This is a genomic window from Luteimicrobium album, assembly GCF_030161555.1.
In the GTDB taxonomy this organism is placed as follows: Bacteria; Actinomycetota; Actinomycetes; order Actinomycetales; family Cellulomonadaceae; genus Luteimicrobium; species Luteimicrobium album.
The window spans coordinates 2,207,302-2,320,870 of record NZ_BSUK01000001.1 but is presented as its reverse complement, the minus strand read 5'-3'; the positions used below and the strand labels follow the sequence as shown (position 1 = coordinate 2,320,870).

108 protein-coding genes, 1 tRNA gene and 11 pseudogenes (2 of these 120 running past the window's edge) are annotated in these 113,569 nt (G+C 72.8%); 47 read left to right on the top strand and 73 right to left on the bottom strand.

All coding sequences use genetic code 11. The features are described 5' to 3' along the window. The 6 genes from QQK45_RS12045 to QQK45_RS12020 all read right to left on the bottom strand — a co-directional run. Positions 1-163 carry the 5' end (the start) of an ATP-binding protein gene (locus QQK45_RS12045; RefSeq protein WP_284293461.1) on the bottom strand. The gene continues 2,747 nt to the left of window position 1, outside the view, so only the first 163 of its 2,910 coding nucleotides appear in the window; it begins with the start codon at positions 161-163; the stop codon falls past the left edge of the window. A gap of 89 nt (positions 164-252) precedes the next feature. After that, positions 253-459 carry a hypothetical protein gene (locus QQK45_RS12040; RefSeq protein ID WP_284293460.1) on the bottom strand — a complete coding sequence of 69 codons (207 nt, stop codon included), beginning with the start codon at positions 457-459 and terminating at the stop codon, positions 253-255. Then, a complete protein-coding gene (locus QQK45_RS12035) occupies positions 456-1,265 on the bottom strand; it encodes a DUF3027 domain-containing protein (RefSeq protein ID WP_284293459.1) in 810 nt (269 codons plus the stop codon). Before QQK45_RS12035 ends, QQK45_RS12040 begins: the two co-directional genes overlap by 4 nt. A gap of 81 nt (positions 1,266-1,346) precedes the next feature. Continuing rightward, the gene (locus tag QQK45_RS12030) at positions 1,347-1,739 is read right to left on the bottom strand and encodes a cold-shock protein (RefSeq protein ID WP_284293458.1); all 393 of its coding nucleotides are present in this window, start codon (positions 1,737-1,739) and stop codon (positions 1,347-1,349) included. Between the two features lie 106 nt (positions 1,740-1,845). Beyond that, complete coding sequence (locus QQK45_RS12025) at positions 1,846-2,151, bottom strand: BBE domain-containing protein (RefSeq protein WP_284293457.1); 306 nt, start codon at positions 2,149-2,151, stop codon at positions 1,846-1,848. Then, complete coding sequence (locus tag QQK45_RS12020; RefSeq protein ID WP_284293456.1) at positions 2,106-3,224, bottom strand: FAD-binding oxidoreductase; 1,119 nt, start codon at positions 3,222-3,224, stop codon at positions 2,106-2,108. The genes QQK45_RS12025 and QQK45_RS12020 overlap by 46 nt, the downstream gene beginning before the upstream one ends. Before the next feature lie 134 nt (positions 3,225-3,358). On the opposite strand from QQK45_RS12020, the gene QQK45_RS12015 reads away from it, so the two are divergent. Then, positions 3,359-3,793, top strand: a complete 435-nt coding sequence (locus QQK45_RS12015; RefSeq protein ID WP_284293455.1) for a MarR family winged helix-turn-helix transcriptional regulator — start codon at positions 3,359-3,361, stop codon at positions 3,791-3,793. 16 nt (positions 3,794-3,809) lie between these two features. Here the strand turns inward: QQK45_RS12015 and QQK45_RS12010 are convergent, their stop codons facing one another. Beyond that, positions 3,810-4,439 carry a class I SAM-dependent methyltransferase gene (locus QQK45_RS12010; protein WP_284293454.1) on the bottom strand — a complete coding sequence of 210 codons (630 nt, stop codon included), beginning with the start codon at positions 4,437-4,439 and terminating at the stop codon, positions 3,810-3,812. Between the two features lie 364 nt (positions 4,440-4,803). On the opposite strand from QQK45_RS12010, the gene QQK45_RS12005 reads away from it, so the two are divergent. From QQK45_RS12005 to QQK45_RS11950, 12 genes are all read left to right on the top strand, one after another. Then, positions 4,804-6,111, top strand: a complete 1,308-nt coding sequence (locus tag QQK45_RS12005) for a hypothetical protein (protein WP_284293453.1) — start codon at positions 4,804-4,806, stop codon at positions 6,109-6,111. Beyond that, positions 5,994-7,043, top strand: a complete 1,050-nt coding sequence (locus QQK45_RS12000; RefSeq protein ID WP_284293452.1) for a helicase-associated domain-containing protein — start codon at positions 5,994-5,996, stop codon at positions 7,041-7,043. The genes QQK45_RS12005 and QQK45_RS12000 overlap by 118 nt, the downstream gene beginning before the upstream one ends. Next, positions 7,040-8,704, top strand: a complete 1,665-nt coding sequence (locus tag QQK45_RS11995; RefSeq protein ID WP_284293451.1) for a DNA repair helicase XPB — start codon at positions 7,040-7,042, stop codon at positions 8,702-8,704. Before QQK45_RS12000 ends, QQK45_RS11995 begins: the two co-directional genes overlap by 4 nt. Positions 8,705-8,832: 128 nt before the next feature. Continuing rightward, positions 8,833-10,806: a TPM domain-containing protein gene (locus QQK45_RS11990; RefSeq protein ID WP_284293450.1), complete on the top strand. Its 1,974-nt coding sequence runs from the start codon at positions 8,833-8,835 to the stop codon at positions 10,804-10,806. A gap of 58 nt (positions 10,807-10,864) precedes the next feature. Further along, positions 10,865-11,656 (top strand): PspA/IM30 family protein, encoded by a 792-nt coding sequence (locus QQK45_RS11985; protein WP_284293449.1) that lies wholly within the window; start codon positions 10,865-10,867, stop codon positions 11,654-11,656. A 194-nt stretch (positions 11,657-11,850) separates the two neighbouring features. After that, positions 11,851-12,468: an NYN domain-containing protein gene (locus QQK45_RS11980; protein WP_284293448.1), complete on the top strand. Its 618-nt coding sequence runs from the start codon at positions 11,851-11,853 to the stop codon at positions 12,466-12,468. 54 nt (positions 12,469-12,522) lie between these two features. After that, a complete protein-coding gene (locus tag QQK45_RS11975) occupies positions 12,523-13,251 on the top strand; it encodes a response regulator transcription factor (RefSeq protein ID WP_036947276.1) in 729 nt (242 codons plus the stop codon). 31 nt (positions 13,252-13,282) lie between these two features. Beyond that, positions 13,283-14,560 (top strand): HAMP domain-containing sensor histidine kinase, encoded by a 1,278-nt coding sequence (locus QQK45_RS11970; RefSeq protein WP_284295035.1) that lies wholly within the window; start codon positions 13,283-13,285, stop codon positions 14,558-14,560. Further along, complete coding sequence (locus QQK45_RS11965; RefSeq protein ID WP_284293447.1) at positions 14,542-14,934, top strand: sensor histidine kinase; 393 nt, start codon at positions 14,542-14,544, stop codon at positions 14,932-14,934. The genes QQK45_RS11970 and QQK45_RS11965 overlap by 19 nt, the downstream gene beginning before the upstream one ends. 38 nt (positions 14,935-14,972) lie before the next feature. Then, entirely contained in the window at positions 14,973-15,692 is a 720-nt protein-coding gene (locus tag QQK45_RS11960; protein WP_284293446.1) for an HD domain-containing protein, read from the top strand. Between the two features lie 130 nt (positions 15,693-15,822). After that, positions 15,823-16,122 (top strand): WXG100 family type VII secretion target, encoded by a 300-nt coding sequence (locus QQK45_RS11955; RefSeq protein ID WP_284293445.1) that lies wholly within the window; start codon positions 15,823-15,825, stop codon positions 16,120-16,122. Positions 16,123-16,134: 12 nt separating this feature from the next. Beyond that, positions 16,135-16,437, top strand: a complete 303-nt coding sequence (locus QQK45_RS11950; protein ID WP_284293444.1) for a DUF4031 domain-containing protein — start codon at positions 16,135-16,137, stop codon at positions 16,435-16,437. Here the strand turns inward: QQK45_RS11950 and QQK45_RS11945 are convergent. The 3 genes and pseudogenes from QQK45_RS11945 to groL all read right to left on the bottom strand — a co-directional run bounded on the left by QQK45_RS11945 (position 16,412) and on the right by groL (position 18,869). Further along, complete coding sequence (locus QQK45_RS11945) at positions 16,412-16,774, bottom strand: hypothetical protein (protein ID WP_284293443.1); 363 nt, start codon at positions 16,772-16,774, stop codon at positions 16,412-16,414. The genes QQK45_RS11950 and QQK45_RS11945 overlap by 26 nt on opposite strands. Continuing rightward, positions 16,737-17,261 carry a helix-turn-helix domain-containing protein gene (locus QQK45_RS23235; protein WP_431310265.1) on the bottom strand — a complete coding sequence of 175 codons (525 nt, stop codon included), beginning with the start codon at positions 17,259-17,261 and terminating at the stop codon, positions 16,737-16,739. The genes QQK45_RS11945 and QQK45_RS23235 overlap by 38 nt, the downstream gene beginning before the upstream one ends. Beyond that, positions 17,245-18,869, bottom strand: a pseudogene (gene groL / locus QQK45_RS11935) (chaperonin GroEL). Before groL ends, QQK45_RS23235 begins: the two are co-directional and overlap by 17 nt. 239 nt (positions 18,870-19,108) lie before the next feature. On the opposite strand from groL, the gene QQK45_RS11930 reads away from it, so the two are divergent. After that, positions 19,109-19,612, top strand: coding sequence for a hypothetical protein (locus tag QQK45_RS11930; protein WP_284293440.1), 504 nt, complete (start codon positions 19,109-19,111; stop codon positions 19,610-19,612). A 2-nt stretch (positions 19,613-19,614) separates the two neighbouring features. Next, positions 19,615-20,559 carry a hypothetical protein gene (locus QQK45_RS11925; RefSeq protein WP_284293439.1) on the top strand — a complete coding sequence of 315 codons (945 nt, stop codon included), beginning with the start codon at positions 19,615-19,617 and terminating at the stop codon, positions 20,557-20,559. Here the strand turns inward: QQK45_RS11925 and QQK45_RS11920 are convergent. The 4 genes and pseudogenes from QQK45_RS11920 to QQK45_RS11905 all read right to left on the bottom strand — a co-directional run bounded on the left by QQK45_RS11920 (position 20,536) and on the right by QQK45_RS11905 (position 23,449). Continuing rightward, a pseudogene (locus QQK45_RS11920) lies at positions 20,536-22,001 on the bottom strand (phytoene desaturase family protein). The gene QQK45_RS11925 and the pseudogene QQK45_RS11920 overlap by 24 nt on opposite strands. Positions 22,002-22,036: 35 nt before the next feature. Beyond that, positions 22,037-22,240, bottom strand: a complete 204-nt coding sequence (gene cspE, locus QQK45_RS11915; RefSeq protein ID WP_036947283.1) for a transcription antiterminator/RNA stability regulator CspE — start codon at positions 22,238-22,240, stop codon at positions 22,037-22,039. A 195-nt stretch (positions 22,241-22,435) separates the two neighbouring features. Then, positions 22,436-22,993 carry a LytR C-terminal domain-containing protein gene (locus tag QQK45_RS11910; protein ID WP_284293438.1) on the bottom strand — a complete coding sequence of 186 codons (558 nt, stop codon included), beginning with the start codon at positions 22,991-22,993 and terminating at the stop codon, positions 22,436-22,438. A 141-nt stretch (positions 22,994-23,134) separates the two neighbouring features. Further along, positions 23,135-23,449 (bottom strand): DUF3263 domain-containing protein, encoded by a 315-nt coding sequence (locus tag QQK45_RS11905; RefSeq protein ID WP_284293437.1) that lies wholly within the window; start codon positions 23,447-23,449, stop codon positions 23,135-23,137. Positions 23,450-23,628: 179 nt separating this feature from the next. Here QQK45_RS11905 and QQK45_RS11900 point away from each other — a divergent pair, with 179 nt between their 5' ends. Then, complete coding sequence (locus QQK45_RS11900) at positions 23,629-24,444, top strand: SGNH/GDSL hydrolase family protein (protein WP_284293436.1); 816 nt, start codon at positions 23,629-23,631, stop codon at positions 24,442-24,444. A 9-nt stretch (positions 24,445-24,453) separates the two neighbouring features. Here the strand turns inward: QQK45_RS11900 and QQK45_RS11895 are convergent, their stop codons facing one another. Genes QQK45_RS11895 through QQK45_RS11885 form a run of 3 tightly spaced genes read right to left on the bottom strand, consistent with a single transcriptional unit; the run spans position 24,454 to position 27,010 of the window. After that, positions 24,454-25,269, bottom strand: a complete 816-nt coding sequence (locus QQK45_RS11895) for an ABC transporter permease (RefSeq protein ID WP_284293435.1) — start codon at positions 25,267-25,269, stop codon at positions 24,454-24,456. Further along, positions 25,266-26,099, bottom strand: coding sequence for an ABC transporter permease (locus tag QQK45_RS11890; RefSeq protein ID WP_284293434.1), 834 nt, complete (start codon positions 26,097-26,099; stop codon positions 25,266-25,268). The genes QQK45_RS11895 and QQK45_RS11890 overlap by 4 nt, the downstream gene beginning before the upstream one ends. After that, positions 26,096-27,010 (bottom strand): ABC transporter ATP-binding protein, encoded by a 915-nt coding sequence (locus QQK45_RS11885; protein ID WP_284293433.1) that lies wholly within the window; start codon positions 27,008-27,010, stop codon positions 26,096-26,098. Before QQK45_RS11885 ends, QQK45_RS11890 begins: the two co-directional genes overlap by 4 nt. Before the next feature lie 336 nt (positions 27,011-27,346). Between QQK45_RS11885 and QQK45_RS11880 the strand changes: the two genes are divergently transcribed. Continuing rightward, positions 27,347-27,505 (top strand): hypothetical protein, encoded by a 159-nt coding sequence (locus QQK45_RS11880; protein ID WP_284293432.1) that lies wholly within the window; start codon positions 27,347-27,349, stop codon positions 27,503-27,505. Between the two features lie 487 nt (positions 27,506-27,992). On the opposite strand, the gene QQK45_RS11875 is transcribed toward QQK45_RS11880, so the two are convergent. The 11 genes and pseudogenes from QQK45_RS11875 to QQK45_RS23230 all read right to left on the bottom strand — a co-directional run. Then, positions 27,993-28,259: a hypothetical protein gene (locus tag QQK45_RS11875; RefSeq protein ID WP_284293431.1), complete on the bottom strand. Its 267-nt coding sequence runs from the start codon at positions 28,257-28,259 to the stop codon at positions 27,993-27,995. 57 nt (positions 28,260-28,316) lie between these two features. Further along, positions 28,317-28,568, bottom strand: a complete 252-nt coding sequence (locus QQK45_RS11870) for a hypothetical protein (RefSeq protein WP_284293430.1) — start codon at positions 28,566-28,568, stop codon at positions 28,317-28,319. Between the two features lie 371 nt (positions 28,569-28,939). Then, positions 28,940-29,893 (bottom strand): SEC-C domain-containing protein, encoded by a 954-nt coding sequence (locus QQK45_RS11865; protein WP_284293429.1) that lies wholly within the window; start codon positions 29,891-29,893, stop codon positions 28,940-28,942. 13 nt (positions 29,894-29,906) lie between these two features. Beyond that, complete coding sequence (locus tag QQK45_RS11860) at positions 29,907-32,402, bottom strand: phage tail tape measure protein (RefSeq protein WP_284293428.1); 2,496 nt, start codon at positions 32,400-32,402, stop codon at positions 29,907-29,909. 224 nt (positions 32,403-32,626) lie between these two features. Further along, the gene (locus QQK45_RS11855; RefSeq protein ID WP_284293427.1) at positions 32,627-33,205 is read right to left on the bottom strand and encodes a hypothetical protein; all 579 of its coding nucleotides are present in this window, start codon (positions 33,203-33,205) and stop codon (positions 32,627-32,629) included. Between the two features lie 490 nt (positions 33,206-33,695). After that, positions 33,696-34,433 carry a histone H1/H5 family protein gene (locus tag QQK45_RS11850; protein WP_284293426.1) on the bottom strand — a complete coding sequence of 246 codons (738 nt, stop codon included), beginning with the start codon at positions 34,431-34,433 and terminating at the stop codon, positions 33,696-33,698. A 202-nt stretch (positions 34,434-34,635) separates the two neighbouring features. Further along, positions 34,636-34,968: a hypothetical protein gene (locus tag QQK45_RS11845; RefSeq protein WP_284293425.1), complete on the bottom strand. Its 333-nt coding sequence runs from the start codon at positions 34,966-34,968 to the stop codon at positions 34,636-34,638. A gap of 10 nt (positions 34,969-34,978) precedes the next feature. Further along, entirely contained in the window at positions 34,979-35,254 is a 276-nt protein-coding gene (locus QQK45_RS11840) for a hypothetical protein (RefSeq protein ID WP_284293424.1), read from the bottom strand. After that, positions 35,251-35,958: a hypothetical protein gene (locus QQK45_RS11835; protein WP_284293423.1), complete on the bottom strand. Its 708-nt coding sequence runs from the start codon at positions 35,956-35,958 to the stop codon at positions 35,251-35,253. The genes QQK45_RS11840 and QQK45_RS11835 overlap by 4 nt, the downstream gene beginning before the upstream one ends. Then, positions 35,936-36,061 carry a helix-turn-helix transcriptional regulator gene (locus tag QQK45_RS11830; RefSeq protein ID WP_431310336.1) on the bottom strand — a complete coding sequence of 42 codons (126 nt, stop codon included), beginning with the start codon at positions 36,059-36,061 and terminating at the stop codon, positions 35,936-35,938. The genes QQK45_RS11835 and QQK45_RS11830 overlap by 23 nt, the downstream gene beginning before the upstream one ends. Next, a pseudogene (locus QQK45_RS23230) lies at positions 36,044-36,121 on the bottom strand (hypothetical protein); the annotation flags it as partial. The pseudogene QQK45_RS23230 and the gene QQK45_RS11830, both read right to left, overlap by 18 nt. Positions 36,122-36,244: 123 nt before the next feature. Here QQK45_RS23230 and QQK45_RS23225 point away from each other — a divergent pair. Then, positions 36,245-36,460: pseudogene (locus QQK45_RS23225) on the top strand (helix-turn-helix domain-containing protein); the annotation flags it as partial. Positions 36,461-36,502: 42 nt separating this feature from the next. Here QQK45_RS23225 and QQK45_RS11825 read toward each other — a convergent pair. Beyond that, positions 36,503-36,676: a hypothetical protein gene (locus tag QQK45_RS11825; RefSeq protein ID WP_284293421.1), complete on the bottom strand. Its 174-nt coding sequence runs from the start codon at positions 36,674-36,676 to the stop codon at positions 36,503-36,505. A 74-nt stretch (positions 36,677-36,750) separates the two neighbouring features. Between QQK45_RS11825 and QQK45_RS11820 the strand changes: the two genes are divergently transcribed. Next, the gene (locus QQK45_RS11820; RefSeq protein WP_284293420.1) at positions 36,751-37,866 is read left to right on the top strand and encodes a tyrosine-type recombinase/integrase; all 1,116 of its coding nucleotides are present in this window, start codon (positions 36,751-36,753) and stop codon (positions 37,864-37,866) included. An 82-nt stretch (positions 37,867-37,948) separates the two neighbouring features. Here the strand turns inward: QQK45_RS11820 and QQK45_RS11815 are convergent. The 3 genes from QQK45_RS11815 to QQK45_RS11805 all read right to left on the bottom strand — a co-directional run bounded on the left by QQK45_RS11815 (position 37,949) and on the right by QQK45_RS11805 (position 41,152). Next, positions 37,949-38,021 (bottom strand) — tRNA-Thr (locus QQK45_RS11815). A gap of 192 nt (positions 38,022-38,213) precedes the next feature. After that, positions 38,214-39,008 carry a DsbA family protein gene (locus QQK45_RS11810; RefSeq protein ID WP_284293418.1) on the bottom strand — a complete coding sequence of 265 codons (795 nt, stop codon included), beginning with the start codon at positions 39,006-39,008 and terminating at the stop codon, positions 38,214-38,216. 221 nt (positions 39,009-39,229) lie between these two features. Then, positions 39,230-41,152, bottom strand: coding sequence for a serine/threonine-protein kinase (locus QQK45_RS11805; protein WP_284293417.1), 1,923 nt, complete (start codon positions 41,150-41,152; stop codon positions 39,230-39,232). 141 nt (positions 41,153-41,293) lie between these two features. On the opposite strand from QQK45_RS11805, the gene QQK45_RS11800 reads away from it, so the two are divergent. The 3 genes from QQK45_RS11800 to QQK45_RS11790 all read left to right on the top strand — a co-directional run bounded on the left by QQK45_RS11800 (position 41,294) and on the right by QQK45_RS11790 (position 46,151). Continuing rightward, positions 41,294-43,552 carry a bifunctional alpha,alpha-trehalose-phosphate synthase (UDP-forming)/trehalose-phosphatase gene (locus QQK45_RS11800; RefSeq protein WP_284293416.1) on the top strand — a complete coding sequence of 753 codons (2,259 nt, stop codon included), beginning with the start codon at positions 41,294-41,296 and terminating at the stop codon, positions 43,550-43,552. Between the two features lie 125 nt (positions 43,553-43,677). Beyond that, the gene (locus tag QQK45_RS11795) at positions 43,678-44,808 is read left to right on the top strand and encodes an ABC transporter ATP-binding protein (protein ID WP_284293415.1); all 1,131 of its coding nucleotides are present in this window, start codon (positions 43,678-43,680) and stop codon (positions 44,806-44,808) included. Between the two features lie 122 nt (positions 44,809-44,930). After that, the gene (locus tag QQK45_RS11790) at positions 44,931-46,151 is read left to right on the top strand and encodes a DUF4032 domain-containing protein (protein WP_284293414.1); all 1,221 of its coding nucleotides are present in this window, start codon (positions 44,931-44,933) and stop codon (positions 46,149-46,151) included. 85 nt (positions 46,152-46,236) lie between these two features. On the opposite strand, the gene rlmB is transcribed toward QQK45_RS11790, so the two are convergent. From rlmB to QQK45_RS11755, 7 genes and pseudogenes are all read right to left on the bottom strand, one after another. After that, positions 46,237-47,244 (bottom strand): 23S rRNA (guanosine(2251)-2'-O)-methyltransferase RlmB, encoded by a 1,008-nt coding sequence (rlmB, locus tag QQK45_RS11785; protein ID WP_284293413.1) that lies wholly within the window; start codon positions 47,242-47,244, stop codon positions 46,237-46,239. Between the two features lies 1 nt (position 47,245). Further along, complete coding sequence (gene cysS, locus QQK45_RS11780) at positions 47,246-48,742, bottom strand: cysteine--tRNA ligase (RefSeq protein ID WP_284293412.1); 1,497 nt, start codon at positions 48,740-48,742, stop codon at positions 47,246-47,248. A gap of 41 nt (positions 48,743-48,783) precedes the next feature. Then, positions 48,784-49,197 carry a PPOX class F420-dependent oxidoreductase gene (locus QQK45_RS11775; RefSeq protein ID WP_284293411.1) on the bottom strand — a complete coding sequence of 138 codons (414 nt, stop codon included), beginning with the start codon at positions 49,195-49,197 and terminating at the stop codon, positions 48,784-48,786. 71 nt (positions 49,198-49,268) lie between these two features. Further along, positions 49,269-49,877, bottom strand: a complete 609-nt coding sequence (locus tag QQK45_RS11770) for a TetR/AcrR family transcriptional regulator (protein ID WP_284293410.1) — start codon at positions 49,875-49,877, stop codon at positions 49,269-49,271. Beyond that, positions 49,874-50,404, bottom strand: coding sequence for a 2-C-methyl-D-erythritol 2,4-cyclodiphosphate synthase (gene ispF / locus QQK45_RS11765; protein ID WP_284293409.1), 531 nt, complete (start codon positions 50,402-50,404; stop codon positions 49,874-49,876). Before ispF ends, QQK45_RS11770 begins: the two co-directional genes overlap by 4 nt. Further along, positions 50,401-51,053, bottom strand: a pseudogene (locus QQK45_RS11760) (IspD/TarI family cytidylyltransferase). The gene ispF and the pseudogene QQK45_RS11760 overlap by 4 nt, the downstream one beginning before the upstream one ends. A 134-nt stretch (positions 51,054-51,187) precedes the next feature. Continuing rightward, positions 51,188-51,670 carry a CarD family transcriptional regulator gene (locus QQK45_RS11755; protein ID WP_284293408.1) on the bottom strand — a complete coding sequence of 161 codons (483 nt, stop codon included), beginning with the start codon at positions 51,668-51,670 and terminating at the stop codon, positions 51,188-51,190. 222 nt (positions 51,671-51,892) lie between these two features. Between QQK45_RS11755 and QQK45_RS11750 the strand changes: the two genes are divergently transcribed. Together QQK45_RS11750 and QQK45_RS11745 are read left to right on the top strand one after the other, a co-directional pair. Continuing rightward, entirely contained in the window at positions 51,893-52,354 is a 462-nt protein-coding gene (locus QQK45_RS11750) for a hypothetical protein (RefSeq protein WP_284293407.1), read from the top strand. Positions 52,355-52,391: 37 nt separating this feature from the next. After that, positions 52,392-52,988 (top strand): septum formation family protein, encoded by a 597-nt coding sequence (locus QQK45_RS11745; RefSeq protein WP_284293406.1) that lies wholly within the window; start codon positions 52,392-52,394, stop codon positions 52,986-52,988. Positions 52,989-53,039: 51 nt separating this feature from the next. Here QQK45_RS11745 and pstB read toward each other — a convergent pair whose 3' ends face one another. The 11 genes and pseudogenes from pstB to QQK45_RS11695 all read right to left on the bottom strand — a co-directional run bounded on the left by pstB (position 53,040) and on the right by QQK45_RS11695 (position 64,470). Continuing rightward, positions 53,040-53,819 (bottom strand): phosphate ABC transporter ATP-binding protein PstB, encoded by a 780-nt coding sequence (gene pstB / locus QQK45_RS11740; RefSeq protein WP_284295034.1) that lies wholly within the window; start codon positions 53,817-53,819, stop codon positions 53,040-53,042. Positions 53,820-53,914: 95 nt separating this feature from the next. After that, positions 53,915-54,823 (bottom strand): phosphate ABC transporter permease PstA, encoded by a 909-nt coding sequence (gene pstA, locus QQK45_RS11735; protein WP_284295033.1) that lies wholly within the window; start codon positions 54,821-54,823, stop codon positions 53,915-53,917. Positions 54,824-54,889: 66 nt separating this feature from the next. Further along, positions 54,890-55,909 (bottom strand): phosphate ABC transporter permease subunit PstC, encoded by a 1,020-nt coding sequence (gene pstC, locus QQK45_RS11730; protein ID WP_284293405.1) that lies wholly within the window; start codon positions 55,907-55,909, stop codon positions 54,890-54,892. A gap of 115 nt (positions 55,910-56,024) precedes the next feature. After that, positions 56,025-56,954, bottom strand: coding sequence for a phosphate ABC transporter substrate-binding protein PstS (gene pstS / locus QQK45_RS11725; protein WP_348525218.1), 930 nt, complete (start codon positions 56,952-56,954; stop codon positions 56,025-56,027). 44 nt (positions 56,955-56,998) lie between these two features. Further along, entirely contained in the window at positions 56,999-57,148 is a 150-nt protein-coding gene (locus QQK45_RS22275; RefSeq protein WP_348525217.1) for a hypothetical protein, read from the bottom strand. Positions 57,149-57,686: 538 nt separating this feature from the next. Further along, positions 57,687-59,213, bottom strand: a complete 1,527-nt coding sequence (araA, locus tag QQK45_RS11720) for an L-arabinose isomerase (protein ID WP_284293404.1) — start codon at positions 59,211-59,213, stop codon at positions 57,687-57,689. Beyond that, a pseudogene (locus QQK45_RS11715) lies at positions 59,210-59,982 on the bottom strand (L-ribulose-5-phosphate 4-epimerase). Before QQK45_RS11715 ends, araA begins: the two are co-directional and overlap by 4 nt. A gap of 33 nt (positions 59,983-60,015) precedes the next feature. Further along, complete coding sequence (locus QQK45_RS11710; protein ID WP_431310264.1) at positions 60,016-61,662, bottom strand: xylulokinase; 1,647 nt, start codon at positions 61,660-61,662, stop codon at positions 60,016-60,018. A gap of 213 nt (positions 61,663-61,875) precedes the next feature. Further along, positions 61,876-62,934, bottom strand: coding sequence for a LacI family DNA-binding transcriptional regulator (locus QQK45_RS11705; protein ID WP_284293403.1), 1,059 nt, complete (start codon positions 62,932-62,934; stop codon positions 61,876-61,878). A gap of 1 nt (position 62,935) precedes the next feature. Beyond that, a complete protein-coding gene (gene proC, locus QQK45_RS11700; protein WP_284293402.1) occupies positions 62,936-63,787 on the bottom strand; it encodes a pyrroline-5-carboxylate reductase in 852 nt (283 codons plus the stop codon). A 32-nt stretch (positions 63,788-63,819) separates the two neighbouring features. Beyond that, complete coding sequence (locus QQK45_RS11695) at positions 63,820-64,470, bottom strand: hypothetical protein (protein ID WP_284293401.1); 651 nt, start codon at positions 64,468-64,470, stop codon at positions 63,820-63,822. 116 nt (positions 64,471-64,586) lie between these two features. Here QQK45_RS11695 and radA point away from each other — a divergent pair, with 116 nt between their 5' ends. Beyond that, the gene (gene radA, locus QQK45_RS11690; protein ID WP_284293400.1) at positions 64,587-66,011 is read left to right on the top strand and encodes a DNA repair protein RadA; all 1,425 of its coding nucleotides are present in this window, start codon (positions 64,587-64,589) and stop codon (positions 66,009-66,011) included. A gap of 73 nt (positions 66,012-66,084) precedes the next feature. Next, positions 66,085-67,166: pseudogene (gene disA, locus QQK45_RS11685) on the top strand (DNA integrity scanning diadenylate cyclase DisA). A 143-nt stretch (positions 67,167-67,309) separates the two neighbouring features. On the opposite strand, the gene QQK45_RS11680 reads toward disA, so the two are convergent. After that, a complete protein-coding gene (locus QQK45_RS11680; protein ID WP_284293399.1) occupies positions 67,310-68,110 on the bottom strand; it encodes a hypothetical protein in 801 nt (266 codons plus the stop codon). Between the two features lie 391 nt (positions 68,111-68,501). Between QQK45_RS11680 and QQK45_RS11675 the strand changes: the two genes are divergently transcribed. Next, positions 68,502-69,437, top strand: a complete 936-nt coding sequence (locus QQK45_RS11675; protein WP_284293398.1) for an HhH-GPD family protein — start codon at positions 68,502-68,504, stop codon at positions 69,435-69,437. A gap of 58 nt (positions 69,438-69,495) precedes the next feature. Further along, on the top strand, positions 69,496-70,176 hold the full coding sequence (locus QQK45_RS11670; protein WP_284293397.1) for an alcohol dehydrogenase catalytic domain-containing protein: 681 nt from the start codon (positions 69,496-69,498) through the stop codon (positions 70,174-70,176). A 17-nt stretch (positions 70,177-70,193) separates the two neighbouring features. On the opposite strand, the gene QQK45_RS11665 is transcribed toward QQK45_RS11670, so the two are convergent. Further along, positions 70,194-70,754 carry an amino-acid N-acetyltransferase gene (locus QQK45_RS11665; protein ID WP_284293396.1) on the bottom strand — a complete coding sequence of 187 codons (561 nt, stop codon included), beginning with the start codon at positions 70,752-70,754 and terminating at the stop codon, positions 70,194-70,196. A 68-nt stretch (positions 70,755-70,822) separates the two neighbouring features. Then, on the bottom strand, positions 70,823-71,809 hold the full coding sequence (locus QQK45_RS11660) for a sugar-binding transcriptional regulator (RefSeq protein ID WP_284293395.1): 987 nt from the start codon (positions 71,807-71,809) through the stop codon (positions 70,823-70,825). 101 nt (positions 71,810-71,910) lie between these two features. Between QQK45_RS11660 and QQK45_RS11655 the strand changes: the two genes are divergently transcribed. From QQK45_RS11655 to QQK45_RS11640, 4 genes are all read left to right on the top strand, one after another. After that, the gene (locus tag QQK45_RS11655; RefSeq protein WP_284293393.1) at positions 71,911-73,701 is read left to right on the top strand and encodes a glycerol-3-phosphate dehydrogenase/oxidase; all 1,791 of its coding nucleotides are present in this window, start codon (positions 71,911-71,913) and stop codon (positions 73,699-73,701) included. Between the two features lie 121 nt (positions 73,702-73,822). Beyond that, positions 73,823-74,548, top strand: coding sequence for an MIP/aquaporin family protein (locus tag QQK45_RS11650; protein ID WP_284293392.1), 726 nt, complete (start codon positions 73,823-73,825; stop codon positions 74,546-74,548). 109 nt (positions 74,549-74,657) lie between these two features. Then, on the top strand, positions 74,658-76,178 hold the full coding sequence (glpK, locus tag QQK45_RS11645; protein WP_284293391.1) for a glycerol kinase GlpK: 1,521 nt from the start codon (positions 74,658-74,660) through the stop codon (positions 76,176-76,178). 78 nt (positions 76,179-76,256) lie between these two features. Beyond that, complete coding sequence (locus tag QQK45_RS11640; protein ID WP_284293390.1) at positions 76,257-77,045, top strand: ABC transporter ATP-binding protein; 789 nt, start codon at positions 76,257-76,259, stop codon at positions 77,043-77,045. Between the two features lie 6 nt (positions 77,046-77,051). Here QQK45_RS11640 and QQK45_RS11635 read toward each other — a convergent pair. After that, positions 77,052-78,513 (bottom strand): annotated as a pseudogene (locus QQK45_RS11635) (helix-turn-helix domain-containing protein). A 114-nt stretch (positions 78,514-78,627) separates the two neighbouring features. Here QQK45_RS11635 and QQK45_RS11630 point away from each other — a divergent pair. The 3 genes and pseudogenes from QQK45_RS11630 to QQK45_RS11620 all read left to right on the top strand — a co-directional run bounded on the left by QQK45_RS11630 (position 78,628) and on the right by QQK45_RS11620 (position 82,420). Further along, a pseudogene (locus QQK45_RS11630) lies at positions 78,628-80,600 on the top strand (phosphoenolpyruvate carboxykinase (GTP)). 220 nt (positions 80,601-80,820) lie between these two features. Next, positions 80,821-81,876, top strand: a complete 1,056-nt coding sequence (locus QQK45_RS11625) for a zinc-binding alcohol dehydrogenase family protein (protein ID WP_348525216.1) — start codon at positions 80,821-80,823, stop codon at positions 81,874-81,876. Positions 81,877-81,949: 73 nt separating this feature from the next. Then, positions 81,950-82,420, top strand: coding sequence for a tRNA (cytidine(34)-2'-O)-methyltransferase (locus tag QQK45_RS11620; protein ID WP_284293389.1), 471 nt, complete (start codon positions 81,950-81,952; stop codon positions 82,418-82,420). 56 nt (positions 82,421-82,476) lie between these two features. Here the strand turns inward: QQK45_RS11620 and QQK45_RS11615 are convergent, their stop codons facing one another. Together QQK45_RS11615 and QQK45_RS11610 are read right to left on the bottom strand one after the other, a co-directional pair. Continuing rightward, positions 82,477-83,565: an aldo/keto reductase gene (locus QQK45_RS11615; RefSeq protein ID WP_431310263.1), complete on the bottom strand. Its 1,089-nt coding sequence runs from the start codon at positions 83,563-83,565 to the stop codon at positions 82,477-82,479. Between the two features lie 67 nt (positions 83,566-83,632). Continuing rightward, the gene (locus QQK45_RS11610) at positions 83,633-84,676 is read right to left on the bottom strand and encodes a LacI family DNA-binding transcriptional regulator (protein WP_284293388.1); all 1,044 of its coding nucleotides are present in this window, start codon (positions 84,674-84,676) and stop codon (positions 83,633-83,635) included. Positions 84,677-84,957: 281 nt separating this feature from the next. On the opposite strand from QQK45_RS11610, the gene QQK45_RS11605 reads away from it, so the two are divergent. From QQK45_RS11605 to QQK45_RS11585, 5 genes are all read left to right on the top strand, one after another. Continuing rightward, positions 84,958-86,676, top strand: a complete 1,719-nt coding sequence (locus QQK45_RS11605) for a discoidin domain-containing protein (protein ID WP_284293387.1) — start codon at positions 84,958-84,960, stop codon at positions 86,674-86,676. A 113-nt stretch (positions 86,677-86,789) separates the two neighbouring features. Beyond that, entirely contained in the window at positions 86,790-87,659 is an 870-nt protein-coding gene (locus QQK45_RS22270) for a discoidin domain-containing protein (protein ID WP_348525357.1), read from the top strand. A 76-nt stretch (positions 87,660-87,735) separates the two neighbouring features. Continuing rightward, entirely contained in the window at positions 87,736-88,401 is a 666-nt protein-coding gene (locus QQK45_RS11595) for a discoidin domain-containing protein (protein WP_284293386.1), read from the top strand. 17 nt (positions 88,402-88,418) lie between these two features. Continuing rightward, positions 88,419-89,246: a DUF1996 domain-containing protein gene (locus QQK45_RS11590; RefSeq protein ID WP_284293385.1), complete on the top strand. Its 828-nt coding sequence runs from the start codon at positions 88,419-88,421 to the stop codon at positions 89,244-89,246. 296 nt (positions 89,247-89,542) lie between these two features. Continuing rightward, entirely contained in the window at positions 89,543-92,143 is a 2,601-nt protein-coding gene (locus tag QQK45_RS11585; protein WP_284293384.1) for a discoidin domain-containing protein, read from the top strand. A gap of 103 nt (positions 92,144-92,246) precedes the next feature. Here QQK45_RS11585 and QQK45_RS11580 read toward each other — a convergent pair whose 3' ends face one another. Continuing rightward, positions 92,247-93,278: a 3-oxoacyl-[acyl-carrier-protein] synthase III C-terminal domain-containing protein gene (locus tag QQK45_RS11580; RefSeq protein ID WP_284293383.1), complete on the bottom strand. Its 1,032-nt coding sequence runs from the start codon at positions 93,276-93,278 to the stop codon at positions 92,247-92,249. A 447-nt stretch (positions 93,279-93,725) separates the two neighbouring features. Here QQK45_RS11580 and QQK45_RS11575 point away from each other — a divergent pair, with 447 nt between their 5' ends. From QQK45_RS11575 to QQK45_RS11565, 3 genes are all read left to right on the top strand, one after another. Next, entirely contained in the window at positions 93,726-93,926 is a 201-nt protein-coding gene (locus tag QQK45_RS11575; RefSeq protein ID WP_284293381.1) for a type 1 periplasmic-binding domain-containing protein, read from the top strand. Positions 93,927-94,069: 143 nt separating this feature from the next. Beyond that, the gene (locus QQK45_RS11570) at positions 94,070-94,405 is read left to right on the top strand and encodes a hypothetical protein (RefSeq protein ID WP_284293380.1); all 336 of its coding nucleotides are present in this window, start codon (positions 94,070-94,072) and stop codon (positions 94,403-94,405) included. Then, positions 94,402-95,532 (top strand): Gfo/Idh/MocA family protein, encoded by a 1,131-nt coding sequence (locus QQK45_RS11565; protein WP_284293378.1) that lies wholly within the window; start codon positions 94,402-94,404, stop codon positions 95,530-95,532. Before QQK45_RS11570 ends, QQK45_RS11565 begins: the two co-directional genes overlap by 4 nt. Before the next feature lie 296 nt (positions 95,533-95,828). Here the strand turns inward: QQK45_RS11565 and QQK45_RS11560 are convergent, their stop codons facing one another. The 7 genes from QQK45_RS11560 to QQK45_RS11530 form a co-directional block, all read right to left on the bottom strand. Beyond that, positions 95,829-96,764, bottom strand: a complete 936-nt coding sequence (locus QQK45_RS11560; protein ID WP_284293377.1) for a MurR/RpiR family transcriptional regulator — start codon at positions 96,762-96,764, stop codon at positions 95,829-95,831. Next, positions 96,761-97,663, bottom strand: a complete 903-nt coding sequence (locus QQK45_RS11555; RefSeq protein ID WP_284293376.1) for a metallophosphoesterase — start codon at positions 97,661-97,663, stop codon at positions 96,761-96,763. The genes QQK45_RS11560 and QQK45_RS11555 overlap by 4 nt, the downstream gene beginning before the upstream one ends. After that, entirely contained in the window at positions 97,660-98,595 is a 936-nt protein-coding gene (phnE, locus tag QQK45_RS11550; RefSeq protein ID WP_284293375.1) for a phosphonate ABC transporter, permease protein PhnE, read from the bottom strand. Before phnE (QQK45_RS11550) ends, QQK45_RS11555 begins: the two co-directional genes overlap by 4 nt. Further along, a complete protein-coding gene (gene phnE, locus QQK45_RS11545; protein ID WP_284293374.1) occupies positions 98,592-99,422 on the bottom strand; it encodes a phosphonate ABC transporter, permease protein PhnE in 831 nt (276 codons plus the stop codon). Before phnE (QQK45_RS11545) ends, phnE (QQK45_RS11550) begins: the two co-directional genes overlap by 4 nt. Continuing rightward, the gene (phnC, locus tag QQK45_RS11540) at positions 99,419-100,297 is read right to left on the bottom strand and encodes a phosphonate ABC transporter ATP-binding protein (protein ID WP_284293372.1); all 879 of its coding nucleotides are present in this window, start codon (positions 100,295-100,297) and stop codon (positions 99,419-99,421) included. Before phnC ends, phnE (QQK45_RS11545) begins: the two co-directional genes overlap by 4 nt. A gap of 110 nt (positions 100,298-100,407) precedes the next feature. Beyond that, complete coding sequence (gene phnD / locus QQK45_RS11535; RefSeq protein WP_284293371.1) at positions 100,408-101,451, bottom strand: phosphate/phosphite/phosphonate ABC transporter substrate-binding protein; 1,044 nt, start codon at positions 101,449-101,451, stop codon at positions 100,408-100,410. A 56-nt stretch (positions 101,452-101,507) separates the two neighbouring features. Next, positions 101,508-102,305 (bottom strand): HAD family hydrolase, encoded by a 798-nt coding sequence (locus QQK45_RS11530; RefSeq protein ID WP_284293370.1) that lies wholly within the window; start codon positions 102,303-102,305, stop codon positions 101,508-101,510. 140 nt (positions 102,306-102,445) lie between these two features. On the opposite strand from QQK45_RS11530, the gene QQK45_RS11525 reads away from it, so the two are divergent. The 4 genes from QQK45_RS11525 (at position 102,446) to QQK45_RS11510 (ending at position 105,904) form a co-directional block, all read left to right on the top strand. Continuing rightward, the gene (locus tag QQK45_RS11525) at positions 102,446-103,036 is read left to right on the top strand and encodes a uridine kinase family protein (RefSeq protein WP_284293369.1); all 591 of its coding nucleotides are present in this window, start codon (positions 102,446-102,448) and stop codon (positions 103,034-103,036) included. A gap of 169 nt (positions 103,037-103,205) precedes the next feature. Next, the gene (locus QQK45_RS11520; RefSeq protein WP_284293368.1) at positions 103,206-104,207 is read left to right on the top strand and encodes a glycosyltransferase; all 1,002 of its coding nucleotides are present in this window, start codon (positions 103,206-103,208) and stop codon (positions 104,205-104,207) included. Between the two features lie 140 nt (positions 104,208-104,347). After that, entirely contained in the window at positions 104,348-104,851 is a 504-nt protein-coding gene (locus QQK45_RS11515) for a DUF6198 family protein (protein ID WP_284293367.1), read from the top strand. A 57-nt stretch (positions 104,852-104,908) separates the two neighbouring features. Continuing rightward, positions 104,909-105,904 carry an SDR family oxidoreductase gene (locus QQK45_RS11510; RefSeq protein ID WP_284293366.1) on the top strand — a complete coding sequence of 332 codons (996 nt, stop codon included), beginning with the start codon at positions 104,909-104,911 and terminating at the stop codon, positions 105,902-105,904. 11 nt (positions 105,905-105,915) lie between these two features. Here the strand turns inward: QQK45_RS11510 and QQK45_RS11505 are convergent, their stop codons facing one another. The 9 genes and pseudogenes from QQK45_RS11505 to QQK45_RS11465 form a co-directional block, all read right to left on the bottom strand. After that, entirely contained in the window at positions 105,916-106,782 is an 867-nt protein-coding gene (locus tag QQK45_RS11505; RefSeq protein WP_284293365.1) for a MurR/RpiR family transcriptional regulator, read from the bottom strand. Beyond that, positions 106,779-106,952 carry a hypothetical protein gene (locus QQK45_RS11500; RefSeq protein WP_284293364.1) on the bottom strand — a complete coding sequence of 58 codons (174 nt, stop codon included), beginning with the start codon at positions 106,950-106,952 and terminating at the stop codon, positions 106,779-106,781. Before QQK45_RS11500 ends, QQK45_RS11505 begins: the two co-directional genes overlap by 4 nt. A gap of 71 nt (positions 106,953-107,023) precedes the next feature. After that, positions 107,024-107,383, bottom strand: a pseudogene (locus tag QQK45_RS11495) (N-acetylmuramic acid 6-phosphate etherase); the annotation flags it as partial. 312 nt (positions 107,384-107,695) lie between these two features. Beyond that, entirely contained in the window at positions 107,696-108,607 is a 912-nt protein-coding gene (locus tag QQK45_RS11490; protein WP_284293363.1) for an N-acetylglucosamine kinase, read from the bottom strand. Next, positions 108,604-109,700: pseudogene (locus QQK45_RS11485) on the bottom strand (anhydro-N-acetylmuramic acid kinase). Before QQK45_RS11485 ends, QQK45_RS11490 begins: the two are co-directional and overlap by 4 nt. Before the next feature lie 151 nt (positions 109,701-109,851). Beyond that, positions 109,852-111,471: a glycoside hydrolase family 3 N-terminal domain-containing protein gene (locus tag QQK45_RS11480; RefSeq protein ID WP_284293361.1), complete on the bottom strand. Its 1,620-nt coding sequence runs from the start codon at positions 111,469-111,471 to the stop codon at positions 109,852-109,854. Continuing rightward, a complete protein-coding gene (locus tag QQK45_RS11475) occupies positions 111,468-112,298 on the bottom strand; it encodes a carbohydrate ABC transporter permease (protein ID WP_284293360.1) in 831 nt (276 codons plus the stop codon). The genes QQK45_RS11480 and QQK45_RS11475 overlap by 4 nt, the downstream gene beginning before the upstream one ends. Beyond that, positions 112,295-113,236, bottom strand: coding sequence for a carbohydrate ABC transporter permease (locus tag QQK45_RS11470; protein ID WP_284293359.1), 942 nt, complete (start codon positions 113,234-113,236; stop codon positions 112,295-112,297). Before QQK45_RS11470 ends, QQK45_RS11475 begins: the two co-directional genes overlap by 4 nt. A 10-nt stretch (positions 113,237-113,246) precedes the next feature. After that, positions 113,247-113,569: the 3' portion of a sugar ABC transporter substrate-binding protein gene (locus tag QQK45_RS11465; RefSeq protein WP_284293358.1), read on the bottom strand. Its footprint extends 961 nt past the window's final position; only the last 323 of its 1,284 coding nucleotides appear in the window; its start codon lies off the right edge, out of view; its stop codon occupies positions 113,247-113,249.

Genomic DNA, 113,569 nt, shown 5'->3' with positions numbered 1-113,569 from the left:
CGCCGTCCGCGGCGCCGTCGCCGGCGCGCGTGACGACGGCGACCTCGTCGGCCACGGACCGGACGGCCGCGAAGCCGACCCCGAACCGTCCGACGACCGCACCGCCCGGAGCGCCGCCCGGCCCTGCCTTGGTGGAGGCGCGCAGCGACGCGAGGGACGCCACGCCGTCGGCGGTCAGGGGCGCGCCCGTGTTCTCCGCGACGAGGTACCCGGCGGGTGCGCCTTCGCCGGCGAGCTCGACGAGCCGGAGCGTCAGCTCTCCCGGAGCGTCCCCGCAGCCGCCGCGTCGGCGGCGTTCTGCGCGAGCTCGACGACCACGCGGTCGCGGTACCAGCCGCGGGCGTGGTCCTCCTCGAGGTTCGCGTCCTCACGCAGGCGCGTCGGCGAGGACCGCCAGGCCCGGACGGCAGCGTCCCGCAGGGCCGCGGTGCCGAACCGGTCGGCGGGGGCGTCGCTCACGGCGCGGGCGTGGTCTCCTCGGACGACGGCGCCTCGAGTGCGGACGCCGCGGCGGCCGGCTCCTCGGAGGCAGGCTCCTCGGGGGCGCGCTCGACCTCGATGCGGAGCTCGTCGATCAGCGGGTCCGGCGCGGGCCAGTCGCTCGCGTGCTGCGGGACGTCGGTCTCGGAGTGCGCGCCGCAGCCGTGGTCGAGGCTCACGACCTTGCCGTCGTCGGGCGACCAGGCGTTGGCGCAGACCCCGAAGAGCTGGCCGAGCGAGCCCTGCAGCGGCACGAGGAAACCACAGGAGGCGCACTCGGCATCGGCCGCGACCGCCCCGGGCGCCGTCGGGCCGCGCGTGCCGCGGTACCAGCGCTCGGCGGCCTCGTCCCGGCCCTGCGGGCCGAGGATCCGCACCCGTGCGAGGGCGAGCTCGTCGATGGCGACGCGGTCCTCCTCCTCGTCGCCCGTGGGCGTGTACCCGGCGACCAGGCGCGGGTCGTCGGCGAGGAAGGGCAGCACGTCGCCGGTTCCGACGTCGCCCGGGCGCAGCCGCTCCGACCAGGGCAGCCACGCCGGGGGCAGGAGCGCGCCGTCGCCGGGCAGGAGGGCGACCTCGCAGACCGTGGCCGTGCGGCTGCGCGGGATCCGGGACACGCTGACCGACCAGTGCCAGCCCGCGTAGCCGCGCATCGTGCACGCGAACCGGTGGGTCGCGAACCGGTCGGCGTCGATGCTGACCCCGAGGTGCTCGCCGACGTCCGACGCCGACTCCGCGTCCTGCTCGGCAGCCGTGCGAGCCAGCTCGACGGCGCCCTCGAGCACGGCGTCGTGGCCGCGCGCCGCGCGGGTCGTCCGCGCCGTGCGGGGGCGCGGGTCGTGGTGGAGCGGGTCGTCGGCGCCATGTCAGGCCTCGAGGTCGTCCGCGACGGCCCGGAGCACGGTCGCGACCTTCGTCGCCGCGTCCTTCTCGGGGTAGCGGCCGCGGCGCAGGGCGTTGCCGACGCCGTCGAGCAGCTTGATGAGGTCCTCGACGATCACGGCCATGTCGTCGGCGGGCTTGCGCTTCTGGATGCGCTGCGCGCGCTCGACCGAGGGCGCGGGCTCGAGGAGCCGTACGCCCATGGCCTGCGGCCCGCGGCGACCGTCGGCGACGCTGAACTCGACCTTGGCGCCGGGCTTCACGTTCGCGGCGTCGGGCAGCTCGTTGGCGTGCACGAAGACCTCGCCGCCCTCGTCGGACGCGATGAAGCCGAAGCCTTTCGTGGTGTCGAACCACTTGACCTTGCCGGTGGGCACGTAGAACCTCTGCGATGTCGTCGGGAATGCTCAGCGATCCAGCGTACCGGGCGCAGGCGCTCCCGGGCCACGGAGTTGCCCGTCGGCGCGGGTGGCGCGTCCGCGCTCAGGCCCGGGCAGGTACGGGTTCGTCGGCCGGGACGACGTTGAGGTTCGAGCGGAACAGGTTGGCGGGGTCGACCTGACGCTTGACGGCCCGCAGCCGGCGGAGCGTGTCGGGCGGGTAGGGGTCACCGGCGCCCGGTTCCGCGACGAAGTTCACGTACGCCGCGCCTCCGAGGCGCAGCGCACCCGCCGTCCGGGCGACCCAGTCGCGACCCGCGTCGGCGCCGCTGCCTTCGGGGCTCAGGGCCCCGACCGTCGCCATCACCGCCTGGTCGCGGTGCGCGAACGCGGTCGCGTCGCCCGGCACGCGGGCGATCGCGCCGCCCATCGGCCGCAGGTTGACGACGGCGACGGGCGTCGGCGCGGTCCGGACGGCGTCGACCACCGCGGCGGCCTCGTCCTCGGGGACGGACTCGACGAAGCCGGTGCGCTGCGCGGGCCACGTGCCGGCCTGGTTCGGCGCGAGCCCGAACAGGTCGGGGTACGGCTGCGGACGGACGAGATCGACCAGCACCGTGCCGGACGCGCGCACCGGCGCGAGGACGGCGTCCGCCTCCTCGAGCGGGCCTGCGTAGCAGACCAGCGCGACGACGATCGGCGTGCCGTGGCGTTCGGCGGGCAGGAACGGGCCGGCGGCGCCTTCATGACGTTGACCATGAGCGACAGCTCGTCGGGCGCCGCGGCGGCCGCCGCGAGGAGCGCGCCGACGGTCCGCGGATCGGGGGCGAACGCCAGCAGCCCGCCCGTCACGACCGTCGTCGGCGTGAGCCGGAGGTGGAGGCGGGTGACGACGCCGAAGTTCCCGCCGCCACCACGGAGAGCCCAGAACAGCTCGGGGTTCTCGTCGTCGGAGGCCCGGACGACGGTGCCGTCCGCGAGGACGACCTCGGCCCCCAGCACGTTGTCCAGCGTGAGGCCGTCCCGGCGGCTGAGGTAGCCGATGCCGCCGCCGAGCGCGAGGCCCGGGACCCCGACGCCGAGCGTGTCGCCGAACCCGGTCGCGAGGCCGTGCACCGCGGCCGCGCCGGTGTAGTCCCCCGCCGTCGTGCCCGCCGACGCGGTCCCGACGCGGCGCACCGGGTCGATCCGCACGCCGCCGAGGAGGCGCAGGTCGAGCACGAGTCCGCCGGCCACCGTGCCGTAGCGCGCGTAGCCGTGGCCGCCGCCCCGGACGGCGAACGGGACGCCCGTGGCCGCGGCAGCCCGCACGACGGCGGAGACCTCCCCCACGTCGCAGGGCCGGGCCACGAGCGCCGGAGCGGCGCCGTCGCCCGCGAAGACCACCCGCGCCACGTCGTCGAACCCGGCGTCGCGGGGCGTCACGACGAGCCCGTCCCGTTCCTCGCCGAGCCTCTTCCTCACCTCGTCGATCGGTGTCATCGTCCCTGCCTCTCGTGTCGCGACCGGGACCCGCGCGGGCCCCTCCGGAAACACGTTAGAGATCGAATGATTCGATATCAAGAGGTTAGACGTCTGAAGATATGGCGTCCAAGGAGTGCGGCTAGGCTCGGTCCATGAGCTTCGGCGAGCACAGGGCGCTCGGGATCACGCTCTGGGAGACCACCCAGGCCGTGAACAAGGCCTTCGAGCGGCGGCTCGACGCGGCCGGTGGGAACCGCGCCGTCTGGTTCATCTTCCTGGCGCTCTCGGACGGCGGTCACGCCACCCAGCGCGACCTCGCGCGCACGGTCGGGATCACCGACGCGACCCTCACGCACCACCTCACGAGCCTCGAGCAGCGCGGGCTCGTCACCCGGACGCGCGACGACCACGACCGCCGCGTCCAGCGCATCACGTTCACGCCCGAGGGGCGCGCGTCGTTCGAGCGCATGCGCGAGGCCGCGATCGACTACGACCGCGTCCTCAAGGCCGCGCTGGGCGACGACGTCGACCTCGTGTTCGACGCGCTGCACCGGCTCGCCGCGGTGGCCGAGGAGCCGACCGACTGACGGACGTGCGCCGCGCTCAGCCCGCGACGACGAGCACGAGCGAGCCCTCGAACGTCGGCTGCGTGCGGAGGTGCCCGGGCCGCGCGTCCCACGCCCCCGACCCGAGGTCGGCGCCGAGGTCCCGGACGAACCGCGCATGGACGGCGTCGCCGACGAAGCTCCACGCGGACATGGCCGCGCGGACCTCCGGCTCGAGCAGACGCTCGGGCCGCCCGTCGTAGGCCTCGCCGAACCCGTCGGTGCAGTCGAGCGGGATCGGCACGGACCCGACGACAGCGCCCCGCCCGAGCAGCGTCCCGATCACCTCGGACTCCGGGTACCGACGGGCCTCGGTGGCGATCACCTCGGGGGCGTACTCCGCGAGCCAGAACCGCTCGAGCAGGGCCGGGTCGCACGTCAGCACGACGACGGGGCCGCGCGTCACGCGCCGCACCTCCGCCAGCCCGGCGGCGAGGTCGCCCCACTGGTGCACCGAGAACGTCGTCATGGCGGCGTCGAACGTGTCGTCGTCGAAGGGCAGCGACTCGGCGGTGGCGTCGACCGCAGGGGCGAGCCCCGCCGGACGCTGCGCCCGCATCGTCGCCGACGGCTCCACGGGCGTGACGTCCCGGTCACGCGGCTCGTACGAGCCGGCGCCCGCACCCACGTTGAGGACCGTCCGGGCGGACCTCTCGGCCTCGGCGCCCGCACCGTAGACTCGATCGGATGGCCAGGCCCGACCGCAGCACCCCGCCGAGCGCCGGCGCCGCACCCGTCGGATCGCCCGGCGCCCGCTCGTTCAGCGAGGCGCTGCGTGACCGGGACGACACGGCGCTCGTCGCGCTGCTGCGCGCCCGCCCGGACCTGGCGAGCCCCTCCCCCTCGACGATCCGCTCGCTCGCGGCCCGGGCGACGGGCCGCACGAGCGTCGACCGCGCGCTCGCCGAGCTCGACACGTTCGCGCTGCAGGTGCTCGAGGCGTTCGCCGTGCGGGGGCCGAGCCCCACGACCGGACGCCGCACGCGCTCGACGTGGGCGCCGTCGTCGGGGGCCTCGCCCCGGCCGACGACGTCCCCGCGGACGACCTCGCGCCTGCCGCGAGCGCCACGGCCGAGCGGCTCGAGGTCCTGGCCCTCGTGTGGGACGCGGCCGCGCCCGGTGCGGCCCCCGACCTGCGCGCGGCCCCCGGGGTCCTCGAGTCCCTCGGCCCGTACCCCGCGGGGCTCCTCGCGCCCGAGCCCGCGACCGCCCCGGACGACCGCGCGCTCGCCCCGCTCGACGACGCCCCGCCCGGCGCACGCGCGATCCTCGACGCCCTCACGTGGGGCCTGCCGGTGGGCGTCGCGCCGCGCTCGGAGGCGCGGGCCGTCACCGCGACGGACTGGCTGGTCGCGCACGGTCTGCTCGAGCGCCTCGGCGGCGACGACGCGGGTCGCGTGGCGGTCCCGGCGCCGGTGTCGCTGGCCCTGCGGGGCGGGCTGACCCACCGCGACGTCCGGCCCACGCCGCCCGTGCCGGAGCGCGCGCCGCACCCGGCCGCGACGGTCGACGCCGAGGCCGGCCGCGCCGCCGAGGAGGCCGTGCGGCTGGTGACCGACCTCGTGCGCGCGTGGGAGCAGGCGCCTCCGCCCGTCCTGCGGACCGGGGGCCTCGGCGCACGCGACCTGCGCCGGCTCGCATTGCGGCTCGACGTCGACGAGCCGACCGCGGCCCAGGTCGCGGAGCTCGCGCTCGCCGCCGAGCTCGTCGCCGACGACGGCGAGGTCCCCGCCTCGTTCGTCCCGACGACGCTCGTCGACGCCTGGCTCACGGACGACGTCGCCGGCCGCTGGGCCGACCTCGCCCGCGCCTGGCTGACGTCGTCGCGCACGCCGTGGGTCGCGACGACCCGCGACGCGGCGGGCACTCTCCGCTCGGCCCTCGACCCGACGCACACCGCGGGCTGGGCCGCGCGGCTGCGGCGCACCGTGCTCGACGCCGCCGCGTCGTCGCCCGCACCCTCGCCGACGACGACGTCCAGGACGTCCTCGCCTGGACCACCCCGCGCGCGGTCCCGCCCCGGGAGGCGGTGGCGGGCGTCTGGCGCGGCGCGGAGCTGCTGGGCGTCGTCGCGCTGGGCACGCTCGGCGCTCCAGGTGCCGCGCTCCTCGCGGAGGCCGACGGCGGTTCGGGCCCCGGCGCCGACCCGGTCGCCGCGCTCGACGCCGTCCTGCCACCCGAGGTGGACGACCTGCTCCTCCAGGGCGACCTCACCGGCATCGTCCCGGGCCGTCCCACGCGGGACCTCGCCCGGCTCCTCGACGACGCCGCTGCGATCGAGTCGCGGGGCGGCGCGCTGACGGTCCGGTTCACGCTCGACTCGGTCACGCGGGCCCTCGCGGCGGGCAGCGCGGGCGATGCCGACACCCTCCTCGCGGCCCTCGCTCGGCACACGCGCGGGTCCGTCCCGCAGCCCCTCGAGTACCTCGTCCGCGACGCGGCGCGGCGGTTCGGCCGGGTGCGCGTGGGCGCGGCGCTCAGCTACGTGCGCGTCGACGACCCCGCCCTCGTCGCGTCGTTCCTGGCCGACCCGTCCCTGCGGGCCACCGGCCTGCACCAGCTCGGCCCCACCGTCCTCGCGGCGCACGTGTCCGCTGCCGAGCTGCGCGCCGCGCTCGCGTCGTCGGGCGTGAGCGCCGCTCTCGAGGACGACCAGGGCCGGACCGTGACGGCCGAGGCCGACCGGCCCCGCACCGTCCCGCCCGGACGCCGCCGCGGACGCTCCCGCTACGGCACCCCGACCGGCGCACCCGCCTCGGCCCCCGCCGAACGGGCCGCCCGGGCGGCGGGGCTCGTCGCGGCCCGTGCCGAGGCCGTCGTCGCGGAGCTGCGGTCCCGCGACGCCCTGGCCCACGCGGACGCCGGCTGGGGCCGCGACGGCGCGGTGCTCACCGTGGACCGGCCGGCCCACGGCGACGGGGCGCCCACGGCCGGCGCGATCCCGACCACGGAGCGACGGACCGCGGCGCCACGGGGAACGACGCCACACGGAACAACGGAGCCCGGCGACCTGTTGGGCCTCCTGCACGACGCCATCGCCGAGCAGGCTCTCGTCTCCCTCGAGACGGTCGACGCGCGCGGCGTGCCCGTGACCCGCACGGTCCGACCGCTGCGCCTCGATGGGGGCCGGCTGCGCGCCGTCGACCCGGCCCGCGACGCCGAGCTCACGGTCGCGGTCCACCGGATCGCGCGCGTCGTCCCGACCCCGACCACCCCCACGGAGAACGCATGACCGACGGACCGCTGATCGTCCAGAGCGACAAGACGCTCCTCCTCGAGGTCGACCATCCCCGTGCCGCCGAGGCGCGGCGCGCGATCGCCCCGTTCGCGGAGCTCGAGCGCGCTCCCGAGCACGTCCACACCTACCGGCTCACGCCGCTGGGCCTGTGGAACGCGCGCGCGGCCGGGCACGACGCCGAGCAGGTCGTCGCCGCCCTCATGGACTTCAGCCGGTACCCGGTGCCGCACCCGCTGCTCGTCGACGTCGCGGAGACGATGGCCCGCTACGGCCGCCTCCAGCTCGTCAAGCACCCCACGCACGGGCTGGTCCTGCAGTCCCTCGACCGGGCCGTCCTCACCGAGGTGCTGCGGTCCAAGCGCACCGCCGGGCTGCTGGGCGAGCGGATCGACGAGGACACCGTCGTCGTGCACCCGTCCGAGCGCGGCCACCTCAAGCAGGTGCTGGTCAAGCTCGGCTGGCCCGCCGAGGACCTCGCCGGGTACGTCGACGGCGAGCACCACGACATCGCCCTGACCCCCGACGGCTGGGAGCTGCGCCCCTACCAGGAGCACGCGGTGGAGAGCTTCTGGCACGGCGGGAGCGGCGTCGTCGTGCTGCCCTGCGGGGCCGGGAAGACCCTGGTCGGCGCGGGCGCCATGGCGAAGTCTTCCACGACGACGCTCATCCTCGTGACGAACACCGTCAGCGCCCGGCAGTGGAAGGACGAGCTCGTGAAGCGCACGAGCCTCACCGAGGACGAGATCGGCGAGTACTCGGGTGCCCGCAAGGAGATCAAGCCCGTCACCATCGCCACCTACCAGGTCCTCACGACCAAGCGGAAGGGCGTCTACACCCACCTCGAGCTGCTCGACGCCCGCGACTGGGGACTCGTCGTGTACGACGAGGTGCACCTGCTCCCCGCGCCGATCTTCCGCATGACCGCGGACCTGCAAGCGCGCCGCCGCCTCGGCCTCACCGCGACCCTCGTGCGCGAGGACGGCCGCGAGGACGAGGTCTTCTCGCTCATCGGCCCCAAGCGCTTCGACGCCCCCTGGAAGGACATCGAGGCGCAGGGCTACATCGCGCCCGCCGAGTGCGTCGAGGTCCGTCTCACCCTGCCCGACGGCGAGCGCATGGCCTACGCGACCGCCGAGCCGGAGGACAAGTACCGGCTCGCGGCGTCGGCGTCGGGCAAGAACCGGGTCGTGGAGCAGATCCTCGCGAAGCACCCCGACGACCAGGCGCTCGTCATCGGCCAGTACATCGACCAGCTGCACGAGCTCGCCGAGCACCTCGACGCGCCCCTCATCACGGGCGAGACGACGGTCCGCGAGCGCCAGCGCCTGTTCGACGCGTTCCGCACGGGCGAGATCCAGCACCTCGTGGTGAGCAAGGTCGCGAACTTCTCGATCGACCTGCCCGAGGCGTCGGTCGCGATCCAGGTCTCCGGGTCGTTCGGGTCGCGCCAGGAGGAGGCCCAGCGCCTCGGCCGCGTCATGCGCCCCAAGCACGACGGCCGGACCGCGCACTTCTACGCGGTCGTCGCGCGGGACACGGTGGACCAGGACTTCGCGGCGCATCGGCAGCGGTTCCTCGCCGAGCAGGGCTACGCGTACCGGATCGTCGACGCGGAGGACCTGGACGACACCCTGGACGCCGAGCGCGCGAGCTGACCAGGGATCGATCCCGGGGCGGGTGAGAAAACCTCCTTACACCCCCAGCCTGGTTGCGGGCCGCCGGGCCGCACGGAAGTATCGGGACGTGGCCCCCTCCCCGTCCGCGGCGGTCGCTCGCGACCGTCGTGCTCGCGCTGCTCGCGCTCGTCCTCGTGCCCGTCCTCCTCGTGCCGTCGTCGGCCGGCGCGACGGCGCCGCTCCCGCAGGTGGCGCCGTTCCGGCTGTCCGGGCCGATCACGGACCAGGTCGGTGCGCTCAAGGGCTCGGACGAGTCGGACGTCCAGGCCGCGCTGAACGACCTGTCGGACAAGACCCAGCTCGACCTGTGGGTCGTCTACGTGTCCTCGTTCGACGGCGCGTCGGGCTCGGACTGGGCCAAGCAGACGGCCGACCTGTCCCAGCTCGGGCAGAACCAGCTCCTGCTCGCGGTCGCCGTCGACGACCGCGCCTACGGGCTGCGCGTCGAGGCGCCCACGTCGGTCCTGTCCGACGACGACCTCGCGAAGGCCGACGACGCGATCCGCTCCCACCTGTCCGACGACGACTGGGCGGGCGCCGCGATCGCGGGCGCGCAGGCGCTCGAGGGCGGCTCGGGCTCGTCGGGCGCCTGGATCTGGTGGGTCCTCGGGCTCGGGGTGCTGGTCGTGATCGTGGTCTTCGTGGTCCGCGCGTCGCGCCGCGGCCGGAACCTCGCGAAGGCCGGCGGCCGCTACGTCCCGCCCGGCACCGACCCCGACGCCCCCGAGGCGCTCGCCGCCCTCACGACCGCCGACCTGCAGAAGCGCGCCGCGAACGCGCTCGTCACCCTCGACGACGACGCCAAGTCCGCCGAGCAGGAGCTGGGCTTCGCGCAGGCCCAGTTCGGCCAGGAGGCCACCCAGGAGTTCCAGGTCGCGCTCGACGACGCCAAGCAGAAGGTCGCGCAGGCGTTCACGCTCCGTCAGCGGCTCGACGACGACCAGCCCGAGATCGAGCCCCAGGCCCGGGGGATGCTGATCCAGATCGTCACGCTGTGCCGCGCGGCGTCGGACACCATGAAGGCGCAGGCGGCGAAGTTCGACGAGCTCCGCCAGCTCCAGGCCCGGGCCCCGGAGGTCCTCGACGAGGTCGAGCAGCGCGCCGGCGAGCTCCGGGCGCGCATCGACCCGTCGCGCGCGACGCTCACCGAGCTCGCCCGGACCTACCCGCCGACGGCGCTCGCGTCCGTCACCGGCAACCCCGACCAGGCGGCCGCGCTCCTCGACGGGGCGCTGCGCTCCGTGGCCGAGGGACGGGCCGACGTCGAGCGGGGCGACCGTGGCGCGGCCGTCGCCCGCTCGCGGGCCGCAGGGACCGCCGTCGGGCAGGCCGCGACCCTGCTCGACGCCGTCGACCACGCGGGCGAGAACCTCGCGCACGCGGGCGAGAACCTCGAGAAGGGCATCGCGTCCATCACGTCGGACCTCGCCGACGCGCAACGGCTCGCGCCGACCGACCCCGGCGTCCAGGGCGCGGTCGGCCCCGCGCAGGCGGCCGTGAGCGCCGCCCGCACCGCCCGCACCGGCGGCGACCCGCTCGCGGCCCAGGCCGGGCTGACGTCCGCGGAGGCCGCGCTCGACGAGGCCCTCGCCCCGTTCCGCGAGAAGGCCGAGGCCGACGCGAAGGCCCGCGCGCTCCTCGACCAGACGATCGGCCGCGTCGACTCGCAGACCCGCGCCGTCAACGACTTCATCGACACCCGCAAGGGCGCCGTCGGACCCGAGGCCCGCACCCGGCTGTCGGAGGCGGCGCGGCTGCTGCAGCAGGCGCTCGCGCTCAAGGACTCCGACCCGCAGCAGGCCCTCACGCTGGCCCAGCAGGCCGAGCAGTACGCGCAGCAGGCGCAGCAGCTCGCGCAGCGCGACGTCGAGACCTGGTCGAACCAGCAGCGCGGCCCCGGCGGGGGCGGCGGCTCCAACGTGGGCGGCATGATCCTCGGCGGGATCCTCATCGACTCGATCCTGCGCGGGGGCGGCGGCTTCGGCGGAGGCGGAGGCGGCTGGGGCGGCGGCGGGGGTGGCGGCGGCTTCGGCGGGGGCGGCGGGGGCGGCGGGGACCGCAGCACCGGTGGACGCTTCTGAGCACGGACGACCCAGCAGCAACGGCACGGCACGGCACGGACGACGGAGAGGCAAGGACATGGCCGAGAAGCAGAGCATCTTCGGGCGCATCGCCCAGCTCACGAAGGCGAACATCAACGCGCTGCTCGACAACGCGGAGGACCCGCAGAAGATGCTGGACCAGCTGGTCCGCGACTACACGAACAGCATCGCGGAAGCCGAGCAGGCCGTCGCGCAGACGATCGGCAACCTGCGGCTCGCCGAGCAGGACTACAACGAGGACGTCCACGCGTCGCAGGACTGGGGCCAGAAGGCGCTCGCCGCCTCCACGCAGGCCGACAAGTACCGTGCGGCGGGCGACACCGCGAACGCCGACAAGTTCGACAACCTCGCGAAGGTCGCGCTCGGCAAGCAGATCCAGGCCGAGCAGGAGGTCAAGCAGGCCGAGCCCCTCATCGCCTCCCAGCGCGAGACCGTCGAGAAGCTCAAGACCGGCCTCGCGACCATGAAGGACAAGCTGGGCGAGCTCAAGTCGAAGCGTGACTCCCTCGTCGCCCGTGCGAAGACGGCCCAGGCCCAGCAGCAGGTGCAGAGCGCGATCGGGTCGATCAACGTCCTCGACCCGACGAGCGAGGTCTCGCGGTTCGAGGAGAAGGTCCGCCGCCAGGAGGCCCTCGCGCAGGGCCAGGCCGAGATCCAGGCGTCGTCGCTGGACGCGCAGTTCGCGGAGCTCGAGACGTCCGGCGAGGAGATCGAGATCGAGGCGCGCCTGGCCGCCCTCAAGGGCTCCGGTCCGGCGACCCCCGCCGTCGCGCCCACCCCGGTGACGCCCGAGATCGCCGCGCCGCCGGCCACCGACGCGCAGTCCTAGGTCGGGACCACCGGGCGCGGGCTCGGAAGGCAACCAGGACTGCACACCGCGCGTGCACCTCTGCGCGGGCTCCCGGGGCGGGTCCAGCCGACGACGGCCGGACCCGCCCCTCCCCTTGCCACCCCTCCCCGCGAAGCAGGCCCCCGGGAGGGGTACTTCGCGGACGACGGCGCTCCCGCCGATAGGCTGACCGCATGAGCGACCCGAGCGCGAACCCCGCCCCGTCCGACCAGCCCGCGGCGGGCCTGGCCGTGACGAACGTCCCGACCTACCTGCTCGTGGACGGCGAGAACATCGACGCGACGCTCGGGATGAGCGTGCTCGGTCACCGTCCCAGCCCCGACGAGCGCCCGCGGTGGGACCGGATCGCGTCGTTCGTGGGAACCCAGTGGGGCGCGCCGGTCATCCCGCTGTTCTTCCTCAATGCGACGTCCGGCCAGCTCCCGATGCCGTTCGTCCAGGCGCTCCTCGCGATGAGCTACCGGCCCGTCCCCCTCGCGGGCAACGGGACCGAGAAGGTCGTCGACATGGGGATCCAGCGCACCCTGGAGGCGCTGCGAGACCGCCCGGGGAACGTGGTCCTCGCGAGCCACGACGGGGACTTCATCCCGCAGGTCGAGGCGCTGCTGGGCGAGGACCGGCGCGTGGGCCTGCTGGGCTTCCGCGAGTTCGTCAACCTGCGCATGACGGAGCTCGCGAGCCGCGGCCTGGAGATCCTCGACCTGGAGCACGACGTCCAGGCCTTCCAGACCCCGCTGCCGCGCGTGCGGATCATCCCGATCGAGGAGTTCGACCCGCTGCGCTTCCTCTGACGGCTCCCGGCCCGTTGCCAGGAATTCTCCAGGCAACGGGGACACACTCGATCCATGGGGAGTCCTGAGGCGCGGCTCGTGGTCGTCGACGACGAGCCCAACATCCGTGAGCTGCTGTCCACGTCGCTGCGGTTCGCCGGGTTCGAGGTGCATGCCGCCGCGGACGGGCAGAACGCGCTCAAGCTCGTACGCGACCTGGACCCTGACCTGGTCGTGCTCGACGTCATGCTGCCCGACATGGACGGTTTCACCGTCACCCGGCGCATGCGTGAGAAGGGCCAGTACACGCCCGTCCTGTTCCTGACGGCGCGCGACGACACGCAGGACAAGATCGCGGGCCTGACGGTCGGCGGCGACGACTACGTCACCAAGCCGTTCAGCCTCGAGGAGGTCGTCGCCCGCATCCGCGCCGTGCTCCGCCGCACGCACGCCGAGCCCGACGACACCGCCGTCCTGCGCTTCGCCGACCTCGAGCTCGACGAGGACTCGCACGAGGTGCACCGGGCCGGCCAGCTCGTCGAGCTGTCCCCCACCGAGTTCAAGCTGCTGCGCTACCTCATGCTCAACGGCGGCCGCGTGCTGTCGAAGGCGCAGATCCTCGACCACGTGTGGCAGTACGACTGGGGCGGCGACGCGAACATCGTCGAGTCCTACATCTCCTACCTGCGCCGCAAGATCGACACCCTCACCACCACGGGTCCGGACGGCGAGCAGGTGCCGCTGCCCGCCCTCATCCAGACCAAGCGCGGCGTCGGGTACCTGCTCCGCCAGCCCCCGCGGTAACCGTCGTGACAGCGGGCACCCCGTGACGTTCATGAAGCAGTCCGGCAAGACGACCGTCGAGGTCGACGTGGACGAGACACCCGCTCCGGCCCGGCCGGGGCCGGCGGCCCGGTTCGCGCCGGCGGCACGCCCGCGCCGAACGACGGCCCGCGCGTCCTGCACGTCGACGCACCCCCGGCAGCCCCGGTGGGGCTGGTGGGCGCGCATCCCGTTGCGGTCGCGGCTCGTCGCGATCGTCTCCGCGCTGCTCGCTGTCGGACTCGTGGTGGCCGCGGTCGCGAGCATCACGCTCGTCCAGCGGTACCTCGTGGGGAAGGTCGACGACGAGCTCACGCAGAACGTGATGACCGTCGTGTCCCAGGTGTCGCAGATGCAGCACGGCACGGCTGTCAACAACGGCTTCCTGCCGTCGGAGTACTACGTCGACGTCGTGGGTACCGACGGCGAGTCGGGCTCGTACACCTGGGGCCACGTCACGGACCGCTACGGGGCCCCTCAGGTCCCCGACCTGACCCCGCTCCAGGTCAAGGTGCGCGGAGGCGAGGCCTTCACGGTCAACGCCTACTACGACGACGGCAAGAACAGCGGCACCCAGTGGCGCCTCCTCGCCATGACGTACCCGACCACGACGGGCGACACGGTCATCGTCTACGTCGGCCTCCCGCTCGCGGACGTCCAGTCGACGGTCCACCAGCTCGGCAAGGTCCTCGGCCTGACGGCGTTCGCGGTGATCATCGCGGGGGCGGCGCTCGGGTACTGGTTGATCCGGCGCGAGCTGCGCCCGCTGCACGCGATCGAGACGACGGCGGCCGCGATCGCGGGCGGCGACCTGGCCCGACGCATCCCGCAGGAGCCCCCGACCACCGAGGTGGGCTCCCTGACGGCGTCGCTCAACGCGATGCTCGCGCAGATCGAGGAGTCGTTCGCCGCCCAGGAGGCCTCGGAGGGGCGGATGCGCCGCTTCGTCTCGGACGCCTCGCACGAGCTCCGGACCCCGCTCGCGACGATCCGCGGGTACGGCGAGCTGTACCGCATGGGCGCGCTGACGACGTCGGACCAGGTGGACGACACCATGCGCCGCATCGAGGACTCCGCGAGCCGCATGGGCACGCTCGTCAACGACCTCCTCGCGCTGGCACGGCTCGACGAGGGTCGCCCGGTCCGCAAGGAGCCCGTGGACCTGACGGCCCTCGCGCAGGACGCGAAGCGCGACCTCGAGGCCCTCGACCCGTCGCGGACCGTGTCGCTCGTCTCGCTCACGCCCCCGGCCCCCACGACACGAGCCCGGCCGTGCCCGACGTCGTCGTGACGGGCGACGAGGACCGCCTGCGGCAGGTCCTCGCGAACCTCGTGGGCAACGTCGTCCGGCACACCCCGGCGGGCACGCCCGCCCAGCTCGCCGTGGGTCTGACCGACGACGGCGCCCGCGGCGTCGTCGAGGTCCGCGACCACGGTCCGGGCGTCAGCACGGAGCAGGCGCAGCACGTGTTCGAGCGGTTCTACCGTGCGGACTCCTCGCGCAACCGCGCGTCGGGCGGCTCGGGGCTGGGCCTCGCGATCGTCGCGGCGATCGTCGGCGCGCACGACGGTCACGTCGCGGTCCGCGACACCCCGGGCGGTGGTCTGACGGTCCGGCTCGAGGTCCCGGTCGTGGTGGCCGCTGTGACCGCCCCGTCAGAGTAGGCTCGCAGGCGTCAGAACACGTACGACGAAGGCGGGGCATGGGCGTCCAGGACGCACATCAATGGCTCGGCTCCTCGTGGCTCCGGTCGTGCCGGGGCGCGGGCGCGACAGCGTCCGACGAGGAGGTCCGCGCGGTAGGACAGCGGCTTCTCGACCGCTGGTCGCACCCGTCGCGGTCGTTCCACAACGTCCGGCACCTCATGGACGTGCTGGGCCGGGTGGACGAGCTCTCGCAGGAGACCCACGAGGCGGACGCCGTCCGGCTGGCCGCCTGGTACCACGGCGCCGTCTTCGCACACGACACGGACGCGGACCACGCGACGCTGGGCAGCGCGGACGAGGACGCGAGCGCGCTGCTCGCGCACGACGAGCTCGCGGGCCTCGGCGTCCCGGAGCGCACCGCGGCCCGCGTGCGCGACCTCGTCGCGATGCTCCACCGGCACTACCCGGAGCCCGGTGACGGCGACGCGGCCGTCCTGTCCGACGCGGACCTCGCGCTCCTGGCCGGCGAGCCGCAGCGGTACAAGGAGTACCTGCGCGCCGTGCGCGAGGAGTACGCGGCGATCCCGCTGCCCGAGTTCCTGCAGGCGCGGCGTGCGATCGTGTCGCGCTTCCTCGCGCGTCCCGCCATCTACGCGAGCCCGATGGGCCACGCGTGGGAGGAGGCGGCCCGCCAGAACCTGCAGGCCGAGCAGGCTCGCATCGACAAGGAGCTGGCCCGTCTCGCGGCCGTGCCTCCCGCCGATCCCGCGTCCTGACGGCCGTCCCCGGCTCGCGCCGGACGTGCGTCGTGCACAGGGCTCGTACCGGCCTCCCCCGACGGCACGGTCGCGGCCCTAGCGTCGTGCTCCGGTCGGGCCCAGCCGGGGCCTGGGAACGGAGGACGCCATGAGCAAGTTCGAGGTGGACAGCGCCGACGTCGCGCACGCGGCACGGACGGTCGAGAGCACCGCCTCCGCGGTGCGCGGCGAGGTGGCGGCGATGCTGCACCGGCTCGAGGAGCTCCAGGGCACGTGGCGTGGGGAGGCGGCAGCGCGGTTCGCTGCGGTGGTCGACGACTGGCGGGCGGTGCAGGTCCGGGTCGACGAGTCGCTCGGCGGGATCCAGGTCGCGATGGTGGGCGCGGCGCAGACGTACGAGGACGCCGAGGCCGGCGCCGCGGCGCTCTTCGGGGCTGAGCCCGCCTGAGAGGATCGGTGCATGACCATCCTCATCGACGACGCACGCTGGCCGAGGCACGGGACCGTGTGGGGCCACCTCGTCAGCGACGCCTCGACTGACGAGCTGCACGCGTTCGCCGACGCCGCGGGGATCCCGCGCCGGGCCTTCGACCTCGACCACTACGACTACCCCGTCGAGCGGTACGAGGAGCTCGTCGCGGCCGGCGCGGTGCCCGTCGACCGGCGGGAGATGGTCCGGCGGCTCAGTGCGTCGGGGCTGCGGGTGCGCGGCCGCGATCGTACGGAGCGGCGGGCGGTCAGACCGTCGGACCGACCGGACTGACGGCTTGCCGGAAACCGCCGTCGCCGGTGCTCACGTCGCGGGCCACAGCGAGCGACGCGGCGACGACGAGCGGACCCGCCCGGCGCGCGGCCGCGTCTGCGTCGTCGCCCGGCGCGACCACGAGCCCGACGGCGGCCGCCGGCAGCCCCTCGACGTCCGGGACCGGGGCAGCGAGGCCGAGCGTGCCGTCGTCGGCCCGGACCAGCGCGAGCTCGGTCGACCGGCTCCCCGGCGGGCCGGTCAGGCCGAGCGCGACCGCCACGGCGCTGAGCGCGGCGTCCGACCCGGCCCCGGATTCGTCACCCGGGCTCTCGGCGGCCGGCTCCGCGCTGCGCACGCGGACGACGCACCGCAACCGAGCCGCGCCCTGGGCCGCTGGGTCGAGGACCGTGACGTGGGCCTGCGCGCCGGTCAGCTCGTGCAGGCGCCGCAGGTGCGGCAGCGCCGCCTCGCGCAGCCGGGTCGCGACGGGCGCGCTCCCCCAGCGACCACAGCGTGGTGCCGGGCACGTACCCGCCGGAGGCCGTCCGCGCGAGCATGCCTAGCCGCTCGAGGTCCGTCGCGATCCGGTGCGCCGTCGAGCTGGCGAGCCCCGCACGCGCGGCGAGCTCGGAGGGGTCAGCGGCGCGCCGTCGTCGTCGAACGCCGACAGGAGGCGCAGCGCGCGGTCCAACAGCCCGTCCATGGCCCCATCTTCCCCGACGCGTCTGGGCGTGCCGTCGGAGGGACGGGATCGGGTACGACGACGGGCCGCCGCCCCCGGCGTGGAGCCGGGGCCGACGGCCCGTCGAACGAGAGGAGCAGGACTCAGAAGTCCATGCCACCCATGCCACCGTCGCCACCGGGCGCGGCCGGAGCCTTCTCCGGCTTGTCGGCCACGACGGCCTCGGTGGTGAGGAAGAGCGCGGCGATCGACGACGCGTTCTGCAGCGCGGAGCGCGTGACCTTGACCGGGTCGTTGACGCCCGCGGCCAGCAGGTCCTCGTACTCACCGGTCGCGGCGTTGAGGCCGTGACCCGAGGGGAGGTTGCGGACCTTCTCCACGACGACGCCACCCTCGAGGCCGGCGTTGACGGCGATCTGCTTGAGCGGAGCCTCGATCGCGACCTTCACGATCTGGGCGCCGGTCGCCTCGTCACCCTCGAGCTCGAGCTTCTCGAACGCGGCGGCACCGGCCTGGATGAGGGCCACGCCACCACCGGCGACGATGCCCTCCTCGACGGCAGCCTTCGCGTTGCGGACGGCGTCCTCGATACGGTGCTTGCGCTCCTTGAGCTCGACCTCGGTGGCCGCGCCCGCCTTGATGACGGCCACGCCGCCGGCGAGCTTCGCGAGGCGCTCCTGGAGCTTCTCACGGTCGTAGTCGGAGTCCGACTTCTCGATCTCGCTGCGGATCTGGTTGACGCGACCGGTGATCTGGTCGGCATCGCCCGCGCCCTCGACGATGGTCGTCTCGTCCTTGGTGACGACGACCTTGCGCGCCTGGCCGAGCAGGTCCAGGGTCGCGTTCTCGAGCTTGAGGCCGACGGTCTCGGTGATGACCTGGCCGCCCGTGAGGATCGCGATGTCCTGGAGCATGGCCTTGCGGCGGTCGCCGAAGCCCGGGGCCTTGACGGCGACGGACTTGAAGGTGCCGCGGATCTTGTTGAGCACGAGGGTGGCGAGCGCCTCCCCGTCCACGTCCTCGGCGATGATGAGGAGCGAGCGACCGGCCTTCATGACCTGGTCGAGCACCGGCAGCAGGTCCTTGACGTTGGAGATCTTCGACTCGACGAGCAGGACGTACGGGTCCTCGAGGACGGCCTCCTGGCGCTCCGGGTCCGTCTCGAAGTAGCGGGCGAGGAAGCCCTTGTCGAAGCGCATGCCCTCGGTGAGCTCGAGCTCGAGCCCGAAGGTGTTCGACTCCTCGACGGTGATGACGCCTTCCTTGCCGACCTTGTCGAGCGCCTCGGCGATGAGCTCGCCGATCGCCGGGTCGCCGGCGGAGATCGCGGCCGTGGCGGCGATCTCCTCCTTGGTCTCGATCTCCTTCGCCGAGTTGAGGAGCTGCTCGGTGACGGCCTCGACGGCCTTCTCGATGCCCTTCTTCAGCGCGATGGGGTTCGAGCCGGCGGCCACGTTGCGCAGGCCCTCGCGCACGAGCGCCTGGGCGAGCACGGTGGCGGTCGTGGTGCCGTCACCCGCGACGTCGTCGGTCTTCTTGGCGACCTCCTTGACGAGCTCCGCACCGATACGCTCGTACGGGTCGTCGAGCTCGATCTCCTTGGCGATGCTCACGCCGTCGTTCGTGATCGTGGGGCGCCCCACTTCTTGTCCAGAACGACGTTGCGGCCCTTGGGGCCGAGCGTGACCTTGACGGTGTCCGCGAGCTGATTGAGCCCGCGCTCCATGCTCCGACGAGCTTCCTCGTCGAACGCGATGATCTTGGCCATGGGGACAGATCCTCCGCTGGTGGCTTCGGTGGGTCTGCCGACGCCCGCGACGGACGGCCCGGCCGTGCGCGTTCAGGTCACGCGTGCGGTCCGGAGCCTCGCCGGTCGACCCGGGTTTGTCACTCTCAAGGCGAGAGTGCTAACGCCATTATTGGCACTCGGCCCTGGCGAGTGCAAGACGCCAGGCCTCCCCGGGCGGGGGTCCCGTACGCCCGTCGCGAAACGCTAGGCTTCCCGGCATGTCACTCGACGATCCGCGCACCGTCGCGCCGCGTCGGCTCGGCACGACCGCTCGGACGTGGCGGATCGCAGTCGCAGCGGCCGCGCTCGTCGTCCTGCTCGTCGCCCAGCTCGTCCCGACCACGTTCAAGAACACGAACGACTGGTTCCCGCTCGGCTCCCTGTCGCAGTACGCGTTCGCGACCAACCCGGACGGCACGGTCAGGTCGGCCTTCATCATCGGCACCACCGCCGATGGCCACGACGTCAAGGTCTGGCTCGACCAGATGGGCATCGGCGTCGGGCACGCGGAGATCGAGGGCCAGCTCCAGCGGATCGTCGACGACCCCGAGCTGCTCGCCGGTGTCGCCCGCGCCTACGCGTGGCGCTACCCGCACCGGCCCCCGCTCGCGACCCTCACGCTCAAGCGCTCGACCAAGAAGCTCCACGACGGCCGCCCCACGGGCGACGAGAGCGTCGAGGTGCTCGCCGTCTACCACGTGCCCGCCGGAGGAGTGCAGTGAACGTGACGAGCACCCTCGGCAGAGCCGGCCGCGCTGTCGGCCGCTGGTGGCTCTCCCCGGTCGCGCTGGCCCGCATCGCGGTGCTCCGCGTCGCCCTGTACCTCTTCACGATCTGGGACATCTTCGTCCTCACGCACGACGTGATCGGGCACGGCTACTCGCGCGAGCTCTACCAGCCCACCCTCATCGGCCGGATCCTGCCGATCCCCGAGCCCACGCCCACCGGCGGTTACGTCATGCAGTGGACGCTCGTCGTCACGTGCCTCGCGACCCCGGTGCTCATGGCGTGCGCCGCCCGATCGTTCCAGTGGGCGGGCCGCGTGACCGGCTGGGTCGCCGGCGTCGTCTTCCTCGCGTGGATGGAGAACTCGCAGGGGTTCGCCTACGTGTCGCACGACCACATGGCCCTCGTGCTGGCACTGCTTCTCCTGCCGACGGTCCCGCCCGCCCGGTTCACCGACCAGACGCCGTCGGAGGCCGCGGGCTGGGCGATCCGATGCATCCAGATCGCCGTCGTCATGACGTACTTCGGCTCCGCTCTGCAGAAGATCGTCCGCACCGGCGGGCTCTTCGCGTGGCCCAACAGCTCGGTCATCGTCTGGTCGCTGATGCGCCGCGGGCGGTCGGCTGTGAGCTGGTCCATCGACTATCCCGGCCTCCTCAAGGTCGGGCAGTGGATCCTCTTCATTGCCGAGCTCACGTCGCCCGTCGTCCTGTGGATCCGCGGGCGGCTGCTCTACCTGGCGGTCGTCCTCGTCTGCGTGTTCCACCTGATCACGTACATCGCGCTCGGCATCCACTTCCTGCCGACCGTGATCTGCTGGCTCGCGTTCCTGCCCCTCGAGCGGCTCGTGCCGTGGGCCCGCCGCGTCCTGCGGATCGGGTCCGACGACGACGCCCGCACGGCGGTCGCCGACCTTCCGTCAGTCCCGGCCGAGCTGCGGTAGGGACCGGATCCCGAACGTCCGGCGCAGCACCCGGCGAGCGGCGAACCAGCCACCCAGGCCGTGCACGCCGGGCCCCGGCGGCGTCGACGCCGAGCACAGGTACACGTCGTCGAGCCCGGTCGCGTAGGGGTCGAGCCACGGTGTCGGGCGGGCGAACATCCGGTACAGCGACACCTCGCCGGCCGCGATGTCCCCACCCACGTAGTTCGCGTTGTGCGCCGGCATCTCGGCCGCGGTCGTCGCGCGGGACGCCACGACGACGTCACGGAACCCGGGCGCGAAGCGCTCGATCTGCGCGGTGACCGCCTCGGTCTGGTCGACCGTCGAGCCCGCTGGGACATGCGTGTACGTCCACAGGGGGCGCAGGGCCCCGACCTCCCGGGTGTCGTCGACGACCGCCGGGTCGCTGAGCAGCACCACCGGCCGCGCCGCGTGCCGTCCGGCGTGGACCTCCGCTCCGCGACCGCCATCTCGCGGCGCGTCCCGCCGATGTGCACCGTGCCCGCGAGCCCCACGTCCGGGTGCTTCCACGGGACCGGCCCGTTCAGCACGAAGTCGACCTTGGACGCGGCGTTGCCGTAGCCGAACGCGTTCAGGGAGCGCGCGGCACGCTCCGGCACGCGGTCCGCGAAGACCTCGAGCAGGGTGCGGGGCGTCGTGTCGAACACGTAGGCGCGCGCTGCGGGGAGGTCGGCGGCGGAGCCCACGGGGCGTCCCGTGACGATCTCCCCGCCGTGCGCCTCGAGGTCCGCGACGAGCGCGGCGACGATCGCGCCTGAGCCGCCGCGCGGGATCGGCCAGCCCTTCTCGGCGTGCGCGAGAGCCCCCAGCAGGAGCGCTGTGCCCGCCCCCGCCATCGAGGGGAGCGACGTGATGGTGTGCGCCGCGATGCCGGTGAGCAGCGCCGGCGCCTCGTCGCCCTTGAAACGCAGGTTCCACGCCGGGGTGCCCTGCTCGAGGACCCCGAGCCCGAAGCGCACCGCCGACCACGGCGTAGAACCGCTCACGCCTGGCGGGAGGGAACGCTTGTCCCCCAGCGCCACGGCGACGACGTCGCGCCAGTGCGACGACAGCCGCCCGAAGAGGTTCCGCCAGGCCGCACCGTCGGGACCCAGCGCGTCGACCGTGCGCTCGAGGTCACGGTAGGCGAGGCCCGCCCGGCCGCCGTCGAGCGGCTGCGCGTAGGACACCTCGGGGACGAGCAGCTCGACGCGGTCCGCGAGGCCGAACGCCTCGAGGAACGGAGATGCCCACGCCATCGGGTGCACGGCCGAGCACACGTCGTGCACGACGCCGTGCGCCAGCCCGAGGTCGAGCGTGCGCGCGCCACCGCCCACCGTGTCCTGGGCCTCCAGCACGAGGACCCCGAGGCCCGCGCGTGCCAGCGTGACCGCTGCCGCGAGGCCGTTCGGCCCCGCCCCCACGACGACGACGTCTCGCACCCCTCGGTGCCCGCCGCCGTCCAGACCGTTGCCGCTCAGAGCGGCCGGACCTGCTCCGCCTGCGGGCCCTTCTGGCCCTGCCCGACCTCGAACTCGACCTGCTGCCCCTCGTCGAGGGACCGGTAACCATCCGACTGGATCGCGCTGTAGTGCACGAACACGTCCTGGCCGCCCGCCTCAGGGGTGATGAAGCCGAACCCCTTCTCGGCGTTGAACCACTTGACGGTGCCCTGGGCCATCTGAGTCTCCTTCTGCGGCGGGCTGCGCCGGAGGTCCCCCTCGGACCCGTGCCGGACGCCGGCCGCACGCTCGCGAATCGCCGTGCCATCTCGCCCGCGAGCCGGTCGCCCACGGTGCAGGTGCGAGCCTAGCCGCGACCGCGCGCGAGGGGAATGGTCCGGGCTGGTGTGTTTCGTCAGGTGAACAGGTGGCCGTCAGGACAGGTCGTGGACCAGCACCGCGACGATCGCCGAGTCGCCCTTCAGCGCGCTGACCTGCTCGACGTCGTCGATGCCGAGGACCGAGCCGACCTTCTTGGCGGTCGCCGCGTCGGCGTCGTCGACGTAGTACACGACGGAGTCGGCGAGCTTGGCGCCCGTGTAGTTGTGCGCTCCGACCGTCGTGAACCCGGCTGCCTTGACCTTGTCGGCGCCACGGGCGGCGAGCCCGGCGACGTTCCCGGCTCCGTTCTTCACGTCGATCGACGTCGCGAGGTCCACGTCGCCGCCGGCCGCCTCGTCGTCGCCGCCCGACGCGTCGTCGGTTTTGTCGGCGTCGGCGGACTTCGTCGCCTGCGGCTTGCTGCTCGTCGTCGCCTTCGACGTGGACTTGGTCGTCGAGTCCTTCGAGGCGGACGTCGACTTGTCGGACGCGCTGGCGTCGCCCGAGCCCAGCAGGTTCGACCCGATCGTGACCGCGCCGTACGCGACGACAGCGAAGACGACCGCGACGACGACGAACGGGAGGACCTTGCGCCAGGGGCTCCGCGGCACCCGGTGGACGCCCGTCGGGGCGTCCTCGGGGACGTCGTCGAACTCGTCCGGGGGTACCGGTAGCTCTTGCTCACCGGCACAGGGTAACCGCCGGGCTTAAGGGGCCTGAAGTCGCGCCCACGCCCGCGGCGACGTCGCAGGTCACGCGCCCGAGCCCGCTCGTCGGGCGGAGCGCTCGCGCTGCCGCGCGGACCGCAGACGGCGCAGGCGCTTGACGAGCATCGGGTCGTGCGCGAGCGCGGCGTCGGTGTCGATGAGCGCGTTGAGGGTCTGGTAGTACCGGGTCGCGGTCATGCCGAAGAGCTCGGAGATCGCGGCCTCCTTGGCGCCGGCGTACTTCCACCACTGGCGCTCGAAGTCGAGGATCGCCCGGTCGCGTTCGTCGAGCCCGGCGCCCTCGTCCGCGACAGGGTCGACGGCGGACACGTCCGCGAGCCGGCCGGTGGCCTCGCCCATCCCTGTTTCCTCTCGCCTCGCGACGTCCGCGCGTCCCGCGCACGACGGCCGGGTTGGCCCGGCTCCCCCAGGGTACGGGCGAACGACACGGGTGTCATTCGTCCGCGCCGCGTGCCTCCGTGACCATCGGCCGGCCCCGGTCTCCGGTACCGCGCGCCTCGCTGGGACACAATGGCCACGTGACAACGAGCGCCGACCCGCACGCCCCCGCCCCCCGCTGGACCTCCTACGTCGCCGTCGGCGACTCGTTCACGGAGGGCCTGTGGGACACCGACCCCGCCGCACCGGACCGGTGCCGCGGATGGGCGGACCGGCTGGCCGCGTCGCTGTCCGCGCGCCGGGTCGCGGCGGGCCAGGAGCCGCTGCGCTACGCGAACCTCGCGGTGCGGGGCAAGCTGCTCGGGCCGATCATCGACGACCAGCTCCCCCGGGCGCTCGACCTCGGGCCCGATCTCGTGAGCCTCGTCGGCGGCGGGAACGACATCCTGCGGCCCCGCGCCGACGTCGACGCCCTGTCGCAGCGGCTCGAGGACGCCGTCGCACGGGTGCGCGCCACGGGCGCCGACGTCCTCGTCGCCACGGGCTTCGACACCGCCGAGAGCCCGGTCGTGTCGCTCACGCGCTCGCGGGTGGGCGTGTACGACACGAACGTCTGGTCGATCGCGCGGCGTCAGGGGGCGTACGTGCTGGACCTGTGGGGCATGCGGTCGCTCAAGGACTGGCGCGTGTGGGCCCCGGACCGCATCCACCTGACCGACGAGGGGCACCGTCGGGTGGCGGACGCCGCGCTCGTCGGGCTGGGGCTCGCGCCCGACGACGCAGCCTGGGACGAGCCGCTCGCCCCGCTGCCCCGCGCACCGTTCTCCGAGCGCGCACGCGAGAACGCCCGGTGGGCCCGGGAGTACGTGGGCCCGTGGGTCGGCCGGCGCCTGCGGCACGAGTCGTCGGGCGACGGTCGCGCCGCGAAGTACCCCGACCTCACCGACTGGACCTGACCGCGAAGATCAGGCGAGGAAGAGTGCACGCAGGCGGCGGGTGGTGACCGTCAGCCCGATCCCGATCATCGCGACGAAGTAGACGACGTGCCACCAGGTGCTCGGTGGGAGGTCGCCGGTCGTGAGCCCGCGGACCAGCTCGACCGCGTGCCACAGCGGCATCGCCTGGATGAGCCACTGCAGGGGCGCCGGGTAGACGCTGATCGGGAAGAACGTGGCCGACAGCAGGAACATCGGCAGCAGCACGATGTTGATCCAGTCCATCTGCTGGAACGTCTTCATGAGGCTCGTGATGGCCATGCCGAACGACGCGAACCCGAAGGCCACGAGCACGACGGCGGGCAGCGCGAGCACCGCCGTCCACGACAGGTTGAGCCCCATGACCTGCATGACCGTGAGGAACCCGGTCGCGTAGACGGCGCCGCGCAGCAGCGCGTAGGAGATCTCGCCGAACGCGACGTCGAGGGGGCCGAGCGACGTCGCGAGCATCGCCTCGTACAACCGGGCGAAGCGCATCTTGAAGAACACGTTCCACGTGGAGTCGTACACCGCCCCGTTCATCGCGGACACCGCGAGGAGCCCGGGAGCGATGTACGCGGCGTACTCCACGTGCAGCCCCGACGGCAGCGTCACGTCCCCGACGTACGTGCCGAGCCCGACACCCATCGCGAACAGGTAGAACACGGGCTCGAAGAAGCCCGACAGCACGACGGTCCAGTTGCTCGTCTTGGTGGCGGCGAGGTTCCGGGCGACGACGGCGCGCGCGTTGCCCGCGTAGAGGGCGCTCACCCCGCCCGAACGTCCGGGGGCCAGGACGTCGCTCATGCGCGCAGCCTCCTCGTGAAGCGGCGGCGCACCGCGAGCCACCCGCCGACGATCAGCCCGACCAGGACCACGACGTGGACGGCGATCAGCCAGCCCGGCTCGCTCTCGCCGTACGAGATCACGCGCCCGAGCTGCGTCGCGTGCCACAGCGGCGACACCCAGCCGATCCAGTGCAACCAGCCCGGCAGCGTGGAGAGCGGGTAGAACGTGCCGGAGAACAGGAACATCGGCGTGAAGATGAACCGCTGCACGATCGCGAACTGGCCCTTGTCCTCGGTCAGGCCCGCCGAGTACGCCATGAGCGGCAGCCCGAACGCGAGCCCGCCCAGGATCCCGACGAACGGCAGCACGAGCACCGTCCACGGGTGCCCGAGGGCCCCGAACGCGAGCGCCAGGACGGCGTACGCCACGGTCGTGAACAGCATGCGCACCAGGACGGCGATCACGATCCCGCCCGCGAGCTGGCTCGGTTCGACGGGCGTCGCGTTGACGCCCCAGAAGAGCTTGCGCCAGCGGAAGCCCTCCATGATCACGTACGTGAACTCCTCGGTCGCGACCGAGATGGCCGCCGTCACGAGGAGCGCAGGGGCCACGAACACCACGTAGTCGACCGGGCCGTGCGGGCCCGACGCGACCGGGGTGTCGATGAACGTCGCGAGCCCCATGCCGAGGCCCAGGAGGTACAGGAGCGGGCTGCCGAGCCCGCCGACGACGATCGTCCAGCCGTACGCCTTCATGGCCCGCAGGCGGTACTCGGCGACGTACCACGCGCCGAGCCGGCGGACGGGCGCCTCGGGGGCTGCGCCGTCGGGCAGGGTGGTGGTGCTCATTCGATGAGGCTCCGCCCCGTGAGACGGAGGAACACGTCCTCCAGGCTCGACCGGCGCACGAGGCTCGTGGTGGGGCGCAGTCCGCGGGCGGCGACCTGCTCGAGGATCGCCTCGCCGTCGGACGCGTAGACGAGGACGCGGTCCGGGAGGATCTCCAGCCGGTCGCCCACCTCCGCGAGGACGCGCGCGGCGGCCTCGTTGCGGTCCGTGCCGAACCGGAGCTCCGCGACCTCGCGCGACGAGTACCGGCGGATCAGCTCCGCAGGGCTCCCCTCGGCCATGATCTGGCCGTGGTCGACGACGACGAGCCGCTCGCAGAGCTGCTCCGCCTCGTCCATGAAGTGCGTCGTCACGACGAGGGTGGTGCCCTGCTCCTTGAGCCGGAACAGGCGGTCCCACAGGATGTGGCGGGCCTGCGGGTCGAGGCCCGTCGTCGGTTCGTCGAGCATGAGGAGCCGCGGCTCGTTGACGAGCGCGCGGGCGATGGTCAGGCGGCGCTTCATGCCGCCGGACAGCTCGTCGACCTTCGCGTCGGCCCGCTCGCTGAGCTGCGCGAATTCCAGCAGCTCCGTCGCGCGCTGCGCGCACACGGACCGCGGGATCCCGAAGTACCTGCCGTACGTGACGAGGTTGCCGCGGGCGGTGAGCTCGCCGTCGAGGTTGTCCTCCTGGGGCACGACGCCGAGCTGGGCGCGGATGCGGGGACCGTGGTCGTCGGGGTCGAGGCCGAGGACGGTGAGGTCGCCGCCCGAGCGGGCCGAGACGGCACCCACCATGCGCATCGTGGTCGACTTGCCGGCGCCGTTGGGGCCGAGCAGCCCGAACGACTCGCCGGGCGCGACCTCGAAGTCGATCCCGTCGACGGCCACGAAGTCGCCAAAGCGCTTCGTCAGGCCGCGCGCGGCGACCACGGGTCCACCGCCCGACGTCGCGGCGGTACGGGTCAGCGGCGCAGGCTGGGGTGGTCGTGCCCTCGGGCATCGGTGTCATGGGCACCAGGACACCGTAACCAGGAGCGCCGACACGGGTCACGGCCGATACCGCCGGACCGGGAGGAGCCGCCTGTCGGGTTCGAACCGACGACCTTTCGCTTACGGGGCCGTCGTTCGCGTCCATAAGCGGTGGGTGCCCGATAGTGCCCGTGACCAGGGCGGACACCGCTGTCGGTCTGCTCGTTGACACTCACTCGTTAGCGGTGGATCGCGTTGATTCCGCCGGGTAAACGGTGGGTGGAGCATACTCGGCGCATGAACGCTGCCCACATCGTCGTGGCCCTGCTCGTGCTGCTCCTCGCGCTCGCCATCATCGTCGGGCTCGTGTGGCTGCTCGTGCTCGGAATACGAGTGCTCAGCCTCAAGGCGAAGGCCGAGCGGCGCGCGCTTGATCACGGTCCCTCCGGCAGCTGAGCGGCGCGGGACACGTTGCCCTCATCGCGTGCAAAGTTCCTTCGCGGGCTATTGGGGCCTCAGGGCTCCTGCGTGCTGCGGTCAGGTCGCGTCAAATTCAGCATTTTGCAGTGTGTACTGACCGTCTCGTACTGCGCGCGAAAGTCAGCGTATGAGGCACCGAGCTTTTCGAAATCGTACCTTGTCCGAAGCGACGCCTCGAAGAGGCTTCGGTAGGCGAGGTTGATTGCCGGCGGCATCTTGTCACGTACGAGTTGGTTCGTGCCGCGACCGCCAGTGCCGTTTCCGCCGTAAGATGTGTGTTTACGGGGGTGTCGCTCGTCCTTTACGAGATCCGGGTCCCCCGAGAGTGCTGCATGGACCATCTGATGTGCCGCATAAAACAACGCCACTATCGCCCAGTCAGTAAACGCATCAGACTTGGCGAGATACTCCGCAACCTCTAGATGGTGCGCCGCCCGCGCAACATGGAACTTCCGCGAACCCATCAGGCTTCAGCGAAATCCTCATCATTGACCGCGTTGAGGGGAATTACATCGAATTCGACCGCGAACTCAGCAGCGTGATCCGCCTCAAAGCGCAAAAGTGACTCGATTGCGACCATTCGATTGTCCCAAGAGTAGGGTTCGATGCATGCACCCACGCGGACGATCGCGGGCGTCGGTTCCCAGCGGACACTCAAGTGCAGCTTGTCGATGTCGCGCAGGTCGCCGAAGCGGCCTCGCAACTCGTACTGCAAGCTCTCAGCTGACATCGGCACTGACCCTCCCATAGTCCTCACGGTAACCCACCACACCAGTACCCACTGACATCACTGCCGGGTGAGCCGTTCGCCGGTCACCCTGACGAACCTCGCCCGGGTGTATCTCTCGACTCCGTTACTCACGGTGCCGGGCGCCTCGTCGGCTTCGACGAAGACGTGCAGGCCGGTGCCGGAGACGGAGCGTTCGACGAACACGACAGGCTCAGGGATCTGGTCGAGGGCCTCGCGTGCCCACGGCGCGAGCTGGTTGCCGTCAAGGCAGTGGTCGAGGTCGTAGACACCCAGGCCGTCGCCGAGCATGATCCCGTAGCCGTCTCCTGCGCCCTTCTGAACCTCGGCATAGGTGGCCCAGGTGCTCGGGTTGGTCGACGAGGCTGGCCGACCCTCGAGGGTGATGGGACGTTTGCCGGCAGCACGGGTCCAGCGTCGGCCGGTTCGCATCTGGGCAGGCAGGGCGGTCGCGCGGTGGTGAGCGACACGGCAGCGAGTAGAGCAGAACCGGGCGGGCCGACCGCGCCCAGCACGGACCGGAATCGGCGTTCCACATACGGGGCATTGGGCCGGCGGCATGTTCACCATTCTACCACTTAGGTAACGAAAACAGTATTTCCAACTGCGAAAATAACCCCAGCCCAGGCGGACGGTTCGCCTGGGCTGGGGCGGTCGTGGGGTCAGGATGCCGGGACGACTTGCCGTGCGGCGTCGACGGCGCAGCACTGGCGCAGGGTCTTGCCGGACTCGCAGGGGCACGGTTCGTCGAGCTCGGGCACCAGGCAGCACTCGAGGTAGGTCTTGCCTGAACCACACCTGCAGGGGCCGAGCTGGACTTGGGGGTGCAAGCCGCCTGCCATGACCTCGGCGAACTCAGCGCCGGAGTCGTTGAAGGCGTGGATCTTCTTGGTCGCGATGCCATCGGAGTTGATGGTCGTGAGCCACAGGTCTCCTCCGACCAGCACCTTCAGACTCGAGCCGACCGTGCAGCGCCTCGATCGGAACAGGCGAGCGGACTCGGCAAGGTCGATCCACCCGGCGGTCGTGGTCGGCGCCGTGGGCGAGTCCGTCCAGCCGATGAGTACGTCACGGTTCGCCGCGGCGGTCGCGCGCTTGGCAGCCTTCTCGTCGGCGGTGAGCGGGCTGTCGTCGCGGAGCAAACGGTCGTCAGCGACGTAAGAGTCGATCCGGGCGAGTTCGACGTCGGAGATCTTCATCCCGGCCGGTGACGGGATGACGAAGAAGTCATCGAGCTCTTCACCCTGGAATCCGTCGAAGGAGCTGAACGCCGCAGCCGCGTACCGGGACTCGGCTGCGAACCATCCGACGAGGATCACGATGGCTCCCACGTCCTTCTGGTCGTCGGGGTAGGTGGCCCAGCACTCCGGGAGCACGTCACGCAGGGCGACGAGGAGGTCCTCGAACGTGGTCGAATCAGTGCTCTGCGCCTCGACAAACGCGCCGAACGTGGCCAGGAAGCCGACCGGGCCAGATCCGGTCAGGACGGTCCTCAGATGCGGGATCGCGTGCACTTTGGACGAGTGGCCCAATCTGGTGGCGGTGGTGTTGTAGGTCCAGCTGTCGGTGCTGATCCGGGCGGCGGTCTTGGAGGTGTGGATCGCGATGTAGGTCATGGTGGGTAGCTCCTCAGTGGTCGAGCAGGTCGGTGATCAGGTCGTTGGTTGCTCTCGCAGGTCCGACCAACGCGCCCCCGTCGGCGTGCCGCGGGGCCGCGATCGCTGCCGGGACGTTGAGCAGGCCCATGTCGTGCTGGAGCTGGTGGATCGCGGCGTAGGCGTTCGCGGTGTTGACGCCGGCGTTGATGGTCCACTTGCCCGGGTTGGCGATCTGGCGGCGAAGCTCGGCGAGCTTGGACTGCGCGTCGAGGGTGTCGGCGTCGACCTGGACCTTCACGTTCGAGGGGATCAGGCCGATCTGGTCGGCGAGCTTCTTCGCTTGGGCCTTCGACAGGCCCATCGCCTCAGCGGCGTCGATGTACGCCTGCCGGGTTGACGCCATCTTCTTCTGCACGGCGACCTGCGAGGCGCCCTGGGTGTTCATCGAGTCGATGACCTGCAGGCCGGCCTTCGCGATCGCGTCGAGCGCGGCCGCGTTGTCGCGGCCCTTCTGGGTGCCTGTGTCCAGGGTGCGGCCGTTCTTGGCGACCGCGTCCGCTGCGTCGTCGATCGACTGCTGGAACTGACGTTGCGCATCTCGCATCGACAAGGCCTGCCCGGACGCCTTGGTCATCTGAGTGACCAGGTCCGACAACGCGCTGGCGTAGTCCTGGGTCGTCTCGGTCCCCGACGCTGCTGCGGCGGCATACTGCTTGAGGGCGTCGGTGGAGGTGTTCAGGCCGCCGGTGGTGTTCACGACCTGCGCGCCCATCGACTTCTGCGCGTCCAGGTACTGCTGGGCGCCCTTGGACCCTGACGCGAACGCGTCCTGGGTGCGCTTGAGGACCGCGTTCAGAACGTCGGCGTCGGTGTTCGAGCCCTTGCCCGCCGCCAACGCCGCCTGCATCGCCTTGGTGTACCGCTCCGAAGCGCCCGGCAACTCCAGGGCCGCGTCCACGACGGTGTCCGCGGCGACCCCGAGCTTCTTCGCGGCCTCGAGCGCGGACTCCCCGTTCCCGCCCTCGGTCAGCTGCTCCCACAGCGACTGACGGTCGCTGGACAACTTGTCCAAGACAGCGGACCTCGTCGCGTCCGTGATCGCGCCGTTCGTGTCGATCAACGCCCGACGGAAGTCGTCCGTGGACGCCTTCGCCTTGCCCGTCTCCTGGGTCCAGATCCCCACCGCCGCAGCCCCAGCGGTCAGCAGGGCACCGATCTGCCCCGACGCCAACGCCGCGGTCTTGAACGACACGTTCAACGCCGCCAGCGACGTCTTCACCGATGCTGCGGCGGTCACGATCTTGATCAGGCCCGCCACGCCCAGGGTCGCGAGCCCGCCCCCGCCGACGATCCCCAGGGCCGCTGTCTTCGCGGCCGGGGGCAACGCGTCCAGGGCGGCCACGACGTCCGTGGCCCCGTTGACCAGGCTCCGAAGCGGTGAGTTCGCCGACGAGCCCGTGGAGATCAACGCGTTCTGGAACGTCGCCTTGAACCGCGCCATGTCCCCGTTCAACGAGTCCAGCTTGCCCCGGGCCTGCTCAGCGGCGAACCCCTGGTCATCGACGGTGTCGATCCACTGCTGCACGCCCTTCGCGCCCTGCTGGTACAGGATGCTCGCGGCACGGACCGCGTCCGACCCGAAGATCGTCTTCAAGGCCGCGTTCTGCTGGGCTGGGGCGAGCTTGTCCAGCCCGGTCTTCAGCTGCCCGGCCACCGTCGTTAGGCCCACGAAGTTGCCCTGGCTGTCATACGCCTTGAGCCCGATGTCCTTCATCGCGGCCGCGGCCTGCTTCGAGTTCGGAGTCAGCGCCTGCAACATCGTCTTGAAGCTGGTACCCGCGTCCGAGCCGAGCAGCCCAGCCGAAGCGAACGCCGAGAGCGCGCCCGTGGTCTCCTCGATCGACAGACCCGTCTGGGCTGCGACCAGACCCGACTGCGACAACGCCTGCCCGAGCTGGTCCACCCCGCCCAGCGCCTTGTCCGCACCGGCGGCCAGGAGGTCTGCCACGTGCGAGACGTCCGCACCCTTCAACTTGAACTGCGTCATCGCGGCCGACGCGATCTCCGTCGCCTGCGCCACATCGATCTGCCCCGCAGACGCCAGGGTCAGGGCGCCCTTGAGCGCGCCGCCCATGATGTCCTTCACGGACACGCCGGCCTTGACGAGCTCGATCTCCGCATCGGCGGCCTGGGTCGCCGAGATCCCGAACTGCTTGGCGAAGCCCATCGTCGCGGTCTTGAGCTGGGTCATCTCCGAGGCGGTCGCGTGCGAGAGCGACTTGACCTGCGCCATCTTGGAGTCCCAGTCGGCGAACGCCTTGACCGCGACCGTAGCCGACGCAGCGAGCGCGGTGCCCATGATCGCCGCCGCCTTGGACACGTCAGCCAACGAGGCCGCGTTCTTCTGCGCGTACGCCGGCAGCTTGTTGTTGACGACATCCTCGATGGACTTCTTGGCAGCGGCCGCGTTCGCGCGCACACCCGAGATGTCGAGGTTGATCTTGAGGGTCTCTGTTCTTGTGGCCATTGACTGACCTCCTTTTTCGTTACATGGACTCCTGGCGACTGAGCGCCTCAGATCCTGCGGACCTGGCCCGGGCGGGCTGCCCTCCGTTCGGACCCTCAGCAGGCCTTCCAGGAGCTTCTGTGGCCCCCGAAAAAACGAGGGAGGGTCGCACGCTGGATTCGAGTTGCTATCCGGCGGTTAGGGCCGGGCGGCGGGGGAGTCCCCGCCACCCGGTGGGCACCGCGTCAGGTGTTCGCGACAGTCGCCCATCCCTTCGCTTGTGCCTCCGCGAGAATCCGATCGACGTCGGTGCTCGCGTCGTCGTGGTACCCACGGCTCCTGGCCGCGTCGGCGGCTTCATGTGCCTCCTGGGCTGAAGCGACCAGGCGCGGCACTCCGCCGACCTGTCGCGCGATCGCGTAGAACGACGTGCCCTTCGGTGCCTTCAGACCGGGGCCGGTGGCGTCGATGAGACGCTGATACGCGTCCGGCGTGAACGCGAAGAGCGTGAACCACTCGTCGCTGTACCACGACAGATCCTGCGGGCGATCGACCAGCCTGCCCGATGCGCGCTCGAAGGCCCTCCGTCGCACGTCGGAGTAGTTCAGCTGGCCGGGATGGACCTTGTAGACGTTCGCAGGCTCGGTGGCCTCGATCAGCAGCTCGTAGTTCGAGATCATCCATCCCTCGAGCAGGCCCCGGATCTCGGGGCGCGAAGCCCCGTAGGTCCGCTCAGCGCTGAGCCTGATCTTCTCGGCGAGCTGTCGCGCCTGGACGCTTCGGCCCTGCGCTGCGACCGTCTCCGTCTCGTGCGTCGACAGCACGCTCGCGTAGTCGCTGCCGAGGATGGCGTCGGAGCCGAGGGGCTCGGCCTGGCGTCCCTGAGGGTGAGCGCCCGACGGTTCGCCTCTCGGTAGTCGGCCACCGCAGCACGCACGGAATCTGGCATCTCGAGCCCGAGAGTCTTAAGGTCCTCGAACATCTGCCCGATCGTCGGGTGGACTCGTGCGTAGTCGATCTTCGTCGGCTCGTCGGGCGTGGTCTTCTTCGTCGTCGTCATGCAGTCCTCCGGAGTTGGGCGGCGCCGCAGTCCGGGCACCGCAGGAAGTGCCATCCGCGCATCCGGGATGGGATCTGGGTTGGTCCAGGTCGACGACAGCCGCCCCGGTGGGGAAGCTGCTCGACGGTGGTCGTCGTCACGTGTCCTCCTGGAAGTCGTGGCACGAGCACCCGCGTGCTCGGCAGCGCCGGTCTGGCAGGTCCCATCCCGGCCGCCGGCCGTGGATTCGACGGACATGGCCACACAGGCAGGGGTCAAGGTCGTTCATGCGGCCTTCGCCCCCGGAGTCGGTCGGCGAGAGTCACAACCAGCTCGCGCGTGGACAGGGATGGTTCCGAGACCGCGAGCTGCTCCATTTGAGCCGCGGCGAAGCCGGCCTCGAGCGTGTTCAGGAACGTGGATGCGGCCTTCAATTCCTCATCGCGGATCGCCTCGCGCGCGGTCTGTTGGTCACCTTGGGACGCAACCTGATTTGTCGTCCTCGCTTGAAGTGGAGTTGTAGTACTTGTAGTAGGGGGTACCCTCAGCGGCCCCCTATCGGGACACTGAGTGGCCCCCTGTGGGGTACCCTCAGCGGCCCCCTGTAGGGGTACGTTCAGCGGCCCCCTAGGAGAAGCCGTCGAGGCGTCGGTCGCCGGGTGCGTAGGGGTACGTTCAGCGGCCCCCTGTCGGCGGTCGAAGATCAGGTCGAACTCCGCCGTCCCGGCATACCCACCTCGCTGCACACGGACCAGCGCGCCGACCTCGACGAGCTTCGTGATCGCCCTCTTGACGGACCTCTTCGCGGTCTCGACGTCTCCCTCGCGACGGGAATCGGGTGGCGGCAGCACGCTCACGGCGAGCTGCTCGCGGCTCGCCCAGCACCGCCGTGCCGGCTTCTTGTCGCTCGCCTCGTCGAGGGCCAACAGGGCCATGTAGACGAGCACCCGGAACGGGAGGTGCGGCAGGTCGCCCCACGTCCCGTACACGAGCCTCACGTTCTGGTTACCCATCGCACCTCCCCTCCGCGTCGCGCCGCCCGCTCAGGCGGCCAACTCAATCTCGTCCACGGCCATCACCGAGTCCGCTCGTCGTCGTGCCCGAACTCGGCCCAGCCGCCCGGGTGCGGCCGCAAGGTCACACTCGTCACACCGGATTCGGTGATGAAGGTCGACCCGCTCATGACGCCCGGCTCCGCGGATGCCTTCGCCTTCGTCAGCCGCGTGAGCATCGGGTCTCGGTCCAGCGGCCACACGACGAAGTCGAGGACCACTCCCCGATCTCGCCCAAGGCCTCGTCGAGACCGCACTCGGTGCAGATGGGCACGCACCGACAGGTCGTCACGCGTGACCCGGCGGCCGTCTCGACATCCAGCGGGCCCTCGCACCGCGGGCACGAGCCCGTCTCGATCTCGAACGTGAACATCCCGTCCACGTAGCGCCGTACCGCCTCGAGCTCGCCGCCAAGCAGCGGCTCGCCGGCAGCAAGCTCGAACCTGTCGACCACGTGGGCCGGGTCGTACGCGTGCGTCCCGGAGAAGCTCTGCACCCCTGCCCCCTCACCGCGCACCCGCCAGCTCGTCAGCACCCTCGACGAGCCGAGACACAGGGACGTCCAGTGCGCGCGCGATGTCGACCAGCAGCTCCCACGGGAACGGCTTCTCGCCGAGCATGTAGACCTCGATCTCGGACGGCCCGAGGCTCACGGAGATCGAGAGCTGGATCATCTGCACGTCTCGCTCGACCATCACCTGACGGATATTCAAGATCGGGACTTGCCGGATCGCCGGGACGCCGCGGGCGTCCAGGTCGGAGAAGCTCCGCCGGCGGGTCACTTGTCCGCCTCCAGGGACTTCTCCCACACCTCGGCGATGAAGACCAGGTCGTCCGCGAGCAGCCGTAGGTCGAGCGGCTCCTTGATCGTCAGTTCGTCCGCGTTCAGCTCGACCGCGATCCGATGCCCACCGTCATCTCGGACCTCCTCCCAGTAGTCGAGGCTGATCGCAACCTCGTCGTATTGGATGCGGGCGACACCGGTCTGAGACCAGCCGGACACGTTGTGGTCGATGTGCAACGACGGCTTCCAGGGGCCGACCTCGTCGAGCCACGCGGGCGGCTCGGTGAACGGGCGCGGGATCCGAGGCCACCCGGTCGCAACCTGCCGCACGAACCCCTCCGCCTGCTCGAGCGTCAGGCTCGTGCTGCTGAGCAGGTCTTGCGCGTGCTCGATCGCATTCTCGGGCAGGCCCGACGTCGCCCTCAGTCGCTCGATCAGCGCGGCCTTCGCCTCGTACGTCGCGGGCACCGGCTTGTCCCTCACCCCAGTGCGCCCCGCCGCGTACCCCAGCGCGAAAGCCTCGCGAGGGTCTTCCGCCGCCTGAGCGACGACGTCAGCGTCCTGTGTCAGGATGTTCTTGGTCACGATCTCCTGCTTCCTGTTGGTGTTGTGATCCACGCCGGAGACCTGCTGCAACAGGTGCTCCGGCTTCTTCGTGTCGTGCGACTTCCCGCCCACGTCAGGCAGACTCCCGAACGCCATCGATCCAGGAGTCGATGTCGTCCTGCCGCCAACGCAGGTGCTTGCCGACGAGGATCGCGCGCGGGCCGTAGCCGCGAGTTCTCCAGCGATAGATGGTCTTCACCGGGACGCCCAGCTGCTCGCCCACGTCGGCGGGCGTCAAGAGTGCGACTGCCATCAGGCACCTCCATTTATGATCCCTTCAACGCGATGGCTGATCGCGTCTGACATCAAGGATGCACCATCGAGGGTCAATGCGCAACGTTGAGCGTGGAAGCGATCAAAGATCATCGGTAGGCTGCTGGTCATGGCGGGAAAGGCAATCGAGCTCGGGCCCACTGGCGACCGCGTTCGGAACACCGTGGGCTGGATGCGCGAACAGCGAGGGATGTCCTTCGCCGAGCTATCTCGTCGCCTAGCTGGGCTCGGGCGACCGATCCCGCCTCTCGGTCTCCGGCGAATCGAAGCGGGCGAACGTCGAGTCGATGTCGATGACCTCGTGGCACTGGCACAGGTCCTGGATGTCGCGCCCAGCGCACTCTTGGGAGCCGGAGAGCCACTCGAGTCAGACCTCGCTGCACGCGTCGCACGACAACTTGGCGACGCAACACGAATGCTCGAAGAGGCTCAGCGTGACCGGCGCGAAGCTCTCGAGGACCGGAAGAGGATCGAGGAACTTCTTCGCGCCGCGGACCGCGGGCTCGAGAAGTCTCAGAAGACCCTCGAAGATGTGGGCCAAGCACTCACGGAGGCCGGATTCCCCAGCCTGGCCAGACCTCCAGCGATGCCTCGTAAGCCGCTCCCGATCGGCACGTGGGGTCGCATCGCCCGCACCGAGGTCTCCGACGGCCGCTGGGTCGCCCGCGCGCGCTTCCGCGACGAAGACGGCTACACGAGGAAGGTGGAGGCCTGGGGAAGTCCGGCGCCGCGGCGGAGCGGGCGCTTCTGGTCGCGCTCAAGGACCGCGCCGCGACCACTGGCACGGACATCACGCCGACGACGAGGATCTCGCACCTCGCCGACTACTGGGTGCGCACGAAGATCGAGAGCTCAGACCGCTCGACCAACACGAAGGCCCGCTACAGGTACGTCGTCGACAAGTACGTGGTCCCCGGCATGGGTGGTCTCCTGGTCCGCGAGGCCACCGTGGGTGCCGTGGAGAAGTTCCTGACGAAGACAACCGAGGAGACCGGCGCCGCGACAGCCAAGCTCTGCCGCTCGTGCCTCATGGGCATGCTGGCACTCGCGGTCCGCGACAAGGCCCTGCCGGCGAATCCGGTGCGCGAGGTCGACACCTCGACGACGAAGGTCGAGTCCCGCGAGGTCCGCGCGCTCACCGCCGACGAGGTGAAGGCGCTGCGGAAGGCGGTCCGCGTCGACAAGAAGGCCCCCTCGCAAGACCTACCGGCGCTCGTCGACATCATGCTCGCGACCGGCGCCCGCGTCGGCGAGGTGCTCGCGCTGCGCTGGGACGACGTCGACCTCGACGCCGGGACGCTCGCCATCACCGGGACCGTGGTCCGCGTGAAGGGCGAGGGCCTCACGCGCCAGGACACGACGAAGGGCAAGAAGGTCCGCCGGCTCCAGCTCCCCGCGTTCGCCGTCGCGCTCCTGCTCGAGCGGTCCGTGAAGGCGGTCGACGGTGGCGAGTGGAATCTGGTCTTCCCGTCGGCGACGCACGGCCTCCGCGAGGTCACGACCGTCGAGCGGCAGTGGCGCACCTTCCGCGCGACGCACAAGTCCTGGTCGTGGATCACGCCGCACTCGTTCCGCAAGACGGTCGCGACGACGATCGAGCGCGCCGACGGCCTCGCGGGCGCCGCCGCCCAGCTCGGCCACACCAACGAGAAGATCACCTCGACGCACTACGTCGAGACGCCAGACCTGGCGCCAGACTTCCGCGAGGTGCTCGAGCGGTTCTCGGATTGAAAGCGGTGGGTTTCCGGTGGATAGCGCCCATGTAACAGGAGACGGCGCAGGTCAGAAATAGCCTCTGACCTGCGCCGATGTGAGCCGCCTGTCGGGTTCGAACCGACGACCTTTCGCTTACAAGGCGAGCGCTCTACCAGCTGAGCTAAGGCGGCACGCCGGGCGCCGCCGGCGTAGTCGGGGCACGCCGGGCGCACGGATGCTCGGCACAGCCTACCGGGCGCGCGGCCCTGGCGGGGACAACGAAGCCCGGGCCGCCACGCGGTCCCGGGCTTCATCGTGAGTCGCTGCATGCGACCAGGGTGGTCAGTTCGTCGAGCCGGACTTCGCCGCCTCGATCGCCGACTTCAGGGCGCCTGGCGTCCCCACTCGCCGTTCGTACCCCAGAGCTTGCCGTTGATGAGGATCGTCGGCGTACCAAAGCCTCCGGTCTGTGGGTTGGCAAGGTTCTTGTCATCACCAACGTGGTCCGTCCACGCATTGACCCAGGCGGAGAAGGTGTGGTCGCTGAACTGGTCGGCGACCTTCTGGGACACGCCGGCCTGGACCGCGTAGTCCTTGAGCTGGTCGTCGGTTAGGCCCGTGCTGCCTTCCTGCGGCTGGTTCGCGTAGAGCGCCTCGTGGAACTGGATCACCTTGTCGGGCTCCTGGTCGGCGACGGTTGCGAACGCGCTGGCCGAACGTGTCGAGTAGTTCGTGCCCTGCGAATTCGCGTTGAGGATCGCCACGGGGTGCATGACGAACGTGATGGTGCCGTCCTCACGCAGCGAGTCGAGGTCGTCCTTGTTGACCTTCTCGAAGTTCCCGCAGTTGGGGCACATGTAGTCGAAGTAGAGGTCGACGGTCACGGCGCCGGCGTTCGTCTTGCCGGCGACCCCGTCCTTGTCGACGGGGATGCCACCGCCGTCCTTGACGGACTCGGCGGTCGACGGCGCCTTGACGTCGGCGAGCGACTTGGGCTTGTTGGCCTGGTTGATGAACACGACCGCGAGCACGACCGCCACCACCAGCACGACCAGCACACCGATCGTGATGAAACGGTTCCGCTTCTCGCGGCGTTCCTGCTCCTGGCGCAGCTTCAGGGCCTCAGCGCGCGCGGCGTCGCGGCGCTGCGACTTGGTGAGGTTCGAGTCGTCGGGCATCCCGTGTCCTGTTCTCGTTCGCGCGCGACGCGTTCAGGCGCCTCGCTCCATGGGTCCACAGCGTATCCAAACGGCCGATGCTGGGAGGCTCCTGGACGCGGGACCCCCGAGCGCCGTCGTCGGCCACGCTGCCGCCCCGCGTCCGGATACGTCGAACTTGCTCAGATCGTCGCCGGACAACATCCCGGACGACGATCCGAGTCGGTTCGACGACCCGAGGCTCAGCCCCGCGGGCAGTCCCCGCTCCCCACACCCGGGGACGCACGCCGCGGGCTCTGCGGATGCCGCGGACAGGTGACGGGACGGCGAAGGGTGGGATCGAGTGGGGTGCGCGCGACCGTGGCGGGGCTGGCGGGAGCAGCCCGAGGAACGAGGGCTGCGGATGGTAGGTCGCGCGCACCCCACTCGACCCCGCCGCCGGAACCACAACCCGCCCGAAGTACCTCAGGAGAGGTCCGGCGCCCCCGGGAACGGCCACCACCCGATCGCGTGCCCGTCCCACGCGATCCACCCCAACCACACCGCGGCCGCGACGGCGAGGACCACGACGACGACCGCGGTCCGCCGCCCGGGGACGAGGTGCCGAAGCCCGGCGCGGGCGCCGTCGCGGGTGACGGACGTCGCGGGACCGAACCAGGCGAGCAGGACGGCGACGACCATGGTGACGGCGAGGACGAGCCCGTAGAGCCAGGCGGCGTTCTGGTCGGGGTGGTCGGTGTCGGCGACGAGGACGTGCCGGTCGAGCACCCACCAGGCGCCGACGACGAGCACGAGCCCGGCGCACCCGGCGACGACGAGCGAGGGCAGCGACCCGACGACGCCGCGCACGAGGTGCCAGGGGGCGATGAGGGCGACGCGTGCGCCGTCGGACCGGCCGACGCCGCGGCGTTCGCGGCGGCCGTGGAGGAGTCGGCGGCGTAGCCGACGTAGCGGGCGAGGACGACGAGCGCGGCGAGGGCGACGAACGCGAGCCCGGGCCAGGTGGCCGCCGCGGCGACGAGGGGCAGCGCGAGCGCGACGAGCAGGCCGGAGCGGCTGGGGTGGCGGGGCCGGACGTACCCGGACGCGGACTCGTACACCTCCTCGGGGACGGGTTCGAGCCAGTCGGTGTCCTGGCCGTCCGCGCCGGCGGCCGGTTCGACGGGCGCCATGACCTCCGTCGCGTCGGTCGCGGGCGGCGGGGGTGGTGGGACGTCGGTGGCGACGGCGCGGGTCCGGCCGTCGTTGACGGGCGCGGTGCGGGGGTCGCGGGTGACGACCTGCGTGGGCCACTGGGACGCCGCGCCGAGGGCGACGGTCTCGACGAGGTCGCCGGGGGCGACGGGGTGGGGTTCGTCGCCGCCGTCGGCGGCCTTGCGCAGGGCCCGGACGACGTCGTCGGGCTGCCAGCGCTCCCCGGGGTCCGGGCGCAGGGCGCCCGCGATCGCCTCGCCCCTCAGCGGGCCGACGCCGCGCAGGTCGGCGGCGCCGGCCTGGGCCCGCGCGAGGACGGCGTCGACCGGGGTGACGCCGAACGGCGCGCGGGCGGTCGCGGCGAACGCGAGCGACGCCGCCCACCCCCACCAGTCGGTGGCGACGGACGGGTCGGCGCCGGTGAGCATCTCGGGGGCGAGGTACCCGGGCGTCCCCATGACGAGGCCGTCGGTGGTCATGCGGGCGTCCTCGAACCCGTGCGCGATGCCGAAGTCGATGAGGACGGGCCCGTGCGCGGTCACCATGATGTTGCTGGGCTTGAGGTCGCGGTGCACGACGCCGGCTCCGTGCACGGCCTGGAGCGCGTCGGCGAGGTCGCCCGCGAGCGAGGCCAGGCGGGCGGCGTCGTACGGGCCGTGGAGCGCGACGTCGTCCTCGAGGCTGTGCCCGTCGACGAGCTCGGTGACGATGAACGGGGACTCGCCCTCGAGCTCGACGTCGAGCACGGCGGCGACGGCGGGGTGGTCGAGGCGGCGGAGCGTCGCGGCCTCACGGGCCAGCCGGGCACGGGCGGACTCGTCGGTGTCGGGCCCGGCGTGCAGCACCTTGATGGCGACGGGGTGCCCGCCACCGTCCTCCGCCCGGTACACGGCGCCCGTGGCGCCCTGCCCGAGGCGCGCGACGATCCGGTACCCACCCACCTCGTCGCCGGGTGTCGCCGCAGCCCACATGGGTTCACCGTAGCGGCGTCGGACCTGCTCGCGTGGGACGTCGTCGCCGGTCGGACGCCTCGCGCCCGGCCCGCCGGCCCGGGGCGTACGACGACACCACTGGCTACGCTGGGAGCACCGACGGACAGGAGCTGACGCCCGGTGAGCCCAGAAGCAAGCAAGGAAGGCAACGACCTGGTCGTGGTGGCGAACCGCCTCCCGGTCGACTTCACGACGGACGACGACGGCAGCATCAGCTGGCGCCGGTCCCCGGGCGGCCTGGTGACCGCCCTGGAGCCGGTGATGCAGAGCGCCGAGGGCGCCTGGGTGGGCTGGGGCGGCGCCGCCGACGTGTACGCGGACCCGTTCGAGGCGGACGGCATGACGCTCGTGCCGGTGACGCTCAACGAGGACGAGATCGAGCAGTACTACGAGGGCTTCGCGAACGACACCCTGTGGCCGCTCTACCACGACGTGATCTCGCAGCCGGCGTTCCACCGGCAGTGGTGGGACGCGTACCGGCGCGTGAACCGGCGGTTCGCGGAGGCTGCCGCGGCGCAGGCCGGCACGGGCGGGACCGTCTGGGTGCAGGACTACCAGCTCCAGCTCGTCCCGGCGATGCTGCGCGAGCTGCGCCCTGACCTGCGGATCGGGTTCTTCGACCACATCCCGTTCCCGCCCTACGAGATCTTCAGCCAGCTCCCGTGGCGGCGGCAGGTCGTCGAGGGGCTGCTCGGCGCGGACCTGATCGGGTTCCAGCGCAACGGCGACGCCGCCAACTTCCTGCGGATCGTGCGGCGCCTCACGCGGCACTCGACGCGCGGCCAGCAGATCACGTTCGAGGACGGCGAGGGCCGCCCCGTGCGTGAGATCCGGGCGACGGCGTTCCCGATCTCGATCGACTCCCACCGCTTCGACGAGCTGGCACGGCAGGACTCGACCCGGGCCCGTGCCGCGGAGATCCGCACGGAGCTCGGCGATCCCGAGATCGTGATGCTCGGCGTGGACCGGCTCGACTACACCAAGGGCATCCGGCACCGCATCAAGGCGTACGGCGAGCTCCTCGACGACGGCCGGCTCACCGTCGAGGAGGCGACCCTCGTCCAGGTCGCGAGCCCCAGCCGGGAGAACGTGGACGCCTACCAGGAGCTCCGGGAGCAGGTGGAGACCGCCGTCGGGCGGATCAACGGCGAGTTCGGCGAGCTGGGCCACGCGGCCATCCACTACCTGCACCACTCGTACCCGCCCGAGGAGATGGCGGCGCTCTACCTGGCCGCGGACGTCATGCTCGTGACGTCCCTCCGCGACGGCATGAACCTCGTCGCGAAGGAGTACATCGCGGCCCGGTCCGACCAGCAGGGCGCCCTGGTGCTGTCGGAGTTCACGGGCGCCGCGGACGAGCTGTCCGGTGCCCTTCTCGTCAACCCGCACGACATCGACGAGCTCAAGTCCGTGATCGAGCAGGCCGCCCGCATGGAGCCCAAGGAGCAGCGGCGCCGCATGCGTCGGCTGCGCCGCAAGGTCATGGCCGACGACGTCGCGAAGTGGTCGAGCTCGTTCCTGCGCACCCTCGAGGAGATGCCCGTGTCCCCCGTCGCACCCGAGCTGCAGGACGACGACTCCCAGGGCCCCGGCGAGGACCTCATCGAGGCGCTCGACCGCCTCGCCACGACGGACGGCCTCGTCATGGTCGCGACCGACTTCGACGGGGTGCTCGCCCCGCTCGTCGACGACCCGTCGTCCTCGCGCACCACGCCACGGTCCGCGCGTGCCCTGGCACGCATGGCCCGCCGGCCCGCCTCGCAGATCCGGCTCGCCCTGGTCTCGGGCCGGGACCTGGACACGCTCGCGGCGCTCAGCCACGCGCCGTCGGGCACGCTGCTCGTCGGGTCGCACGGCGCCGAGCAGGGCGAGGTCGGCGCCGACGGCGTCGTCCGGCGCGACCTGGCGCTCACCGAGGGCCAGGCGTCGCTCCTGCAGCGGATCACCGAGGGCCTCGAGGAGATCGCCGACCGTCACACCGGCGTGTGGGTCGAGAAGAAGCCCACGGCGTCCGTCCTGCACACGCGTCGGTCCACGCACGACGGCGCGGCGCAGGCGACCGAGGCGGCCCGGGGCCTGGCCGAGCGGCTGGGCGTGGGCGCGCTGGAGGGCAAGGACGTCGTCGAGCTGCAGGTCGTCGACACCAGCAAGGGCAAGGCGATCGACGCGCTCCGCAACGAGCTCGACGCGAAGGCGGTGCTCTACGTCGGCGACGACGTCACCGACGAGCACGCGTTCGCCGTCCTGACCCCCGACGACGTGGCCGTCAAGGTCGGGCCGGGCGAGACGATCGCCGAGCACCGGGTCGCGAGCACGAAGTCCGTGGGGCTGCTGCTCGAGCACCTGGCGCGCGCCCTCGAACGCCGCAAGCGGTCCTGAGACGTCCGTCACAGGAGCACCCATCCGGGTCGGATAGCATGCTCCCGGGGCGGCACACGCCGCCCACTCATCCCGTCACGACGGATCGTCCGGCACGTACCTGCCGGTGAAGGGAAGTAGCAACGATGGCTACGGTCACCTACGACCACGCGACCCGGGTCTACCCGGGCACCGAGCGTCCCGCTGTGGACCAGCTCAACCTCCACATCGAGGACGGCGAGTTCCTCGTCCTCGTCGGCCCCTCCGGCTGCGGCAAGTCGACCTCCCTGCGCATGCTCGCGGGCCTCGAGGACGTCAACCAGGGCCGCATCTTCATCGGCGACCGCGACGTCACGGACGTCCAGCCGAAGGACCGCGACATCGCGATGGTCTTCCAGAACTACGCGCTGTACCCGCACATGACCGTGGCCGACAACATGGGCTTCGCGCTCAAGATCGCCGGCACGCCGAAGGCCGAGATCCGCCAGCGGGTCGAGGAGGCTGCCAAGATCCTCGACCTCACCGAGTACCTCGACCGCAAGCCGAAGGCGCTCTCCGGTGGCCAGCGTCAGCGCGTCGCCATGGGCCGCGCGATCGTCCGCCAGCCGCAGGTCTTCCTCATGGACGAGCCGCTGTCGAACCTCGACGCCAAGCTCCGCGTCCAGACCCGCACGCAGATCGCGTCGCTCCAGCGCCGCCTCGGCGTCACCACGGTCTACGTCACGCACGACCAGACCGAGGCGCTCACCATGGGCGACCGCATCGCGGTCCTCAAGGACGGCCTCCTCCAGCAGGTCGGCACGCCGCGCGAGATGTACGACACCCCGCAGAACGTCTTCGTCGCGGGCTTCATCGGCTCCCCGGCCATGAACATCGGCACCTTCCCGGTCAGCGGCGGCAACATCGAGGTCGGCCCTGCCCGCCTCGCGCTGCCCCGCGACGTCGCCGGCAAGCTCACCTCCGAGGACGACAACAAGGTGACCCTGGGCTTCCGCCCCGAGTCGCTCGACGTCACCTCCGAGTCGAACGCCGCCGCCTTCCCGGTCGAGGTGAACATCGTCGAGGAGCTCGGCTCCGACGCGTTCGTCTACGGCACGCTCCGTGGCTCGCTCGCCCAGAAGGACGACGCGGTCATCACGTCGGGCGCCGGCGACAACCAGGTCATCGTGCGCGTCGACCCGCGCAACGTCCCCATGAAGGGCGAGCGCGTGTTCGTCACGATCCGCCCCGGCGAGGAGCACGTCTTCTCGGCCGCGACGGGTCAGCGCCTGTCCTGACGCACGTCACCACCACCGCGGGGCGGGTCCGGTTCGCCGGGCCCGCCCCGCGGTGCGTCCACCGCTGCCGCACCGAAATCGGGCGGGCCCGACGGCGTCGGGCCTGGGAGGATGACTGGACCATGAGTCACGACCTGCAGATCACCGCGTCCGCCCCCGACCCGGCGCTCCTCGACCTCCCGTGGGACGTGCCCCTCGAGGACTGGCCCGCCGACCGGATCGCCGCCCTCCCCCGCGGCATCTCCCGGCACACCGTCCGGTTCGTGCGGCTGTCCGGGCGCGTCATCGCGCTCAAGGAGATCGGCGAGACCGTCGCGTACCGCGAGTACGCGCTGCTGCGCCAGCTCAAGCGGCTCGACGTGCCGAGCGTGGACCCCGTCGGTGTCGTGACCGGGCGCCTCGACCCCGACGGCGAGCCCCTCGAGGCCGTGCTCGTGACCGAGCACCTCCAGTACTCGCTCCCCTACCGCGCGCTGTTCAGCCAGGCGCTGCGCCCCGACACGCTGACGCGGCTCATCGACGCCCTCGCGGTGCTCCTCGTCCGGCTGCACGTCGTCGGGTTCTACTGGGGCGACGTCTCCCTGTCGAACACGCTGTTCCGCCGCGACGCCGAGGCCTTCGCCGCGTACCTCGTCGACGCCGAGACGGGCGACCTGCACCGCAAGCTCACCGACGGCCAGCGCAACTACGACGTCGACCTCGCCCGCACCAACATCATCGGCGAGCTCATGGACCTCGCCGCCGGCGAGCTGCTCGACGAGGACGTCGACGAGCTCGCCATCGGCGACCTGCTCGTCGAGCGGTACCAGGAGCTGTGGGCCTCCCTGACGACCGCGGAGAGCTTCGACGCCGCCGAGCGGTGGCGGGTCGCCGCCCGCATCGACCGGCTCAACGACCTCGGCTTCGACGTCGACGAGCTCGCCATGACCACCGACATCGACGGCACCACCGTCCGGATCCAGCCGAAGGTCGTCGACGCCGGGCACCACTCCCGGCGCCTCATGCGACTCACCGGCCTCGACGTCCAGGAGAACCAGGCCCGCCGGCTCCTCAACGACCTCGACTCCTATCGGGCCGCGACCGAACGGCAGAACGACGACGAGTCGTTCGTCGCGCACGACTGGCTCACCGAGGTCTTCGAGCCCAGCGTCCGCGCCGTGCCCCGCGAGCTGCGCGGCAAGCTCGAGCCCGCCCAGCTCTTCCACGAGATGCTCGACCACCGCTGGTTCCTGTCGGAGCAGCAGCAGCGGGACGTGCCGATGCCGGAGGTCGTGCGGTCCTACGTCGACAACGTACTGCGGCACCGGCGGGACGAGCAGGCGCTGCTCGGCGAGGACAGCTGACGAATCCCCGCGACGTAGTACGGCCGCCGGTATACCTCGCGAGGTATACCGGCGGCCGTACTACCTCGCGAGCAGAGGGTGCCGCCTACTCGGCCTGCGAGCGCAGGCGCGCGACCTCGTAGAGGGCGATCCCGCCCGCCACGGACGCGTTGAGCGACTCGACCTCCGACGTGATCGGGATCGACGCGACGACGTCGCACGCCTCGCGGACGAGCCGCGACAGCCCCTTGCCCTCGGAGCCGACGACGACGACGAGCGGGTCCGTCGCGAACGCGACGTCGCCGATCGCGGTGGGCCCGTCCCCGTCGAGCCCGACGACGAAGCACCCGGCCTGCTTGAGCTCGCCGAGGGCGCGGGCGAGGTTGGTGACGCGTGCGACGGGCACGCGGGCCGCGGCGCCGGCGGACGTCTTCCACGCCGACGCGGTCACCCCGGCGGCCCGTCGTTCGGGCACGATCACGCCGTGCCCGCCGAACGCCCCGGCCGACCGCATGACGGCACCGAGGTTGCGGGGGTCGGTCACGCCGTCGAGCGCGACGAGCAGCGGTGCGGTGCCGCTGCGGGCGGCAGAGTCGAGGAGGTCGTCGAGGTCGGCGTACTCGTAGGGCGGCACCTGGACGGCGACGCCCTGGTGGATCGAGCCGTCGGTGAGCCGGTCGAGCTCGGGCTTCGTGACCTCGAGGAGGTTGTACCCGCGCCCGGACGCGATCTGGAGGATCTCGCGGGTGCGGTCGTCGGCCTCGAGACGCGAGGCCACGTAGAGGGTGGTCACCGGGACGCGCGCGCGCAGCGCCTCGAGCACCGCGTTCCGGCCGGTCACGACCTCGGTGGCCGCCCCGCGGCCGGGACCGCGGCTCGACCCACCACGGCCGCCGTTACGGGGCCGGTCGCCCCCGCGACCGGAGGACCCGGCCACCTTCTTCTCCGCCTCGGCCTTGCGCTTGTGGGCGACGTGGTACGTGCGGTCCTCCGCCTTGGGCGTCGGGCCACGGCCCTCGAGACCCTTGCGGCGCTGGCCGCCCGAGCCGACCGTCGCGCCCTTCTTGGAGCCGGGCTTGCGGACGGCGCCGCGACGCTTCGAGTTGCCTGCCATGTCAGTCCTGCAATCGTTCGGTGGGGGCGGGCGCGGCGAGACTCCACCGCGCGCCGGTGGGCTGGTCCTCGACGAGGATGCCCGCTGCTGCGAGGCGCCCGCGGATCAGGTCCGCGGTCGCGAAGTCGCGTGCGGCCCGCGCCTCGGCACGGGCGTCGAGCTCGGCCTGCACGACCGCGCCCAGCGCGTCCGCGTAGAGCGAGTCGCCGCCCGTGGCCCAGTGGGGGTCGCCGGGGTCGAGCCCGAGGACGTCGAGCATCGCCCGAACGGCGACCAGCTCGGCCCGCACGTCACGGCGCGCGGCGTCGACCTCGGGCCCGTGCCACCCGCCGGCGGAGGCCGCCGCGAGGGCGGTGTTCCCGAGCCGCAGGTGCTCGTGGACGACGGCGAGCGCCGCCGGGACGTTGAGGTCGTCGTCCATCGCCGCGACGAAAGCCTCGGGCAGCGCCGCGGACCGGATCTCGGCGTCGTCGACCGTGCCCACGCGCTCCGACGCCCGCGCGACGAACCCGGCGAACCGGTCCCAGGTCGCCTCGGCCTCGGCGAGGGTGTCGGGGGTCCACTCGAGCATCGAGCGGTACTGGACGGCGGTGAGGGCGTAGCGGAGCGCCGAGGCCGGTGCGTGGGCGAGGACCTCGCGGACGAGCAGCCCGTTGCCGAGCGACTTGCTCATCTTGGCGCCGCCCTGCGTGACCCAGGCGCTGTGCAGCCAGTAGCGCGCGAAGCCGTACCCGGCGGCGCGGGACTGGGCCTGCTCGTTCTCGTGGTGCGGGAAGCGCAGGTCGAGGCCGCCGCCGTGGATGTCGAACGTGTCGCCGAGGTAGCGCTGGGCCATCGCGGAGCACTCGAGGTGCCAGCCGGGGCGCCCGCGGCCGAAGGGCGTGGGCCAGGCCGCCGTCGGGGGCTCGCCGTCCTTCGGTGCCTTCCAGAGGGCGAAGTCGTGCGGGTCGCGCTTGAGGCCAGCGTTCACGGGCTCGTCCACGCCGAGGTCCTCGGGGGCGATCGTGAGGTCCTCGAGGCGCTGGTTGGTGAGCGAGCCGTAGTCGGGCCAGGAGCGCACGTCGAAGTAGACGTCGCCCTCGGCGGCCACGTAGGCGTGCCCTCGCTCGACGAGGCGGGACATCAGGCCGACCATGTCGACGACGTGCCCGGTCGCCCGTGGCTCGTAGGTGGGCGGGAGGACGCCGACCGCGTCGTACGCGGCCGTGAACTCGCGCTCGTAGATCGCGGCCCGCTCCCACCACCGCTGACCTGCGGCGGCGGCCTTGGCGAGGATCTTGTCGTCGATGTCCGTCACGTTGCGCACGAGCGTCACGGCGAGGCCCGACCGGCGCAGCCAGCGGACCAGGACGTCGAACGCGACCTGGGTGCGCAGGTGCCCGATATGAGGCTCGCTCTGGACGGTGGCCCCACACACGTAGATGCCGACCTCACCGGGCACAGCGGGCACGAAGTCCCGCACGTCGCGCGTGGCGGTGTCGAAGAGGCGAAGGGTCACCCGGCAAGGGTACCGGGGCCGCCCCCACCGGGCAGAACGCCTCAGACGCGCCAGACGACGCGGCGGGGCGTGACCCGCACGATCACGCGCTCGTTGCCCGTCCCCTCGTCCCCCGTGTACCGCTCGGCGCCCGTGTAGGTGCGCACCAGGTCGTGGATGAGCTGGGAGTCCGGGTCGTCGACGAGCGTCACGTCGCCGCGGATCTCGAGGTAGCGGTGCGGCTCGTCGCGCGGGTAGACGAGCACGGTGGCCCGCGGGTCGCGCTCGAGGTTGTCGGCCTTGCGGCGCCCGCGCACGGTGGAGACGAGCACGTCGTCCCCGTCCCGGGCGACCCACACGACCGAGAGCTGCGGTCGGCCGTCGGGGTCGATGGTCGCGATGACCGCGTGCTCGGGGGCGTCGAGGAGCGCCTTCGCGTCGTCGGGGAGGGCGGGGGCCGTCGTCGTCTGCGTCATGCCTGGTCCAAGCCCGACGACGGCGCCGCCATTCCGCGCGTCCGCCAGGTGGACGTCGGTGAACGGCGGCGCTACCGCTTGCCCAGGGGCCGGACGGTGCCGAGGATCGCGTCCGCCACGGCGTGGAACGACGCGATGGCCGCGGCGTCGTCGTGCTCGACCATCCACGCGATCTGGATGCCGTCGATCTCCGCGGACACCATCCGGGCCAGCAGCGCGACGTCCATCGAGTAGGTGACGCCCGCGAGCTGCGCCGCGGCCGACAGGTACTTCTCGGACGCCGCCCACTGCGCCTTGAGCTGGTCGAGCACGATGGCGCGCATCCGCTCGTCGCGGGCGCCGAGGGTCGCGATCTCGATGGTGAGGAGCTGGTGGTGCGACCTCGCCTCGAGGCCCTTCCACATCGCGTCGGCGAGCGCGTGCATCGTCGTCGAGATGTCGCCGCCCGCGGTGATCGCGTCGTCGAGGAACGTCGACGCGATGGCTGCCACCTGCCGGCTGAGCGCGGCGAGCATCTCGTGCTTGTCCCGGAAGACGTAGTGGATGATGCCGGGACGCACGCCGGCCTCGCGCGCGACCGACCGGACGGTCACGGCCTCGACGCCCTCCCGGAGCGCGACGGCCAGCGCGGCCGCGACGAGCTGCTCGCGGCGCTGCTCGTGGCTCAGGCGCTCGTTCACCCGGCGGCGCCGGGTTCGTCCGACGGCCCGCCCGGCGGTGGCACCGGCACGACGAGCGCGGTCGCGAGCGCGGCCAGTCCCTCGCCCCGCCCCGTGAGGCCGAGGCCGTCGGTGGTGGTCGCGGTGAGCGTCACGACGGCGCCCGCGGCCTCGCTCAGCGTGGCCTGCGCCTCCGCGCGGCGAGGGCCGAGGCGTGGACGGTTGCCGATCACCTGGACGGCGACGTTGCCGATCTCGAAGCCGGCGGCGCGGACGCGGCGGGCCGCCTCCGCGAGCAGCGCGGTGCCGCGGGCTCCCGCCCACTCCGGCTCGCTGATGCCGAAGTTCGAGCCGAGGTCGCCGAGCCCCGAGGCGGAGAACAGCGCGTCGGCTGCGGCGTGGGCCGCGACGTCCCCGTCGGAGTGCCCCGCCAGCCCGGTCTCTCCCGGCCAGTGCAGCCCGCCGACCCACAGCTCGCGGGCCGGGTCGGTGTCGAACGCGTGCACGTCGGTGCCGATGCCGGTGCGCGGCAGGAGTGCGGGGCTCACGCGCCCTCCTCGAGCAGCAGGCCCGCGACCGCGAGGTCGTGCGACGTCGTGATCTTCAGGGCGCGCGCGTCGCCCTCGACGAGCACCACGTCGACGCCGAGGGCCGCCACGAGACTCGCGTCGTCGCTCGCGGCCGTCGCTTCGTCCCCCGCGACGCCGGCGCCCGCGGCGTGCGCCCGCTCGAGCACGTCGCGGCGGAAGCCCTGGGGCGTCTGGACGGCTCGGAGGCTCCGGCGGTCCACGGTCCCCGCCGAGCGGACGGGTTCGCCGTCCGAGGCCGGGAGAACACGGACGACGGTGTCGGTCACGGGCAAGGCGGGCACAACGGCATCGTGACCCCCGGCGACGGCCTGCGCGACCCGAACGAGGAGCGGCACCGGGGCGAGCGCGCGGGCGGCGTCGTGCACGAGGACGACGGGCGGTGCCGACGCCGGGAGCGCAGCCAGGCCGGCGGCCACGCTGGCCTGCCGGGCGGGCCCCCGGGGACGACGACCACACGAGGCGGACGGAGCGCGTCCGACGCCCCCAGGGCGGCGCCGAGCGCCTCGGCGTGGGCCGGCGGAGCCGTGACGACGACGACCGCCGCGCCGGCCTCCACGAGCCGTGTCGCGGCGTGCACGACGAGCGGCGTGCCACCGAGCGGGACCAGCGCCTTGGGAACCGCGGCGCCGAGCCGGGTGCCCGAGCCCGCGGCGGTCAGGACGGCCGCGAAGGCCGGCCCGCTGGTCGCGGACCGGCCTTCGTGTGGTGCGGTTGCCGGAGCACTGCCGGCGTCTGACGTGCTCAGCTGGCGAGCACCTCGTCGAGGATGGCCTCCGCCTTGTCCTCCTCGGTGTGCTCCGCGAGCGCGAGCTCCGAGACGAGGATCTGGCGAGCCTTGGCGAGCATGCGCTTCTCGCCGGCCGAGAGGCCGCGGTCCGCGTCGCGACGCGACAGGTCGCGCACGACCTCGGCGACCTTGATGACGTCGCCGGACGCCAGCTTCTCGAGGTTGGCCTTGTAACGGCGCGACCAGTTCGTCGGCTCTTCCGTGTACGGCGCACGAAGAACCTCGAACACCTTGTCGAGACCTTCCTGGCCGACGACGTCACGCACACCCACGAGGTCGACGTTCTCCGCGGGGACCTCGATCGTCAGGTCGCCCTGGGCGACCCGGAGCTTGAGGTAGAGCTTGTCCTCCCCGCGGATGGTCCGCGTCTTGATCTCCTCGATGAGGGCTGCGCCGTGGTGCGGGTAGACAACCGTCTCCCCTACAGTGAAAGTCATCTTCAGATGTCCCCTTTCGCGGGGGTCCATCTTACCACGCGGCCATTTCAGGGCCGTTGAGCGAGAAGCCCTCCCGGGCCTCGCGGCGAACCCGTCGACGTGGCCTACGGCACGCGGCGGAACGCGCGAGCACGGTGCCCGAAACGCTACTCTGAGGGGGCCCCACCCGGCCTTCCCCCGACGAGCCCTGGAGATCGCACAGTGAACCGCAGCACCGCCCGCATGAGCAAGCTCCTCGCGGTCCCGGTGGCCCTCGCGAGCGCCGCCGCGCTCTCCGCCTGCAGCCCCACGCAGACCAACAAGCCCTACCAGCCCTCCGACGGCATCGACGTCGTCGTCGGCGACGTCAAGGGCATCAACCTGCTGGTGCTCTCGAGCGGCAAGGGCGACCCCGGGCGGCTGCTGGGCTCGTTCTACAACGCGGGCTCGGACGCGGCGACGGTCACGGTGGCCCCGGAGGGCGCCTCGTCGGCGACGGTCTCCGTCGACCCCTCGTCCACGACGCAGCTCGGCGCCGAGGGCCCCGACGACGTCGTCTTCGACACCACCGGAGCGGCGCCCGGTGCCGTGCTCCCCGTCAAGGTCACGGTCGGCGACGCCACCGAGACCGTGTCGGTGCCCGTGCTCGACGGCACGCTCCCCGAGTACGCGACGCTCGTCCCCACCGCCTCCGCCGAGGGCTGAGCCCCGCCACCCGCGCCCACGCGCTCCTGACGGACCGATGACGTCGTCGTCGGCGCGAGCACGACGGCTCGCGCTCCCTGTGGCGGCCGCTGTGTGCTGCGTGCTCGCCGGCTGCGGGCTCGTGACCGCCGGTCCGCCCGACGCCTCCCGCGACCACCCGCACGGCGCGATCACCGCGGCGGGCGACACGGACGTCTACTCGCTGCGCGTGGGCGACTGCCTGCTGTCCGACTCGGGCGACTTCGACTCGACGGCCACCGCGTCGACCGCGGTCGACTCGGTTCCGGTCACGCCCTGCTCCGATCCCCACGACGCCGAGATCTACGCCGAGACGATGCTGCCCGCGGGCGAGTACCCGGGCGACGACGCGGTCGGGGAGCAGGCCGACGACTTCTGCGACGCGCAGTTCACCGCCCTCACCGGGCTCGACTACGAGGACGCGCCCTCGCTCGACTTCTCGGAGTACACGCCCACCGAGGACGGCTGGAACGGTGACGGAGACCGGCTCGTCCAGTGCGTGCTGCTGCTGCCGCAGAAGGTCGACGGGTCCTACGTGGACCGGCTCCGCCGGACGCCGGTGACGGACGACGCCAGGCGTCCCGCGGGCGACCCGACGAGCCCCGCCACGGCCTGACCGCTCTCAGCGCCGACGGGATCCTCTCGTCCGGCCGGGGGCCGGACCGGGTCACCCGAAGCGGCCGGAGATGTAGTCCTCCGTCGCCTTCTCCTTGGGCGTCGAGAACATGGTCCCGGTGTCGTCCATCTCGATGAGCTTGCCGGGGCTGCCGGTCCCCGCGATGTTGAAGAAGCCCGTCCGGTCGCTCACGCGCGCAGCCTGCTGCATGTTGTGCGTGACGATGACGATCGTGTAGTCCTTCTTGAGCTCCGTGATGAGGTCCTCGATCGCGAGCGTGGAGATCGGGTCGAGAGCCGAGCACGGCTCGTCCATGAGGAGCACCTGAGGCTTCACCGCGATGGCGCGCGCGATGCACAGGCGCTGCTGCTGGCCGCCGGAGAGGCCGGCGCCCGGCTTCTGGAGACGGTCCTTGACCTCGTTCCAGAGGTTCGCGCTCGCGAGCGACGCCTCGACGAGGTCCGCGGCGTCCGACTTCGAGATCTTCTTGTTCAGCAGGCGGACGCCCGCGAGCACGTTCTCCTCGATGGACATCGTGGGGAACGGGTTGGGCCGCTGGAAGACCATGCCGATCTGCCGGCGCACCGCGACCGGGTCGATGTCGGCGCCGTACAGGTCGACACCCTCCATCTCGACGCTGCCGTGCACCGACGCCCCCGGGATGACCTCGTGCATCCGGTTGAGGGTGCGGAGGAAGGTCGACTTGCCGCAGCCGGACGGGCCGATGAACGCGGTGACCGAACGGGGTTCGATCGTCATCGTGACGCCCTCGACCGCCAGGAAGTCGCCGTAGTAGATGTTGAGGTCCTTGACGTCGATGCGCTGTGCCATCGCGGGGTCGTCCTTCTTCGGGGTGGGGGTCGTCGGAGTGCTGGGCCGCGGCCCGCTGTCCGTGGGCGCGGGGCGGGTGCCGCCGTCGGGCGTGCTCATGAGCGGATCTTCGGGGCGAAGAGCCGGGACACGAGCCGCGCGACCAGGTTGAGGATCATGACGATGAGGATCAGCGTCAGCGCGGCCGCCCAGGCGCGGTCGTAGTTGATGGTCGGGATGCAGGTGACGTTCGGGTTGTTGCACGGCACCAGGCCCGCGGTGAACTGCCGGTACACGTAGACCGGCAGCGTCATCATGCGGCCCTCGAACGGGTTGAAGTTGATCGAGTCGATCACGCCCACCGTGAGGAGCAGCGGTGCCGTCTCGCCGACCACGCGGGACACGGCGAGCATGACGCCCGTCGTGATGCCCGCGATCGCGGTGCGGAGCACGACCTTGATCACGGTCAGCCACTTCGGGACGCCGAGCGCGTACGCGGCCTCGCGCAGCTCGTTCGGGACGAGCTTGAGCATCTCCTCCGTCGAGCGGACGACGACCGGGATCATCAGGACGCTCAGCGCGACCGCGCCGATCGCGCCGAAGTGCGCGCCCGGCCCGAGGAAGAGAGAGAACAGCGCGTACGCGAACAGACCCGCGACGATCGACGGGATGCCCGTCATGACGTCCACGAAGAACGTGACCGCCCGCGCCAGCCGGCCGCCCGCGCCGTACTCGACGAGGTAGATCGCGGCAAGGATGCCGACCGGCACCGAGATGACCGCCGCGCCCACCGTCACCCAGACGGTGCCGATGATCGCGTGGTAGATGCCGCCCGCGTCCATGCCGCCGAACACGCCGCGCATCGAGTGCAGGAGGAAGTAGGGGTCGAGCCGGCCGATGCCGCGTCCGACCACGGTCCACAGGAGCCAGACGAGCGGGACGAGCGCGATGCCGAACGCGGTGCTCACGAGCACCGTCATCATCCGGTCCTTGCGGCGGCGCCGCGCGTCGGACGTGCGCAGCAGCGCACGGACGTCGTCGCCGCGCGGGGGCGCGGGGCGCCGTCGAGGGTGGTGGGGATCACGGCCATCTCAGTTCGCTCCCGAGAATTCCTTGCGACGGCCGACGACCCAGCGCGACGCCATGTTGACGACCATCGTGATGACGAACAGCGCGAGACCTGTGGCCATCAGCGTGCTCATGCCGAGCGAGTTCGCCTCCGGGTACTTGAGGGCGATGTTCGCGGCGATCGTCTGCTGCTTGCCGGCGAGGAGCAGCGCGAACGAGTAGGTGAGCCCGGGCGACAGGATCATGACGACGGCCATGGTCTCGCCCAGCGCGCGGCCCAGGCCGAGCATCGCCGCGGACACCACGCCCGAGCGGCCGAACGGCAGGACCGCGGTGCGGATCATCTCCCAGCGGGTCGCGCCGAGCGCGAGCGCGGCCTCCTCGTGGAGCTTCGGCGTCTGGAGGAAGACCTCGCGCGAGACGGCCGTGATGATCGGCAGGATCATCACGGCGAGCACCAGCGAGACGGTCAGGAGCACGCGGGCGGGATCGGCCGCCGGACCCTTGAAGAGCGGGATCCAGCCGAGTACGTTCGAGACCCACTGCCAGACGGGCTGGATCGTCGGCGCCAGGACGAGCGCGCCCCACAGGCCGTACACGACCGACGGGATCGCCGCGAGCAGGTCGATCACCCAGCCGAGGAGCGACGCGAGCCGCCGCGGCGCGTAGTGCGAGGTGAACAGCGCGATCCCGATCGCGAGCGGGGTCGCGACGGCCAGCGCGACCGCCGCCGCCAGCAGGGTCCCGAAGATCAACGGCCCGAGGTACGAGGCCAGGGAGCTCTGCCCCTGGAAGAAGCTCACCTTCGACGCGATCTCCGACCCGCTCGACGTGAGCGCGGGCCAGGACTGCCAGAGCAGGAAGCCCGCGACCGCGGCGAGGGCGATCAGGATGAGCGTGCCGGCGCTCGTCGCCAGGTAGCGGAACGCACGGTTGAACCCGCGGTCGGCCGCCCGCGTGCGCCGACGCGGCGGCCGGGGCCGGTCGGGCCCGTTCGACGGCGCCGGGCTCGGCGCCCGGGTGTCGGCGGCTGTGGTGGTCACACCATCTCCTTCGTCATCGTGGACCGCACCTCAGCGGGTGGGGTGCGAGGCGGTGCCGGCGGGCGAGGCGCAACGCCCCTCCCGCCGGCACCGGTCACCACGTCTACCGGTGCGGTCAGCCGAGCTTGATCGCGTCGACCGCGGCCTGGGCCTTCGCGGCCAGGTCCGACGAGAGCGGGGCCGAGCCCGCAGCCGAGGCCGCGGCCTGCTGGCCCGCGTCGCTGACCACGTAGCTGAAGAAGCCCTTGACCAGCGCGGCAGTGTTGGCGTCCGCGTAGGTCGTGCAGCCGATGTCGTACGAGACGAGCACCAGCGGGTAGGTCGAGGAGTCCGTCAGGGTGCGGTTGATGTCGATCGCGATGTCCGACGTCGCACGGCCCGACACGACGTCGGACTTGGCGACCGCGGCAGCCGCGGCCTCCGGGGAGTGCGCCACGAACGCGTCGCCGACCTTGATCTTCGCGGAGCCGAGCTTGCCGACCTGCGACGAGTCGATGTAGCCGATCGTGCCCTCGCCGCCCTGGAGCGTCTGGGCGACGCCCGGGGTGCCCTGTGCCGACTGGCCGCCCTTGACCGGGAAGGTCTGCGAGGGCTCGTACGGCCACGCGTCACCCGCGTTGGCCTTGACCCACTGCGTGAAGTTCTGGGTCGTGCCCGAGTCGTCCGAGCGGTGCACCGGCGTGATCGCGGTGCTGGGGAGCTTGACCCCGTCGTTCAGCTTGGCGATCGCCGGGTCGTCCCACTTGGTGATCTTGCCGTCGAAGATCTTCGCGACCGTCGGGCCGTCGAGGTTCAGCGAGTCGACGCCCTTGAGGTTGAAGGCGATCGCGATCGGGCTGATGTAGACCGGGAGCTCGACGACGTCGCCGTTCTGGCAGGTGGTCTTGGCCTGCGCGATCTCGTCGTCGGTCAGGTACGCGTCGGAACCGGCGTACTGGACGGCGCCGCTGAGGAACTGCTTGCGCCCGTCGCCCGATCCGATGCCGTCGTAGTTCACGGTGACGCCGCTGTTGGCGGACTGGAAGCCCGAGCGCCAGGCGTCCATGGCGCTGCCCTGGGCCGTCGAGCCGGCACCGTTGAGCTCACCGCTCAGGTCGCCCCGGCGCTCGCGCCGTCGGTGCTGGTACCGGAGCCGGTGCCGTTCCCCGTGGCGTCGTCGGAACCGCACGCGGCAAGGCTGAGGGCGAGCGCGCCGATCGCGACGGCAGAGCCCACGCGGGTGAGTCGGCTGAGGTTCACGTGTCGTTCCATCCTGTTCGCACGTCTTCACGTCGACGGCGAGTGCCGGCGACGGGGCTGACGCTAAGCAGGACGGATGACCGGGTGGCGCAGCGAGGATGAACGCGGGGTGAACACTGGGGACCGGCCCAACCCGACCGACGGCGCAGCCCGTACAACTCGTGACAGAACCCCGGATCCGCCGTCAGGACGTCCCGACTCGTACCGCTCACGCCGTGCGCCGTGCCCGGGCCGGGTGGGGCGCGCGGGGTGAGCGCGGTCGACCATGTGATCAGGTACCACCCGCCCCGCCGACCATGCGAGCAGCCCCTCCCCGCCGCCGAACACGGGGTGTCCGCATGCTCGGCACCAAGACCGCCGAGTCAGCGCGAATCACCCGAGTCAGCGCGGACTTCGCGCTGACTCGAACGAAACGCGCTGACTCGCGTCGAAGGAGAGACGACGACGGATCGGACGGGCCTCGGAAGGCGGCCCGAACCGCCTCGCCGTGCCCGCCCGCGAACCCGACCGTGACGCACAGACCCGATAGATCGGAGCGTCAGAGCCCGTCGGCCACGCGGTGGTAGACGGCGTTCCAGCGCAGCTCCCGCTCGAACCCGCGCTGCGTCGTGGCCGCGTCGATGGTGAGGAGCTCGGTCTCGGACATCCTCGCGAGGTCCTCGAAGACCCCGACGTCGAGCGCGGTCGTCATGACGGTGTGGTGCGCCGCGCCGGCCAGCAGCCAGGCCCCGGCGGACGTCGCGAGGTCGGGCGCGGGGGCCCACAGGGCGTGGCCGACGGGCAGCCGCGGCAGGTCGTGCGGCGCCTCGACGACGTCGACGACGTTCGCGACGAGCCGGAACCGGTCCCGCATGTCGCTCATGGCGACGACGAGCCCGGGGCCGGCGTCGGCCTCGAACACGAGGCGCACGGGGTCCTCGCGGTCGCCGATGCCGAGCGGGTGGATCTCGAGGCGCGGGCGCTTCGTGGTGAGGGTCGGGCAGACCTCGAGCATGTGGGCGCCGAGGATGAGCTCGGACCCGGGCGTGAGGTCGTAGGTGTAGTCCTCCATGAGCGACGCCCCGCCGGGGAGCCCGTGGCCCATGACCTTCGCGACCCGGACGAGGACGGCGGTCTTCCAGTCGCCCTCGGCGCCGAAGCCGTAGCCGTCGGCCATGAGGCGCTGGACGGCGAGGCCGGGGAGCTGACGCAGGCCGCCGAGGTCCTCGAAGCTCGTCGTGAAGGCACCGAAGCCGCCCTCCTCGAGGAACGAGCGCAGCCCGACCTCGATGCGCGCGCCGTAGCGCAGCGACTCGTGCCGCTCGCCGCCGGCGCGCAGCTCGGGCGCCACGTCGTACAGCTCCTCGTACTCCTTGACGAGCAGGTCGACGTCGGCGTCGGACACCGCGTCCACGCGGGCCACGAGGTCGTTCACGCCCCACGTGTTCACGGAGACCCCGAACCGGACCTCGGCCTCGGTCTTGTCGCCCTCGGTGACGGCGACGTTGCGCATGTTGTCGCCGAACCGGGCGAGCCGGAGGCCCCGCAGCTCCGCGTAGCCGACCGCGGCGCGGGCCCACGCGCCCACCTGGGCCTGCACGCGCTCGTGGGTGGCGTGCCCGACGACGATCTTCCGCGGCACGTTCATCCGGCTGAGGATGTACCCGAACTCGCGGTCGCCGTGGGCGGCCTGGTTGAGGTTCATGAAGTCCATGTCGATGGCGTCGTACGGCAGCTCGACGTTCGCCTGCGTGTGGAGCTGCAGGAGCGGCGTCGCGAGCGCGTCGAGACCGCGGATCCACATCTTCGCGGGGCTGAACGTGTGCATCCACGCGACGAGGCCGACGCAGCGGTCGTCGGCGTTCGCGTCGAGGATCACGCGGCGGATGGACTCGCTGTCCTTGAGCACGGGCTTCCAGACGACGCGCACGGGCACCGCGGACGCGCCGTCGAGCGCCGCCGCGACCTGCTGCGACTGCGCGGCGACCTGCGCGAGGACGTCGTCGCCGTACAGGTCCTGCGACCCGGTGAGGAACCAGATCTCCCGGCCCTCGAACGGGCTGGGCTGGGTGCTGCCGCTGGTCATGCGTGTGCCTCCTCGGCGTTCGTGGCGGGGCCGTTGACGGCGTCGGCGCCGTCAGCGGAGCCCTGCCCGTAGACGTTCTGGTAACGGTCGTAGAGCCGGTCGACGGCGGCCGGGTCGATGGGGAGCGGCTCGCCGAGCTGGCGCGCGGCGTGGACGGTCCGCGCGACCTCCTCCAGCATGACGGCCGCCTTGACGGCCGCCTCGGCGTCACGCCCGACGGTGAAGGGCCCGTGGTTGCGCATGAGCACGGCGGGCGACCGCGACCCCGCGAGCGTGTCGACGATCCCGCGCCCGATGGAGTCGTCGCCGATGATCGCGAACGGCCCGACGGGGACGGGCCCGCCGAACTCGTCGGCCATCATCGTGAGCACGCACGGGATCTCCTCGCCGCGGGCCGCCCACGCCGTGGCATAGGTCGAGTGCGTGTGCACGACGCCGCCCACCCCGGGCATGTTCCGGTACACGTAGGCGTGCGCGGCCGTGTCCGACGACGGGCTCCGCTCCCCTCGAGGAGCGTCCCGTCGAGGTCGCACACGACCATGGCGCCGGGCGTGAGCTCGTTGTAGGTGACGCCCGAGGGCTTGATGACGAGGAGGTCGTCGGGGCCCGGACCGCCCGCGGGATCGACGACGACCCGCTGCGACACGTTCCCCGCCGTCCAGACGACGAGGCCCCAGCGCGGCAGCTCGGCGTGCAGGTCCGCGACCCGGACCTTCGCGGCGTCGACGGCGTCCCGCACGGTCGCGGGGACGGTGGTGGCGGTGGTCATCGGCGGTGCTCCCTCAGGGGACGGACGGTCGGGTCAGAGCGCATCGGTGGCCGCCTTCTCGACGGCGAGGCCGGCGACGTAGCGCTCGAGGAACGCCGCGTACCCCGCGACGTCGTCGTGCCGGGGCTCGACGACGTCCGCCTCGGCACCGGCGAAGACGTGCTCGTCGAGGTACCCCGCGAGGTCGTGCCCGGCCTCGTCGCCCAGGTACGACGCGAGCACCGCGATCCCCCACGCCCCGCCCTCGCCGGCCGAGCTGCCGACGGCCACGGGGGCGCCGAGGGCCGCGGCGAGGAGACGCTGGGCGACGCCGCGGGTCCGGAACAGGCCGCCGTGCGCGACCATCGTGTCGATCTCGACGCCCTCGCCCTCGAGGACCCGCATGCCGAGGCTCAGCGCGCCGAACGCCGCGTACACCTGGGCGCGGACGAGGTTGGCGAGCGTGAACGCGCTGTCGGGGCCGCGCACCAGGAGCGGCCGACCCTCGGCCAGGCCCGTGACGGGCTCGCCCGACAGGTAGTTGTAGGCCGTGAGCCCGCCCGCGTCGGCGTCGCCCTCGAGCGCCTCCCGCAGCAGCGCTTCGAAGACGGCGTCCGCGTCGGGGGCGGCGCCGTCGGGCGCGGTGAGCTCGGCGAACCGCCCGAACAGCGACGCCCACGCGCCCAGCTCGCTCGCGCCGTTGTTGCAGTGCACCATCGCGACGAGGTCGCCCGCCGGCGTCGTCACGAGGTCGAGCTCGGGGTGGACGTCCTCGAGCGGCCTCTCGAGGACGACCATCGCGAAGACGCTCGTGCCGACGCTCACGTTCCCGGTGCGCCGCGCGACGGCGTGGGTCGCGACCATCCCGGTGCCGGCGTCGCCCTCGGGCGGGCACAGCGGCACCCCCGGACGGAGTGCACCGGAGGGGTCGAGGAGGGCGGCTCCGTCGGCCGTGAGCGTGCCGGCCTCGTGGCCCGCGAGCAGCACCTCGGGCAGCAGCTCCTCGAGCGCGCGGACCTGGAGGCCGGGACGACGCTCGGCGACGAGCCGGTCGAACTGGTCGAGCATGCGGCGGTCGTACGTCTTGACGGCCGGGTCGACGGGGAACACGCCGGAGGCGTCCCCGATCCCCAGCACGTTGCGGCCCGTGAGGCGGCGGTGCACGTAGCCGGCGAGCGTCGTGAGGGAGCGGACCCGGCGCACGTGGGGCTCGTCGTCGAGGATCGCCTGGTAGAGGTGCGCGACCGACCAGCGCAGCGGGACGTTGTGGCCGAGGAGCCCGGTCAGCTCGGTGGCCGCGCGCTCGGTGGTGGTGTTGCGCCAGGTCCGGAACGGGACGAGCAGCTCGCCCTGGGCGTCGAACGCGAGGTAGCCGTGCATCATCGCGGAGACGCCCAGGGCGCGGTAGGTCGTGGGGCGCACGCCGTGGCGGCGCTCCGCGTCGTCGACGAGCGAGGCGTAGCAGGCCTGCAGGCCCGACCACACGTCGTCGAGCGCGTACGTCCAGAAGCCGTCCTCGAGCCGGTTCTCCCAGGCGTGGTCGCCGCTCGCGAGCGGGACACCGTCCGGCCCGACGAGGCACGCCTTGATGCGGGTGGAGCCGAGCTCGATCCCGAGCATGGCCGCGCCGGAGGCGATCACCTCGCGAGCTTCCGGGGCGTCGGGCGACGTGCGCTCCGACCGGTGCGGCGCCAGCGCCATTCGACGGTCCTCCTCGACTTCGACTTCTCCCCGGCCGCTCCGCCGGGGCCATCACGAGCCGCGAACACCTGTTAGCGCTCACATTCAGGCTGTTCGAGGATGTTAGCGCTCACACCACGACCGCTGTCAACCGTGTGGGCATCCGTTCGGCTGGCTTCGGCGTCCGAGAACAGCCGAACGCATGCCCACACGGGGAAGGCGGGCGGCGGCGGGTCAGGACGCGCGCGGCGGTCCGCTGCTCGCGCGCACCACCAGCATCGGCTCGATCAGCAGCCGCCGCCCGACCTCAGCACCCTCGATCGCCTCCGCGAGCACCTGCAGGCACCGCCGGCCCAACGACACGAACGGCTGGCTCACCGTCGTCAGCGACGGCACGAAGTACGCCGCGCCGTCGATGTCGTCGAAGCCCACCACCGAGAGGTCGCCCGGCACGTCGACGCCCTGCTCCCACAGGGCGCGCAGCACCCCGAGCGCGAGCTGGTCGTTCGCCGCGAACACCGCCGTCGGGCCGCCGCCAGCGCGCACCCGCCGCCCCAGCCGGCGCGCGGCCTCGTAGCCCGAGCGCGCCGACCAGTCGCACCGGACGACGTCGGGCACCTCGCGCCCGCGCTCCTCGAGGGCCTCGCGCCACCCGCGCTCGCGCTGGCGCGCGTCGAACCAGTCGGTCGGCCCTCCGAGGTGCACGACGGTCTCGTGCCCCAGGTCCAGCAGGTGCTGCGTCGCACGGTAGGCGCCGAGACGGTGGTCGACAGCGATCGCGATGGTCCCCGCCCGCGCCGGCTCCGCGTCGAGGGCCGCGATCATGACGACCGGGAGCCCCGTCTCGATGGACTCGACCGCCGCGGCCACGTCGTCCTGCGGGGTGATCACGACGATCCCCTCGACGGCCTGGCTCATGAAGTGGTCGATCGCGTCCCGCAGGCGCTCGTGCTCGAAGCTGCGCACCGACGCGAGCGAGACGAAGTACCCCCGCTCGCGGGCGGCCTCCTCGACGGCGACCGCGGTGCTCGTCGGGCCGTAGAGGGCCGAGCCGGTCGTGAGGATGCCGATGGTCCGGGTCCGCCGCGTCACCAGGGCGCGCGCCGCGCTGTTGCGGCGGTAGCCGAGCCGCGCGATCGCGTCGAGCACCCGAGCCCGCGTCTCCTCGCGCACGCTCGGGTGGTCGTTGATGACGCGCGAGACCGTCTGGTGCGAGACGCCCGCGACCTGCGCGACGTCCGCCATGGACGGGAGCCGTCCGGGCGCACGACTCCTCCCGGCCGTCTCGGTCATCTCAGTGCTCCGCGCCCGGCGCGTACGCCGCGGCGATCTCGGCCGAGCGCGCGTGCGCGGCCTGCAGCGCGTCGAGGAACGCGGCCCGGACCCCGCCGGCGTCGAGGCGCGCGAGCGCCCGCACCGTCGTCCCGCCGGGCGACGACACCTTCTCGCGGAGGATCGCGGGGTGCTCGCCGGTCTCGTCGAGCAGGCGGCCCGCGCCGAGCACGCTCTGCGTCGCGACCTGCAGCGCCACCTGGCGGGTGAGCCCGAGCAGGACGCCCGCCTCCGCGAGCGCGTCGACGACGTAGAACACGTACGCCGGTCCGGAGCCCGAGACCGCCGAGACGGCGTCCTGGTCCTTCTCCGCGACCCGCACGACGAGCCCCGTGCCGGCGAGCAGCCGCTCGACGAGCGCGAGGTGGTCGTCGGTCGCGCGCGTCCCGGGGCTGATCGCGGTCACGCCCGCCCCGATCTGAGCGGGCGTGTTGGGCATGGTCCGGACCACGGGCGTGTCGTCCGGGAGGACCGCCTCGAAGGCCGCGGTCGGCAGCCCGGCCACGAGGCTCACGACGACGGCGCCCGGCTCGAGCGCACCGCCCACCTCGTGCAGGAGCGCGCCGACGTCCTTGGGCTTGACCCCGACGAGCACGAGGCCGGCGCCGCGCACCGCCTCGACGTTGTCCGTCGTGGTCGCGACCCCGTGCGCCTGCTCGAGCTGCGCGGCCCGCTCGGGCCGGCGGACCGTCGCGACGACGTCGTCGGCGGACCATCCGCCCGCGAGCGCGCCGGCGAGCACGGCCTCCCCCATGACCCCCGTGCCGAGGACGGCGAGGCGGGGCGTGCGGTCGGGGGCGCTGGCGCTGGTCACGGGGGCTCCTGTCGGGATGGGCGCTCGGGATGTCACATCGGGAACGCGGCGTAGAACGTGCGGACGGCGTCCTCGGGGCCGGAGGCGACGAGCGTCGCGGTCCCGTTGCTCCACACGACCTGGGCGTTCCCGTCCGATCCTGGCACGACAGCGTAGGTGCCGGCCTTCTTCCCGCCGACGACGACGTCCCCCGAGGCGGTCGCGTCCCCCGCCTTCTCGACGGCGTCCGCCGCGGCGTCGGCGGCGTGCGCCGCGGTGTCGTACTGCGCCGCGCGGACCGTGACGGTCGTGTCCGCCCCGCCGTACGGACCTGCGTAGGCGACGGTCCAGGCTTCGAGGGCGGCGCCGGCGTCGGCGCTCTTCGCGGACGTGCGCGCCCACGGCCCCACGGTCCCGGGCAGGACCTTGAGGAACGGGGTCGCGCCGTCCGGGAGCGCGGCGGGCTGCGCCGTCGCCGACGGCGCGGGCTGCGTGACGGTGACGGTCGCGGACGCCTTCGCGTCGCCGTCGGAACGGGCGAAGCCGGGCCAGGCGTAGGCGAGGAACAGGACGATCAGGATCGCGAGCAGCGCCGCGGCGACGCCCACCGCGATCCGGCGCCGGCGGTACACGGCCGGGTCGACCTTGCCGTGCCGGTGCTCGAGCGAGGCCGCTCGGAGGTCGTGCTGGTTGGGGTTAGCCACGTCTCGCCCCTTCGTCGGTCCGTCCGTGCCGCCGTCGTTGCGACCTGGGCGTCAGCGTAGTGTCCGCCGGGCGCGGCGGCGGGGACGTGTCGGCGGCCACGGCTAGCGTGGCGCGCGTGACCACCACCAGCGCCCGCGCCGCCCGCTCGACGACGAAGCCCGCCCGTCCGGCGTTCGCGTGCACCGAGTGCGGGTGGACGACGGCCAAGTGGGTCGGGCGCTGCGGCGAGTGCCAGGAGTGGGGCACGGTCGCGGAGGTGGGTGCGGCCGGCGTCGGGCCCCGGACCGTGGCGGTCGCGCCGACCCGTTCGACGGCGCGCGAGATCGCGCAGATCGAGGTCGACGCCGCCCGGCACGCCCCGACGGGCGTGGGCGAGCTCGACCGGGTGCTGGGTGGGGGCCTCGTGCCGGGTGCCGTGGTCCTGCTCGCGGGCGAGCCCGGCGTCGGCAAGTCGACGCTGCTGCTCGCCGTGGCGTCGAACGTCGCGCGCGGCGTCGCCGCCGGCTCGGGGCGTCCGGCGCGCGTCCTCTACGTGACCGGCGAGGAGTCGGCCGGGCAGGTGCGGCTGCGCGCCGAGCGGATCGGGGCCCTGGCTCCCGGGCTGCTGCTCGTCGCCGAGACCGACCTCGCGACGATCCTCGGCCACGTCGAGCGCGAGGACCCGGACCTGCTCGTTCTCGACTCGGTGCAGACCGTGGCGTCCACCGAGGTCGAGGGCTCGCCCGGCGGCCCGAGCCAGGTCCGCGAGGTCGCGGGCGCGATCATCGCCGCCGCCAAGTCGCGCGACCTGCCGGTCGTGCTCGTCGGGCACGTCACCAAGGACGGGTCGGTCGCCGGCCCCCGCACGCTCGAGCACCTCGTCGACGTGGTGTGCCAGTTCGAGGGCGACCGACACTCGCGCCTCCGCCTCGTCCGCGCGGTCAAGAACCGGTACGGACCCACCGACGAGGTCGGGTGCTTCGACCTGTCCGAGTCGGGGATCGTCGGGCTGCCCGACCCGAGCGGGCTGTTCCTGTCGAGCGCCGGTGCGGGCGTCGCGGGCTCGTGCGTCACCGTGACGCTCGAAGGCCGACGCCCGCTGGTGCTCGAGGTGCAGGCGCTCGTCGCGCCGAGCGCGCTCGCGAACCCGAGGCGCGCCGTCAGCGGGATCGACTCCTCGCGCCTCGCCATGAACCTCGCGGTGCTGCACCGGCACGTCGGCCTGCGCGTCATGGACCAGGACGTCTACGTCTCGACGATCGGCGGGGCGCGGGCCGGCGAGCCGTCCGCCGACCTCGCGGTCGCGCTCGCGGTGCTCTCGGCCCGCCAGGACACCCCGCTGCCCGCGGGGACGGTGGCGTTCGGAGAGGTCGGGCTCGCGGGTGACCTGCGGCCCGTCGTCGGGCTCGAGCGGCGCCTCGCCGAGGCCGCCCGGCTCGGCTACACGCGCGCCGTCGTGCCGGCCGCGGCCGCGCTGGGCGACGGCACGCTCCCGGCCGGGATGAAGGTCGCCCGGGTGGGCTCGCTGCGCGAGGCTCTCGCCGCGGCGACCGCGACCTGACCCGGCGCAGCTCGCAGCCGACGCGCGGCCGCTCCTCCGGCGGCTCTCAGGCGCCCCGGCGTAGGATTCGTGCGTGGCGCCGACCCCTCCCTCGACCGATCTCGTCCTGCGCGAGACGCTGGCCGCCGTCGCACCCGGGACGGACCTGCGCGACAGCCTCGAACGCATCCTGCGCGGGCGCACCGGCGCCCTCATCGTGCTCGGGCTCGACAAGACCGTCGAGGCCATGTGCTCGGGCGGCTTCGTGCTCGACGTCGGGTTCTCCGCGACGCGCCTGCGCGAGCTGTCGAAGATGGACGGCGCGGTCGTCCTCGACCGGGACGCGAGCCGGATCCTGCGCGCCGCGGTCCAGCTCCTGCCCGACTCGAGCATCGAGACCACCGAGTCCGGTACCCGTCACCGCACAGCCGAGCGGGTCGCCAAGCAGACCGGCTTCCCCGTGATCTCGGTGTCCCAGTCGATGCGGATCGTCGCCCTCTACGTCGGCAACGTCCGGCACGTGCTCGAGGACTCGGACACGATCCTGTCCCGCGCCAACCAGGCCCTCGCGACGCTCGAGCGCTACCGTTCGCGTCTCGACGAGGTGTCGGGCACGCTCTCCGCGCTCGAGATCGAGGACCTCGTCACGGTGCGCGACGTGTGCGCCGTCGTGCAGCGGCTCGAGATGGTCAGCCGCATCGCCGACGAGATCGCGGGCTACGTCATCGAGCTCGGGACCGACGGCCGCCTCCTCGCCCTCCAACTCGACGAGCTCGTCAGCGGGATCGGCTCCGACCGCGACTCGGTGATCCGCGACTACGTCGACCTGTCGAAGACCCGCACGCTCGCCGCCGTCCAGCGCGAGCTCGGGGCGCTCGGCTCCAACGAGCTGCTCGACCCGTCGAGCATCGGCAAGGTCCTCGACCTGCCGGGCGCCGGCGACGCCCTCGACACCGCGGTCGCGCCGCACGGCTTCCGCCTCCTGTCGAAGGTCCCGCGCCTCCCCCGACCATCGTCGACCGACTCGTCTCGCACTTCGGCGGTCTGCAGAAGCTCCTCGCGGCCAGCGTCGACGACCTCATGCAGGTCGACGGCGTCGGCGAGCAGCGGGCGCGGGCCGTCCGGGAAGGGCTGTCGCGCCTCGCCGAGTCGAGCATCCTCGAGCGGTACGTCTGAGGACGTGTCGCCGAGCGGAGGAACCGTTCGGCGACGGTGACATCGGATCGGGCTCACGGGCTCGTCCGCGCACCGAGATTCGGGAATCCGTCCTTCAGACCCAGCCGGAAGAACGGACCCCCGTCTCGGCGACGCGCGGCCGCTCAGTCCCGCGCGGTCGACGCGCTCGTCGGCGATCCGGTCGACCCCTGCTGCGGGGTCTTCCCGTCCGTGGTCTTCGCCGTGTCCTTGGTCGCCGACGAGGCGGACTTCGCACCCTTCGTCTTCTGGCTCGACGGCGTCTCCTTGCCCGACGGTGTGCCCTCGCCGCCCGGTGTCGGGGCGTCGGCTGCCGGGGTCGTCGGGTCGGGTTCCTTCGGCGTGAGCGTGAGGGTGGCGGGGTCGCCCGCGACCCCGAGGAGCCGGACGGCGACCGTGTAGTCACCGGCCCCGACGGCCTTCCCTGTCGCCGCGGTCGTCGCGCAGTGCGGGGCCGAGCGCGTGCGCTTCCAGGTGACCTGCTTCGTGTCGACGTCGCCGGGCCCGAGCAGCAGGAGCCGCTGCGTGGTGGCAGCGCAGTCCGCGGACGACCACACGGGCGTCTTGCCCTGGCTCACGACGACGGCGCGCGCCGCGTCGGAGCCGTCGACGACGCACGCGACCGACCCGACGTTGCGGACCTGCACGGTGAACGTGACGTCACGGCCCCACGTGAAGATCGTGGACGACGGCGCGACCGTCGCCGCGACCTGGGCGGCCGTGCAGTCAGCCGCCGGTCCGCCCGTCGTGGTCGTCGGGGTGGGGGTGGTGAGCGGGGACGGACCGGCCCCGACCGTGGTCACGGCGTCTCCCCCACCGCCGAGCGCGCTCGACACCGCCGGTGCGATCGTCTTGACGACGAGCACGCCGACCACGACGACCAGCGCGACCAGGCCGAGCGCGACGACCCGCCGCAGCCAGAGCACCGCCCGCGGCGGCCGTCGAGGGCCCGGGCGGGCGGGAGCACGCCGCACTCCGCCCGAGCGCGTCGAGGTCGACGAGGTCCGGGATCCGGCCGCCCGCGACGGACCAGCCGTGCGCGACGACGCTCCCGACGCGCGGGTCGCGCCCGCACCCCGCGTCCCGCCGGCGGTACGGGACTGGCCCGAGGCGCGCGCGCCGCCCGAGGCCGGCCGCCCGGTCCCGGGTCGTCGGCCTCCCGACGACGCTCCCCGTCGCGGGTCCCGGTCGTCTCCCGGCGGCTTGGTCACTGCGCGTCCTCCTCGTGCTCGCCCCCAACCTAAGCGGTGGCGCGGGCCTCGCGGACGAGGCGCGCCCGCGACCCCCGCGGCCCGGCGCACAGCGGACAATGGGGGCGTGACCACGACGACCGACTCCCGCGCCGACGCGCTGCGCGAAGCCGTCGTGGCGTGGTTCGACGACGCCGCCCGCGACCTCCCGTGGCGGCACCCCGACCGGACCCCGTGGGGCGTGCTCGTGAGCGAGACGATGCTCCAGCAGACGCCGGTGGTCCGCGTCGAGCCTGTCTGGCGGACGTGGCTCGAGCGCTGGCCCACGCCCGCCGACCTCGCCGCGGCGCCCACGGCCGACGTGCTGCGGGCGTGGGGCCGCCTCGGCTACCCGCGCCGCGCGCTGCGCCTGCAGGAGTGCGCTCGCGTGATCGTCCGCGAGCACGGCGGCGAGGTGCCCGACGACGAGGCCGCGCTCCGTGCCCTGCCGGGCGTCGGCGAGTACACGGCCGCAGCGGTGCGGGCGTTCGCGTTCGGGCGGCGAGCCGTCGTCGTCGACACGAACGTGCGCCGCGTGCTGGCCCGCGCGGTGGCGGGCGAGGCCCTGCCCCGACCCACCCCGACGGCCGCCGAGCGGGCGCTCGCAGCGGGCCTCGTGCCGTCGTCGGACGGGGACGCGGCACGCTGGGCCGCGGCGTCCATGGAGCTCGGGGCGCTCGTCTGCACGGCCCGCGCCCCCGACTGCGCGGCCTGCCCGGTGCGCGACCTGTGCGCGTGGCGGGCCGCAGGGCACCCGCCCGACGCGCACGCGGCCCGACGCCGGACCCAGCCGTGGCATGGCACGGACCGGCAGGTCCGGGGACGCGTCATGGCGCTCCTGCGCGACGCGTCGGGGCCGGTCGAGCGCGAGCGCCTCCTGCTCGTCGCCGACGACGCGGCGCAGGTCGGCCGGTGCCTCGCGAGCCTCGTCGAGGACGGGCTGGCCGAGACGCCACCCGACGAGCCCGACCTGTTCGCGCTGCCGGGTGGCGACACGTCCGGCGGCGGGGCGGGGACGGACTGATCGGCACGACCTCCGCAGCCCGGGAACAACCGACGGACCCGGACAGGTTGGACGCTGCGTGCGCGCGATCGGATTCGACACCGTCGGAGGACCCGAGGTCCTCGTCGAGGCCCAGCTCCCCCGCCCCCGCCCGGGGGCCGGCGACGTCCTGGTCGAGGTGGCGTTCGCGGGCGTGAACTTCGCCGAGGTGCAGCACCGTCGTGGCGAGTTCGGCGACCCCGACGGGTTCGACGTGCCGGGCCTGGAGGTCGCGGGCACGGTCGTCCAGGTCGGCTCCCGGGTCGCCTCGGTGCGGCCCGGCGACGTCGTCGCGGCGTACCTGCCCGGGTTCGGGGGCTACGCCGAGCTGGCAGTGACCTCCGAGGCCTTCGTCGCGCGCGTCCCGGCGGGGCTCGCGCCCGAGGTCGCGGCCGGCGTCCCGTGCGTGTACCCGACGGCGTACGGCGTCCTGGCCGACGCGGGTCGCCTCGCGCCGGGCGAGACCGTCCTGATCCATGCCGCGACCGGCGGCGTCGGGTCCGCCGCCGCAGGGGTCGCCCGGAGCCTCGGGGCGTCCGCGGTGTACGGGACGGTCGGCTCGGCCGCCAAGCTCGACCTCGCGGACCGGCTGGGTTACGACCGGCTCTTCGAGCGCGACGGCTTCGCCGAGCAGGTTCTCCAGGCCACGGGCGGGCGTGGCGTCGACGTGGTGCTCGAGCGCGGCGAGACGACGGGGAAGATGGTGCTGCGCGTCGCCTGAGCGTCGACGCGACCGGCTCAGAGCTCGAGGAGCATCCGCGTGTTCCCGAGGGTGTTGGGCTTGACGCGCGCGAGGTCGAGGAACTCGGCCACGCCGTCGTCGTGCGAGCGCAGGAGCTCGGTGTAGACGTCGGGCGTCACGGGCGTGCCCTCGATGGCACGGAACCCGTGCCGCTCGAAGAACGCGACCTCGAAGGTCAGGCAGAACACGCGGCGCAGGCCGAGCGCGCGGGCACGGTCGAGCAGGGCCTCGACGAGCCGGTGCCCGACGCCGGTCCCCTTGCGTTCCGGCCCGACGGCGAGCGTGCGGATCTCGGCGAGGTCGTCCCACATCACGTGCAGGGCCCCGCACCCGACGACGTGCGCGGGCGCACCCTCGGCGGCGACGTCGGCGACGAGGAACTCCTGGACCGCCTCGAAGTACCCGACGAGCTCCTTGGCGAGGAGGATCCTGGCCTCGGCGTACGGCTCGACGAGCGCTCGGACGGCGCGGACGTCGGACGGGAGCGCGGGCCGGACCCGGACGTCACCGCCCCGGGCGGACGGGACGTCGGGCGTGGGGTCGTGGCTGTCGGGCACGCGGCCAATCTACGCCGGACAGCGCCCGGTGGCATAGTCATGCAAACAGACACATAGTTGCACGGTGCTCATCCGCGCCGTCGCGCCTGGGACACGGCGCCGTCGCCGTCGGCGAACGAGTGGGCGGTGAGCTCGTCGATCACGAGGTGCGTCACGGTGCCCGCGTGCAGCGCCGCCCGCAGCGGCGCGACCTTGTTGTCACCGGCGACGGCGCACACGCGCCGCGGGACGCGCTGCAGCTGGGCGGGGGTCGGCCCGGTCGCGCGGTCGTTGAGCGGGATGTCGGAGTACGTGCCGTCCTCGCGCAGGAACACGGTGCACACGTCCCCGACGACGTCCTCGACCTCGAGCGTCGCGAGGTCCTCGGGGTCGAGGTACCCGGCGGAGTAGACGTGGCTGGGCAACCCGCCCGAGAGCGCGCCGACCGAGAAGAGTGCGATGTCGCAGCGGACCTGCGTCTCCAGGACGCGCCGGATCGACCGCTCGCGCCACATGGCGTCCTTGGTCTCGGCGTAGTCGAAGAACGCGGGGACCGGGAAGTCGTAGAACGCCGCGTCGAACGCAGCCGCGAAGCGCTGGACGAGCTCGCCCGCGTACTCGATGCCCGACGTGCGCGTGTTGGCGGCGCCGTTGAGCTGCACGACGACGCTGCCCCGCGTGGGCTTGGCGGTGAGCTGCCGGGCGATCGCGGCGAGCGTCGTGCCCCACGCAATGCCCAGGACCATGTCGGAGTCGAACCACGAGCCGAGCAGGCGCGCGGTCGTGAGGGCGACCTGGTCGAGCCGTTCGACCTCGTTCGACGTGTCGGGGACCGGCACGACGTACACCTCGATGCCGTACGCGCGGGCGATCTGCTGCGCGAGGCCGGGCACGCGGTGCTCGGGGCTGCGGAGCGTGATCTCGACGAGCCCGGTCTCGCGGGCGCGCTTGACCAGCCGCGACACGGTGGACCGTGACGTGCCGAGATGCTTGGCGATCGCCTCCATCTTCATGTCCTGGAGGTAGTACATCGACGCCGCGCGCACGATGTCGGCCTCGCGTCCGTAGGGGTCCATGGACCCATGATTGCACGTTCGTGCAGCCGCGTTGCGCGTCCGTTCGCGCCGTGTTCCCCTGGAAGAACTGCCGCGTCACCCACGAGCCGATGGAGGCAACCATGGCATCCAGCCGACTGTCCGCAGGATCGCGCCGCCGCGCGCTCGAGGTCCTCAAGGCCAGCAGCACGGCGCACAACGAGCTCGACGTGCTCGTCATCGGCGGCGGTGTCACGGGAGCCGGCATCGCGCTCGACGCCGCCACGCGCGGCCTGCACACCGCGGTCGTCGAGGCGCAGGACTGGGCCTCCGGCACGTCGAGCCGCTCGAGCAAGCTCGTCCACGGCGGTCTGCGCTACCTCCAGATGCTCGACTTCCACCTCGTCCACGAGGCCCTGACCGAGCGCGACCGGCTCATCAGCTTCGTCGCTCCCCACCTCGTGCGGCCCGTCGCCTTCCTGTACCCGCTGACCCACCACGTCTGGGAGCGCGCGTACGTCGGCTCGGGCGTCGCGCTCTACGACGCGCTCGCGAGCGTCGCCCCCGGCAAGCGCGCCCTTCCCTACCACCGCCACCTCTCCAGGGCCGGGATGACGCGGGCCTTCCCCGACCTCGCGCACGACGCCGCCGTCGGCGCGATCCGCTACTACGACGCCTCGGTCGACGACGCGCGGCTCGTCGTCACGCTCGTCCGCACCGCCACGTCGTACGGCGCGCACGCGGCGGCCCGCACCCAGGTCGTCGACCTGCTCAAGAACTCCACCGGTGCGGTCACCGGGGCGCGCCTCGTCGACCTCGAGACCGGCGAGGAGTTCGACGTCCGCGCGCGGCACGTCATCAACGCGACCGGCGTCTGGACCGAGAAGACCGAGGCCCTCTCCGGCGGTGAGGGCGGGCTGCGGGTGCTGGCCTCGAAGGGCGTGCACCTCGTCGTCCCGCGCGAGCGCATCCAGGGCAAGGTCGGGCTCATCCTCCAGACCGAGAAGTCGGTGCTGTTCGTGATCCCGTGGTCCCGGTACTGGATCATCGGCACCACCGACACGCCGTGGACGCTCGACCCGCAGCACCCCGTCGCGACCGCCGCCGACATCGACTACGTGCTCGAGCACGCCAACGCGGTCCTCGCCCACCCGCTGACCCGCGACGACGTCATCGGCACCTACGCCGGCCTCCGGCCGCTGCTGCAGCCCGGGACCAAGGAGGGCACGAGCTCCGCGAAGGTGTCGCGCGAGCACACCGTCGCCTCGCCCGTGCCGGGCCTGACCGTCATCGCCGGCGGCAAGCTCACCACCTACCGCGTGATGGCCGAGGACGCCGTCGACTTCGCGATCGGCCGGGACCGCGCGTCGGGCCTGCCGTCCATCACGGACAAGATCCAGCTCCTCGGGGCCGAGGGCCTCGAGGCCGTGCGCCGCCAGGCGCGCACCTACGCGACCCGCTACGGCTGGTCGCCCGCGACCATCGACCACCTGCTCCACCGGTACGGGTCGATGCTCCGCGACCTCGTCGACGCGTGCGTCGACGACCCGTCGCTCGCCAAGCCGCTCGAGCACGCGCCGGCCTACCTGCGCGCGGAGATCGCGTACGCCGTCACCCACGAGGGCGCGATCCACCTCGAGGACGTCCTCCTCCACCGCACCCGGCTGAACTACGAGGTCCGCGACCGCGGGCTCGCGGCCTGCCCGGAGATCGCGGACATCATGGCGCCGCTCCTCGGCTGGGACGACGCCACCAAGGCCCGTGAGATCGACGCCTACCGCCAGCGCGCGGACGCCGAGGAACGCGCGGAACAGCAGCCCGACGACGCCACCGCCGAGCAGGTCCGGCTCGAGGCGACGGAGCTGGAGCCGCTGCGCCCGCTGGGCACCACCGACGACGCATCGAGCGACGGGAGGGACACGGACGGCGCCTGACGCCACCGGGCGCCGTCGGCGGCCCGGACGAGCCAGGGGAAGCAGGGGGATGCACGACATCGCCGCGACGCTGCGGCGGTGAGCTTGACAGTGATGTCAGAACAGAAACGGAGTCACCACCATGACCGGACAGGTCTTCTGGTCCGAGGTGATCGGCAGCGCGCTGCTGATCCTGCTCGGTGCCGGTGTCGTCGCGAACGTCATCCTTCCCAAGACGAAGGGCTTCGCCGGCGGCTGGCTGCTGATCAACTTCGGGTGGGGCCTCGCGGTCTTCACCGGCGTCTACGCCGCGTGGAAGTCCGGTGCCCACCTCAACCCGGCCGTCACGGTCGGCATCTGGGCGAGCGGCGCCGACACTTACGGCGGCAGCGCCAACCTCACCGTGACCTTCGGCCACACGCTCGTCTACTTCGCGGGCGAGTTCATCGGTGCGGTCCTCGCGTTCCTGGCCTACAAGAAGCACTTCGACCAGGACGCCGACCCGGCCGTCAAGCTCGGCGTGTTCTCCACCGGCCCCGAGCTGCGGTCGTACGCGTGGAACTTCATCACGGAGGTCATCGGCACCTTCGTCCTCGTGTACTGGGTGGTCGTCTCGGGCGTCAAGGAGAACTCCAGCGGGCTCGGGGCGCTCGGCGTCGCGCTCGTCGTGGTCGGCATCGGCGCGTCCCTCGGTGGACCGACCGGGTACGCGATCAACCCGACCCGTGACCTCGCCCCGCGCATCGCACACGCGCTCCTGCCCATCAAGGGCAAGGGCTCGAGCGACTGGTCCTACGCGTGGGTGCCGGTCCTGGGCCCGCTCGTCGGCGGCGTCCTCGCGGGCCTGCTCAGCCAGGCCACGATCTGACCCACCGCACCACCGCTCCGCCGGGAGGGGGACGGGCAGGGAGGCGGAACGCACCGCGCCCCGCCCGGCGGAGCACCACCTCGAGATACAAGAAGGACTGAGAGACACCATGGCTGCTGACTACGTCCTCGCCATCGACCAGGGCACCACGAGCTCCCGCGCGATCGTCTTCGACCACTCCGGCACGATCGTCTCGGTCGGCCAGCTCGAGCACGACCAGATCTTCCCGCGTGCAGGCTGGGTCGAGCACAACCCCGAGCAGATCTGGAACAACGTCCGTGAGGTCGTCGGCCTCGCACTGACGCGCGGCAACCTCACCAAGGAGGACCTCGCGGCCGTCGGCATCACGAACCAGCGCGAGACCGCCGTCGTCTGGGACAAGACCACGGGCAAGCCGGTCTACAACGCGATCGTCTGGCAGGACACCCGGACCCAGAAGATCGTCGAGGAGCTCGGCGGCTCCGAGGGCGCCGACAAGTACAAGGCGCGCGTGGGTCTGCCCCTCGCGACGTACTTCTCCGGCCCGAAGGTCAAGTGGATCCTCGACAACGTCGAGGGCGCCCGCGACGCCGCGGAGCGCGGCGACCTGCTGTTCGGCAACACGGACACGTGGACGCTGTGGAACCTCACGGGCGGTGTCGACGGCGGCGTCCACGTCACCGACGTCACGAACGCGTCCCGCACGATGCTCATGGACCTCGACACCCTGTCGTGGGACGAGGACATCGCAAAGGACATGGGAATCCCGCTCTCGATGCTCCCCGAGATCCGGTCGTCGTCCGAGGTGTACGGCAAGGGCCGCCCGCACGGCATGCTCGACGGCGTCCCGATCGCGGGCATCCTCGGTGACCAGCAGGCTGCGACGTTCGGGCAGGCGTGCTTCGATGTCGGCTCCGCGAAGAACACCTACGGGACCGGCAACTTCATGCTCCTCAACACGGGCGAGGAGAAGATCCCGTCGAAGAACGGCCTGCTCACCACGGTCTGCTACAAGATCGGCGACAGCAAGCCGATCTACGCGCTCGAGGGGTCGATCGCCGTCACCGGCTCCCTCGTGCAGTGGCTGCGCGACAACCTCGGGATGTTCACCGACGCCCCCGACGTCGAGTGGCTCGCGAGCAAGGTCGACGACAACGGAGGCGCCTACTTCGTTCCGGCGTTCTCCGGTCTGTTCGCACCGTACTGGCGTCCCGACGCCCGCGGCGCGCTCGTCGGGCTCACCCGGTACGTCAACCGCAACCACATCGCACGGGCCGCGCTCGAGGCGACGGCGTTCCAGACCCGTGAGGTCCTGGACGCCATGAACGCCGACTCGGGCGTCGACCTCACCGAGCTCAAGGTCGACGGTGGCATGACCGCGAACAACCTCCTCATGCAGTTCCAGGCCGACCAGCTCGGCGTCCCGGTGATCCGCCCGAAGGTCGCGGAGACGACGGCCCTCGGCGCGGCCTACGCGGCCGGCATCGCGGTCGGGTTCTGGAACGGCGAGCAGGACGTCATCGACAACTGGGCCGAGGACAAGCGCTGGACCCCGGACATGGACCAGGGCGAGCGCGAACGCCTCTACCGCAACTGGAAGAAGGCCGTCACGAAGACCCTCGACTGGGTCGACGACGACGTCGAGCAGTAGCGCGGCCTACCGCCGCCGACCGGGGCCGCCGTCCGAACCTGGACAGCGGCCCCAGCCGTGCCCGGTAACGTCACGTCGATGAGCACGACCTCTCCCGCCCCGCTGCTGCAGGCGACCGGCCTGGTGGCCGACTACGGCGGCCCTGCGGTCCTGCGCGGGATCGACCTGGCGCTGACCCCGGGCACGGCGCCCGTGGGAGTCCTGGGCGAGTCCGGGGCCGGGAAGTCGACCCTGGTCGGGGCGCTGCGCGGCCAGGTCAAGCCGCGCCGGGGGCACGTGACGTTCGAGGGGCACGCGGTGTCCCGGCTGGGCCGACGGGAGACGAAGCGGTTCCGGGCGGCCGTGCGCGTCGTCGCGCAGAGCGGCCTGGACGTCGACCCACGGTGGTCGGTCGAGCGGGCCGTCGCCTCGGCCCTCGCGGACGCGCGCAAGGCGGGGCGCACGAGCGGGCGCACCGTGGACGACCTCCTCGACGCGGTCGCGCTCGAGCCGCGATTCGCGTCGCGCACCGTCGGGTCGTTGTCCGGCGGCGAGAAGCAGCGCCTCGCGCTCGCCCTCGCGCTGGCCACCCGGCCGGACGTGCTGCTCCTCGACGAGCCGCTGACGGCGGTCGACCCCGCGATGCGCGGCCGGATCGCCGATCGCCTCGCCACCGAGACGGCGGAGCACGGCACCGCCGTCCTGCTGGTGTCCCACGACATCGAGCTGGTCCGACGGCTGTGCAGGTCCGTGCACGTGCTCGCGGACGGCACGTTCGTCGCGTCGGGGCCGCTCGCGGACGTCCTCCGGCCCGACGACGGCGCTCACCCGTCGGTCCGCGGCCTCGCCGAGGCCGCTCCCCTGGTGGCGCAGCGCGCCGGTCGCTGACCGGGGTCAGCCCGGCGCGGAGGTCGGCCGGGCGGCGGCGTCGGGCGCGTGACGCGTGAGGAAGTCGTAGACGTCCGTCTGGTCGACGCCGGGGAACGCGCCCGTCGGCAGCGGCCCGAACACGTGCTGCCGCATGCGGGCGCTCGGCCACGACGTCTCCCCCAGCGCGCGGTGGCGGCGGCGAGCGGGCGGCGGCAGCACGCGTCGTCGGGGCAGGTCGAGGTCCGCCGCGTCGTCGTGTCCCGGCCGCGGAACCACTTGGACTGCGCGAACGGCACGCCGATCGTGACGGTGAAGTCGCCCGACGCCGTCGCCCCGGCCTGCGTCGAGCACCAGAAGGTGCCGGCCGGGGTGTCGGTGTACTGGTACCACTCGGTGGCCCGGTCGTGGCTCGTGAACGCGGCGCGCGCCCCGAACCACCGGCACACGGGCTGCCCCTCGATCGCGCCCGTCACGTCGGCGCGCAGCAGGAAGCCGTCGTTCTCGTAGCCGCGGTAGAGCGAGCCGTCCTCCTGCACGCGCAGGAAGTGGCAGCGGATCCCCAGGACGACGGCCGCCAGGTTCGTGAAGCGCCGCGCCGCCGCCTCGTGCGTCACCCCGAACGCGTCGCGGAAGTCCTCGATCGCGAGGTCGCGGTCGTGCTTGCGCGCCTCGAGCCACGGCCCGGCGACGAACCGCGGCATCAGGCACGCGGCCGCGAAGTAGTTGATCTCGTTGCGCTGGCCCAGGAACGCCTCGTACGACGCCGGCCGCTCGTGCTCGAGCACCCGGTGGGCGATGGCCTGCAGCGCGAGCGAGCGAAGGCCGTGCCCGCCCGGGATCGACGACGACGGCAGGTAGATCCGGCGGTTCTCCAGGTCCGTGACGGTGCGCGTCGTGGGCGGCAGGTCGCCGACGTGGACGAGCTCGAACCCGAGCTGCTCGGCCATCACCGTGACCATGCGGTGCGTGAGCGCGCCCCCTCGTAGCCGGCGCGGCGCACCATCTCCTCGGCGACGTCCTCGATCTCGGCGAGGTGGTTGTCGCGGGCCTGCATGCCGAGCCGCACGGCCGTGTTGGCGCGTCGGGCCTGCTCGGGGGTCGCGATCGACTCGGACTCGCGGCGCGCGAGCTCGCCGTGGAGGCCGACGAGCGACTCGAGGACCGGCATCGGCAGCTTCTGGGAGACCTTGACGCTCGGCAGGCCGAGCGCGGCGTAGAGCGGGCGGCGCTGTGCCCGCTCGAGCTCGATCTCGAGGGCGTCGCGCGGGGTGGGCGCGTCCTCGGTCAAGAGGTCCGTGAGCGGCACGCCGAGGGCGTCGGCGACCCGCTGGAGCAGGGACAGGCGCGGCTCGCGGCGACCGTTCTCGATCTGCGAGAGCTGGCTCGGCGCGGCGCCCGCCTGCTCGCCGAGGGCGTCGAGCGTCAGGCCGGCCTGCGTGCGGAAGTGCCGGATCCTTCGGCCGATCGTGAGAGGTTCGGTGGCCATCGCTTCACGATACGTGAAGATCGCTCGATCTTTACGGCAGATCGGTGCGGAAGTCTCGAGGGGCGCGGGTCAGGGTGGAGTCAGCCCGTTCGGACCGACCCCGAGGTGACGATCATGACGTTGACCGCCGACCCCCGCTCCCGCACCACCGGCGCCACCGCCAACCCCCGGCGGACTCGCGCGCTCGAGGAGACCCTGCGTGCACCGTCGGGCCGGGAGCTGCCCGCCCGCCCGGCGCAGGCAGCCACGGACCCTCTGCCCGGCGCCGCCGGGCTCACCGCGACCGCGTGGGTCGAGGCCGTCGCCGAGCTCACGCGGCCCGACGACGTCGTCTGGGTCGACGGGACCGACGCCTGGCGCCGGAAGCTCGTCGAGACCATGGTCGACGCGGGCACCCTGATCCCCCTCAACCCCGAGCTCCGCCCCGGCTCGTACCTCGCACGGTCCGCGCCGGGCGACGTCGCGCGCGTCGAGGCCCGCACCTTCATCTGCTCCGACCGCGAGGACGACGCCGGCCCCACCAACAACTGGCGCGAGCCCGCCGTCATGCGCGCCGAGCTCCGCGGCGCGTTCGACGGGTCGATGCGCGGCCGCACCATGTACGTCGTCCCGTTCTCGATGGGTCCCGTCGGCGGGGCGCTGTCCAAGCTCGGCGTCCAGGTCACCGACTCCCCTACGCCGCGCTGTCGATGCTCACCATGACCCGCGTGAACCCCGAGGTGCTGCGCCGCGTCGCCGCCGGCGAGGAATTCGTCCCGTGCGTCCACTCGGTGGGGGCGCCGCTCGTCGCCGCCGACGGCACCCGCACCGACGACGTGCCGTGGCCGTGCAACGACCTCAAGTACATCGTCCAGTTCCCACAGTCGCGGGAGATCTGGTCGTACGGCTCCGGGTACGGCGGCAACGCGCTGCTCGGCAAGAAGTGCTTCGCGCTGCGCATCGCGTCGGCGATGGCGCGCGACGAGGGCTGGCTCGCCGAGCACATGCTCCTCATCCGCATCACCACCCCCGAGGGCCGGCCGTACCACGTCGCCGCCGCCTTCCCCTCGGCGTGCGGCAAGACGAACCTCGCGATGCTCCAGCCCACGCTCCCCGGCTGGAAGGTCGAGACGCTCGGCGACGACATCGTCTGGATGAAGCCCGACGACGACGGCCGCCTGCGCGCCATCAACCCCGAGGCCGGGTTCTTCGGGGTCGCGCCCGGGACCGGCGAGGCCACCAACCCCGTCGCGGTCGAGACGCTCCGCCAGGACGTGATCTTCACCAACGTCGCCCTCACCGACGACGGCGACGTCTGGTGGGAGGGGCTCACGGACGAGGTCCCCGAGCACCTGGTCGACTGGCAGGGGAACGACTGGACCCCCGCTGACGGGCGACCCGCCGCGCACCCCAACTCCCGGTTCACCGTCGCCGCCGCCCAGTGCCCGACCATCGCCGACGACTGGGAGACGCCCGAAGGCGTCACCGTCGACGCGATCGTCTTCGGCGGGCGCCGGGCGACCAACGTGCCCCTCGTCGCCCAGGCGTACTCGTGGGCGCACGGCGTGTTCCTCGGCGCGACCGTCTCGTCCGAGCGCACCGCCGCCGCAGAAGGGAAGGTCGGCGAGCTCCGCCGCGACCCCTTCGCGATGCTGCCCTTCGCCGGCTACAACATGGCCGACCACTGGGCCCACTGGCTCCGCGTCGGCGACACCCTCGACCCCGACACCCGGCCCACGATGTTCCAGGTCAACTGGTTCCGCCGCGGCGCCGACGGGTCGTTCCTGTGGCCCGGGTTCGGCGAGAACGCCCGCGTCCTCGCCTGGATGGTCCGACAGGTCGAGCGCTCCCGCGCCGTCCGCCTCGACCGTGGGGCCCGGCCCTCGCCCGTCGGGCTCGTCCCCGACGGCGACGCGCTCGACACCACCGGCCTCGACCTGGCCGAGGGTGCGCTCGACGAGCTGTTCGCCGTCGACCCCGAGCGATGGAAGGGCGAGTGCGACCTCACCGAGCAGTTCTTCGCGACGTTCGACGAGCGGGTGCCGACGGCGCTGCGCGAGCAGCTCCAGCACCTGCGCGACCGGTTGGACGACGAGCGCCTGAGCTGAGGTCTCGGCTCGCCGGTGGGCCCGTGGTCGGGTCCGCCGGGTGGGCGGGGTGTTGGCGCGCGGTCTTCCATCCGCCTCGCTCGGCTCCCGCCAGACCCACCACACCGCGCGCCAACACCCCGCCCACCCGGCTCAGCGGTTCGGTCACCACTCCGCCACGAACGATGTCCGACGCCCGCCCCATCCGACGTGCACCGGGTCGCGCGAGCAGACTGGGCCCATGAGCGTCGGTATCCCCGAGACGATGCGGGCGTGGGTCGTCGAGCGACCCGGGCCGCTCGAGACGCGGCCGTTGCGGAGGGTCGAGCTGCCCGTGCCCCAGACCGGGCCCGGGGAGCTGCTCGTCCGCGTGCTCGCGTGCGGCGTGTGCCGGACGGATCTGCACGTCACCGAGGGCGACCTCGCCGTGCACCGGCCGCGCGTCGTGCCCGGGCACGAGGTCGTCGGGGAGGTCGTGGCGGTCGGGCCACCCGTCGAGCGCGCGGACCCGCGGCGGCCCGCGGCGGACGGGACGCTCCGCGTCGGGGACCGGGTCGGGGTCGCGTGGTTGCGCTCCACGTGCGGAGTCTGCGTGTACTGCCGCCGCGGGGCCGAGAACCTCTGCCCCCGCTCCCGGTACACCGGCTGGGACGCCGACGGCGGCTACGCCGAGTACACGACCGTGCCCGCCGACTTCGCCTACCGGCTCCCGGACGGCTACGACGACGTCGACCTCGCGCCGCTCCTGTGCGCCGGGATCATCGGGTACCGCGCGCTGCACCGCACCTCGCTGCCGGGTGGCGGCAGGCTCGGCCTGTACGGGTTCGGCGGGTCCGCCCACCTCACCGCGCAGGTCGCGCTCGCGCAGGGGGCGACGCTGCACGTCCTCACGCGGGGCGCCGCGGCGCAGGAGCTGGCCCTGCGGCTCGGGGCGTCGTCGGCGCGGGGCGCGTACGACGACCCGCCCGAACCGCTCGACGGCGCAGTCCTGTTCGCGCCCGTCGGCGACCTCGTGCCCGTCGCGATGCGCGCCCTCGACCGCGGCGGCGTCCTCGCCGTGGCGGGGATCCACCTGTCCGACGTGCCGGCGCTCGTCTACGAGACCGACCTGTTCTACGAGAAGGAGCTGCGGTCGGTGACGTCGAACACCCGCGACGACGGCCGCGACCTGCTCGCGTTCGCCGCCGCCCACCGGCTCGACGTCGACGCCCACCCCTACCCGCTCGACCGCGCCGACGAGGCGCTGGCCGATCTCAAGGCCGGCGCGTTCGCCGGTGCGGCGGTCCTCGTCCCCTGAGCCGCGACCTGTCAGAACGTGGCACCGGTATACCGGCACCACGTTCTGACAGACCGGGGCCGAGAATGGTGGCGTGACCCTTCCCGACCTCGCGTTCTACGAGCCCCGCATCGCCGGCAACACCGGCAACGCGATCCGCCTGTCCGCCGTCACCGGCACGACGCTCCACCTCGTCGAGCCGCTCGGGTTCGACCTGTCGGAACCCAAGCTGCGCCGGGCCGGGCTGGACTACCACGACCTCGCGAGCGTCGTCGTGCACGCGGACTTCGAGGCGCTGCTCGCAGCCCGGCCCGACGCGCGGGTCTACGCGTTCGAGGTCGACGCCACGACGCGCTACACGGACGTGACGTACGGGCCGGGCGACATCCTGCTGTTCGGTCCCGAGCCGACGGGCCTGCCCGACGAGGTCGTGGCGCACCCGCGCGTGACGGAGCACGTCAAGATCCCGATGCTGCCGTCGCGACGGTCGCTCAACCTGACGTCGAGCGCGTCGATCGCGATCTACGAGGCGTGGCGGCAGGTCGGGTTCGCGGGCGGGCAGTGAGCCGTAGCAGCACCAGCCCCCACAGCCCCCGCACTCAGGGAGAGAGCAGGGGCGGGTCAGCGCCCCGTGCCGTCGACGGCGAGCGGCTCGATCGCGGCGAGCTCGTCGTCGGTCAGCGCGGGGCCGCTCACGGCCGCGACGTTGCCCTCGAGCTGCGCGACGCTGCTCGCCCCCACGAGCGCGGACGTGATGCGGTCGTCGCGCAGCACCCACGACAGAGCGAGCTGAGCGAGCGTCTGGCCGCGACCGGCCGCGACCTCGTTGAGGGCCCTGGCCCGATCGAGGTAGGTCTCGGAGAGGTTCTTCTCGGACAGGAACGGCGACGTCGTCGACACCGCGCGCGACCCGGCCGGCGCCGAGCCCGAGAGGTAGCGGTCCGTCAGCAGGCCCTGCTGCAGGGGAGAGAACACGATCGTCCCGACGCCTAGGTCCCCGACGGCGTCGAGCAGCGGCTCGCGCTGACGCCCGTCGTACCCGTCGTCGACGACGTTCTCCACGTGCCGGTTGAACATCGAGTAGCTCGGCTGGTGGATGGTCAGCGGCGTGCCGAGCTCGGCGAGGATCCCTGCGGCCTCGCGCGTCCGCGCCGCCGAGTAGTTCGACACCCCGACGTAGAGCGCCTTGCCGGACTTCACGACGTCGTGCAGCGCCGTCATGGTCTCCTCGAGCGGCGTCTCGGGGTCGGGACGGTGGTGGTAGAAGACGTCGACGTAGTCCAGGCCCATGCGCTGCAAGGACCGGTCGAGCGAGGACAGCAGGTACTTGCGCGAGCCGCCGTCCTGGTACGGGCCGACGCCCATCCCGTAGCCGGCCTTGGTCGAGATGACGAGCTCGTCGCGGTACCGGCCCAGGCCCTGGGCGAGGTGGCGGCCGAAGTTCTCCTCGGCCGACCCCTGGACGGGCCCGTAGTTGTTGGCGAGGTCGAAGTGGGTCACACCGAGGTCGAACGCGCGGTGCAGGACGGCGCGCTGGGTCTCGAGGCTGTCGACGCTGCCGAAGTTGTGCCACAGCCCCAGCGAGATCGCGGGCAGCACGAGCCCGAAGCGCCCGCTGCGGCGGTACGGCATGCGGCCGTCGTAGCGGTCGGGGTCGGCGAGGAAGCGGTCGGCGGGGTACTCGGGGCGCATCGGCGAGCTCGTAGGCATGCGGCCATCCTGCCACCGACGCACCGTCGGCCGAAACGATTCGATGCGGCGAGGAGCCCGGCGGTGGTCAGGCCGAGGCGCGGACCTGGAGCGTGGGGGCGAACACCCGGGACACCGGGGCGCCGCCCGGGCCGGCGAGCCGCTCGATCAGGAGGTCGACCATCGCCTCGCCCATCTCCTCGAGCGGCTGCCGCACGGTCGTGAGCGCGGGCCTGGCGTAGCGCGCGGGGAGCGAGTCGTCGAAGCCGACGACGGCCACGTCGTCGGGCACGGAGCGCCCGGCGTCGGCGAGCGCGTGCAGCGCCCCGATGCCCATCAGGTCGTTGGCGGCGAACACGCCGTCGAGGTCGGGGTGCTGAGCGAGCAGGTCGCGCATCGCCTGCTCGCCCGACTCCACGGTGAAGCTCCCGGTCAGGACGGGCACGTAGCTGTGCCCGTGCCGCGCCATGCTCTCGAGGAACCCGGCCAGCCGGTCCGACGCGGCGGGGACGTCGAGCGGGCCCGAGATCACGACGGGCCGGCGGACGCCGCGCTCGACGAGCCGGTCCGCCGCCAGCGCGGCGCCCTGCCGGTGCCCGACGTCGACCCAGTCGGCGCGGACGCCGTCGGGCGGGCGGGAGAACGTGACGACGGGGTGGCCGGCGCCGATGAGCCGCGCGGGGAGCGGGTCGTGCGATGCCGTCGAGATGAGGAGCGCGCCGTCGGCTCCGCGCCGGGCCAGGAAGGCGTCGACGCGGTCGCGTTCGGCGTCGGACTCGGCGAGCATGAGGACGGGGTGGAGCTCACGGCGCGAGAGCGCTCTCACCAGCGCGCTCGAGAGGCGGCCGAAGAACGGGTCCCCGTACACCTCCTCGGGGCTCGCCTCGTGGTCGACGCCCGCACCGGAGACCACGATCGCGACCGAGCCGCTCTGCCTCGTGACGAGCGACCGGGCGGCGGTGTTCGGCACGTAGCGCGTGGTCTTCACGGCCTGCTGCACCGCTTCGACGATGTGCGGCGCGACCCCGGGCTTGCCGTTGACGACCCGGGACACGGAGGCGCGGGACACCCCCGCGACGCGCGCGACGTCCTCGAGGGTCGGGAGCGCCGTCGGGTGCAGGTCCTCACTCACCCGGACACGATATCCCGAGAGAGCGTGATCCCGGCACCACCCGGCGGCGCGAAGATCGAGGTGTCGCAGCGCTTGACACCCTCGTGGGGATCGGGTGAAACTCGGAACCGGTGGAGAGCGCTCTCTCTGGGCACTCTCCGCGCAGGGGAAGCACCGACCCGTCGCGGCACCGATGCCACGACGGCGCACCACCGATACAGGCAGCACCAGCTCAACGGAGATCTGGGTGTGCGGCACGCGCGCCGCAGCTCGCCGCGGGCTGGTCCCATCCAAGGAGCCGTATGTCCCCCACCCTCACCGCGCACCCGCGCGTCCGGAGACGAGCCGCCGCAGCCCTCGCGGCAGCCGCGCTCGTCATGGCCGGCACCGCGGCGATCGCGCCCCGCGCGCACGCCGCCGACCCGGTCCTGCTCTCGCAGGGCAAGACCGCGACCGCGTCGTCGTTCGAGAACGCCGACTACTACCAGGCCGCCTACGCCGTGGACGGCGACGACACGACCCGGTGGTCGTCCTCGGCCCAGGACGGGCAGTGGCTCCAGATCGACCTCGGCGCCACCGCGACCCTGTCGCGCGCCGAGATCCACTGGGAGGGCGCGTACGCGGACGGCTACAAGGTCCAGGTCTCCGGCGACGGCACCACCTGGACCGACGCGTACTCGACCACCTCGTCCGACGGCGGCTCCGACACGGACACGCTGTCGGGCTCGGGCCGCTACGTCCGCGTCCTGTCCACCCACCGCGCCACCGGGTACGGCATCTCGATCTACGAGCTGCGCGTCTACGGGACGTCCGGCGGAACCACGGACCCGGGCTCGGGCTCCGGCGACGGCGGCACCGGCGGCTCCGGCACCGGGTCGCTGCTGTCCCAGGGCAAGACGGCCACCGCCTCCACGACGGAGAACGCCGACTACTACAAGCCGGCGTACGCCGTCGACGGCAAGGCGGACACCCGCTGGTCGTCGACCGCGGCCGACGACCAGTGGCTCCAGGTCGACCTCGGTGCCTCGGCGGCGCTGTCCCGGGTCGAGGTCGACTGGGAGAACGCCTACGCCGACGGGTACAAGATCCAGACGTCCGCCGACGGGTCCACGTGGAACGACGTGTACACGACGACGACGGGCAAGGGCGGCAAGGAGTCCGACGCGCTCGCCGCGTCGGCCAGCGGCCGCTACGTCCGGCTGCTCGCCACGCACCGCGCGACCGGCTACGGGATCTCGATCTACGAGCTCCGCGTCTACGGCGCCGGTGACGACGGCGGCAGCACCGACCCGGGCGACGGCGACGGCGGGGACGACGGCGGCACGCCCGGCACCCCGACGGACGTCACCGGGCCGCTGACCAGCGCGAGCGTCGTCAAGGTCACCGGCGGCAACGGGAGCTGGCAGCTCACGGTGAACGGTCAGCCGTACACCGTGAAGGGCATGACCTGGGGCCCGTCCGCGGACCAGGCCGAGCACTACATGCCGACCTTCGTGAAGCTCGGCGCCAACACCCTGCGCACGTGGGGCACGGGCGCGGACAGCAAGCAGCTGTTCGACGTCGCGGCCAAGTACGGCGTGCGCGTCGTCGCCGGGTTCTGGCTCGGCCCGGGCGGCGGTCCCGGTTCGGGCGGCTGCCCGGACTACGTCAACGACGCGTCGTACAAGTCGTCGTCGATGACGGACATCATCAACCAGGTCAACACGTACAAGAGCCACCCGGCGGTGCTGATCTGGGACGTCGGCAACGAGTCCGTGCTCGGGCTCCAGAACTGCTACTCGGGCGACCAGCTCGAGGCGCAGCGCGCCGCGTACGCGACCTTCGTCAACGACGTCGCCAAGGCGATCCACCAGGCCGACCCCAACCACCCCGTCACCTCGACGGACGCCTGGGTCGGGGCGTGGGACTACTACAAGAAGTACTCCCCGACCTGGACCTGCTCGCGCTCAACTCGTACGGCGCCGTCTGCGACGCCGCGGCGTACTGGAAGCAGGGCAACTTCAACAAGCCCTACATCCTGACCGAGGGTGGCCCGGAGGGTGACTGGGAGGCACCGAAGGACGCCTTCGGCCTGCCCGACCAGGGCACCGACCAGGACAACGCGAACGGCTACACGAACTCGTGGAAGTGCCTCATGAGCAACCAGGGTGTCGCACTCGGCGGCACGCTGTTCCACTTCGGCATCGAGGGCGACTACGGCGGCGTCTGGTTCAACGTCATCCCCGGCGACAACAAGCGCCTCTCGTACTACGCGGTCGCCAAGGCGTTCGGCGGGTCCGCCGCGCAGCCCGGCGTCAACACGCCGCCGCGCTTCGCGTCGATGAGCATCGACAACGCGAGCGCGGTGGCCGTGGGCTCCAAGGCCACGATCCACGCGAACGTGACAGACCCCGACGGCGACGCGATCACGTACCACACGTCGCTCAACTCGATCGGCATCGACGGCGCGACGGGCACCCAGGAGGTCCCGTTCACGCAGACGTCGCCGGGAGTCTTCCAGATCGACGCGCCCAGCCGACCCGGCGTCTGGAAGGTCTACGTCTGGGCCGAGGACGGCCACTCCAACGTCGGCGTCCAGACCGTCGACATGCGCGTCGTGCCGCCGGCCGTCGCGGGGACGAACATCGCCCTGCACAAGACGGCGACGGCGTCGTCCTTCGACCAGTACAACGGCAACTGGTCCCCGGGCCAGGCCGTCGACGGTGACCTGTCGACGCGCTGGGCGAGCAACTGGGACGACGACGAGTGGATCCAGGTCGACCTGGGCTCCGTGCAGTCGTTCCACGCCGTGCAGCTCGTCTGGGAGTCCGCGTTCGCCAAGGGCTACCAGGTCCAGGTCTCGAACGACGGGAGCACGTGGTCGACGGTCAAGACCGTGACCGACGGCGACGGCGGGGTGGACACGCTCGACGTCGCCGGGTCCGGCCGCTACGTGCGGATCCACGGGACGCAGCGCGGCACCGCCTACGGGTACTCGCTGTACGAGCTGGGCATCTACCAGTGACCGACCGGTAACAACCCGGTGCCCGGCACACTCGCGCCGGGCACCGGGCCACCAGGAAGCACCAGGAGGAAGCACCATGCGCACCAGGAGAACCAACCGCGGCGCCGTCGTCGTCGCCGCGACCGCGCTGGCCGCCGCGGCGTCCGCGGTCGCCCTCGCGCTCGCGACGTCCGCGAACGCGACCCCGCAGGGCGCGCTCGCGCACGTCGGGCACGCGGGGCACGTCATGGCCCAGGCCGACACGAGCGCCCAGAACGCGGCGCTGGTCGTGGCCGCCGACGCCCAGGCGACGGACATCGCCCAGGGCAAGACGGCGTCCGCGTCGTCCGCCGAGGGCGACGACTACGTCGCGTCCAAGGCGGTCGACGGCGACGGCTCGACCCGCTGGGCGAGCCAGCAGTCCGACGACCAGTGGATCAAGGTCGACCTCGGCTCGACGGCCACGATCGACCACCTCGTCATCGACTGGGAGGCCGCGTACGGCAAGGCGTTCACGGTCCAGACGTCGGACGACGGCAGCGCCTGGACCACCGTCGCGACGGTGACGAACGGCTCGGGCGGCAACCAGACGGTGGCGGCGCCGGGCTCGGGGCGCTACGTGCGTCTCGCGTTCACGCAGCGCGGCACCGGCTACGGGTACTCGATCTTCAGCCTGCACGTGTTCGGCACGGGCGGCACGGATCCCGCGCCGTACAACCCGCGTCCGCTGCCCGAGGCGCCCCCGGCGCCGACACGACGGTGACGCACCACGAGTTCCAGATGAACTGCACCGTGAACCACACGCTGTTCGACGACCCGCTCATCCTCCCGGGGCAGCCGGGCGCGTCGCACAACCACTCGTTCATGGGGAACCTCGACACGAACGCGTCGTCGACGCCGGACACGCTGCTGAACGGCTCGGGCACGAGCTGCACCGTCGCGCAGGACAAGTCGGCCTACTGGTTCCCGACGCTCTACCGCGGTGACAACCAAGTCATCTCGCCCGACCTGCAGACGATCTACTACAAGTCGGGGATCATCGACTACAAGAAGGTCCGCCCGTTCCCGGCGGGGCTGCGGTTCTACGCGGGCAGCCCGATGTTCACCGAGGACCAGTTCAAGAACGCGCCCGGCACCGTCGAGGGCTGGGAGTGCGGGGACTCGACCAAGAACTGGACGATCCCCACCTACTGCGCGCCGGGCTCGCAGCTCAACGTGCGGTACCAGGCGCCGAGCTGCTGGGACGGCGTCCACCTCGACTCCGCCGACCACCGCAGCCACATGGCGTACCCGGTCGACGGCGAGTGCCCGACCGACCACCCGGTCGCGGTCCCGATGATCGAGATGAAGATCAGCTGGCCCGTGAGCGGCGACATGACGGGTGTCCACCTCGCGCCCATGACGATGCCGGACGGCTCCGTCATGAACGTGAACTGGCACTACGACTTCATGAACGGCTGGGACCAGACGGTCCTGTCCGCACTCACGCAGCACTGCATCGACGGTGGCCTCCAGTGCACGCCGCACGGCAACGACATCTACAAGCCGTGGGCGGGCACCGTGCTCGACGACGCAGGCAACCTCGTCTGGCAGCCGAACCTGACCTGATCCGGCCCCCGGGGCCCACGTCGCGGACACCACCTTGACGTGGGCCCCGGTGACGCACAGACTCACCGCGGTGGCGAGAACGAGCTCGCCGGCGCACCACCGACCATCCGCAACCAGCTCGACGACGATCTGACTGCACCACCGATCGGGACGCACCCTCGGTAGGGCTGGCTCTCCTTGGAGGAGCCACTCATGCACCACCCCCTTCATCCCGGCACATCCGTGCCCTGACCACGCGGGCACGCACGCTCCTCGCGGGGGCCGCCGTCGGCGCCCTCACGTGCGGCGTCCTGTCCGTGCCGCTCGGCGCGGCGCACGCGGCCGACCCGGTCCTGCTGTCGCAGGGCAAGGCGGCGACCGCGTCGTCGTTCGAGAACGCCGACTACTACAAGGCCGCCTACGCCGTGGACGGCGACGAGGGCACCCGCTGGTCGTCCTCGGCCCAGGACGGGCAGTGGCTCCAGATCGACCTCGGCGCCACCGCCACCCTGTCGCGCGTCGAGCTCGACTGGGAGGGCGCGTACGCGGACGGCTACAAGATCCAGGTCTCCGGCGACGGATCGGCGTGGACCGACGCCTACGCGACGACCTCGTCCGACGGAGGCAAGGACACCGACACGGTCTCCGGCTCCGGCCGGTACGTGCGCGTCCTGTCCACCCACCGCGCCACCGGCTACGGGATCTCGTTGTACGAGGTCCGCGTCTACGGGACCGCGGGCGGGACCACCGACCCGGGCGACGGCGGCACGACCGACCCCGGTGACGGCGGCTCGGGCGGCGGCGCCTGCGACACGAACGCCGCGCTCGGCAAGACGGCCACCGCGTCGTCGACCGAGAACGGCGGCACGCCCGCGAGCGCCGCCGTCGACGGCAAGGCCGACACCCGGTGGTCGTCCGCGGCCTCCGACCCGCAGTGGCTCCAGGTCGACCTCGGCAGCACGCAGGACGTGTGCGGCGTCGAGCTCGACTGGGAGACGGCGTACGGCAAGGCGTTCCAGGTCCAGACCTCGGGCGACGCGTCGACCTGGAAGACGATCTACCAGACGACCACGGGCACGGGCGGCACGCAGAAGCTCGACGTCGACGGCTCGGGCCGGTACGTCCGGGTCCTCGGCTCGGCGCGCGGCACGGGCTACGGCTACTCCCTGTGGGAGCTCAAGGTGCTCACCGGCGGCGGGGGCGGCACCACCGACCCCGGTGACGGCGGCGGCACGACCGATCCGGGCCAAGGAGGCACCGTGCAGGCAGCCGACCCGGCGAACCCGGACTTCGGGCCGAACGTCCACGTGTTCAAGCCGACCGACGACCAGGCCGGCATCCAGAACACCGTGAACGACGTGTTCAGCAGGCAGGAGTCCAACCAGTTCGGCGACGAGCGGGACCAGTTCCTGTTCCTCCCCGGGACGTACAACCTCCAGGCGAACATCGGCTTCTACACGTCGATCAGCGGCGCCGGTCTCAACCCCGACGACGTGAACATCAACGGCGGCGTCTGGGTCGACGCGCAGTGGTTCGGCGGCAACGCGACGCAGAACTTCTGGCGTTCGGCCGAGAACTTCGCCGTCACGCCGTCGACCGGCCAGGCCCGGTGGGCCACCGCGCAGGCGGCCCCCATGCGCCGCGTGCACGTCAAGGGCGGTCTCGCCCTCGACTCGTCCGCGTACGGCTGGGCGTCCGGCGGGTACATCGCCGACTCGAAGATCGACGGCACGGTCACGTCGTACACGCAGCAGCAGTGGTACATGCGCGACTCGTCCGTCGGCTCGTGGGACGGCGCCCTGTGGAACCAGGTGTTCTCGGGTGACCAGGGCGTGCCCGCGACGTCGTTCCCGAAGCCCGCGGTGACCACGCTCGCCACGACCGGCACGGTCCGTGAGAAGCCGTACCTGTACTTCAAGGACGGGAAGTGGTCCGTGTTCGTCCCGAGCCTGCGCTCCGGCACGACCGGCACCACCTGGCCGAACACGCCCGGCAGCTCGCTCAGCCTGAGCACGTTCTACCTGGCGCACGCCAGCGACTCGGCCGCGACCCTCAACGCCGCGCTGGCCCAGGGCCTGAACATCCTGTTCGCGCCGGGCGTCTACCACCTCGACCAGACGCTGAACGTCACCCGGCCCGACACGGTCCTCCTGGGCCTCGGCATGGCGACGATCATCCCCGAGAACGGGGTCGTCGGGCTCAAGACCGCCGACGTGTCCGGCATCAAGATCGCCGGGCTCCTGTTCGACCAGGGCACCACGAAGTCGCACGCCGTCGTCGAGCTCGGCGACTCCGGCAAGCACACCGACCACGCGGCCGACCCGCAGTCCCTGCAGGACGTCTTCATCCGCGTGGGCGGCGTCGTCGCCGGCAAGACCGACAACGGCATCATCGTGAACGCCGACGACACGATCATCGACCACATCTGGGACTGGCGGGCCGACCACGGCGCCGGCGCCGGCTGGACGTCGAACACCGCGGACTACGGCCTCGTGGTCAACGGTGACGACGTGAACGCGTACGGCCTGTTCGTGGAGCACTTCCAGAAGTACAACGTGCTCTGGAACGGCAACCGGGGACGCACGATCTTCTTCCAGAACGAGCTCCCCTACGACCCGCCGAGCGCGGCCGCCTGGTCGCACGACGGCGAGGTCGGGTACGCCGCCTACAAGGTCGCCGACGGCGTCACCCAGCACGAGGCGTGGGGGCTCGGGTCGTACTGCGTCTTCACGACCGACCCGTCCATCGAGGTCACGAACGGCTTCGAGGTGCCGAACGCCCCCGGCGTGAAGCTGCACTCGATCTCGACCGTGTCGCTCGGCGGGCAGGGCTCGTACGCGCACGTGATCAACGGCACCGGCCCGCGCGCTGCGGGCACGGACACGGTGCCGGCGACGGTCACGTCGTACGGAGGCTGATCCTCGGCAGGACACGAACCGCCGGAATCCGTTGCTCTCGCTCTCGCGGGGCGACGGATTCCGGCGGTTCGTTCGTCTGCGGCCACCGTCTTGCGGCCGGGGGTCAGCACTCCGGCGTCAGGACGACCTGACCGGCCCACGTGAAACCCCCGCCGAACCCGAACAGCAGGGCGGGGACGCCGCCGGGGATCTTCCCGCCGTGCCACCACTTCGACAGCCCGAGCGGGATGCTCGCGGCGGACGTGTTGCCGGACTCGGTGATGTCCGTGACGACGATCTTGTCCGTGAGGCCCAGGCTCTTCGCGAGGGGCTCGATGATGCGCAGGTTGGCCTGGTGCGCGACCAGCACCTCGATGTCCTCGGGCTGCAGCCCCGACCGGTCCAGGATGCGCCGCGCCCGTTCCGCGGCCTGCGAGATCGCCCACTTGAACACGGTGGCGCCGTCCTGGGAGAACCGGTCCACGGGTGCTTCGATGCGCACCGACTCCGCGATCTCGGGCTCGGAGCCCCACACCACGGGGCCCACGCCCGGCTCGTCCGCGCCCTGCAGCACGACGGCGCCGGCGCCGTCGGCGGTGAGGATGCAGGTGCTGCGGTCCGCCCAGTCGGTCACGGCGGTGAGCTTCTCGGCGCCGACGACGACGGCGGTGCGGGCGGAGCCGGCACGGATCGCCTGGTCGGCGAGCCCCACGCCGTAGGCGAAGCCCGAGCACGCCGTGTTGATGTCGATGATCCCCGGGCCCACGACTCCGCGCAGCGACTCCGGCGCCGCCTTGCCGCTGCCCCCGCGCACGGGGACGTGGCCGGTGCGCAGGGCGTAGGCGACGCGGCCGGCCGTGTTCGGGCTCGAGTCGCGGGCGGTGGTCGTGGCGACGATGACGAGGTCGACGTCCTCGCCGGGCACCTGCGCGTCCGCGAGCGCGTGCTGCGCGGCCGCGGCGGCCATGTCGGCGACGGTGACGTCGACGGCGGCGACGTGTCGCGTGACGATGCCGGTGCGGGACCGGATCCACTCGTCGTTGGTGTCGACGAGCTTGGCGATGTCGTCGTTGGTGAGGATCTTCTCCGGCTGGTGGTGGCCGAGCCCGAGGAGGCGCGTGCCTGCGGAGCCGGTGACGGTGCGCAGCGAGGGCATGGTCCGATCATCCCGGACAGGAGGCTCAGGCCCAAACCTCGCGGTCCGACCCGTACCCCGGCAGCACGTTCGGGTGTACAGATCGGGCTTGGCGAGCGGGCTCTCGCCGAGTGCAACGCCCCGAGCACCGAGTGCGACAACGCGTTCGCCGGGTGCGACGTTCGGCTCAGGATCCCCGCGCCGAACATGCGGACAGCACCATGGTCGGCGGGTGGCTCGGCCGCCCCCGAACCAGCCCGGCGGAAAGGAGCGCGGGGAGCGCGAGCAGAGCCGCGACCGCGGCGTCGGGGGTACCGGCGCTCCCGACGAACGCGGTCCAGGCGGCGAGAGCGAGAGGACGCCGCCGCCGGAGCGCTGCGCTGCCTCGGAACGGGCGAGCCCCGCGAGCGTGGGTCCCCACCGGCACGGGATCTTCTGCGTGCCGTCGCTCGCGGCCTGCCGGGTGCCATGTCCGGTCGCGGGGTCGACCCCGAGCTCGTGCAGCTTGGCAACTTCTACGTCGACGGCGGGTTCCGGCACGGCGTCGAGCTGCTCTCGCGGCCCGACCGCCACACGGCCGTGTTCGGTCGCTCGACCGCGCGACCGAGTCGTCGTGCGGGAGGCCACATCCCCGCTGCGCTGAGCCGCCGTCGCCCGATCGTGACGTGACTCGGGTGGGTGGGCCGGGAGCGGTCCTCCGCCCCGACGCCCGCGGCGACGCTCCGTTCGCCGACGGTGACCGGTCCGCGCGGGTGGCGCTGAGCAGGCAGTACGCTCGCGTCGAACAGTCAGCACCGTCATCGGGAGGCGTGGTGTCCGGCACCGCCAGTACGCCCGAGCCCTCGCGCGCGAGCTCGCCCGCGCCCGGGAACATGCGCCCGGTGCACGACGGCGCGGACCCTGCTGATGAGGCCCGACGACGCACGGAGGGGCGCATCCGTGGCTGGCTGTCATGGACCTTCTGGACGGCCGGGCTCGCTGTCCTCGTCCTCGTCCTCCTCCCGCGGTTCGGCTGGATCTGGGCCGCGATCGTCTTCGCGCTCTGGCTCGCGGTGGATCAGATGCTGGACCGCCTGCTCTGGACGCGCACCGGGAGGCGCGCCGCAGCGTGGTGGCTCGCCCGTCAGAACCGGAGGAACCCCTGGTGACCGCGTCCGTCGCTCTTGTCGGCTTCCGGGGGTACGGCGCGACGTACCTCCCGCGCCTCGCGGCGCTCGAGGCCGCTGGGACGGCCCGGCTCGTCGCCGTCGTCGACACGGCACCGCCGCGCGCCTCCGACCCCGATGCCGTCCACGCCGTGCCCTGGTTCGCCTCGCTCGACGAGCTGCTGGAGCGCGAGGTGCCCGACGTCGTCGTGGTCTGCACCCCGATCCCGACGCACGTCCCGCTCGCGACCCAGGCCCTCCGAGCGGGCGCGGACGTCCTCGTGGAGAAGCCGACGGCGGCCTCGCTCGCCGAGCACGCGGAGCTCGTGGCGGTCGCCCGTGACACGGGTCGGCTGTGCCAGGTGGGCTTCCAGACGTTCGGGTCGGGCGCGCTCGCGGCGGTCCGCGAGGCGGTCGCGGGCGGTGAGATCGGGGAGCTCGTCGGGGCGGGCGCGGTGGGCGCCTGGACACGCACCGACGGGTACTGGGCCCGGTCGGCCTGGGCCGGACGCCGGACGCTCGACGGGCGCGACGTCGTCGACGGCGTCGTGACCAACCCTCTCGCGCACGCCGTCGCGACGACGCTGCACGTCGTGGGCGCAACCCGCACCGAGGACGTCACCGACGTGGTCACGGACCTGTACCACGCGAACCCGATCGAGGCGGACGACACGTCGTCCGTCCGGGTGACCACCGCGACGGGCCTGCCCGTGGGCTTCGGCTTCACGCTGTGCGCACCCGAGCAGGAGCTCGCACGCGTCCTCCTGCGCGGGACGGACGGCGAGATCACGCTCCGCTACGAGCGCGACGAGGCCGTGGTGTCCGGGCCGGGCGGGGAGCGGACGATCCGCGGCGACCGGAGCGACCTCCTGACCGACCTGCTCGGGGCGCGCCAGGACGGCCACCGCCTGCTGTGCGACGTCTCCGACACGGGCGCCTTCATGCGCGTGCTCGAGGCGGTCCGCACCGCCCCCGAGCCGCGCGTCGTCGGCGCCGACCACGTGACCTGGGTGGGCGCGGGCGACGAGCGCCACCCCGTCGTGCACGACGTCGCCGCGTGGTGCGAGCGCGTCGCCCGCGAGCAGCGCACGTTCACCGAGCTCGGCGCGCCCTGGGCGACCCGGCCCTGACCCGCACGGACGCCGCGCGGGCCGGGTCGTCGGCGCTACCTTCGACCCATGAGCGATGGCATCCGCATGAGCCGCGAGCAGCTCGAGAACGAGCTCGCCGCCCTCCGCGAGGTGGGCTGGACCCCCGACCGCGTCAAGGCGGGGAGCCTGCACGTCGACGAGGTCAGCGGCGCGTACCAGTTCGACGAGGCGACGGACGGCGAGCAGACCTACGCCGACCTCGCCAAGGACGCCGGCGTCCCCTCTGATCCTCGCGAAGTAGACCGGCCGCCGTACGACCTCGCGAAGGGCGGGCGCTACTCGGCGAGGTTGTCGCTGATCGCGTCGAGCGCGAGCGCCTTCGCGCGCACGGCCGACTCCCCCAGGCGCGCGGTGACCGCGGCCACCAGGCCCTCGACGAGGATCGCCTGCGGCAGCCGGGACGCGAGGGTGATCTCGTCCCGGAACGTGAGGTCCGGCATGGTGACCACGAGGTTGGTGCCTGCGAGCTGCGTGAGCGGGCTCCGGGCGAACGCGGTCACCGCGATCACGGTCGCCCCCGCGGCGACGGCCGCGTCCGCGGAGCGCAGGCTCGCGGCGTTGGAGCCCGAGCCCGAGATGACGAGCAGCACGTCCTCGGGCGCGAGGAGGCGCGCGGTGATCTGCTGGTTGATGACGTCGAACGGCGCCTCGGCCGGCCGACCCGCACCGGTCAGGCGGGCGGCGGCGTCGAGCGCGAGCGGCCCCGACAGCCCGTTCCCGACGACGACGACGCGCCGCGCGGTCGCGATCGCCTCGACGGCCCGCGCCACCTCGTCCCCGTCGAGCAGCGCGACCATCCCGACGACGCCAGCCGCGACCTGTCGGAACGTGTCCTCGACGATTCCCGACGGCGTGCGGGCCGACCCGCTGCCCGCAGCGGCCGGACGGGCGCCGGGCGTGCCGTCGTCGGCCGTGGGCGAGCCCGTCCGCGTGGCCGACCCGGTGCCGTCGTGCGCGGTCGCGGCGACCGCGGCGTCGCGCGCGAGGAGCACGCGGAGCTGCTGGTAGCCCGAGAAGCCGAGGCTCTGGCAGGTCCGGACGACGGTCGCGCGCGACGCGCCCGCGAGCTCCGCGACCTGCTGCGAGCTGAGCTCGACGATCTCGGCGGACCGGGCGAGGAGCACCTGCGCGACGGCCTGCTCGGTGGGCAGGAGCGACGGCAGCAGCGAGCGGATGGTCGCGATGACCTCGCCCGGTCGCGACGGCGTCACGACGTCGCCCCGGGACCCGCGGCGGCGGCGATCCGCGCGACCTCGTCGGGTCCGAGGTCGAAGAGCTCGGTGCCGTCGGCGACGTCGGACGCGTGCGGGACGGGCACGAACACCACGGTCACCTCGCCGTCGTCGCGGACGTCGACGACTGCGAAGCCGGACCCGACGTCCGCGCGCTCGTGCCCGCACGGCGCGAGCGGGTCCGACGAGTTCGCGACGCCGGGCGCGACGACCACCGGGACGCGACCGGCCGTCGTCGCGAGCGCGTGGTGGTAGTGCCCGGCGAGCACGACGCTCACCACGCCGGACGCCTCGCAGGCCTCGAGGAGCGGGCCCGGGTCCTGCAGCTCGAGCGCCGCGAGGAGCGCCGAGCGCGCCGGGACGGGCGGGTGGTGCAGCACCCCGACGGTCCGGCGGATCGGCACGTGGGTCGTGTCCTCGGGCCACGTGTCGCGATCCGGGTCCTCGAGCCCGGCGAGGGCCCGGCGCAGCCGCTCGAGCTGGGCCGGGTCGAGCCGCCCGTACCCGGCGCCGGGGACGGAGGTGTCGACGGTGACGATCCGGAAGCCCCGGACGAGCACCGTGCGCTCGCGCTCCCCCAGCACCTCCTCGAACCCGGCGGCGAGGTCGTGGTTCCCCATGGCCGGCACGACGACGGCGCCACGCTCGGCCGCCCAGGGTTCGACGAGCTCGAGGAGGGTTCGGTACGAGGCGGGTGTGCCGTCGTCGGACAGGTCGCCCGACAGCACGACGGCGTCCACGTCGGTGACGGTCGACGCGCGCTCGAGCACGGAGCGCAGCGCGGCCGCGGTGTCGACGACGCCGTAGTGGCGGGTCCCGTCGCCGAGCAGGTGGGTGTCGGAGACGTGGAGGATCCGCAGGGGGCGCACGTCGGTCACCCTACGGTCCCCGACCTGCTGTCGTCCTCGAGGATGCTGGGTGAAGCCTCGAGCCGGGCCGCGCGGGCCGACCTGCGGCGCAGCGCCGTCACGACGGGCACCTCCCAGCGCCCGGTGATGATGCGGTGCCGCACCGTCCCGGAGATCTGGTCGATGAGCATCGTGACGACCACGACGACGATCATGAGGATGCCGACGACGTCCCACACGCGGAACTGGATGTTGTCGATGAGCATCTTGCCGATGCCGCCGGCGCCGATGAGGCCGAGGATCGCGGACGCGCGCACGGAGATCTCGAACCGGTAGAGCCAGAACGCGAGGACCTCGGGCGCGGCGTTCGGCCACACACCCCACCGCATGACCTGGGCGCGCGACGCCCCGGCCGCGGTCGCGGCCTCCGTCGCGCCGCCGTCGACGGCCTCGAACGCCTCGTAGCCCCACTTGCCGAGCGTGCCGACGGACCCGATCGCGATGGCGAGCGCGCCGGTGAACGCGGTCAGGCCGGTCACGGAGAGCATGAGGACCGCGATGACGACCTCGGGGACCGCACGGAGCAGCGCGAACACGGCCCGCAGCGGCCAGCGCACGGCGACGGGCGCGAGGCCGCGCGTCGCGAGCAGGCTGAGCGGGAACGAGATCACGACGCCGAGCGCCGTGCCGAACCAGGCCATCGCGACCGACAGCATGGTCGCGGACAGCGCGTCGGGGAGCTTCGACCACGCGGGCGGCAGGAACATCAGCCCGAGGTAGTGCCAGAGCTTGCCCGGCATGTCCCACAGGGCGCCCCACGAGATGTCGACGCCCCAGAACGCGGCGACGACGACGGCCACCACGACCAGCCAGAGCGCCTTGCGCGTGACGTTCGCGGGCTTGCGGGGCCGGTCCTGCGTCGTCGCGCGGCCGGGGGCCACGAGGGTCGGGGCGGCGCTCACCGGACGAGCCTCTTCCGGACGGCCGAGCTGAGGAGCTCGAGCAGGAGGACCAGCACGAGGATCTCGAGGATCACGAGCGACAGGTAGTGGTACTGGTAGAACGTCCGCACCCGGTCGATGAGCATGCCGAGGCCACCGGCCCCGACGAGGCCGATCACGGTCGACGCGCGGATGTTGAGCTCGAGCACGTAGATGGTCTGCGAGACGTACTGCGGCGCGACCTCGGGGAGCATCGCGGCGCGGTCGGCCTGGAGCCACGTGGCGCCGGACGCGAGCGCGGCCTCCTGCCCGCCGCGGTCCACGCCGTCGAGCGCCTCGGAGATCAGCTTGACCATGATCCCGAGGTTGAACAGGAACAGGGACAGCACGCCGGACAGCGCGCCCGTGCCGACGACCGTCACGAAGATCGACGCGTAGAGCAGGTCGGGGATCGACCGGACGACGTTCATCACGGTCCGCACGAACCCGAGCAGCGGGCCGTTCGGGTTGGTCGCGCGCGAGGCGAGGAACGACAGCGGCAGCGAGACCGCGCACCCGACGGCCGTGCCGATCACGGCCATCTGGATGGTCTCGAGCAGCGGCTGGAGCGTCTCGCCGAAGAACGAGTAGTCGGGCTGGAAGAGCTGGACGAGGGTGTTCTGGGCGTTGCTGAAGTTGTGCGCGATGACCGCGAGGTCGACGTCGACCGCGACCCACGACCACGCCGTGATCGCGACGAGGACCGCGAGCACGACGACGCGCGCGGGCCAGCGGCGGGGCCTGCTCGGCCGTGCGCCCGCTCCGGGCAGCCGCGCGGCCGAGGCGCCGGGCGCCGCGACGGCGCTCACTCGAGCACCGCCGGCGGGGCGTCGAGCACGTCCTCCGCGGTGAGCGAGCGGCCGTAGATCTCCTCGAGCGTCGACTCGTCGGCGTCGGCGGCCGGGCCGTCGTAGACGACCTCGCCCGCGCGCAGTCCGATCATCCGCTGCCCGTAGCGGCGGGCCAGGTCGAGGAAGTGCAGGTTCACGACGACCGTGATCCCGAGGTCGGCGTTGATGCGCTGCAGGTCCCGCATGACCACGTGCGAGGTGGGCGGGTCGAGCGACGCGACGGGCTCGTCCGCGAGGATCACGCGGGGCTGCTGGGCGAGCGTGCGCGCGATCGCGACCCGCTGCTGCTGCCCGCCCGAGAGCTCGGACGCGTTCGAGTACGCCTTCTGGACGATCTCGACCCGCTCGAGCGCCTGCATGGCGAGCTCGACGTCGTCGGCGCGCCACGCGCCCAGGAGGCTGCGCCATGTCGGCGTGTGGTGCAGGCGGCCGACGAGCACGTTGTTGAGGACCGTCGTCCGGCGCGCGAGGTTGAAGCTCTGGAAGACCATCCCGACCTCGCTGCGCAGCCGGCGCTGGGCCGCGCCACGCAGGGCGGAGAGGCGGTAGGTCGCCCCGGCCGCCGCGCCGTCGGCCGGGCCGCCGTCGGAGACGTCACCCACGGTGATCTCGCCCGACGTGATCGGGACCAGCCCGTTGATGGTCCGCACGAGCGTGGACTTGCCCGCGCCCGAGAGCCCGACGACCGCGACCATCTCCCCCGGCTCGATGGTCAGCGACACGTCGCGCAGGCCCTGGTAGCCGTTCGGGTACGTGACGTTCACGTGCTCGAAGCGGATGCCCGCGCCGGTCCGGGTCCGCAAGCCGGCACCCTCGAACTGCTCCCCGCTCATGGGGTCTTCCTTCCTGAAAGCCGTTCCGGGCCGCGCGGCCCGGCACCGGCCGGGCCGGGCGACGTCGGCGACTTGTGGTCGCCGCACCGCCCGGACCCGGTCCGGCTGTGTCAGCCGAGGCCGATCGACGCGGCCGCCTGCTGAGTCTCGCTCAGCGCGGCCGGGTCGGCGTCGACGAGACCGGTGATCTGGTAGATCGCCGTCAGAGCCTTCACGCCCTCGGGCGTGGAGGCGTAGTCCTTCATCGCGTCCGCGATCTTGGTCTGCCACGTCTTGCTCAGGCCGGCCGAGATCGACACCCCGTCGTTGGGGATCTCGTCGGTCAGCGCGAACACGACGACCTTGCTGCCGACGTCGGGGGTGTCGCCCTCGACGACGCTGCGCGCGTCCCAGTAGCTCGTCCCGACCTCGGCGTCACCGTTGTAGACGGCCAGGACGCTCGCGTCGTTCGCGGTCACCTGGACGACCTTGACGTCCTTGTCGACGTCGATGCCGGCCTTCTTCATGGCGGCCACCGGGAAGATGTAGCCGGCCGGCGACGCGGCCTGGAGCAGCGAGACGGTCGCGCCCTTGATCTTGGGCAGCGAGTCGAGACCCGCGGGGCCCGTCCCGGACTCGGTCCCGTTGCAGTACAGCATCCCGTTCTCGCCCTTGACGGGGGTGTCGGAGCAGTACTTGTCGGGGTTGTTCGTCATGAACTGCGCCGCGTAGGTGGACTTGCCGTTGCGCTGCGTCTGCAGCGCGGGGACGGCCCCGTACTTGTCGCAGGCCTGGCTCATCTGCAGGCTCGGCAGCATGCCGATCTGGGCCTGGTTCGAGCCGATCGCCTCGACCGCGGCCTGGTAGTCCTGCGTGATGACGCCCTTGACGGGGATACCGAGGCGCGACGTCAGCGCCTCCTCGAGCGGCTTGACCGTCTCGACGAGCTTCTTCGCGTCGCCCGACGGGACCAGCGCGAGGGTGAGGCCGGTCGGGTCCTTGGCGCCGTCGTCGGACTTGCCGGTGCAGGGCGCGGACGCGCCCGTGGTCCCGGAGCCCGAGCCGCCGCCCGACGACGCGTCCTCCTGGGACGCGCCGCAGCCGGCGAGGACGAGGGACGTGGCGAGCGCCGCGGCGCCGACGAGCCCCGCGAGTCGTGCACGTGCGATGTTCATGGCGTTCCCGTTCTGTTCTGTCCCGCCGGGGTGACGGGGGTTGCTGTTCGGGTGGGTCAGGCGGCGGTGAGCTCGTGGACGACGGGCGCGTGGCGGGCGACGAACCCGGCCGGGTCGGCCGCCCACTCCCGGATCGCCGGGTAGAGCTCCTCGAAGGTCCGGGCGGCCGCGTGCGCGGGCCCGGGGCGGTGACCGAAACGGTCGATGAGCGCGGTCGCACAGCCGGCGGCGAGCGGGGGCTCGACGTCGTTGCGCCACACGTCGCCGACGGCGAGCACGGCCTCGGTGGGCCGGCCGGCGAGGTACGCGGGGAGGATGCGGTCCCAGCCCGCGGGCTTGGCTGCCTCGGTGACGACGTCGTCGAGCACGTCCGCGAGGCCGAGCCTCGCGAGGGTCTCGTGGACGCCGCGCGCGGGGGCGTTGGTGACGAGGACCCGCTCCACGTGCGGGCCGAGCTCGTCGAGCAGGGCGACGAGGCCGTCCGGGGCCGCGACCTCGAGGCCCGACATCGCGAGCGCCTCGCGCGACGCGGTGTACGCGGCGTCGAGCTGGGCGGGGGTCGCGTGGCGGGCGGCGAGCGCGGCGACGGCGGCGTACCCGTCGACGGGCGGCTCCTCGCCGGAAACGTCGGAGACCGCCGCGACGGCGGCGGAGTCGAGATACGCCTCGAGCCCCTGGCGCAGGTCGTCGGAGAAGGATTGTCCCGCGGCACTGTGGGCGTCGTTCGTGGCGGCGTCGGTGGTGGCGGCGTCGAGGACAGCGGTCACGACGGCGTCCGCGTAGGCGCGGACAGGGCCGTCGCCGACGCAGACGGTGCCGTCGAAGTCGAGCAGGAGCACGGCGGGGCGGTTCACGCCAGCGATGCTAGACCCCTCGTGGACGTTCCGTTCACGAAATCTGCTTCCATGGAACAACTGTTCACGGATCGTTAACTCCGCTGAGACAATGCGACGGTGAGCGAGCCCGCCCTCTTCCCCTGCCCGACGGCGCCCGCGTGCCGGCCCGCCGCGTCGTCCTGCTCACGGGGGCCTCGGGCTCGGGAAAGACGTCGCTCACCCGTCGGCTCGGGCTGCCCGTCGTCGCGCTCGACGACTTCTACCTCGACCTCGACCACCCCGACCTGCCCCACCGCTTCGGCATCGTCGACTGGGACGACCCCGCGAGCTGGGACGGCGCCGCCGCCCTCGCGGCCCTCGAGCGGCTCTGCCGCGACGGCCACACCGAGGTCCCCGTCTACGACATCTCCACGTCGCGGCGCACCGGCACGACGCAGCTCGACGCCTCCGGAGCGCCGCTGGTCGTCGCGGAGGGCATCTTCGCCGCCGAGCTCGTCGAGGCCTGCCGGACCGAGGGGATCCTCGCGGACGCCATCTGCCTGCGCCGACCGCGCGTCGTCACCGCCTGGTACCGGCTGCTGCGCGACCTCGGCGAGATGCGCAAGCCGCCCGTCACGCTGCTGCGCCGCGGATGGGCGCTCCTGCGCGCCGAGCCCGCCCTCGTCCAGAGGTGGGTCGCCCTCGGGTGCCGGCCCATGAGCCCCGCCGAGGCCGAGCGCGCGATCCGCGCCCTCCTCCCCACCCGGTAGCCACGCGGCGCCGCCGGCACCGTCGAGCGTTGACGCAGCCGTCACGGGCCCGTCATCCAGCGGCAACCGGGCGCCCGCATGCTCACCGCATGACGACGAGACCCGTGCGGGTGCTGTCCGTGTACGAAGGGTTCTTCAGCGGTGGGCGCGCGCGCTGCACACGAGCGTGGTGACCGGCCTGCACGCCGGCGGGACGCAGTCCCATCGCGTCCTCGCGATCCATCGCGAGGTGCAGCGCGAGAGCCTGCGCCAGCGCATGGTCGACGACCCCCGCTACCAGGCGCTGCGTCGTGCCGGGGTGCCGGTGTCGTCGCTGGGCCGCGGCTGGGACGACCCCGCGAACCGGCCCTTCGACACGGCCGAGCTCGCCCGCGCCGCCCGGCTCGCCGCGACGTCCGACGTGATCCTCACGCTCAAGGAGCAGCCGCTCCGGCTCGTCGCCACGGACGCGTTCGGGGACGCGCCGGTCGTGGCGTGCCTGCACCGGTCGGACCCCGAGCACTCGGGACGCGGGCTCGCGGACCTGCTGGAGGCTGCGTCGTCGGGCCGGCTCGCGGCGGCCGTGTGCTGTGCCTACGCGACGCGCGACGCGTACGCGGCAGCGGGCGTGCCCGAGCACCTGCTCACGGTGGTCCCGAACGGAGTCGACCTGCTGCGGTTCCGGCCGGCGGGGCGCGGGCGACGTGCGACGCTGCGGGTCCGCACCGGGATCCCGGTGGACGCGTCCGTCGTCGTGCTCGCGGCCCGGTACGACACGATGAAGGACGTCCCGCTGTTCCTCGCGGCCGCGCGCGTGCACCTCGCCGCCGACGACGGCGCCCACGTCGTCGCGTGCGGCGCCGGGATGAGCCTCGCGAACCCAGGGCTCGCGGACGACGTCGCGCGGGCGTTCGGCGACCGGCCCGACCTCCTCGACCGGCTCCACCTGCTCGGGGTGCGCCACGACGTGCCGTCGGTGCTCGCGATCGCCGACGTCGTGGCGCTCACGTCGTCGTTCGGCGAGGCGGCGCCGCTGTGCCTCATCGAGGGCGCGATGTGCGGGGCGGTGCCCGTCGCGACCGACGTGGGCGACAGCGCCCGGATCGTCGAGGGGATCGGCCTCGTCGTCGCGCGCGACCCGGAGGCGGTCGCCGCCGGGTGGGCCGAGGGGTCGCCCGGCGCGACGAGCTGACGCCCGCGCTCCAGCGCAGCCGGTCCCGGTTCAGCCGCACGAGGATGGTCGCGTCGTACGCGGGCGTCGTCGAGCGGGTGGCGTGGGCCGGGGCGCCCGCCGCGGTCGCCGGGTCGACAAGGAGCGCCTAGCGTGCCCTCATGACGAGCGGACGCCGCCCGACCATGCCGCCGGGCGAGCTCGCGCTCCGGGCGCTCTGGGCCCTGGCGGGTGTGGCCGTGCTGGCCGTGGGGTCGGCGGTGCTGCTCAGCGCCGACGTCGGGGTCGACCCGTTCACCGCCTCGAACTCGCACCTCGGTCTCTACCAGCTCCTCGTGAACGCGGTGCTGCTCGTGGTGGTCGTGATCGTGCTCTTCACCGCGGGCGCGTCGGCGTACATGACCGCCGGGATCGGGACGGCGCCCTACGACGCGATCGCCCCGATCGTCGTCGACCGGACCGGGGCACTGTACCGCGTGGTGCGCGTCGCGCAGGACCTGCTGTTCGTGGGTCTCGCGATCGTGCTCGGAGGCCCGGTAGGGGTCGGGACCGTGATGACCGCGTTCTTCGCCGGTCCCCTGATCGACTTCTTCACGCGGGAGGTCAACACGCCGCTGCTCCACCGTCTCCTGCCGGACCCGCGGGAGCCCGCGGCGTCGACGTGAGCCGGCCGCGGGTCGAATCGTTGCGAGCGGACCCCGTGCAGGTGCGATGATCGGCCCATGACTGCGACGAAGCGCATCCTGTTCCTCGGCGGCAGCGGCGTGATCTCCGCGGCGACCGTGCAGCGCGCGGTCGAGGCGGGGCACCACGTGACCGTCCTCAACCGCGGCACCACGACCCTGCGCCCCCTGCCCGACGACGTCCGCCGCCTCACCGGCGACCTGCGCGACCCCGCGTCGCTCGACGCCGCGCTCGGTGGCGAGGAGTTCGACGTCGTCGCGCAGTTCATGGCGTTCACGACCGAGCACGTCGCCGCGGATGTCGAGCGGTTCGACGGGCGGGTCGGCCAGTACGTGTTCATCAGCTCGGCGTCGGCGTACCAGAAGCCGCCGTCGCGCCTGCCCGTGACGGAGTCGACGCCGCTGCGCAACCCGTTCTGGCAGTACTCGCGCGACAAGGCGGCCTGCGAGGACCTACTCGTCGCCGCCTACCGCGACCGCGGCTTCCCGGCCACGATCATCCGGCCCTCGCACACCTACGACCGCACCATCCTCCCCACGACGGGCGGCTGGACCGACGTCGCCCGCATGCGGGCCGGCAAGCCCGTCGTCGTGCACGGGGACGGCACGAGCCTGTGGACGCTCACGCACGCGAAGGACGTCGCCGTCGGGCTCGAGGGGCTGCTCGGCCACCCCGCCGCGACCGGCGAGGCGTTCACGCTGACCGGCGACCACACGCCCACCTGGGACCAGGTGTACACGTGGCTCGGGCAGGCGGCCGGCGTCGAGCCGGAGCTCGTGCACGTCGCGTCCGAGACGATCGCCCTCGCCGCCCCCGAGCACGGCCCTGGGCTGCTGGGCGACAAGGCGCACTCGATGGTCTTCGACAACGCGAAGGTCCGCGCGCTCGTCCCGGAGTTCCGGACCACCACGACCTACGACGAGGGCGCCGTCGAGCAGATCGCCTGGTTCGACGCGCACCCGCACTACCAGGACGTGGATCCCGCGTTCGACGCGCTCTCCGACCGCCTGGTCGCCCACGCCCGCGCGATCTGACCGCGAAGTAGTCAGTGGGCGGGGCGGTGCGGGGCCACGGCCTCGTAGGTGCGGCGGAGGGCGTCCGCGGACGTGTCGAAGCTCTTCTGCACGACGCGCACGAACAGGATGTCGACGATCGCGAGCTGCGCCGTCCGGCTCACCATGGCGCCGGCCCGGAACAGGCTCTCGCGGACCTGCGTGGTGAGGACGACGTCGGCGTGCCGGTCGACGGACGTCCCGGTGCCGTTGGTGACGGCGACGGTCGTGGCGCCCGCGGCTCGGGCGGCGGCGAGCACGTCGAGGGTCTCGTGCGTCGCCCCGGAGTGCGTGAACCCGATCGCGACGTCGCCCGGCTCGAGGAGCGCGACCTGCGCGAGCGTCTGGTGCACGTCGGACGAGCAGCCGACGGCGAACCGGACGCGCGACAGCTTCTGGAACAGGTCCTGCGCCGCGAGCCCCGACGCCCCGGCGCCGTAGAGCTCGACGCGCCTCGCGCCGAGAAGCGCCTCGACGACCCGGTCGACGGCCGCTACGTCGAGCTGGTCCCCGAGCGCGCGCAGCGCCTGGACCTCCTGGAACACCACCTTGGCCACGGTCTCGGCCGTGGTGTCGGTGGGGTCGATCTCGGCGTCGTCGATGTGGAAGTGGTCGCGCGCGGCGCCCTCGCGCGACAGCGCCTCGACGACCGCCAGCCGGAAGTCCCGGTACCCCCGGTACCCGAGCGTCTGGCAGTAGCGGGCGACCGTCGCCTGCGACGCGCCCGACTCGCGCGCGATCTCGGTGATGGTCGACGCCGCGACGATCTCGGGGTTGCCCGCGACGAGCTGCGCGACCCGGGCCTCGGCCGCGCGCGGCGCCTCGAGCGAGCGCCGGATCTCGAGCAGGACGTCGGTCACGCGGTCGCCTCGAGCGCGTCGCGCAGGCGGCCGCCGTGCGCCGCGAGCAGGTCCAGCGCCTGCTGACCTGTCAGGTCCTTCATGGAGACCAGGATGGCAGCCTTGACCGCCCCGTCGGTGGCACGCAGCGCGGCACGCGCCGTGTCTTCGTCCACTCCGGTGACCAGCATGACCGTCCGCTCCCCCGGGCGCGGAGCTTCTCGTTGGACGTCTGCAGGTCCACCATGTGCCCGGCGTAGGTCTTGCCGAGCCGGATCATCGTCACGGTCGAGATCGCGTTGAGCACGAGCTTCTGCGCGGTGCCCGCCTTGAGGCGGGTCGACCCGGCCACGACCTCGGGCCCGACGACGACCTCGATCCCCACGTCCGCGAGCGCCGCGACGGGCGTCCCGCTGTTGCAGGCGACGGCCACGGTCCCCGCCCCGAGGGTCCGGGCGTGCGTGAGCCCGCCGACGACGTACGGCGTGCGCCCGGACGCGGTGATCCCGACGACGACGTCGTCCGGGCCCAGGTGGGCGGCCTCGAGGTCGGCGGCGCCCAGGGCGGCGTCGTCCTCGGCGCCCTCGATCGAGCTGACCAGGGCGGACGGCCCGCCCGCGATGATCCCGACGACGCGGCTCGGGTCGAGGCCGAACGTCGGGGGATCTCGCTCGCGTCGAGCACGCCGAGCCGCCCGGGCGTGCCGGCGCCGAGGTAGATGAGGCGGCCGCCGCGCTGCATCCGGTCGGCGACGAGGTCCACCGCGCGCGCGATGTCGTCGGCGCGGGCGAGGACGGCGTCGGCGACCTGGCGGCCGTCGTCGAGCATGACCCGGACGGCGTCCCGGGTGGGCAGGACGTCCAGGTCGGCGAACTCCGCGGCGGCGTGCTCGGTCGTGAGGCCCTCCAGCTCGGTGCGCAGGCGGGCGATGCGGTCAGACCGGGTCACGGCGGCTCACCGTCCTCTCGTAGGGGGTCGTGGGGTCGGTCGCGAGGAGCAGCGCGCCCCGGAGGGCGGGCTCGAGGCGTGCGTCGTCGGGCGGGGCGGGGTCGACCGCGCGGTCCGGCCCGAGCGCGTCCCGCAGCGCCGACGCGTACGGCTCGCTGGTCGCGATCCCGCCGAGGAGCGCGTAGGGCGCTGCGGCGTGGGCGCACACGTCGGCGACGACGCGGACGGCGTCGTCGACGACCGTCCGGGCGACCTGGTCGCCGTCGCGTGCGGCGGCCAGCACGTCGGGCGCGAACGACGCGAGGGTGCGGGCGGGTGCATCGGCCCCGGCGACGAGGCCCGGGAGCGCCGCGGGCTCGCCGCCCCACAGGCGCGCCCGCTCCGTCAGCACGGTCGGGTCGCCGCGGCCCTCGGCCGCCCGGAGCACTGCGCGCAGGCCGGCGCGGCCGAGCCACGCGCCGCTGCCGTCGTCACCGAGCCAGGGCCCCCAGCCGTCGAGCGTCCGGAGCGTCCCGGCGTCGTCGAGCGCGACGAGCACGGTGCCGGTGCCCACCGCCACGACGGTCCCCGCACGGCCGCCGAAGACGCCGGCGTGCGCGACCGTCGCGTCGGACGTGACGGCGACGCGTGTCCCGCAGGCCGCGGCGAGCTCGGCCGCGAGCCGGCCGGCGGCGTCGGGGGCCGCGAGCGCACCTGCGGCCCCGACGCCGAGCGCCTCCGGAGTGCCGGCGCCCGCCGCCCCCAGCGCGGCGAGCACCGACTCCAGGGCGCGGGCGACGCCGTCCGGCGACGCGAGCCCCGGCGCGCCGGGAGCCTCGCCCGCGCGTACGTCGTCGCCGTCGCGCGCCACGACCCGGCACGTCGTCTTGCCGAGGTCGACCCCGACGACGCGGGTCACGACGCCACCCCCGCACCGCTCGTCACGGTGAGGCCGGCGACGTCGTCGATTCCCTCGGCCAGCGCGTCCCGGAACGCGGCCCCTCCGAACGCCCAGCCCGCGAGGTGCCCGGCGACCCGCGGCTGCCCGGAGGTGCGCGTCGGGAGGTCGAGCGGGAGCCGGCGTGCGGACAGGTACCCGAGGACGGCGAACATCACGGCCTCGCGCGCGTCGGGGTCGATCCCGTGGGCCGCGCTGGACTCGAGCCGTACCGTGCCGGTGCCGAGTTCCCGGTCGAACGCCGAGCGCAGCGCCGCGACGAGCGCGGGGTTCCGCATGCCGCCGCCCGACCCGATCACGAGCCCCGGCGCCCCCACACGGGCGGTGGCGAGGCCGGCGACGCCCCCGGCGACGGAGCGCGCGGTCAGCTCGACGAGCGTCGCGCACTGGTCCTCGAGCCCGACCTGCCGGCCCTCGGCGCGCACCCGGTCCAGCGCGGCGTCGACGACGGCGAGCGAGAAGGTCTCCCGGCCCGTCGTCGTCGGCGGACGGTGGAGGTAGGGGTGGTCGAGCAGCGCGGCGAGCAGCGTCTCGTCGACGCGCCCGGCCCTCGCCAGGGCGCCGTCGGCGTCGTAGGGGCGACCCGTCGCCCGCCGGACGACGCCGTCGAGCAGCCCGTTGCCCGGCCCGGTGTCGAACGCGTCGACACCGTCCGGCCGCACGCGCTGGACGTTCGCGATCCCGCCGAGGTTGAGCGTCGCGACGCCGCCGGGCCCGGCGGCGGCGGCGAGGTCCCGCAGCCAGAGCCGGTCGAACGCGGCGATGAGCGGGGCCCCCGCTCCCCGGCCGCGACGTCCGCGACGCGCACGTCGAACAGCACGGGCGTGGTCAGCGCCTCGGCCAGCCACGCGGGCTGCCCCACCTGGAGCGTGCCCCAGGTGCGGCCGTCCTCGACCCCGTGGAAGACCGTCTGGCCGGGCGAGACCACGAGGTCCACGGGTCCGGCCCCGGCGACGACCGCGCGGCCCGCGGCGGCGAGCGCCTGCCCGACCGTCGTCTCGAGCCGGCACCAGCCGGCCGGGTCGACCGGGCCGCCCTCGACGGCGTCGAGCACGACCTCGCGCGCCGCGGGCTCCCACGGCACGGTCCGCACGTCCACGACGCGCACGTCCAGCGCGGGGCGACGCCGCTCCCCGACGCCGCGACCTCGACGATCGCCGCGTCGATCCCGTCGGCGGACGTCCCCGACTGCAGGGCGAGCACCCTCATCGCGACGCCCCCGGGGCGGGAGCGCGGTGGGCGCGCACGGCCGCTGCGCCGTCGTCGGGCGCCGCGTCGGCCAGACCGGCGAGCACGCGGTCGAGGACGCGCACCGAGAACCGGGAGTCGGCGCCGAGCGGGACGCGCGGCACGCCCGCCCGTGCGACCGAGCCGGGCACGTGGGCGCCGGGTGCGCCGACGTCGACGACGAGCGCCAGCCGGCCCTGCTCGCGCAGCCACTGCACGGCGGCGCGCTGCTTGCGCTCGGCCAGCCGGTCGACGACGACGGCCACGCCGGTCGCACCGGGCGTCGTGTGCTGCTCGAGCGCGGGCACCACCGGGTGTGCGCGCGAGGCGACGGCGGCCGTCGCAGCCGCGCGCGCGTCGCGGACCGTGCCGAACGGGGCTGGGCGCGCCGGCAGCGTGCGGGCCAGGACCGCCGCGGCGACGCGGACGGCGACCTGGTCGAGATCGAGGCCGGGAGCGACCTCGCGGGAGGACCCGCGGGGTTCCGGCCCGGCGACGGCGGGCGTCGCAGCCCCCGCCGCCGTCGGGCCGCCGTTCCCGGAGACGCGCAGAGTCGCGACACGCAGCGACGCCTGCTCCAGCCGGTCGCGGTCGAGGTTGCCCTCCCGGACAGCATCGACGACGGCGCGGTGTACCGCCAGGTAGAGCGCCTCACCGTCATACGAGCCGGCAGGGCCGTCGGTGCCGTCGCCGGCGGCGGGGGCGAAGCCCGGGTTGCCGAGGCAGACGAGGTCGACGCCGGCGCGCAGCGCGCCGACCGCCCCGGCGGGGATCCCGTAGGTGGCGCGGATCGCGGCCATGTCGATGGCGTCCGTCACGACGGGGCCGTCGAAGCCCAGCGCGCGCAGCTCGCCGATCAGGGTGGGATTGACGGTCGCGGGCGCGTCTCCGGCCTCGGGCACGACGACGTGCGCCGTCATGACGGCCGCGACCCCCGCGTCGACCGCGGCGCGGAACGGGACGTCGTGGCCGGCGTCGAGCACGGCCCGCGGCACCGACGGCAGCTCGAGGTGCGAGTCCACGGTCGTGGCGCCGTGCCCGGGCCAGTGCTTCGCGCACGCCCCGACGCCGGCCGCCTGGATCCCGCGGACGGACGCCGCGACGTGCCGCGCCACCAGCTCCGGGCCGGAGCCGAACGCCCGCGGCCCGATCACGGGGTTGCGCGGGTCGGACGCGACGTCGGCGTCGGGAGCGAGGACGAGGGTTCCCCCGGCGGCCCGGACGCGTTCACCCAGCGCGCGCCCGACCGCCTCGGTGAGGACGACGTCGTCGACCAGACCGAGCTGCGCGGGCGACGGGAGGGTCGAGCCGTGCGCCGACTCGAGCCGGGTCACGACCCCGCCCTCCTCGTCGACCGCGACGACGGGCGCGTCGGCGTGCGCCCGGAGCTCCGCGCCGAGGCGGGCGGCCTGGGCCGGGTCCTCGGGGTCGAGGTTCTGCGCGAACAGCACGACCCCCGCGAGCCCACCGTCGAGCGCGCGCGCCAGCCAGGCGGGGACGCTGCGCCCCACGAACCCGGGCAGCAGGACGCTCGCCGCGAGCCGGTCCAGCTCGGGGTCGTGCGCGCCGCCACCGACGAGGCCCGGATCCCGGCTCATCCCTTGACCGCCCCCGCGACGAGCCCGGCGGACAGCCGCTTCTGGACCAGGATGAAGAACACCATGACCGGCACGGTGATGATCGTCGAGCCGGCCATGATGGCGCCCCAGTCGTTCGAGTTCTGCTGGAAGAACGACTTGAGGCCGATCGCGACCGTGTACTTGTCGGCCTCGCCGCCCAGCAGCGTCATCGCGAAGATGAACTCGTTCCAGGCGGTGATGAAGCTGAAGATGCTCGTCGCCACGAGCCCCGGCGCCACGAGCGGCAGGAGCACGGACCGGAACATCCGGGTCCAGCTCGCCCCGTCGAGGTACGCGGCCTCCTCGAGCTCGACCGGCACGGCCGCGACGAACCCGCGCAGCATCCAGATCCCGAACGGCAGCGCGAGCGACACGTAGACGATCACCAGGCCGGTGAGCGTGCCGAGGAGCTGCAGGTCGCGGATCTGCACGAACAGCGGGATCACGAGCGCCTCGAGCGGCACCATCTGCACGACGAGGATCAGCATGAGCATCTGCGTGCGGAACCTGAACCGGAACCGCGCGACCGCGACGGACGCGAGGAGCGCCACGACCCCCGAGATCACGACCGTCGCGAGCGCGACGACCACCGAGTTGCGCAGGAACGTCCCGAACCCGCCGTCCGTGAGGACGTACGAGAAGTTGTGGAACGTGAACTCGCGCGGCACGAGGGTCGCGCCGCCCTGCCCGGCGCGGTCGTCGAACGCGCTGACGAGCATCCAGTACGTGGGGAAGAGCGTGAAGGCCAGGAGCAGGACGACGAGGACGGCCTTGGTCGCCTTGACCCCGGTGGAGGTGCGCCTCACAGGTTCTTCTCCTCTCGCAGGATCGTCCGCACGTACACCGCCGTGATGACGAGCAGCAGCAGCGTGAGCAGGACGGCGATCGCGGAGCCGAAGCCGTACCGGTTCTGGCCGAACGACTCGACGTACGACCACACGCCCAGGTTGAGGACGTCACGGTTCGAGCCCGCGCCGCCCGGCATGAGGTACACCTGCGCGAAGACCTTGAAGTCCCAGATCGTCGACAGGATGATCACGACCGCGAACACCTGGCGGAGCTGCGGGAACGTGATCTGGAAGAACCGGCGGAACGCCCCCGCGCCGTCGACCTCCGCGGCCTCGTGGATCTCGCGCGGCACCCCCAGCAGGCCCGCGAGCACGGTGACGGCGACGAACGGGAAGCCGTGGTGGATCACGTTGAGCAGGACGATCGCGTAGAACGACCAGCGGTCCGTGAACCAGTTGACCGGCTGGTCGATGATCCCGAGCGACGTGAGGACCTGGTTGAAGACGCCGTGGTCGGCGTCGAAGATCCACACCCACACGTACGTGCCCGTGACCGCGGGCATCGCCCACGCCGCCATGATGGCGCCCGTGACGAACCCGCGGGTGCGCGGGCCGAGCGACTGCAGGAGGAGCGCCACGAGCGTCCCGAACACTACGGTCCCCGTGACCGACAGGACCGCGAAGCCCACCGTGTTCGGCAGGACGACGGCCCACAGGTCGCGCGAGGTGAGGATCTCCGTGAAGTTCGCGAACCCGATCCAGTTCGTGCTCCCGGAGACGATCTCGCGCAGGCCGTAGTCCTGCAGCGAGAACATCGCCATCCGCACGAGGGGCCACAGGAGCAGGACCCCGAGGATGATCAGCGCCGGCGCGAGCAGGAGCCACGGCCGGATCCGTGCGATCCCCCGGCGGCTCGGGCCGCGGGCGGCGCCCCCGCCCGGGGTCGGGTACGTCACCGCCACCGGGTCACTTCCCGTTGAGCAGCGAGGTCATCTCCTGCGCGGCCGCGGTCGTGGCGTCGTCGACGCTCGACTTGCCGGACAGGATGGACTGCATCATGACGCTCGTCGTCTTCTTCGCCTGGACCGCCCCGAAGTTCGGGGAGACGGGGACGGAGGCGCCGCCGTCGACGAACTGCTTCGCGAAGGGCGCGACCAGCGAGTCGGTGCTCTTCACCGCCTTGTCGAGGAGCGACGTCTGGCCCGGGAAGTAGCCGGAGTCGTCGGCCCACTCCTGCGCGAACTTGCCCGTCGTCATGAGCTTGATGAAGTCCCAGGCCAGGTCCTTGT

Bases quoted from the DNA above. Each gene is read 5' to 3' on its own strand.
- araA (WP_284293404.1), bottom strand. From the start codon at position 59,213: ATGACCAGCGGCAGCACCCAGCCCAGCCCGTTCGAGGGCCGGGAGATC.
- QQK45_RS11955 (WP_284293445.1), top strand. From the start codon at position 15,823: ATGAGCAAGTTCGAGGTGGACAGCGCCGACGTCGCGCACGCGGCACGG.
- QQK45_RS11595 (WP_284293386.1), top strand. From the start codon at position 87,736: ATGCGCACCAGGAGAACCAACCGCGGCGCCGTCGTCGTCGCCGCGACC.
- cspE (WP_036947283.1), bottom strand. From the start codon at position 22,240: ATGGCCCAGGGCACCGTCAAGTGGTTCAACGCCGAGAAGGGGTTCGGC.
- QQK45_RS11870 (WP_284293430.1), bottom strand. From the start codon at position 28,568: ATGCTCGGCGACGGCCTGGGTGTCTACGACCTCGACCACTGCCTTGAC.
- QQK45_RS11895 (WP_284293435.1), bottom strand. From the start codon at position 25,269: ATGAGCGACGTCCTGGCCCCCGGACGTTCGGGCGGGGTGAGCGCCCTC.
- QQK45_RS11650 (WP_284293392.1), top strand. From the start codon at position 73,823: ATGACCGGACAGGTCTTCTGGTCCGAGGTGATCGGCAGCGCGCTGCTG.
- QQK45_RS11960 (WP_284293446.1), top strand. From the start codon at position 14,973: ATGGGCGTCCAGGACGCACATCAATGGCTCGGCTCCTCGTGGCTCCGG.
- QQK45_RS11660 (WP_284293395.1), bottom strand. From the start codon at position 71,809: ATGGACCCCTACGGACGCGAGGCCGACATCGTGCGCGCGGCGTCGATG.
- QQK45_RS11745 (WP_284293406.1), top strand. From the start codon at position 52,392: ATGACGTCGTCGTCGGCGCGAGCACGACGGCTCGCGCTCCCTGTGGCG.
- QQK45_RS11605 (WP_284293387.1), top strand. From the start codon at position 84,958: ATGTCCCCCACCCTCACCGCGCACCCGCGCGTCCGGAGACGAGCCGCC.
- rlmB (WP_284293413.1), bottom strand. From the start codon at position 47,244: ATGGCAGGCAACTCGAAGCGTCGCGGCGCCGTCCGCAAGCCCGGCTCC.
- QQK45_RS22270 (WP_348525357.1), top strand. From the start codon at position 86,790: ATGAGCAACCAGGGTGTCGCACTCGGCGGCACGCTGTTCCACTTCGGC.
- QQK45_RS11615 (WP_431310263.1), bottom strand. From the start codon at position 83,565: ATGCCTACGAGCTCGCCGATGCGCCCCGAGTACCCCGCCGACCGCTTC.
- QQK45_RS12015 (WP_284293455.1), top strand. From the start codon at position 3,359: ATGAGCTTCGGCGAGCACAGGGCGCTCGGGATCACGCTCTGGGAGACC.
- QQK45_RS11970 (WP_284295035.1), top strand. From the start codon at position 13,283: ATGAAGCAGTCCGGCAAGACGACCGTCGAGGTCGACGTGGACGAGACA.
- QQK45_RS11860 (WP_284293428.1), bottom strand. From the start codon at position 32,402: ATGGCCACAAGAACAGAGACCCTCAAGATCAACCTCGACATCTCGGGT.
- QQK45_RS11985 (WP_284293449.1), top strand. From the start codon at position 10,865: ATGGCCGAGAAGCAGAGCATCTTCGGGCGCATCGCCCAGCTCACGAAG.
- QQK45_RS11515 (WP_284293367.1), top strand. From the start codon at position 104,348: ATGACGAGCGGACGCCGCCCGACCATGCCGCCGGGCGAGCTCGCGCTC.
- QQK45_RS11875 (WP_284293431.1), bottom strand. From the start codon at position 28,259: ATGTCAGCTGAGAGCTTGCAGTACGAGTTGCGAGGCCGCTTCGGCGAC.
- QQK45_RS11755 (WP_284293408.1), bottom strand. From the start codon at position 51,670: ATGACTTTCACTGTAGGGGAGACGGTTGTCTACCCGCACCACGGCGCA.
- QQK45_RS11705 (WP_284293403.1), bottom strand. From the start codon at position 62,934: ATGACCGAGACGGCCGGGAGGAGTCGTGCGCCCGGACGGCTCCCGTCC.
- QQK45_RS11510 (WP_284293366.1), top strand. From the start codon at position 104,909: ATGACTGCGACGAAGCGCATCCTGTTCCTCGGCGGCAGCGGCGTGATC.
- QQK45_RS11930 (WP_284293440.1), top strand. From the start codon at position 19,109: ATGTCACTCGACGATCCGCGCACCGTCGCGCCGCGTCGGCTCGGCACG.
- phnD (WP_284293371.1), bottom strand. From the start codon at position 101,451: ATGAACATCGCACGTGCACGACTCGCGGGGCTCGTCGGCGCCGCGGCG.
- QQK45_RS11865 (WP_284293429.1), bottom strand. From the start codon at position 29,893: ATGACCTACATCGCGATCCACACCTCCAAGACCGCCGCCCGGATCAGC.
- pstB (WP_284295034.1), bottom strand. From the start codon at position 53,819: ATGGCACAGCGCATCGACGTCAAGGACCTCAACATCTACTACGGCGAC.
- QQK45_RS11795 (WP_284293415.1), top strand. From the start codon at position 43,678: ATGGCTACGGTCACCTACGACCACGCGACCCGGGTCTACCCGGGCACC.
- QQK45_RS11580 (WP_284293383.1), bottom strand. From the start codon at position 93,278: ATGCCCTCGCTGCGCACCGTCACCGGCTCCGCAGGCACGCGCCTCCTC.
- QQK45_RS11995 (WP_284293451.1), top strand. From the start codon at position 7,040: ATGACCGACGGACCGCTGATCGTCCAGAGCGACAAGACGCTCCTCCTC.
- QQK45_RS12020 (WP_284293456.1), bottom strand. From the start codon at position 3,224: ATGACACCGATCGACGAGGTGAGGAAGAGGCTCGGCGAGGAACGGGAC.
- QQK45_RS11575 (WP_284293381.1), top strand. From the start codon at position 93,726: ATGTCCGGTCGCGGGGTCGACCCCGAGCTCGTGCAGCTTGGCAACTTC.
- QQK45_RS11590 (WP_284293385.1), top strand. From the start codon at position 88,419: ATGAACTGCACCGTGAACCACACGCTGTTCGACGACCCGCTCATCCTC.
- QQK45_RS11975 (WP_036947276.1), top strand. From the start codon at position 12,523: ATGGGGAGTCCTGAGGCGCGGCTCGTGGTCGTCGACGACGAGCCCAAC.
- QQK45_RS11500 (WP_284293364.1), bottom strand. From the start codon at position 106,952: ATGCTGGTCACCGGAGTGGACGAAGACACGGCGCGTGCCGCGCTGCGT.
- QQK45_RS11640 (WP_284293390.1), top strand. From the start codon at position 76,257: ATGAGCACGACCTCTCCCGCCCCGCTGCTGCAGGCGACCGGCCTGGTG.
- QQK45_RS11850 (WP_284293426.1), bottom strand. From the start codon at position 34,433: ATGGGTAACCAGAACGTGAGGCTCGTGTACGGGACGTGGGGCGACCTG.
- QQK45_RS11980 (WP_284293448.1), top strand. From the start codon at position 11,851: ATGAGCGACCCGAGCGCGAACCCCGCCCCGTCCGACCAGCCCGCGGCG.
- pstS (WP_348525218.1), bottom strand. From the start codon at position 56,954: ATGGACGCCTGGCGCTCGGGCTTCCAGTCCGCCAACAGCGGCGTCACC.
- QQK45_RS11710 (WP_431310264.1), bottom strand. From the start codon at position 61,662: ATGGCGCTGGCGCCGCACCGGTCGGAGCGCACGTCGCCCGACGCCCCG.
- QQK45_RS11810 (WP_284293418.1), bottom strand. From the start codon at position 39,008: ATGCCCGACGACTCGAACCTCACCAAGTCGCAGCGCCGCGACGCCGCG.
- QQK45_RS11625 (WP_348525216.1), top strand. From the start codon at position 80,821: ATGAGCGTCGGTATCCCCGAGACGATGCGGGCGTGGGTCGTCGAGCGA.
- QQK45_RS11805 (WP_284293417.1), bottom strand. From the start codon at position 41,152: ATGTGGGCTGCGGCGACACCCGGCGACGAGGTGGGTGGGTACCGGATC.
- phnC (WP_284293372.1), bottom strand. From the start codon at position 100,297: ATGAGCGGGGAGCAGTTCGAGGGTGCCGGCTTGCGGACCCGGACCGGC.
- QQK45_RS11880 (WP_284293432.1), top strand. From the start codon at position 27,347: ATGAACGCTGCCCACATCGTCGTGGCCCTGCTCGTGCTGCTCCTCGCG.
- QQK45_RS11480 (WP_284293361.1), bottom strand. From the start codon at position 111,471: ATGAGCCGGGATCCGGGCCTCGTCGGTGGCGGCGCGCACGACCCCGAG.
- QQK45_RS11835 (WP_284293423.1), bottom strand. From the start codon at position 35,958: ATGGCGTTCGGGAGTCTGCCTGACGTGGGCGGGAAGTCGCACGACACG.
- QQK45_RS11950 (WP_284293444.1), top strand. From the start codon at position 16,135: ATGACCATCCTCATCGACGACGCACGCTGGCCGAGGCACGGGACCGTG.
- QQK45_RS11905 (WP_284293437.1), bottom strand. From the start codon at position 23,449: ATGGGCGAGGCCACCGGCCGGCTCGCGGACGTGTCCGCCGTCGACCCT.
- QQK45_RS11750 (WP_284293407.1), top strand. From the start codon at position 51,893: ATGAGCAAGCTCCTCGCGGTCCCGGTGGCCCTCGCGAGCGCCGCCGCG.
- QQK45_RS11790 (WP_284293414.1), top strand. From the start codon at position 44,931: ATGAGTCACGACCTGCAGATCACCGCGTCCGCCCCCGACCCGGCGCTC.
- QQK45_RS11775 (WP_284293411.1), bottom strand. From the start codon at position 49,197: ATGACGCAGACGACGACGGCCCCCGCCCTCCCCGACGACGCGAAGGCG.
- glpK (WP_284293391.1), top strand. From the start codon at position 74,658: ATGGCTGCTGACTACGTCCTCGCCATCGACCAGGGCACCACGAGCTCC.
- QQK45_RS11655 (WP_284293393.1), top strand. From the start codon at position 71,911: ATGGCATCCAGCCGACTGTCCGCAGGATCGCGCCGCCGCGCGCTCGAG.
- QQK45_RS11890 (WP_284293434.1), bottom strand. From the start codon at position 26,099: ATGAGCACCACCACCCTGCCCGACGGCGCAGCCCCCGAGGCGCCCGTC.